Origin of the sequence: Brevibacillus aydinogluensis, from assembly GCF_961514395.1 — a bacterium.
In the GTDB taxonomy this organism is placed as follows: domain Bacteria; phylum Bacillota; class Bacilli; order Brevibacillales; family Brevibacillaceae; genus Brevibacillus; species Brevibacillus aydinogluensis.
On sequence record NZ_OY569118.1, the window covers coordinates 1130001 to 1243221 of the forward strand.

113 protein-coding genes, 17 tRNA genes, 1 rRNA gene and 2 pseudogenes (2 of these 133 only partly in view) are annotated in these 113221 nt (G+C 55.5%); 105 read left to right on the forward strand and 28 right to left on the reverse strand.

Going from position 1 to position 113221, the window contains the following annotated elements:
- The 16 genes from Q7F15_RS05375 to Q7F15_RS05450 all read left to right on the forward strand — a co-directional run.
- Positions 1-68: ribosomal RNA gene (locus Q7F15_RS05375) — 23S ribosomal RNA — on the forward strand (it extends 2861 nt beyond the left edge of the window).
- A gap of 57 nt (positions 69-125) precedes the next feature.
- Positions 126-201: transfer RNA gene (locus Q7F15_RS05380), tRNA-Asn, on the forward strand.
- Positions 202-208: 7 nt separating this feature from the next.
- A tRNA-Thr gene (locus tag Q7F15_RS05385) sits at positions 209-284 on the forward strand.
- An 8-nt stretch (positions 285-292) separates the two neighbouring features.
- Positions 293-369, forward strand: a tRNA-Glu gene (locus Q7F15_RS05390).
- Positions 370-372: 3 nt separating this feature from the next.
- A tRNA-Val gene (locus tag Q7F15_RS05395) sits at positions 373-448 on the forward strand.
- Between the two features lie 25 nt (positions 449-473).
- Positions 474-550, forward strand: a tRNA-Met gene (locus Q7F15_RS05400).
- Between the two features lie 5 nt (positions 551-555).
- Positions 556-632 (forward strand) — tRNA-Asp (locus Q7F15_RS05405).
- Positions 633-713: 81 nt separating this feature from the next.
- Positions 714-789 (forward strand) — tRNA-Thr (locus Q7F15_RS05410).
- Positions 790-802: 13 nt separating this feature from the next.
- Positions 803-887 (forward strand) — tRNA-Tyr (locus Q7F15_RS05415).
- Positions 888-907: 20 nt separating this feature from the next.
- Positions 908-983 (forward strand) — tRNA-Lys (locus Q7F15_RS05420).
- Between the two features lie 63 nt (positions 984-1046).
- A tRNA-Leu gene (locus tag Q7F15_RS05425) sits at positions 1047-1133 on the forward strand.
- Between the two features lie 59 nt (positions 1134-1192).
- Positions 1193-1268 (forward strand) — tRNA-Gly (locus tag Q7F15_RS05430).
- Between the two features lie 21 nt (positions 1269-1289).
- Positions 1290-1366, forward strand: a tRNA-Arg gene (locus tag Q7F15_RS05435).
- 86 nt (positions 1367-1452) lie between these two features.
- Positions 1453-1529: transfer RNA gene (locus tag Q7F15_RS05440), tRNA-Pro, on the forward strand.
- A gap of 71 nt (positions 1530-1600) precedes the next feature.
- A tRNA-Leu gene (locus Q7F15_RS05445) sits at positions 1601-1688 on the forward strand.
- 11 nt (positions 1689-1699) lie between these two features.
- Positions 1700-1773: transfer RNA gene (locus Q7F15_RS05450), tRNA-Gly, on the forward strand.
- Positions 1774-2007: 234 nt separating this feature from the next.
- Here the strand turns inward: Q7F15_RS05450 and Q7F15_RS05455 are convergent.
- Positions 2008-3162 carry a sensor histidine kinase gene (locus Q7F15_RS05455; RefSeq protein ID WP_171567607.1) on the reverse strand — a complete coding sequence of 385 codons (1155 nt, stop codon included), beginning with the start codon at positions 3160-3162 and terminating at the stop codon, positions 2008-2010.
- A 213-nt stretch (positions 3163-3375) separates the two neighbouring features.
- Here Q7F15_RS05455 and Q7F15_RS05460 point away from each other — a divergent pair, with 213 nt between their 5' ends.
- The 14 genes and pseudogenes from Q7F15_RS05460 to ytfJ all read left to right on the forward strand — a co-directional run bounded on the left by Q7F15_RS05460 (position 3376) and on the right by ytfJ (position 13202).
- Positions 3376-4029 (forward strand): TerC family protein, encoded by a 654-nt coding sequence (locus Q7F15_RS05460; RefSeq protein WP_304415211.1) that lies wholly within the window; start codon positions 3376-3378, stop codon positions 4027-4029.
- A gap of 104 nt (positions 4030-4133) precedes the next feature.
- The gene (locus tag Q7F15_RS05465) at positions 4134-4721 is read left to right on the forward strand and encodes a YkoP family protein (protein WP_171567605.1); all 588 of its coding nucleotides are present in this window, start codon (positions 4134-4136) and stop codon (positions 4719-4721) included.
- Positions 4718-5848: an MGDG synthase family glycosyltransferase gene (locus Q7F15_RS05470; RefSeq protein ID WP_304415212.1), complete on the forward strand. Its 1131-nt coding sequence runs from the start codon at positions 4718-4720 to the stop codon at positions 5846-5848. Before Q7F15_RS05465 ends, Q7F15_RS05470 begins: the two co-directional genes overlap by 4 nt.
- A 97-nt stretch (positions 5849-5945) precedes the next feature.
- A complete protein-coding gene (locus Q7F15_RS05475) occupies positions 5946-6149 on the forward strand; it encodes an alpha/beta-type small acid-soluble spore protein (protein WP_171567604.1) in 204 nt (67 codons plus the stop codon).
- A gap of 150 nt (positions 6150-6299) precedes the next feature.
- On the forward strand, positions 6300-6506 hold the full coding sequence (locus tag Q7F15_RS05480) for a DUF1657 domain-containing protein (protein ID WP_171567603.1): 207 nt from the start codon (positions 6300-6302) through the stop codon (positions 6504-6506).
- A 69-nt stretch (positions 6507-6575) separates the two neighbouring features.
- A pseudogene (locus Q7F15_RS05485) lies at positions 6576-7435 on the forward strand (DUF421 domain-containing protein).
- Positions 7436-7452: 17 nt separating this feature from the next.
- A complete protein-coding gene (spoVAC, locus tag Q7F15_RS05490) occupies positions 7453-7926 on the forward strand; it encodes a stage V sporulation protein AC (protein WP_212132759.1) in 474 nt (157 codons plus the stop codon).
- Between the two features lie 3 nt (positions 7927-7929).
- The gene (gene spoVAD, locus Q7F15_RS05495) at positions 7930-8949 is read left to right on the forward strand and encodes a stage V sporulation protein AD (RefSeq protein ID WP_171567600.1); all 1020 of its coding nucleotides are present in this window, start codon (positions 7930-7932) and stop codon (positions 8947-8949) included.
- Between the two features lies 1 nt (position 8950).
- Positions 8951-9301 carry a stage V sporulation protein AE gene (gene spoVAE, locus Q7F15_RS05500; RefSeq protein ID WP_171567599.1) on the forward strand — a complete coding sequence of 117 codons (351 nt, stop codon included), beginning with the start codon at positions 8951-8953 and terminating at the stop codon, positions 9299-9301.
- A 153-nt stretch (positions 9302-9454) separates the two neighbouring features.
- Positions 9455-10042: a spore cortex-lytic enzyme gene (sleB, locus tag Q7F15_RS05505; RefSeq protein WP_171567608.1), complete on the forward strand. Its 588-nt coding sequence runs from the start codon at positions 9455-9457 to the stop codon at positions 10040-10042.
- Between the two features lie 27 nt (positions 10043-10069).
- Positions 10070-10735 (forward strand): L,D-transpeptidase family protein, encoded by a 666-nt coding sequence (locus tag Q7F15_RS05510; RefSeq protein ID WP_171567598.1) that lies wholly within the window; start codon positions 10070-10072, stop codon positions 10733-10735.
- A gap of 144 nt (positions 10736-10879) precedes the next feature.
- Positions 10880-11851 (forward strand): S-layer homology domain-containing protein, encoded by a 972-nt coding sequence (locus tag Q7F15_RS05515; protein ID WP_212132758.1) that lies wholly within the window; start codon positions 10880-10882, stop codon positions 11849-11851.
- A 69-nt stretch (positions 11852-11920) separates the two neighbouring features.
- Positions 11921-12583, forward strand: a complete 663-nt coding sequence (locus Q7F15_RS05520; RefSeq protein ID WP_230077253.1) for a DUF2953 domain-containing protein — start codon at positions 11921-11923, stop codon at positions 12581-12583.
- Positions 12584-12743: 160 nt separating this feature from the next.
- On the forward strand, positions 12744-13202 hold the full coding sequence (ytfJ, locus tag Q7F15_RS05525) for a GerW family sporulation protein (RefSeq protein WP_171567121.1): 459 nt from the start codon (positions 12744-12746) through the stop codon (positions 13200-13202).
- Positions 13203-13312: 110 nt separating this feature from the next.
- On the opposite strand, the gene Q7F15_RS05530 is transcribed toward ytfJ, so the two are convergent.
- Both Q7F15_RS05530 and Q7F15_RS05535 read right to left on the reverse strand, forming a co-directional pair.
- Positions 13313-14014 carry a hypothetical protein gene (locus Q7F15_RS05530; RefSeq protein WP_171567120.1) on the reverse strand — a complete coding sequence of 234 codons (702 nt, stop codon included), beginning with the start codon at positions 14012-14014 and terminating at the stop codon, positions 13313-13315.
- Between the two features lie 61 nt (positions 14015-14075).
- Positions 14076-17522, reverse strand: coding sequence for a pyruvate carboxylase (locus Q7F15_RS05535; RefSeq protein WP_171567119.1), 3447 nt, complete (start codon positions 17520-17522; stop codon positions 14076-14078).
- A 180-nt stretch (positions 17523-17702) separates the two neighbouring features.
- Between Q7F15_RS05535 and Q7F15_RS05540 the strand changes: the two genes are divergently transcribed.
- The 3 genes from Q7F15_RS05540 (at position 17703) to tpx (ending at position 19329) form a co-directional block, all read left to right on the forward strand.
- A complete protein-coding gene (locus Q7F15_RS05540; protein ID WP_230077252.1) occupies positions 17703-18137 on the forward strand; it encodes a gamma-glutamylcyclotransferase family protein in 435 nt (144 codons plus the stop codon).
- 48 nt (positions 18138-18185) lie between these two features.
- Positions 18186-18719, forward strand: coding sequence for a hypothetical protein (locus Q7F15_RS05545; RefSeq protein WP_212132757.1), 534 nt, complete (start codon positions 18186-18188; stop codon positions 18717-18719).
- Positions 18720-18807: 88 nt separating this feature from the next.
- On the forward strand, positions 18808-19329 hold the full coding sequence (gene tpx, locus Q7F15_RS05550; protein WP_171567116.1) for a thiol peroxidase: 522 nt from the start codon (positions 18808-18810) through the stop codon (positions 19327-19329).
- Positions 19330-19743: 414 nt separating this feature from the next.
- Here tpx and Q7F15_RS05555 read toward each other — a convergent pair whose 3' ends face one another.
- Positions 19744-20256: a DUF2269 family protein gene (locus Q7F15_RS05555; protein WP_171567115.1), complete on the reverse strand. Its 513-nt coding sequence runs from the start codon at positions 20254-20256 to the stop codon at positions 19744-19746.
- 350 nt (positions 20257-20606) lie between these two features.
- Between Q7F15_RS05555 and Q7F15_RS05560 the strand changes: the two genes are divergently transcribed.
- The 7 genes from Q7F15_RS05560 (at position 20607) to Q7F15_RS05590 (ending at position 26000) form a co-directional block, all read left to right on the forward strand.
- The gene (locus Q7F15_RS05560) at positions 20607-21512 is read left to right on the forward strand and encodes an RluA family pseudouridine synthase (protein WP_230077251.1); all 906 of its coding nucleotides are present in this window, start codon (positions 20607-20609) and stop codon (positions 21510-21512) included.
- 416 nt (positions 21513-21928) lie between these two features.
- Complete coding sequence (locus tag Q7F15_RS05565) at positions 21929-22858, forward strand: fumarylacetoacetate hydrolase family protein (RefSeq protein WP_212132755.1); 930 nt, start codon at positions 21929-21931, stop codon at positions 22856-22858.
- 34 nt (positions 22859-22892) lie between these two features.
- Complete coding sequence (locus Q7F15_RS05570) at positions 22893-24053, forward strand: homogentisate 1,2-dioxygenase (protein ID WP_171567110.1); 1161 nt, start codon at positions 22893-22895, stop codon at positions 24051-24053.
- A gap of 18 nt (positions 24054-24071) precedes the next feature.
- Positions 24072-24695 carry a flavin reductase family protein gene (locus tag Q7F15_RS05575; RefSeq protein ID WP_171567107.1) on the forward strand — a complete coding sequence of 208 codons (624 nt, stop codon included), beginning with the start codon at positions 24072-24074 and terminating at the stop codon, positions 24693-24695.
- A 99-nt stretch (positions 24696-24794) separates the two neighbouring features.
- Positions 24795-25226, forward strand: coding sequence for a DUF2935 domain-containing protein (locus Q7F15_RS05580; RefSeq protein ID WP_171567105.1), 432 nt, complete (start codon positions 24795-24797; stop codon positions 25224-25226).
- 177 nt (positions 25227-25403) lie between these two features.
- The gene (locus Q7F15_RS05585; protein ID WP_171567103.1) at positions 25404-25754 is read left to right on the forward strand and encodes a PspC domain-containing protein; all 351 of its coding nucleotides are present in this window, start codon (positions 25404-25406) and stop codon (positions 25752-25754) included.
- A gap of 75 nt (positions 25755-25829) precedes the next feature.
- Positions 25830-26000, forward strand: a complete 171-nt coding sequence (locus Q7F15_RS05590) for a hypothetical protein (RefSeq protein WP_171567101.1) — start codon at positions 25830-25832, stop codon at positions 25998-26000.
- A 97-nt stretch (positions 26001-26097) separates the two neighbouring features.
- Here Q7F15_RS05590 and map read toward each other — a convergent pair whose 3' ends face one another.
- Entirely contained in the window at positions 26098-26844 is a 747-nt protein-coding gene (map, locus tag Q7F15_RS05595; RefSeq protein ID WP_171567099.1) for a type I methionyl aminopeptidase, read from the reverse strand.
- A gap of 120 nt (positions 26845-26964) precedes the next feature.
- Here map and nadE point away from each other — a divergent pair, with 120 nt between their 5' ends.
- A complete protein-coding gene (gene nadE, locus Q7F15_RS05600) occupies positions 26965-27717 on the forward strand; it encodes an NAD(+) synthase (RefSeq protein ID WP_171567096.1) in 753 nt (250 codons plus the stop codon).
- A 142-nt stretch (positions 27718-27859) separates the two neighbouring features.
- The gene (locus Q7F15_RS05605; protein WP_171567095.1) at positions 27860-28081 is read left to right on the forward strand and encodes a hypothetical protein; all 222 of its coding nucleotides are present in this window, start codon (positions 27860-27862) and stop codon (positions 28079-28081) included.
- A 143-nt stretch (positions 28082-28224) separates the two neighbouring features.
- On the opposite strand, the gene Q7F15_RS05610 is transcribed toward Q7F15_RS05605, so the two are convergent.
- A complete protein-coding gene (locus Q7F15_RS05610; protein ID WP_171567093.1) occupies positions 28225-28710 on the reverse strand; it encodes a DUF2062 domain-containing protein in 486 nt (161 codons plus the stop codon).
- Between the two features lie 288 nt (positions 28711-28998).
- On the opposite strand from Q7F15_RS05610, the gene Q7F15_RS05615 reads away from it, so the two are divergent.
- From Q7F15_RS05615 to Q7F15_RS05640, 6 genes are all read left to right on the forward strand, one after another.
- A complete protein-coding gene (locus Q7F15_RS05615) occupies positions 28999-29625 on the forward strand; it encodes a DedA family protein (protein ID WP_171567129.1) in 627 nt (208 codons plus the stop codon).
- Positions 29622-30158, forward strand: a complete 537-nt coding sequence (locus tag Q7F15_RS05620; protein WP_171567091.1) for a YkvA family protein — start codon at positions 29622-29624, stop codon at positions 30156-30158. The genes Q7F15_RS05615 and Q7F15_RS05620 overlap by 4 nt, the downstream gene beginning before the upstream one ends.
- 18 nt (positions 30159-30176) lie before the next feature.
- The gene (locus tag Q7F15_RS05625) at positions 30177-31121 is read left to right on the forward strand and encodes a 3'-5' exoribonuclease YhaM family protein (RefSeq protein ID WP_171567089.1); all 945 of its coding nucleotides are present in this window, start codon (positions 30177-30179) and stop codon (positions 31119-31121) included.
- A 211-nt stretch (positions 31122-31332) separates the two neighbouring features.
- Positions 31333-32409 (forward strand): hypothetical protein, encoded by a 1077-nt coding sequence (locus Q7F15_RS05630; RefSeq protein WP_171567087.1) that lies wholly within the window; start codon positions 31333-31335, stop codon positions 32407-32409.
- Positions 32406-32669, forward strand: a complete 264-nt coding sequence (locus Q7F15_RS05635; protein WP_171567085.1) for a hypothetical protein — start codon at positions 32406-32408, stop codon at positions 32667-32669. The genes Q7F15_RS05630 and Q7F15_RS05635 overlap by 4 nt, the downstream gene beginning before the upstream one ends.
- 43 nt (positions 32670-32712) lie before the next feature.
- Positions 32713-34818 carry a YecA family protein gene (locus Q7F15_RS05640; protein ID WP_376717861.1) on the forward strand — a complete coding sequence of 702 codons (2106 nt, stop codon included), beginning with the start codon at positions 32713-32715 and terminating at the stop codon, positions 34816-34818.
- A gap of 97 nt (positions 34819-34915) precedes the next feature.
- Here Q7F15_RS05640 and Q7F15_RS05645 read toward each other — a convergent pair whose 3' ends face one another.
- Positions 34916-36139, reverse strand: coding sequence for an MFS transporter (locus tag Q7F15_RS05645; RefSeq protein ID WP_304415214.1), 1224 nt, complete (start codon positions 36137-36139; stop codon positions 34916-34918).
- Positions 36140-36339: 200 nt separating this feature from the next.
- Here Q7F15_RS05645 and Q7F15_RS05650 point away from each other — a divergent pair, with 200 nt between their 5' ends.
- The 8 genes from Q7F15_RS05650 (at position 36340) to Q7F15_RS05685 (ending at position 45303) form a co-directional block, all read left to right on the forward strand.
- A complete protein-coding gene (locus Q7F15_RS05650; RefSeq protein WP_304415215.1) occupies positions 36340-37209 on the forward strand; it encodes a carbohydrate kinase family protein in 870 nt (289 codons plus the stop codon).
- 290 nt (positions 37210-37499) lie between these two features.
- A complete protein-coding gene (locus Q7F15_RS05655; protein WP_304415216.1) occupies positions 37500-38912 on the forward strand; it encodes an LCP family protein in 1413 nt (470 codons plus the stop codon).
- A gap of 210 nt (positions 38913-39122) precedes the next feature.
- Positions 39123-39437: a hypothetical protein gene (locus tag Q7F15_RS05660; protein WP_171567076.1), complete on the forward strand. Its 315-nt coding sequence runs from the start codon at positions 39123-39125 to the stop codon at positions 39435-39437.
- 447 nt (positions 39438-39884) lie between these two features.
- The gene (locus Q7F15_RS05665; RefSeq protein WP_304415217.1) at positions 39885-40352 is read left to right on the forward strand and encodes a hypothetical protein; all 468 of its coding nucleotides are present in this window, start codon (positions 39885-39887) and stop codon (positions 40350-40352) included.
- 96 nt (positions 40353-40448) lie between these two features.
- On the forward strand, positions 40449-42452 hold the full coding sequence (locus Q7F15_RS05670) for an oxidoreductase (RefSeq protein WP_212132751.1): 2004 nt from the start codon (positions 40449-40451) through the stop codon (positions 42450-42452).
- 126 nt (positions 42453-42578) lie between these two features.
- Positions 42579-42872, forward strand: coding sequence for a hypothetical protein (locus Q7F15_RS05675; RefSeq protein WP_171567128.1), 294 nt, complete (start codon positions 42579-42581; stop codon positions 42870-42872).
- 70 nt (positions 42873-42942) lie between these two features.
- A complete protein-coding gene (locus tag Q7F15_RS05680) occupies positions 42943-43788 on the forward strand; it encodes a YtnP family quorum-quenching lactonase (RefSeq protein ID WP_171567070.1) in 846 nt (281 codons plus the stop codon).
- Between the two features lie 279 nt (positions 43789-44067).
- Entirely contained in the window at positions 44068-45303 is a 1236-nt protein-coding gene (locus Q7F15_RS05685) for an MDR family MFS transporter (RefSeq protein ID WP_171567068.1), read from the forward strand.
- Here the strand turns inward: Q7F15_RS05685 and Q7F15_RS05690 are convergent.
- On the reverse strand, positions 45295-46083 hold the full coding sequence (locus Q7F15_RS05690; RefSeq protein ID WP_304415218.1) for a GDSL-type esterase/lipase family protein: 789 nt from the start codon (positions 46081-46083) through the stop codon (positions 45295-45297). The two genes, Q7F15_RS05685 and Q7F15_RS05690, sit on opposite strands and share 9 nt — an antisense overlap.
- A 119-nt stretch (positions 46084-46202) precedes the next feature.
- Here Q7F15_RS05690 and Q7F15_RS05695 point away from each other — a divergent pair, with 119 nt between their 5' ends.
- Positions 46203-47162, forward strand: coding sequence for an ABC transporter ATP-binding protein (locus Q7F15_RS05695; protein WP_304415219.1), 960 nt, complete (start codon positions 46203-46205; stop codon positions 47160-47162).
- Positions 47128-48123 carry an ABC transporter permease gene (locus Q7F15_RS05700; protein WP_304415220.1) on the forward strand — a complete coding sequence of 332 codons (996 nt, stop codon included), beginning with the start codon at positions 47128-47130 and terminating at the stop codon, positions 48121-48123. The genes Q7F15_RS05695 and Q7F15_RS05700 overlap by 35 nt, the downstream gene beginning before the upstream one ends.
- A gap of 101 nt (positions 48124-48224) precedes the next feature.
- Here Q7F15_RS05700 and Q7F15_RS05705 read toward each other — a convergent pair whose 3' ends face one another.
- The 3 genes from Q7F15_RS05705 to Q7F15_RS05715 are packed head-to-tail and all read right to left on the reverse strand — an operon-like array spanning position 48225 to position 51943.
- Positions 48225-49661: a hypothetical protein gene (locus tag Q7F15_RS05705; RefSeq protein WP_212132750.1), complete on the reverse strand. Its 1437-nt coding sequence runs from the start codon at positions 49659-49661 to the stop codon at positions 48225-48227.
- Entirely contained in the window at positions 49642-50211 is a 570-nt protein-coding gene (locus tag Q7F15_RS05710) for an RNA polymerase sigma factor (protein WP_171567061.1), read from the reverse strand. Before Q7F15_RS05710 ends, Q7F15_RS05705 begins: the two co-directional genes overlap by 20 nt.
- A gap of 52 nt (positions 50212-50263) precedes the next feature.
- The gene (locus Q7F15_RS05715; protein ID WP_230077243.1) at positions 50264-51943 is read right to left on the reverse strand and encodes a DNA repair helicase XPB; all 1680 of its coding nucleotides are present in this window, start codon (positions 51941-51943) and stop codon (positions 50264-50266) included.
- 182 nt (positions 51944-52125) lie between these two features.
- Between Q7F15_RS05715 and Q7F15_RS05720 the strand changes: the two genes are divergently transcribed.
- The 5 genes from Q7F15_RS05720 (at position 52126) to Q7F15_RS05740 (ending at position 57398) form a co-directional block, all read left to right on the forward strand.
- Entirely contained in the window at positions 52126-53439 is a 1314-nt protein-coding gene (locus Q7F15_RS05720) for a hemolysin family protein (protein WP_171567057.1), read from the forward strand.
- Positions 53440-53527: 88 nt separating this feature from the next.
- Positions 53528-54535, forward strand: coding sequence for an ABC transporter substrate-binding protein (locus tag Q7F15_RS05725; protein ID WP_171567055.1), 1008 nt, complete (start codon positions 53528-53530; stop codon positions 54533-54535).
- 90 nt (positions 54536-54625) lie between these two features.
- Positions 54626-55657 (forward strand): ABC transporter substrate-binding protein, encoded by a 1032-nt coding sequence (locus Q7F15_RS05730; RefSeq protein ID WP_171567053.1) that lies wholly within the window; start codon positions 54626-54628, stop codon positions 55655-55657.
- 21 nt (positions 55658-55678) lie between these two features.
- Positions 55679-56611 carry an ABC transporter permease gene (locus tag Q7F15_RS05735; protein ID WP_171567052.1) on the forward strand — a complete coding sequence of 311 codons (933 nt, stop codon included), beginning with the start codon at positions 55679-55681 and terminating at the stop codon, positions 56609-56611.
- Positions 56604-57398 carry an ABC transporter ATP-binding protein gene (locus tag Q7F15_RS05740; RefSeq protein ID WP_171567050.1) on the forward strand — a complete coding sequence of 265 codons (795 nt, stop codon included), beginning with the start codon at positions 56604-56606 and terminating at the stop codon, positions 57396-57398. The genes Q7F15_RS05735 and Q7F15_RS05740 overlap by 8 nt, the downstream gene beginning before the upstream one ends.
- A gap of 10 nt (positions 57399-57408) precedes the next feature.
- Here the strand turns inward: Q7F15_RS05740 and Q7F15_RS05745 are convergent, their stop codons facing one another.
- Positions 57409-58644: an MDR family MFS transporter gene (locus Q7F15_RS05745; RefSeq protein WP_304415221.1), complete on the reverse strand. Its 1236-nt coding sequence runs from the start codon at positions 58642-58644 to the stop codon at positions 57409-57411.
- Positions 58645-58768: 124 nt separating this feature from the next.
- Between Q7F15_RS05745 and Q7F15_RS05750 the strand changes: the two genes are divergently transcribed.
- From Q7F15_RS05750 to Q7F15_RS05775, 6 genes are all read left to right on the forward strand, one after another.
- Complete coding sequence (locus tag Q7F15_RS05750; protein WP_304415222.1) at positions 58769-60574, forward strand: SgrR family transcriptional regulator; 1806 nt, start codon at positions 58769-58771, stop codon at positions 60572-60574.
- 116 nt (positions 60575-60690) lie between these two features.
- Positions 60691-61116 (forward strand): tellurite resistance TerB family protein, encoded by a 426-nt coding sequence (locus tag Q7F15_RS05755; protein WP_171567045.1) that lies wholly within the window; start codon positions 60691-60693, stop codon positions 61114-61116.
- A gap of 204 nt (positions 61117-61320) precedes the next feature.
- Positions 61321-62121, forward strand: coding sequence for a 5'/3'-nucleotidase SurE (gene surE / locus Q7F15_RS05760; RefSeq protein ID WP_304415223.1), 801 nt, complete (start codon positions 61321-61323; stop codon positions 62119-62121).
- Positions 62118-63167: a hypothetical protein gene (locus Q7F15_RS05765; protein ID WP_304415224.1), complete on the forward strand. Its 1050-nt coding sequence runs from the start codon at positions 62118-62120 to the stop codon at positions 63165-63167. Before surE ends, Q7F15_RS05765 begins: the two co-directional genes overlap by 4 nt.
- A gap of 264 nt (positions 63168-63431) precedes the next feature.
- Positions 63432-63842, forward strand: coding sequence for a hypothetical protein (locus Q7F15_RS05770; RefSeq protein ID WP_304415225.1), 411 nt, complete (start codon positions 63432-63434; stop codon positions 63840-63842).
- A gap of 192 nt (positions 63843-64034) precedes the next feature.
- Positions 64035-64703, forward strand: coding sequence for a hypothetical protein (locus Q7F15_RS05775; RefSeq protein WP_171567039.1), 669 nt, complete (start codon positions 64035-64037; stop codon positions 64701-64703).
- 144 nt (positions 64704-64847) lie between these two features.
- Here the strand turns inward: Q7F15_RS05775 and Q7F15_RS05780 are convergent, their stop codons facing one another.
- The 6 genes from Q7F15_RS05780 to Q7F15_RS05805 form a co-directional block, all read right to left on the reverse strand.
- On the reverse strand, positions 64848-65327 hold the full coding sequence (locus tag Q7F15_RS05780; protein ID WP_171567037.1) for a chemotaxis protein CheW: 480 nt from the start codon (positions 65325-65327) through the stop codon (positions 64848-64850).
- A gap of 98 nt (positions 65328-65425) precedes the next feature.
- Complete coding sequence (locus Q7F15_RS05785; RefSeq protein ID WP_171567036.1) at positions 65426-65746, reverse strand: AzlD domain-containing protein; 321 nt, start codon at positions 65744-65746, stop codon at positions 65426-65428.
- Complete coding sequence (locus tag Q7F15_RS05790) at positions 65743-66477, reverse strand: AzlC family ABC transporter permease (RefSeq protein ID WP_171567034.1); 735 nt, start codon at positions 66475-66477, stop codon at positions 65743-65745. Before Q7F15_RS05790 ends, Q7F15_RS05785 begins: the two co-directional genes overlap by 4 nt.
- Positions 66474-67901, reverse strand: a complete 1428-nt coding sequence (gene pdxR, locus Q7F15_RS05795; protein WP_304415226.1) for a MocR-like pyridoxine biosynthesis transcription factor PdxR — start codon at positions 67899-67901, stop codon at positions 66474-66476. Before pdxR ends, Q7F15_RS05790 begins: the two co-directional genes overlap by 4 nt.
- Before the next feature lie 145 nt (positions 67902-68046).
- The gene (locus Q7F15_RS05800; RefSeq protein ID WP_171567030.1) at positions 68047-68568 is read right to left on the reverse strand and encodes an ADP-heptose synthase; all 522 of its coding nucleotides are present in this window, start codon (positions 68566-68568) and stop codon (positions 68047-68049) included.
- 707 nt (positions 68569-69275) lie between these two features.
- A complete protein-coding gene (locus Q7F15_RS05805; RefSeq protein ID WP_171567028.1) occupies positions 69276-69893 on the reverse strand; it encodes a MerR family transcriptional regulator in 618 nt (205 codons plus the stop codon).
- 305 nt (positions 69894-70198) lie between these two features.
- Between Q7F15_RS05805 and Q7F15_RS05810 the strand changes: the two genes are divergently transcribed.
- The 3 genes from Q7F15_RS05810 (at position 70199) to fabI (ending at position 72041) form a co-directional block, all read left to right on the forward strand.
- Positions 70199-70921 carry a ZIP family metal transporter gene (locus tag Q7F15_RS05810; RefSeq protein WP_171567026.1) on the forward strand — a complete coding sequence of 241 codons (723 nt, stop codon included), beginning with the start codon at positions 70199-70201 and terminating at the stop codon, positions 70919-70921.
- Positions 70922-70993: 72 nt separating this feature from the next.
- On the forward strand, positions 70994-71161 hold the full coding sequence (locus Q7F15_RS05815; RefSeq protein WP_171567024.1) for a hypothetical protein: 168 nt from the start codon (positions 70994-70996) through the stop codon (positions 71159-71161).
- Between the two features lie 106 nt (positions 71162-71267).
- On the forward strand, positions 71268-72041 hold the full coding sequence (fabI, locus tag Q7F15_RS05820; RefSeq protein WP_171567023.1) for an enoyl-ACP reductase FabI: 774 nt from the start codon (positions 71268-71270) through the stop codon (positions 72039-72041).
- Positions 72042-72270: 229 nt separating this feature from the next.
- Here fabI and Q7F15_RS05825 read toward each other — a convergent pair whose 3' ends face one another.
- Positions 72271-74637 (reverse strand): ATP-dependent helicase, encoded by a 2367-nt coding sequence (locus tag Q7F15_RS05825; protein WP_304415227.1) that lies wholly within the window; start codon positions 74635-74637, stop codon positions 72271-72273.
- A gap of 484 nt (positions 74638-75121) precedes the next feature.
- Positions 75122-76492: a hemolysin family protein gene (locus Q7F15_RS05830; protein WP_171564500.1), complete on the reverse strand. Its 1371-nt coding sequence runs from the start codon at positions 76490-76492 to the stop codon at positions 75122-75124.
- Positions 76493-76752: 260 nt separating this feature from the next.
- Here Q7F15_RS05830 and Q7F15_RS05835 point away from each other — a divergent pair, with 260 nt between their 5' ends.
- From Q7F15_RS05835 to Q7F15_RS05845, 3 genes are read left to right on the forward strand one after another with little or no spacing between them, the layout of a single operon-like run.
- The gene (locus Q7F15_RS05835; protein WP_304415228.1) at positions 76753-77085 is read left to right on the forward strand and encodes a YitT family protein; all 333 of its coding nucleotides are present in this window, start codon (positions 76753-76755) and stop codon (positions 77083-77085) included.
- Between the two features lie 20 nt (positions 77086-77105).
- Positions 77106-77387, forward strand: coding sequence for a YitT family protein (locus tag Q7F15_RS05840; protein ID WP_304415229.1), 282 nt, complete (start codon positions 77106-77108; stop codon positions 77385-77387).
- A 54-nt stretch (positions 77388-77441) separates the two neighbouring features.
- Positions 77442-78338: an MBL fold metallo-hydrolase gene (locus Q7F15_RS05845; RefSeq protein ID WP_230077905.1), complete on the forward strand. Its 897-nt coding sequence runs from the start codon at positions 77442-77444 to the stop codon at positions 78336-78338.
- On the opposite strand, the gene Q7F15_RS05850 is transcribed toward Q7F15_RS05845, so the two are convergent.
- Positions 78329-78691, reverse strand: a complete 363-nt coding sequence (locus tag Q7F15_RS05850) for a YugN family protein (RefSeq protein ID WP_171564498.1) — start codon at positions 78689-78691, stop codon at positions 78329-78331. The genes Q7F15_RS05845 and Q7F15_RS05850 overlap by 10 nt on opposite strands.
- Before the next feature lie 96 nt (positions 78692-78787).
- Between Q7F15_RS05850 and Q7F15_RS05855 the strand changes: the two genes are divergently transcribed.
- Entirely contained in the window at positions 78788-79642 is an 855-nt protein-coding gene (locus Q7F15_RS05855; RefSeq protein ID WP_304415230.1) for a PHP domain-containing protein, read from the forward strand.
- 54 nt (positions 79643-79696) lie between these two features.
- Here Q7F15_RS05855 and Q7F15_RS05860 read toward each other — a convergent pair whose 3' ends face one another.
- Together Q7F15_RS05860 and Q7F15_RS05865 are read right to left on the reverse strand one after the other, a co-directional pair.
- Positions 79697-80152 (reverse strand): GNAT family N-acetyltransferase, encoded by a 456-nt coding sequence (locus Q7F15_RS05860; RefSeq protein WP_171564496.1) that lies wholly within the window; start codon positions 80150-80152, stop codon positions 79697-79699.
- A 110-nt stretch (positions 80153-80262) separates the two neighbouring features.
- The gene (locus tag Q7F15_RS05865) at positions 80263-80772 is read right to left on the reverse strand and encodes a 2'-5' RNA ligase family protein (protein ID WP_171564495.1); all 510 of its coding nucleotides are present in this window, start codon (positions 80770-80772) and stop codon (positions 80263-80265) included.
- A 151-nt stretch (positions 80773-80923) separates the two neighbouring features.
- Between Q7F15_RS05865 and Q7F15_RS05870 the strand changes: the two genes are divergently transcribed.
- Positions 80924-81082, forward strand: a complete 159-nt coding sequence (locus Q7F15_RS05870; RefSeq protein WP_171564494.1) for a hypothetical protein — start codon at positions 80924-80926, stop codon at positions 81080-81082.
- A 2-nt stretch (positions 81083-81084) separates the two neighbouring features.
- Here the strand turns inward: Q7F15_RS05870 and Q7F15_RS05875 are convergent, their stop codons facing one another.
- Positions 81085-81789 carry an alpha/beta hydrolase gene (locus Q7F15_RS05875; protein WP_304415231.1) on the reverse strand — a complete coding sequence of 235 codons (705 nt, stop codon included), beginning with the start codon at positions 81787-81789 and terminating at the stop codon, positions 81085-81087.
- A gap of 220 nt (positions 81790-82009) precedes the next feature.
- Between Q7F15_RS05875 and Q7F15_RS05880 the strand changes: the two are divergent.
- The 5 genes and pseudogenes from Q7F15_RS05880 to Q7F15_RS05900 all read left to right on the forward strand — a co-directional run bounded on the left by Q7F15_RS05880 (position 82010) and on the right by Q7F15_RS05900 (position 87495).
- Positions 82010-82569, forward strand: a pseudogene (locus Q7F15_RS05880) (phosphatidylglycerophosphatase A family protein).
- Positions 82570-82849: 280 nt separating this feature from the next.
- A tRNA-Ile gene (locus tag Q7F15_RS05885) sits at positions 82850-82926 on the forward strand.
- A gap of 32 nt (positions 82927-82958) precedes the next feature.
- Positions 82959-83034, forward strand: a tRNA-Val gene (locus tag Q7F15_RS05890).
- Positions 83035-83640: 606 nt separating this feature from the next.
- Positions 83641-84900: a group II intron reverse transcriptase/maturase gene (ltrA, locus tag Q7F15_RS05895; protein ID WP_304415232.1), complete on the forward strand. Its 1260-nt coding sequence runs from the start codon at positions 83641-83643 to the stop codon at positions 84898-84900.
- Between the two features lie 1311 nt (positions 84901-86211).
- Entirely contained in the window at positions 86212-87495 is a 1284-nt protein-coding gene (locus Q7F15_RS05900; protein WP_304415233.1) for a hypothetical protein, read from the forward strand.
- A gap of 51 nt (positions 87496-87546) precedes the next feature.
- Here the strand turns inward: Q7F15_RS05900 and Q7F15_RS05905 are convergent, their stop codons facing one another.
- Entirely contained in the window at positions 87547-87777 is a 231-nt protein-coding gene (locus Q7F15_RS05905; RefSeq protein WP_304415234.1) for a hypothetical protein, read from the reverse strand.
- Between the two features lie 626 nt (positions 87778-88403).
- Here Q7F15_RS05905 and Q7F15_RS05910 point away from each other — a divergent pair.
- From Q7F15_RS05910 to Q7F15_RS05990, 17 genes are all read left to right on the forward strand, one after another.
- Positions 88404-88781, forward strand: a complete 378-nt coding sequence (locus Q7F15_RS05910) for a PH domain-containing protein (protein ID WP_230077216.1) — start codon at positions 88404-88406, stop codon at positions 88779-88781.
- 510 nt (positions 88782-89291) lie between these two features.
- The gene (locus Q7F15_RS05915) at positions 89292-90194 is read left to right on the forward strand and encodes a lysylphosphatidylglycerol synthase transmembrane domain-containing protein (RefSeq protein WP_304415235.1); all 903 of its coding nucleotides are present in this window, start codon (positions 89292-89294) and stop codon (positions 90192-90194) included.
- Positions 90187-91491: a UDP-glucose dehydrogenase family protein gene (locus Q7F15_RS05920; RefSeq protein WP_304415236.1), complete on the forward strand. Its 1305-nt coding sequence runs from the start codon at positions 90187-90189 to the stop codon at positions 91489-91491. Before Q7F15_RS05915 ends, Q7F15_RS05920 begins: the two co-directional genes overlap by 8 nt.
- A gap of 104 nt (positions 91492-91595) precedes the next feature.
- A complete protein-coding gene (locus tag Q7F15_RS05925) occupies positions 91596-92771 on the forward strand; it encodes a hypothetical protein (protein ID WP_304415237.1) in 1176 nt (391 codons plus the stop codon).
- Positions 92772-92813: 42 nt separating this feature from the next.
- A complete protein-coding gene (locus Q7F15_RS05930) occupies positions 92814-93578 on the forward strand; it encodes a hypothetical protein (protein ID WP_230077212.1) in 765 nt (254 codons plus the stop codon).
- A 45-nt stretch (positions 93579-93623) separates the two neighbouring features.
- Positions 93624-94460 (forward strand): glycosyltransferase family 39 protein, encoded by an 837-nt coding sequence (locus Q7F15_RS05935; RefSeq protein ID WP_304415525.1) that lies wholly within the window; start codon positions 93624-93626, stop codon positions 94458-94460.
- 47 nt (positions 94461-94507) lie between these two features.
- The gene (locus tag Q7F15_RS05940) at positions 94508-95110 is read left to right on the forward strand and encodes a hypothetical protein (protein WP_304415238.1); all 603 of its coding nucleotides are present in this window, start codon (positions 94508-94510) and stop codon (positions 95108-95110) included.
- 21 nt (positions 95111-95131) lie between these two features.
- Entirely contained in the window at positions 95132-96058 is a 927-nt protein-coding gene (locus Q7F15_RS05945; RefSeq protein ID WP_304415239.1) for an FTR1 family iron permease, read from the forward strand.
- Positions 96055-97002, forward strand: coding sequence for an NAD-dependent epimerase/dehydratase family protein (locus Q7F15_RS05950; RefSeq protein ID WP_171564471.1), 948 nt, complete (start codon positions 96055-96057; stop codon positions 97000-97002). Before Q7F15_RS05945 ends, Q7F15_RS05950 begins: the two co-directional genes overlap by 4 nt.
- Entirely contained in the window at positions 96999-98474 is a 1476-nt protein-coding gene (locus Q7F15_RS05955) for an alkaline phosphatase family protein (RefSeq protein ID WP_304415240.1), read from the forward strand. The genes Q7F15_RS05950 and Q7F15_RS05955 overlap by 4 nt, the downstream gene beginning before the upstream one ends.
- Entirely contained in the window at positions 98440-99129 is a 690-nt protein-coding gene (locus Q7F15_RS05960) for a glycosyltransferase family 2 protein (RefSeq protein WP_171564469.1), read from the forward strand. Before Q7F15_RS05955 ends, Q7F15_RS05960 begins: the two co-directional genes overlap by 35 nt.
- 325 nt (positions 99130-99454) lie before the next feature.
- Positions 99455-99826: an HIT family protein gene (locus Q7F15_RS05965; RefSeq protein ID WP_230077903.1), complete on the forward strand. Its 372-nt coding sequence runs from the start codon at positions 99455-99457 to the stop codon at positions 99824-99826.
- A gap of 13 nt (positions 99827-99839) precedes the next feature.
- A complete protein-coding gene (locus Q7F15_RS05970; RefSeq protein WP_304415241.1) occupies positions 99840-100163 on the forward strand; it encodes a nucleoside triphosphate pyrophosphohydrolase in 324 nt (107 codons plus the stop codon).
- Complete coding sequence (locus tag Q7F15_RS05975) at positions 100163-102601, forward strand: DEAD/DEAH box helicase family protein (protein ID WP_304415242.1); 2439 nt, start codon at positions 100163-100165, stop codon at positions 102599-102601. The genes Q7F15_RS05970 and Q7F15_RS05975 overlap by 1 nt, the downstream gene beginning before the upstream one ends.
- Positions 102602-102728: 127 nt before the next feature.
- On the forward strand, positions 102729-103121 hold the full coding sequence (locus Q7F15_RS05980) for a VOC family protein (protein ID WP_212132725.1): 393 nt from the start codon (positions 102729-102731) through the stop codon (positions 103119-103121).
- Between the two features lie 295 nt (positions 103122-103416).
- Complete coding sequence (locus Q7F15_RS05985; RefSeq protein ID WP_304415243.1) at positions 103417-103884, forward strand: SRA domain-containing endonuclease; 468 nt, start codon at positions 103417-103419, stop codon at positions 103882-103884.
- Between the two features lie 78 nt (positions 103885-103962).
- Positions 103963-104787 (forward strand): nuclease-related domain-containing protein, encoded by an 825-nt coding sequence (locus Q7F15_RS05990; protein WP_304415244.1) that lies wholly within the window; start codon positions 103963-103965, stop codon positions 104785-104787.
- A 60-nt stretch (positions 104788-104847) separates the two neighbouring features.
- On the opposite strand, the gene Q7F15_RS05995 is transcribed toward Q7F15_RS05990, so the two are convergent.
- On the reverse strand, positions 104848-105123 hold the full coding sequence (locus tag Q7F15_RS05995) for a hypothetical protein (protein ID WP_304415245.1): 276 nt from the start codon (positions 105121-105123) through the stop codon (positions 104848-104850).
- Positions 105124-105973: 850 nt separating this feature from the next.
- Here Q7F15_RS05995 and Q7F15_RS06000 point away from each other — a divergent pair.
- Together Q7F15_RS06000 and Q7F15_RS06005 are read left to right on the forward strand one after the other, a co-directional pair.
- Positions 105974-106303, forward strand: coding sequence for a PadR family transcriptional regulator (locus Q7F15_RS06000; RefSeq protein WP_304415246.1), 330 nt, complete (start codon positions 105974-105976; stop codon positions 106301-106303).
- Positions 106300-106653 carry a permease prefix domain 1-containing protein gene (locus tag Q7F15_RS06005; RefSeq protein ID WP_304415247.1) on the forward strand — a complete coding sequence of 118 codons (354 nt, stop codon included), beginning with the start codon at positions 106300-106302 and terminating at the stop codon, positions 106651-106653. Before Q7F15_RS06000 ends, Q7F15_RS06005 begins: the two co-directional genes overlap by 4 nt.
- A 48-nt stretch (positions 106654-106701) precedes the next feature.
- Here Q7F15_RS06005 and istB read toward each other — a convergent pair whose 3' ends face one another.
- Together istB and istA are read right to left on the reverse strand one after the other, a co-directional pair.
- Complete coding sequence (gene istB, locus Q7F15_RS06010) at positions 106702-107469, reverse strand: IS21-like element helper ATPase IstB (protein ID WP_304414513.1); 768 nt, start codon at positions 107467-107469, stop codon at positions 106702-106704.
- On the reverse strand, positions 107466-108689 hold the full coding sequence (gene istA, locus Q7F15_RS06015; protein ID WP_304414514.1) for an IS21 family transposase: 1224 nt from the start codon (positions 108687-108689) through the stop codon (positions 107466-107468). The genes istB and istA overlap by 4 nt, the downstream gene beginning before the upstream one ends.
- A gap of 154 nt (positions 108690-108843) precedes the next feature.
- Between istA and Q7F15_RS20550 the strand changes: the two genes are divergently transcribed.
- From Q7F15_RS20550 to Q7F15_RS06030, 4 genes are all read left to right on the forward strand, one after another.
- On the forward strand, positions 108844-109188 hold the full coding sequence (locus Q7F15_RS20550) for a VanZ family protein (RefSeq protein ID WP_368509259.1): 345 nt from the start codon (positions 108844-108846) through the stop codon (positions 109186-109188).
- An 826-nt stretch (positions 109189-110014) separates the two neighbouring features.
- Complete coding sequence (locus Q7F15_RS06020) at positions 110015-111034, forward strand: LacI family DNA-binding transcriptional regulator (protein ID WP_304415248.1); 1020 nt, start codon at positions 110015-110017, stop codon at positions 111032-111034.
- Positions 111035-111482: 448 nt separating this feature from the next.
- Entirely contained in the window at positions 111483-112481 is a 999-nt protein-coding gene (locus Q7F15_RS06025; RefSeq protein WP_304415249.1) for a Gfo/Idh/MocA family protein, read from the forward strand.
- 187 nt (positions 112482-112668) lie between these two features.
- Positions 112669-113221: the 5' portion of a Gfo/Idh/MocA family oxidoreductase gene (locus tag Q7F15_RS06030; RefSeq protein ID WP_304415250.1), read on the forward strand. Its footprint extends 623 nt past the window's final position; only the first 553 of its 1176 coding nucleotides appear in the window; the start codon lies at positions 112669-112671; its stop codon lies off the right edge, out of view.

A 113221-nucleotide genomic window follows, 5' to 3' on the forward strand; every position in this document is an offset into this window, starting at 1 on the left:
TAGGTTCGGTGTGGAAGCGCGGCAACGCGTGGAGCTGACGAATACTAATCGGTCGAGGACTTATCCACTCCAATGATCCTTTGCACCATGCATGTCCAGTTTTGAAGGCGCGAAGTCTTCAACATTCCTCGGTAGCTCAGTCGGTAGAGCAATCGGCTGTTAACCGATCGGTCGGGGGTTCGAGTCCCTCCCGAGGAGCCATTCATCTGCTCCTGTAGCTCAGTCGGTAGAGCGTTTCCATGGTAAGGAAGAGGTCGCAGGTTCGATTCCTGTCGGGAGCACCATTACATATGGCCCGTTGGTGAAGTGGTTTAACACAGCAGCCTTTCACGCTGTCATTCAGGGGTTCGAATCCCCTACGGGTCACCATATGGAGGCTTAGCTCAGCTGGGAGAGCATCTGCCTTACAAGCAGAGGGTCGGCGGTTCGATCCCGTCAGCCTCCACCACTCTTACACAATGATTTCTCACCGTCGCGGGATGGAGCAGTCTGGTAGCTCGTCGGGCTCATAACCCGAAGGTCGCAGGTTCAAATCCTGCTCCCGCAACCAAATCTGGAGCTGTGGTGAAGCTGGAGTTCACGCCGGTCTGTCACACCGGAGGTCGCGGGTTCGAGTCCCGTCAGCTCCGCCAGCTTTTTGAAAATGTACGCCACCTACTTGCGTTAACACACAGTTGACATCGACAATGGGTGTGCTATAATAAGCCAGGTACGCCGGTGTAGCTCAATTGGTAGAGCACCTGACTTGTAATCAGGGGGTTGTGGGTTCGATTCCTATCGCCGGCACCAGGAGAATGAACATGGGGAGATAGCGAAGTGGCTAAACGCGGCAGACTGTAAATCTGCTCCCTCTGGGTTCGGCGGTTCGAATCCGTCTCTCCCCACCATTTCTCCTTATCATGAATATGAGCCATTAGCTCAGTTGGTAGAGCATCTGACTTTTAATCAGAGGGTCGAAGGTTCGAGTCCTTCATGGCTCACCAGTTTTTTACGCAAAGTGCTGCGGGAAGACAGCAGCATGGTGAATGGCGAAAACTTCATATCGTGCGGTCGTGGCGGAATTGGCAGACGCGCTAGATTCAGGTTCTAGTGGTGGCAACACCGTGGAGGTTCAAGTCCTCTCGACCGCACCATATCCCCAAAAGGCGAAAGCTTTTCAAGCCCAAACGGCTTTTGTCGGGGTGTTGCGAATGCGGACGTAGCTCAATTGGTAGAGCGTCGCCTTGCCAAGGCGAAGGTCGCGGGTTCGAGACCCGTCGTCCGCTCCATTTTTATTTCTATCTAAACATGTGCCCTTAGCTCAGCTGGATAGAGCGTTTGACTACGAATCAAAAGGTCGGGAGTTCGAATCTCTCAGGGCACGCCATCATTTAGAGGTGAAGAGGTTGCTGGGGGAAGCGAACCGGCCACGCCGTTTCTGTCACTCCTCCACCTCCGCATCTCCCCATCCAACGGGAAGTAGCTCAGCTTGGTAGAGTACTTGGCTTGGGACCAAGGGGTCGCAGGTTCGAATCCTGTCTTCCCGACCATGTTTTTTCCCAAAAAGGAACGGATGCTCCCAGGGAGCAGGCGGACGTTTTTGGGGGAGGGCCAAAACAGCGCCGGGGTGGCGGAATAGGCAGACGCAACAGACTTAAAATCTGTCGGGAGTTTCTCCCGTACCGGTTCGAGTCCGGTCCTCGGCACCAATACACGCCGTGCGGGTGTAGTTCAGTGGTAGAACCCCAGCCTTCCAAGCTGGTCGCGTGGGTTCGATTCCCATCACCCGCTCCATACGCAATGCAAAACAGACGGACGATACATGTCCGTCTGTTTTTTGTATGTGGTGGAGAGCGTTTGGCTGCAACAGCCCTTTGTTTAAATTTGTCGAAAAATGTAAGATGGTTAAGGGTGGTAGAAACATATGTTTTCGTGTAGAGTAAGGCTAAGATCGCTTACCCGATAGGTAACGGATCTCTTGCCTCGCCTCCTGCACCGTGCAGGAGGTTTTTTTTCGTCGACGGCCGTTCAACTGAACGCAGAAAGACGGTCAGTAGCAATCGGCAGCCTCACGATGAAGCGGGTGGACTCCTCCGTCGATTCACAGGAGATAGTGCCGTTGTGCTTTTCAATGATGTTTTTGCAGATGGACAAACCGATCCCCGTGCCGTTCTGCTTGGTGGTGAAAAACGGCTGAAACAGATTTTCCACGATCTCCGCCGGGATCATTTCTCCGTTGTTTTCGACGGTCAACTGCAGCCATCCGCCCTCGCAGTGGGAGATGACGCGGATTGACTTGTTCAGACGGGTCTGGACGGCATCAATGGCGTTGTTGAGCAAATTGACCATCACCTGCTTGAGACCTTCTTCGTAGCAGTACAGGGTACACGGTTCAATGTGCTTGTCAAAGCAAATGTTTTCCCCCACCAGCCGCGGCGTAATCAGCAGTTCCACGTCGTAGAGGACCTGTCTGATTTCCACCGTCTTGTATACCTCGTCCAGAATCGGCTTTTTCGAAAAGCTGAGGAAGCCGGTAATCTGCCGGTGCAAATTTTCAAATTCGTGCATGACCACCTGGATGTAGGACTGCAGCTTGTCCTGCCCCTGGGTGGATTCGGAGATCAGCTTCAGGAAGCCTTCTATCGCGCATAGTGGATTGCGCAGTTCATGAGCCATGTTGGCAGCGATTTTGCCCAGCATGGTTAATTTGTCGTTGTGCAAATAGGAGATGGTTTCTTCCTTTTGGACGAGCTCCTTGTTGATCATTTGCTCGAAGTGGTACACGGCCCAGTAGACGCTCTCGTCCATGGCTTTTCCCAACTGAGTTTCCAGGTACAGCATCTCTTCCGGCGCCAACGACCATTGCTGCAGTTCCGGACGGAGGACCCGCCAGAATACGTTCCGGTACAACTGGTACGTACGCAAAATCGATGAAAACGGGAATTCCTGTGAGCGCATCCACTCGCCCATGTCCAGCGACCAGGCCTGCATGTCACCGTCGACGTCTTCCACCAGATAGCGAGCCAGGAGCACAGTCCGCTTCTCGGCAAAATTGCGGGGAATCGTCAACGGAGTATCCATGCTGATCACGATTTCCTGCAGCCACAGCGTCGTGATCGTCGGCGTCATATCAAGAATTTTCTGTGAAACATCGTGAAGATTTAGAGACACTGTTTCCGCCATAGCTTTTCCCACCCCAACTTTAATCGTACGGAAGGACGCCCAGAAAAACAAGGTATGTTTATCCTATTTTTCACATTAAAATGTTTTTTATGGAAGTATTTTTCTACAAAAAACGCGTTTTCTCGCCTTTTTTCGGAAAGAAAAGCGCTCATTAGTCCGCAAACAGGCGCATAGAGTAAGAAGGACAAACTCAGACGGGCAGGGGAGGCGGAGATGGACGGGCAATTTTGGCTGGGGTTCGTGCACATTTTTCTGATAGACGTCGTGCTCAGCAGCGACAATGCCGTCGTCATCGGCATGGCCTGCCGGAGACTGCCGGAGCCGGAACGCCGGCGGGCTGTCCTCTACGGAACGCTCGGGGCCATCCTGATGCGCGTCCTGCTGACAGGCATGGCCACCTGGATGCTCGACATTCCGCTGGTCAAGGCGGTGGGAGGGGTGCTGCTCCTGTGGATTGCCTGCAAATTGATCTTCGGCGGCGGCCAGGAGGAGACGATCGAGGTCAGATACGGCAGCAATGTTGGCCAGGCAGTCAAGACGATCCTGTTGGCCGATTTTGTCATGAGCCTGGACAATGTGCTGGCAGTGGGCGGAGCTGCCCATGGGGATATTGTGCTGGTGATCCTGGGGCTGGGCATGAGCATTTCCCTCTTGATGTGGGGGAGCACCTGGATTTCGCGGCTGATGAACCGCTTCCACAGCTTGGTGATCGTCGGCGGAGGCATTCTGGCCTACACTGCGACGGACATGTGTCTGGAAGATCCGTACGTTTGGAACGCACTTAACCCGCTTCTTCTGAACCACGCCTGGCTGCCGCTGTTGGTGGCGGTGGCGGTAATGGCACTGGGCCGCTTCGGAAAAACGTAGGGAGACGAGGGAGGGCGAGCGGTGTTCCCGGTGATTTCGCGAGAAGGATCGGGGCATACTACAGGGTAAGAAGAAAGCCTGACGATGAAAGGATCCGATCGCAGATGAATACGGGTATCTTGATGTTGTGGGGCGTTTGGGACACGATCTACCAACGCTGCACGCGGCTCAGATACGTTGACAAAGACAACAACATATTTCGTGTCGTTTTATTGCGCTACCGGGGTGAGCCGCTCGTTACATCCGATCAACGCGTCATTCGCGACGGGGATCTGATTTTGAAACTGCATATCCACAATTACTATTTTGCCAAGCAAAGCCAAGGCGTAAAGGACGACCTGCGGCTGGTCTTGCTGCTCCGTCATCACATCATGCGCTCCCTGCCGCAGTTGGCGGCGTATCTGGATGGGCATAAGGATCGGGACCGCATCAAGGGCATCGTCGGTACCACCATGCTGCACAAGGGAGTGAAACCGCTCGGGTTTTCCATCTCGGACGTGCCGATGAACTGGTTTTTTCGCTACAAGCGCTGGTATCTCAGACTGATGGTGCGCCTGATCCATCCCGACGGCAAGCGGCGCATTCAGCGTTGGGACCGGGAGATGCCGCTGAAGCGGGTGTACATGTCCAAAGAGGAGTTGCTTCGCCGTTATCTGCCACGGCAGCAGGAACCGGCGGGTGATCGGCAGTGAACGGGAAGCGCCTGCTGGTTGTAACCGAGGAATGGGCCGGCAGCGGACACCGGATGGCGGCGGAAGCGCTGCGCGAGGCGGTGGTGGAACGCTGCCCCGACGTGTACGCCCGCGTGGAGGGCGGATTGCAGGCGGCCAGCCCGGCATTGCGGGAGTTGTCCCGTTTTTTTTATGGGCAGATGCTGCGCTATAGTCCAACGCTCTGGCAGCGTCTGTACGACCGCGAGCAGATGTGGGGTACGGCCCTCGCCAAGCCGATAGGGGCCTTTCTGGCGCGACGTCTTATCCGCGACCTGTTGGAACGGGAACAGCCGGACGTCGTCGCCGCCACTCACGCCTACTGCTTGCCCGCCCTGGCACACGCCAGGAAAAAGGCAGGCAAGCGGTTCCGGCTGGTCAGCATACCGACCGATTTCCACGTCCACAGGTTTTGGGTGCATCCCGAGATTGACGGTTACGTCGTGGCACACGAGCGGCTGGCGGAGCTTCTGGAGCGCCGTCACGGCGTAAAACGGGAAAGGATTCACGTATACGGCATTCCGGTGCGTCCGGTGTTTGCTGCGGCGGCGCGGGAAGAGAAAGCGTATTGGAAAGCGCGGATGGGACTGTCGCCCGACCAGTTTACCGTACTGGTGTGCGGGGGAGAGGGCGGCCACGGCGGCATGGAGGAAGTGGTCCGGTCCTTGTTGAACGTGCCGGAACCGCTGCACATCGTGGTGATTACGGGAAAAAACGAGCCGATCAGGCAGCGGCTGTCGCTGCTCGCCGGACAGCCTCATCCGCTGCACCGCCTCGTGGTAAAAGGGTACGAGCCGTCCATTTGGGAGTGGATCGGCGCAGCCGATGCCTATGTCACCAAGCCGGGCGGCATCAGTTGTGCGGAAGCGCTGGCGCTCCGGACACCGCTGATCCTGTATCGGCCGCTGCCGGGGCAAGAGCGCCACAATTTGTCGTTTTTACTCCAGCATAAGGCCGCTGCGTGGGCGGAACGGTCCGAGGAGATTGCGCGTCTGATCGTTCGCTGGCGGTGCAATCCGGAAGAGCGGGAGGAGATGGTTCGCCGCATGGATGCTCTGCGTCAACCCGATGCGGCCCGGCGCATCGCCGACTTTCTGCTCTCGCTATAACGCTATAAATTGCCAGTGAAATCCCTGCTCTGACAATGCATGAAGCTATCGGCCATCACACATATTAAAGCTACAAACAACGAGGAGGTGAACACAGATGCCGAACAACAACCGTTCCAGCAACAACCTGCTGGTGCCGCAAGCCAACCAAGCTCTGGACCAACTGAAGTATGAAATCGCTGCCGAGTTTGGTGTACAACTTGGCCCAGACACCACTTCCCGTCAAAACGGTTCTGTCGGAGGAGAGATCACCAAGCGTCTGGTGTCCTTCGCTGAACAACAACTTGCTGGCCGTGCATAACCAAATAGGTTGGATGTGGAAAGGCACCTGTTCGGGTGTCTTTCCTTTTTGTTCGATCATCTGTAAAAAATTACAAAAAGTGGGTGGACATCATAGGAGAATATTTTGCCCCCCTTTGCTGAATCTAAAGGTGCTAGGAGGTGAAGGCAAATGACCGTCGCATCGCAAGTAAAACAAACGCTGGCCAGCCTGAAAGGGGCACAGGCCAACCTGGAGCAGTTTGCACTCAGCACGCAAAATCAACAGGCCAAACAATTGTACACCCAAGCGGCCCAGCAGACGCAGTCGATCATCGACAATCTGCAGCAGCGGGTAACGGAACTGGAAAACGAAGAACCTCAATACAAGGGATTTTAAACGGTTTGTTCGCAGGACGGGGGGAGGCACGCTCTCTCCTCTCCCGCGTCAAGCCAGGAGGTGAACACAATGCCTGAGTGGCTCAACCTTGTCATCCGCTCCGTCGTGGCACTGGTGTACCTGTTCATTTTGACAAAGCTGATCGGCAAGCGGCAGATCAGACAGCTTACATACATCGAGTACATCGTGGGCATTTCGATCGGGTCCATTGCGGCATTCATGGCCAGCGACATGGACGGTCCGATCTATCACAGCCTCGTAGCCATGACGATCTTTGCCCTCATTCCGGTAGCCATAGAGTGGCTTTCGCTGAAAAGCAAGAAGATCAGGGACGTAGTGGAAGGAAAGGCTACCATTCTGATCAAGGACGGCAAGATTTTGGAAGACAACCTGAAAAAAGAGCGGCTGACGGCGGAAGACCTGATGGAGCAACTGCGGATGAAAAACGTGTTTCGCTTGGCGGACGTGGAATTTGCGCTGATGGAGACGAACGGCGAAATTAGCGTACTGCTCAAATCACAGCATCGGCCGGTCACCCCGCAGGATCTCGACCTGCCTGTTGCACAGGCGGAGGAACCACAGGCGGTGATCATGGACGGCACCATCATGGACGAATCGCTGGCCAATCTGGGACTGAACCGCAACTGGTTGCGCATGGAACTGCAAAAAGCGGGTGTGGCCCTGGAGAACGTGTTTCTTGGCCAGGTAGACCGGGCTGGACAGCTCTATTTGGATTTGTACGATGACAAGATCAATGTGCCTCCCCCCAAGCATTGAAGCTGACCTACGCGCTTCTGAAAAAGTGCCAGGCCGATCTGGAGATGTTTGCCTTGTCGACGAAAGACAAGCAGGCCAAGCAGGTTTACGAAAAGGACGCGGAGCATCTGCAGCGCGTGATTGATCAGGTGAAGCCGTTCTTGACCCAATGAGGAAAGGAGGGGTATAGGTGACGGACCAAAAAAAGAAAAAGCTGACGCCCACCCAGCAGCAGTATCAGCAGTTGGCCAAACGGCACGAACCGCCGCGCCCCTTGTTGAAAAACTTTGTCCGGGCGTTTCTCGTCGGCGGACTGATTTGTGTGCTGGGGCAGGCCATTCAAGAAGGTTTTATCCATTACTTTCACTTTACCGAAAAAACAGCAGGCAACCCTACCGTGGCAGTGCTGATTTTTCTCTCCGCCCTGTTGACGGGACTCGGGGTGTACGATCGCATCGCCCAGTGGGCAGGGGCCGGAACCAGCGTGCCGGTGACCGGCTTCGCCAATTCCATCGCATCGGCGGCGATCGAACATCGCAGCGAAGGTTTTGTGCTCGGGGTGGGCGGCAACATGTTCAAACTGGCCGGATCGGTCATCGTGTTTGGGGTGACGTCCGCGTTTGTGATCGGGTTGATTAAAACGCTGATGAAAATGGGAGGGTAGAGCATGAGACAGGGGCATCAATCATGGGTCTTTCCTTCCAGGCCGGTGATCGTCGGGGCGGCCGCGATCGGCGGCCCGTTTGAAGCCAAAGGACCGTTGGCCGACGATTTTGACACGCTGCACGGCGATTTGATGATGGGGCAGGACAGTTGGGAAAAGGCCGAGAGGGTCTTGCTGGAGGAAGCCTGCGACAAGGCGGTGGAAAAGGCGATGCTGCGAAAAGACGACATCCACTTCCTGCTCGCCGGCGATCTGACGAACCAGCTTATCACCGCCAATTTTTCGGCTCGCACGCTGGGGATTCCCTATCTGGGCCTGTTTGGAGCCTGCTCTACCGCGATGGAAAGTCTGGCACTGGGGTCCCTGCTGGTGGATAGCCAGTCGGCCGATTACGTGCTGGCCGCAACCGCCAGCCACAACGGATCGGCGGAAAAGCAGTACCGCTACCCGACCGAATATGGTTCGCAAAAACCGCCCACCGCTCAATGGACGGTCACAGGGGCGGGAGCGGCGGTCATCGCCCGCCAGGGAAAAGGACCGCATGTCGTGGCCGCCACGATTGGGCGTGTGGTGGACATGGGGTTGTCCGATCCGTTCAACATGGGAGCGGCCATGGCACCTGCTGCCTTGGATACGCTGGAAGCTCATTTCCGCGACCTGGGGCTGCCCCACGATCATTACGACCTGGTGGTGACCGGAGACCTGGGGAAGGTGGGCCATTCCATTCTGTCGGAACTGCTGCCCAAGCACAATCTCCACATTCCGCTGGATCGTTACCAGGACTGCGGCCGGATGATTTACGGCGACAATCCTGTCGTCTGGTCGGGCGGCAGCGGATGCGGCTGTGTCGCTACCGTCACGTATGGCCATCTGCTCAACCAAATGAAGGCGGGCAAGTGGAGACGAATCCTGGTGGTGGCGACGGGTGCGCTGCTTTCTCCCATCTCCTATCAGCAGGGAGAGAGCATTCCGTGCATTGCCCACGCCGTGGCAATCGAATCAGAGCCGAATGAGGAGGGATAACGTGACGTTTTTCTGGGCGTTTTTGGTAGGAGGAACCATTTGTCTCATCGGCCAGTTTTTGCTCGATGTCGTCAAGCTGACGCCAGCCCACACCATGTCCTCATTGGTGGTGGCCGGGGCCGTGCTGGATGGCCTCGGCCTGTACGATCCGCTGATCGAGTTTGCCGGCGCCGGGGCCACAGTCCCCATTACCAGTTTTGGCAATGCACTGGTGCATGGTGCGCTGGCGGAGGCGGAAAAACATGGATTGGTGGGGATCATCACCGGCATTTTTGAGGTGACCAGCGCAGGCGTCTCCGCTGCGATTGTGTTCGGCTTTTTTGCCGCATTGGTTTTCCGTCCCAAAGGATAGCGAAACAACAGTGCAATTTTCCAGAGCTGGCAGAAAGCTTGAATTGAACCGCATTCATCCCAACAGCTAGAATGGTGGCTTGAGGAGGGATGAACAGTGTTCAAGCGAAAACCGTTAACCTCCCTGCTGTTGACGCTTGTTGTCGCGCTGCTGATGACGGCGGCGCCTGCTTCGGCGGCCCCCTTGCTGAAACAAGGGAGCAAGGGCGGAGACGTCTGGGACTTGCAGTACCGGCTGCAGGTGCTTGGATACTACCAACAGCCGCTGGATGGAAAATTCGGACCGCACACCCGCCAAGCCGTCAAGCAGTTTCAGCGCAACTACGGTTTGGTTGCCGACGGGATAGCCGGCAGGAATACCTGGCGGACGCTGAAAAAAGTATCGGTCAACCGGGAGGAAATGATACTGCTGGCCCGCCTGGTACATGCGGAAGCGCGTGGTGAGCCGTACGTCGGACAGGTGGCTGTAGCCGCTGTCGTCATGAACCGTTTGCAGTCGCCGCAATTTCCTCATACGATAAAGGGCATCATCTTTGAGCCGTACGCTTTTACCGCGGTGGACGACGGCCAGTTCTGGCTCGCTCCCAATCAAACGGCGTATCGTGCAGCGTACGACGCGGTTCGCGGCTGGGACCCGTCGGGCGGTGCCCTGTACTACTTCAACCCGGCTACGGCGACATCCCGCTGGATTTGGTCCCGCCCGCAAATCAAACGGATCGGTCAGCACATTTTCGCACGATAATACACGTAACGGAGCGATGGAATTGTCATGCGACCAATTCTCACGGTTCTCACCCTGCTGATTGCACTGTACGCCCCCGTCTCGACGGTTTCGGCCAAGCAGCCGGAAGAGGAAGCGTCTGTCCTTTTGTACGTAAACCTGTGGAAGAAGCGTCTCTACCTGCAAACGTCAACAGGAGAAGTGCTGGCGTCTTTCCCGATCGCTCCCGGCGCCGTCGATACACCTTCGCCGATCGGAGTCTATTCCGTCATTCAGAAAGCGAAAAACTGGGGCGGAGGATTCGGGTCCAGGTGGTTGGGCATCAATGTGGAGTGGGGAACGTACGGTATTCACGGCACCAACAGACCGGAGCAAATTGGGCGTTATGTCAGCCATGGCTGCTTTCGGATGCGAAACCAAGACATCGAAAAGATCTATCCGCATGTCCGCATCGGAACACCGGTCATCATCGATGGACCGATCATGGGGCATGAGCGGCTGACCTATCGCATTCTGGTTCCGGGGAGCCGCGGCTCACTGGTCAAGCTGGTGCAAAATCGCCTGAAGGCTGCCGGTTACTACGGGGGCAAGGTTCACGGCCGTTTTGACAAGCAAACGGAGCAGGCCGTCTTTCGGTTCCAGAAAGGAGAAGGTCTACCCGTTACAGGCCAGATCCGATTTGAGGATTTGGTACATTTGGGCATTGTCGAGTAACCCCTTTCCTGCAAACAGGAAAGGGGTTTTCCTTTTGACGGGAAATCGGGAAATCGCTGGAAAACATTGTAGGTTGTTTTCTGACAATTTTCCGATAGAATGAAACGAGAGAAAAATCAGCATGTTTGTTTCAGGAGGTTGATGATGAGAAAGCTGCTGATCCTGGCCTCTCTGGCAGCCATCTTCGGGATGGGCGCGCCGGCGGCAGAGGCGGAGACAACACCTGTAACCACACCATTTGCTGACGTTGACGGACATTGGGCAAAAAAAGAAATCAACAACCTGTACATAGCGGGGGGCGTTGAACGGGCGGAGCGCTTCCGTCCGGACGATCCGGTCACCCGCGGCGAATTGATCGCAATGTTTCTCAAGGCAAAAGGGATTAAGCCAGTGGCGGGCAATACCTCGCCGTTTGCAGACGTGCCGCGTGACAGCTGGCTGGCCCCCTACGCCGACACCGCATACCGGCTGGGGATCATCCACGGCCAAAAGATAGGCGGTCGAGTGTACCTGCATCCCGGCAATCCCGTTCAGCGGGAAGAACTGGTCTCCATCCTGACACGGGCGACCGGAGACAGCGGAAAGGTAAACCAGCTCGGCTGGACGGCTTCCTACAAGACGCTTTTGCATTATCCCGACGGGCAAGCAGTGGGGGAAGTGTTCCAGCGGCCGTTTGTGTACGCGCTGAAGAACGGTCTGGTCGGTGCCTATCCTGACAGCACCCTGAAGCCGGACAAGCCGATGACCCGAGCGGAAGCAGCCACGTACGCCGCCCTCCATCTGCTTCCCGACAAGCCACAGGCAGCGCAGCAGAGACTGGCCAATATCGGTACGCCGTACGAACGGATGCTGACGGTGCAGACGACGGCGTACAGCTACCCGAGCGACAACGTGTTCTCTTATCTGGGCTACCCGCTGCGCAAGGGTGTCGTGGCGGTCGACCCCAACGTTATTCCGCTGGGAAGCCACCTGTACATTGAAGGGTACGGCTACGCGGTCGCGGCCGACATCGGAGGGGCGGTCAAACAGCATCACGTGGACCTGTTCCTGCCGACCCTGCAGCAAGCGCGAAACCACGGTCTGCAAAAGAATGTGCGCGTTTATATTCTGGATTGACAACCCATACATGGAACATAATTCCCACTCTTTCCATTCATACTAACAGGGAAAGGGTGGGATTTTTTGATGGTCTGGCTGATCGTGGGCTTCCTTGCTCTGGTAGCGATAATAGCTGTGACGCCGATACGGATCGCGATTGCCTACAATCGGGTCGGGGAAAACGACCATCTCGTGGTGGAAATCTCCGCCTGGTTTCGTCTGATTAGGAGAAAGTACGAACTGCCGGTCCTGCTGCTGAAGCAGACGCAGGAAGGGACGGAATTGAAAGCGAAGGTCGAAAAGGTGAGCGGGCAGTCGGTGATGGACGAATCGATTCAGGACGTCACCTCCAGACAGGTGAAGCAGTGGAAAAACAAGTACCAGGACCTGCTGAAACGGGTGCATGACCTGCAGCCGGTAGTACGGGCGTTTGTGCGTCAGATCCGCTGTTCCCGCCTGGAGTGGCATACCGTGTTGGGAACGGGAGAAGCTGCGGAAACAGGCACGCTGTTGGGGCTCGCCTGGGGAGTCAAAAGCATGCTGGTGAGCGTCTTTTCCGGCGCTGTCTCGCTGCGCAGCATTCCGCGTCTCAGTGTGCAGCCGGTCTGGAACCAGGCAGTGATCCGGACACAGTTTCGCTGCGTTTTGCATGTTTGGCTGGGACACGTGCTGTTGGCCGGCATACGGCTGCTGCTTCGCTGGCAAATCGGACGCCGGCGCGAGTGGAAAACGGCGCCGACCGAGGCATGAAGCTGTTACAATCGACGTCCGGAAGCGGACTGTGCTCGTTTTCCCAAAGCGGATGACATCAGTCCCCCGGTACATGCCCCGTTCTTGTTTTGGGCATGCTAACAAATGCTTATGAAGACACGCTCAGACGGAGATTTCATCTCGACAAGGAGGAAACGGCATGGCAGACCATCCCATTCAGGGATTAATGAGAACCGCAATGGAAAACATCAAGCAAATGGTGGATGTCAATACAATTATCGGTGATCCAGTGGAGACGCCGGACGGCAGCGTAATACTGCCGATCTCCAAGGTTGGGTTTGGTTTCGCAGCGGGAGGAAGCGAATTCCAGTATGAGAAGGATCATGCCGGAGTCCTCGGCCATCCGTTCGGCGGGGGAAGCGGCGGCGGGGTGTCGATCACGCCGGTGGCGTTTTTGGTCGTGGGCAAGCAGGGAATTCGCTCGATTCCGTTGGAAAATACGACCCATCTGTACGATCGGATACTGGACTCGATTCCGCAGGTTGTGGACAAACTGCAGAGCTTGATGGGCAAGAAAGAGCAGGCGTCCGTGACGTCCACCACGTATATCACCGACGCGGACGAACACGACTTGGAAGAACTGATCAAGCGCAGCTAAACGAAACCGACCATATGAAAACAACAGGTATGCCGCATGAAAGGCATACCTGTTGTGCATTGCAGGCGTAATTCTTATATATGCTGTAAGTCCGTCCTGCTGTGACGCCATCACCACAATTGATTAACGAACAGGCCGGTGCTGGCCGCGTGCCGGAAAAACAGGTTCGGCAGCAAGGACGATTCGTACGCATTGACACCCGTTGGTGTCCGGGTGCGGCGTACATAGCCCCCCGAAGGAGCGGCCTGCAGGCGATCCGCCACCTGCCGAAACGACTGTGTCAAGTCCTGCATCGCTTGTTCAAAGCCGGCGTAATCCTGGGCGACTCCCTGGCGGAAAGCGGCGTCGTCCACAGCCAGGCTGCCGTCCTGCTGCAGCCGGATGCCGTATTTGGGCAGTACGCTTTGTGCGGCCCGGGTAATGCGAAAGAAGGTATCGTCCGGACCGGGTGCAAACGAATCGGGACGCTCCCGCCAAAAGCGCTGCAGCCGATTGTATCGATCCGTCAGTTGACGCGTCCGACGCAGCAGCTCGTCCACGTCTGGTGCGGCACCGTCTGTATTGCCAAGACTCCTTTGACGGGATGGGGCAAACTGCCGTGCCGCCAGTTCCAGTTCCGTTGAGTACCGGTAGAAGCGGGACAAAACATTGGCCACCTCCACCGTCCACTGCCGCTGTTTGGCGAAAAACGGGTGCAGACTGTAGCCGCGAATGGGCTCGACGGGGGCGCTCAGCTTGGCCTGGGCCATGTGGGCGCGGTAGCTGTCCACCCTGTACCGGTACGGCACTTGGCTGATCGCAGCCGGTCTCATGACGATCTCCTCCCTTCAGCGTCGGATTGTTTCTCCTTCCATTATAAAACGATTTGCCGCATTATTCCATTTCCACGAGCAGATCGCCCGTCTCAATGGCGTCGCCTGCCTTGACGTAAACCGCTTTGATCTTGCCGTCAATCGGCGCCTGAATGGTGGTCTCCATCTTCATCGCTTCGCTGACCAGCAAATGTTCGCCCTTGCGCACTTTGTCGCCTTCCGCCACCAGCACCTTCAACACCTTGCCCGGCATGGAGGCGCCGAGATGGGCAGGATTTTGCGGGTCGGCCTTGCGGCGGGTCTGTTCCGCAACCTGGGCGGACTGGTCGTGGATGAAGATTTCCCGCGGCTGTCCGTTCAACTCAAAGTAGATAATGCGCCGCCCGTCCGGATGCAGATCGCCGACCGCGACCAGCTTGATGATCAAGGTCTTGCCGCGCTCGATCGTGATCGCTGTCTCTTCGCCCGGACGCAGCCCGTAGAAGAAGGTGGCGGTGTCCAGAACGGACAGGTCGCCGTACTCTTTGACGCTCTGGTCGTACTGCAGGAAGACCTGCGGATACATGATGTACGCCAGCACATCCAGCTCGCTCGGCTCCCGGCCGATTTTTTCCTCCAGTTCGGCCGCTACCTTGGCAAAGTCGACAGGGGGGAGCAGTTCGCCCGGCCGTGCCGTGAAGGCGTCCCGCCCTTTCAGCACCAGTTCCTGCAGCTTTTTCGGGAAACCGCCCGGCGGCTGTCCGAGATAGCCCTGGAAGAACTGGATGACGGAGTCGGGAAAGTCGAGCCGCTGTCCCTTTTCCCAGATGTTTTCTTCGGTCAGGCCGTTTTGCACCATGAACAGCGCCATGTCGCCCACCACTTTGGAGGAGGGGGTGACCTTGACGATGTCGCCGAACATCTGGTTCACCGTGGCGTACATCTGTTTGACCTCGTCCCACCGTCCCTCGAGGCCGACCGCCTTGGCCTGCTGCTCCAGATTGGTGTACTGGCCGCCTGGCATTTCGTGCACATACACTTCCGTATTGCTCGCCTTCATGCCGCTCTCAAAGCCCTGGTACAGCGGCCGGACGTCTTCCCAGTAGTCGGACAGCTTGTTAAACGCTTCGAGTGAGAGGCCCGTTTGCCGCTCCGTATGGTCGAGGGCAGCGACCAGCGCGTTGAGGCTGGGCTGGGAGGTAAGCCCCGACATGGAGCTGACGCAGGCGTCGACGATGTCTACGCCCGCTTCGATAGCCTTCAGCAGCATTGCCACGCCGTTGCCGGACGTATCGTGGGTGTGCAGGTGGATCGGGATGCCGATCTCCTGTTTCAGGGCGCGGACCAGTTCGTAGGCGGCATATGGCTTCAACAGGCCGGCCATGTCCTTGATCGCCAGGATGTGCGCCCCCGCCTTTTCCAACTGCTTGGCCAGGTCGACGTAATAGCGCAAGGTGTACTTGGTTCGGCTGGGGTCCAGAATGTCGCCGGTGTAGCAGATGGCCGCTTCCGCCACTTTGCCGCTTTCGCGCACGGCGTCGATGGCCGTCTGCATGCCCGGCAGCCAGTTCAGGCTGTCAAAGATGCGGAAGACGTCGATGCCGTTTTCCGCCGAGGCCTTGACGAACGCCTGGATGACGTTGTCCGGGTAGTTGGTGTAGCCGACGGCGTTGGCTCCGCGCAGGAGCATCTGGAACAAGATGTTGGGGATGCGCTCGCGCAGGATCTGCAGCCGCTCCCAGGGAGATTCCCGCAAAAAGCGCATCGATGTGTCAAACGTCGCACCGCCCCACATTTCCAGCGAGAACAGGCCGGCGCCCAGCTTGCCGGTCGCTTCCGCCACTGCCGCCAGATCGTAGGTGCGCACGCGGGTGGCAAACAGCGACTGGTGGGCGTCACGGAAGGTGGTGTCGGTAATCAGCACCCGATTCTGTTCACGAATCCAGCGAATCAGCCCGTCCACGCCTTCGCGGTCCAGAATCTGTTTGGTGCCGTCCGGGTACGGCTGGGCAAACGAGGTCCGGGGGATGCGCGGCGTGTCAAAGTGCGGTTTTTTCTCCTGCTTTGGCAGGCCCGGGTACCCGTTGACAATCGTGTTGCCGATGTAGGTAAGCAGCTTGGTGCCGCGGTCTTGGCGGCCCGGGAAGATGAACAGTTCCGGTTTGGTGTCGATGAACGAGGTGTCGTATTGGCCGCTCAAGAAATCGGGATGCGTGACGACGTTCTCCAAAAAGGGCAGATTGGTTTTTACCCCGCGAATGCGGAATTCGCGCAGCGTGCGCAGCATTTTGCGGGCGGCCTGGTCAAAGGTGGTCGCGTAGGTGGAAATTTTCACCAACAGCGAGTCGTAGTAGGGCGTAATGATCGCGCCGGGGTAGCCATTGCCGCCGTCCAACCGCACGCCGAAGCCGCCGCCGGAGCGCCAGGCCAAAAGCCGTCCCGCATCGGGCAGGAAGTTGTTTTCCGGGTCTTCCGTGGTGACGCGGCACTGGATGGCGTAGCCGCTCATCTGCACCGCCTCCTGCGACGGGATGCCGATTTCCGGATCGGACAGCGCGTGCCCTTCGGCGATGCGGATCTGCGCCTGCACGATGTCAATGCCGGTGATCAGTTCGGTAATCGTGTGCTCCACTTGAATGCGTGGATTTACTTCAATAAAGTAAAACTGGCGATCCGGCGTCAACAGAAACTCGACAGTGCCGGCGTTGCTGTAGCCAGCTTGTCTCATCAGCTTCAGCGCGGCCTGACAGATGGCCTCGCGCAGTTCGTCATCCAGCGCCAGGCTGGGGGCCACTTCCACGACCTTTTGGTGGCGGCGCTGCACCGAGCAGTCCCGTTCGTACAGGTGCACGATGTTGCCGTGTGAATCGCCAAGGATCTGCACCTCGATGTGTTTCGGCTTTTCCAGATAGCGCTCCAGATACACCTTGGCGTTGCCAAACGACGAGCGGGCTTCGGAGCGGGCCCGATCGAGCGCTTCCTGCAGCTCGTCCTGGCTGCGCACGATGCGCATGCCCCGGCCGCCGCCTCCCGACACGCCCTTGATGATGATCGGGTAGCCGTGCTCTTTGGCAAACAGCAACGCATCCTGCATCGTCTCGATCGGTTCCGGCGTCCCCGGTATCACCGGGATGCCTGCGTTGATCGCCATTCGGCGTGCCTCCACCTTGTCGCCGAACGCCTCAATCAGCTCGGGCGACGGGCCGATGAAAATGATCCCTTCCTGCTCGCAGCGGCGGGCAAATTCGGCGTTTTCAGCGAGAAAACCGTAGCCCGGGTGAATGGCGTCGACGTCGTTGCGTTTGGCGATCTCAATAATGCTGTCGATGTCCAGGTAGGCTTCGATCGGGCCTTTGCCGGCCCCCACCAGATAGGACTCGTCCGCTTTGAAGCGGTGAATGGAGACGTTGTCCTGTTCCGAGTAGATGGCGATGGTGCGAATCCCCAGCTCGGTAGCGGCGCGGAAAATGCGAATGGCGATTTCCCCGCGGTTGGCGACCAACAGCCGGTTGATCTTGCGCTTGTGCATGGTGCTCTCCCCCTTCTTCTCTCGCAGTCGTGAGCGAAAATTATATATAGTGTAAATATACAAAAATGCGCGAGAGGAAACATCAGTTTTTTTTACCATTCCGGGAGTGAGAGGAGACATTTCCTGAATGTAAGCCGTTGTGTCATCGGCAAATATTCGTAAATGACAGGAGGAAACCAGATGAATCCACATCGATTGCCCGTTTTCGTCTACGGTTCGCTGCTGCCAGGGTTTCGCAACTGGGAGCTGTACGTCAAACCGTATCCCCACCAGGCACTGCCGGCGGAAGTAAAAGGGCAGCTCTACCATTTGCCCACCGGGTATCCCGGTCTGCTGAGAGAAGGGGAGGGAACGGTTAAGGGAGGCGTGCTCCTGTTTTCGCCGGACGTGTACGACGAAGCGCTGCGCGGTCTGGACGAACTGGAGACGTATTTTGGACCGGGCGACCCGCGCAACGAATACGAGCGCGAAATCATGACGGCGCGGCTGGTGACAACGGGGGAAGAACAGCGCGTCTACGTGTATCGCTTCGTGGACGAAGCCTTTGCGAGACAGACCGGCATCTTCCTGGCCGACGGCGATTGGGAGGCCTTCATGCGCCGCAAGAGAGAATAGGGGTGTGCCTTTTTGCCCAGAATGGTAGGGAAAGGAGGGAGCCCTGCCATGGAATTGTTGCATGCCGCGCCCGCCGACATCTGGCGGCTGTTGATTCCAGCGGCCAACTGGATGTATGTTGACGACATCCCGGAGGACGAACTGATCTTTCACTACCGCGATCACATCTACTTCGTCAACAGCGACGGTTCCGTTCTCGCCCTGCCCAAGCCCGCCTGTTTTGAGCGGATGGACGCAAGCGAGTGTTTGCAGCTTTTGGCCACCTCGGACGAGACGATCGACTTTGACGACAACGGAGAGTTTGACTACGGTTTTGTCTTGAAACAGATGGGCTATGTCGTGCCGACCCGCCGCTCACGGGAGAAGGCCACCTACCGGATCGAGATTGTCAATACGATCCTGCCCCAGTCGATGAGCACGCAGTACGAATTGAAACGGGTGAGCTTCGAGTTTGCCCTTTTTCACGCGCTGATGCGCTGCCACGAACTGAACATGAGGAGCAACTGGGAGTACGAACACGAAGTAAAACGCATTGACAAAGTGGATCAGCGAACGGAGAAACACGTCCGCTTCCAGGTGTAAAATTCTACTGTTTGCATAGTGAAAAAGGTAGAAAAATAGAGTATGATAAGTTAGGTACATATGAATCTCTGGTGAGGAGGAAATGTTCATGACTGCTACGATCGAACGCCAAGGCGTGGTCACGTTCAAAGGCAACCCGGTCACCCTGCTGGGCCCGGAAATCAAAGTGGGTGACACCGCTCCCGATTTTACCGTGCTGGCCAACAACCTGACGCCGGTAACTCTGGCTGATTCCAAAGGCACTGTACGTATCATTTCTGTCGTTCCGTCTCTGGACACGGGCGTGTGCGACGCGCAAACCCGCCGGTTTAACGAGGAAGCAGCCAAACTGGACGGCGTGACCGTCCTGACCATCTCCGTTGACCTGCCGTTTGCCCAAGCCCGCTGGTGCGGCGCCGCCGGCATCGACAAGGTGCAAACCCTGTCCGATCACCGCGATCTGTCGTTTGGTCTCGCGTACGGCGTCGTGATCAAGGAGCTTCGTCTGCTCTCCCGCGCCGTCTTCGTCGTCGATTCCAACGACAAGGTGGTATACGCCGAATACGTGCCGGCCGTGGGTGAACATCCGAACTACGAGGCGGCAATCGCGGCGGCCAAAGCAGCGAAATAACGGATGTTCTATGCAATAACCCCTTCGTCAAACGAGGGGGTTTCAGCATGTAGACAAAGTCCGTGGCGCATGGGAGATCGGGCCCGCTCGCTCTCTTGACGCCCAGCAAAGAAGTGGATGATGTCCGCTCCAAAACGCGACGCGGGCAGGGGGCAAACATCTGGGTGTTTCGGCGAAGTGAGACTTGTGCCCCCTGTTTTTCCCCGCGTCTTTCGTTTTTCCGCTGAGCAGGTCGTCAAAGGAGCTCGCTTGGCCCATCCCTCCATGCGATGTACGTTGTCTTCAGCTTCGGTTGATGAATGTGCAGGCCTTCCGGCCTGGAAAACATGAAAATTACTTCCTTGTGGACACTTACTAAATAAACAGTTTGTCTTCAGTCTGTAGCTGCCATTATTGGCAGCTTGTTTGATGGTGTCACGATTCCCTTTTCTTGATTTTTCCAAACGGCTTCATGTAGGTAACGAACGTCATCAATATCAAACAGAGAAGGTTAAACGAACCAGTTACGATCATGGAGAGCCAGGTATTTTGAAAATCTTCACGCTGGATTGCCGAAAAGCCCAATTGCTCTGCGGTTGTGAGCAGAAAAGAAAACCAATCTTGGAGAAAGAAAATGCCCAGAAGAATGGTACCAATGGTTAAGACAAACTTGATGACAACCCAGTAATGTTTGAAAAGTCCCCAGTGAGTCCATACGGACAGCATGACACCCGTGATCAATGTGGCGAGCGCCGGGTATTTTAGCATGCTTTCATCAATGACGTGCATGCTTGCCAGGGTATAATACAGCTGTGCACCATTTTCCGCATTTTTTGCATACAAGCCAAGCAAGAACATGCCCATCGTACCACCGAACCACAGAGCAACGGCAATCACGTGTATCGAAACCAATAATTGTTTTGTTCGGATACCGAGTCGTACAGCCATCCGCAGAAATTCCACCTTTCATTTCGATGATGTAATACTTTTGGTCGACATTATAATTTGTGTGAAGAAGCATTTCGTCCATCCCGGGACTGTTTTCGCCTAAGACTCCAGAAGGGGATCATCGTTTTTCCGTGTGATGGTCAGCGTACGGCTTCGATCATCCAAACAGCCGTACGCCCCTCTCACATAGGTTGACATTAAAATCTGCATTTGTATCTGCAACTCTTCCGCGGGAAATTGGCGCGGGCTCCAGTCTCCAGGTTCCAGGCTCCAGGATGGCGGCTGAACAGTGCCGTCCCTCCGTTTGTGCTATACTGACCAGGAAGGGTTTCCGACAAAGGAGAGACGACATGTTGGAAGAACTGATACGGTTTACGGCTACGGAGCGGGAAGCGGATATGACGATTCGCGATGCGCTGCAAAAACGGTTCGGGGTGTCCCGACGGCTTCTGGTCCGGGCCAAATACCAGGGAGCGATCACCCGCAACGGAACGCCTGTTTTCGTCACGGAGCGGCTGCGGCCGGGGGATGACGTGGCCATCCTGGTGCCCGCCGAAGAGGAAGAAACGGTGCAGCCGGAGCCAATGGAACTGGCCATCCGTCACGAAGACGAGGACATCCTGGTTATCGCCAAGCCTGCGGGACTCGTCGTTCATCCCACTGGCGGACACACGGGCGGAACGCTGGCCAATGGCGTGGTCGCCTACTGGCGGGAGCGGGGGGAGCGGCGCAAGTTTCGCCCCGTCAACCGGCTGGACAAGGACACGTCCGGCCTGCTGATCGTCGCCAAAAACCAATGGGCCCACGAGCAGTTCAGCCGCATGCAGAAAGAGCGGACGCTGCACCGCTGGTACCATGCGATCGTCGAAGGGATCGTGGCCGAAGAGGAAGGAACGATCGATGCCCCGATTGGCCTGCGCGACGATTCGATCATCGTGCGCGAGGTGCGGCCGGACGGCCAGCCGGCAGTCACCCATTACCGGGTGCTGGCGACAGGCGGCGGGATGAGCTGGCTGGAACTGAAGCTGGAAACGGGCCGCACGCATCAAATCCGCGTCCACATGAACCATCTCGGTCATCCGCTGGCAGGCGACGACCTGTACGGCGGCAGCCGGGCCCTCATCGGCCGTCAGGCACTTCACGCGACCAGATTGTCGTTTGTCCATCCGCGCAGCGGGCAGGCGATGGAGTGGAGCGAACCGATACCGGCAGACATGCAGGAACTGGCGGAGCGCGTTTTCGGACACCGGGACTAATCAATTCAGACGTACGGCTCCCTGACGTACACATCGGCGGGGAGCGTGCGCGTCGGCAGATAAGTGACAACATTTCGTCAATTTCCTCTGGCAATAGGAAAGCGTTTCCGTTATGATGAGGATAGAGACAGACAAGAGAAGAGCGGCAGCATGTGTCGACGGCTGGCTGTCTGCGGGGGAACGCCCGCAAGGTTTTCTTCGGTAGCGGACAGAGCCCAGCTTGCGCCTGATGCCCGTCTTGACTTGCATTGACGACAGCGGAATGCTCTGTTTTCGCATGCAGTCGGGACGGTTTGGGGGTAAGCTGGGCTTTTTGTGTGCCGTTCCCAGCCGGCATGGCTGCCGAAGCAGGAGCGCTGCGCAAAAAATGCAAAAGATCAGGGATGCGTACATGCGTATGGCGAGGAGGGATGTGCGTGAAATTGGTGTCGTACCGTCGCGGCGGCCAGGGAGATTGGCGGGCAGGCTTGTTTCGAAGCAGTTTTGTGATCGACATCGCGCAGGCGATTCCGGAGGCCCCCGCTTCCGTGCTGGCTTTGCTGGACGAGTGGGAGCGCTGGAGGGAGCGGCTGCAGCGTCTGGAGATTGAGGCGGATACGGCTTCCTGCGCGGTGCCGGCGGAGCAGGCTGTTCTGGGTCCTCCCGTGCCCCGTCCCCGCAGCTTTCGAGACTTTTACGCGTTTGAGGAGCACGTCAGGACGGCGCGCGGCCGCCGCGGGCTGGACATGATTCCGGAGTGGTATCATTTTCCCGTCTTTTACTTTTCCAACGCTGCCGCTTTTGTCGGACCGGAAGCGGCGGTGAAGCGGCCCAAGGCGGCGCACTGGCTGGACTACGAGCTGGAGGTGGCCTGCGTCATCGGCAAAGGGGGCGTGGACATTCCCGTCGAGCGGGCGGAGGAGCACATCGCCGGCTACTGCATCCTGAACGACTGGAGCGCCCGCGACGTGCAGCGGGAAGAAATGAAGGTGGGACTCGGGCCGGCAAAAGGAAAGGATTTTGCCACGTCGATGGGGCCCTGGCTGGTCACTCCTGACGAACTGGAAGACGTCCGCATTCCCGGCGAAAGCGGGAGCCGGTACGATCTCACCATGATTGCGAGGGTAAACGGCGTGGAGTACTCGCGCGGACGTTGGGCCGACATCCATTACACCTTCGCCGAGATGATCGCCCGGGCATCTGCCGATTGTCCGCTTTATCCCGGCGATGTGATCGGCTCGGGCACGGTGGGGACCGGCTGCATCCTCGAATTGGGGCCGGAACGCTGCCCGTGGCTTGAGCCGGGGGACGTAGTGGAATTAGAAGTAGAGCGTCTGGGGGTTCTGCGCAACGTCGTGGTCGAATAAAGGTTCAGCAAAAACATGAAGGGAGGAAAAACGGATGCCCTTTTACCATCGCATGGGGGAGGTGCCGAAAAAGCGGCACACCACTTTTTACAAACCGAACGGAGAGCTGTACCGCGAGCAAGTGATGGGCACGAAAGGCTTCTCCGGCATTCAGTCGATCCTGTACCACCATCATCCGCCGACGCAGGTGCGCGCGACGCGCCGTTGCGGCGAGATGAAGCCGGAGTACGTGGAGCAGGCGGATCTGCGGCACCAGCATTTCAAAACCTTTGACCTGAAGGCCGGGGGCGATCCGATTTCAGGCCGGCAGTACCTCTTGGGCAACAGTGACGTGGTGCTGGGCGTCTGCGCTCCGACCGAGCCGATGACGTATTTTTACCGCAACGCGGACGGGGACGAACTGCTGTTTGTCCACCAGGGGGAAGGGGAGCTGGAGACTATCTTCGGCACGATCTCTTATCGGCAGGGCGATTATCTGGTGATTCCGATCGGCACCACGTACCGGATCGTGCCGTCCGCTCCCAGCAGGTTTCTGGTGATCGAATCGCAAAGCGACATCGTTCCGCCCAAGCGCTACCGCAACGAGCACGGCCAGCTGCTCGAGCACTCGCCGTATTGTGAGCGGGACATCCGCGTCCCGGAGCGGCTGCAGACGCACGTGGAAGCCGGGGAATTCGAGGTGCGCGTCAAGCGGCAGTCCGTCCTGTACAGTTATCTGTTTGACTTTCATCCCTTTGACGTGGTCGGCTGGGACGGCTATCTCTACCCGTACGCCCTCAGCATTCACGACTTTGAACCGATCACGGGACGCATTCACCAGCCGCCGCCGGTGCACCAGACGTTTGCCGGAGAGAACTTCGTCGTCTGCTCCTTTGTGCCGCGGCTGTACGACTACCACCCGCAGGCGATTCCGGCGCCGTACTACCACAGCAACGTGGAGAGCGACGAGGTGCTCTATTACGTGGACGGCCAATTCATGAGCCGCAAGGGAATCTTCGAAGGCTCCCTCACCCTCCATCCGATGGGCATTCCGCACGGTCCCCATCCGGGCAAGATCGAAGAGAGCATCGGCAAAACGGAAACCAGGGAACTGGCGGTCATGCTGGACACGTTCAAGCCGCTCATGGTGACGCGCCAGGCGCTTGGCATCGAGGACCCGGACTACATGGCCAGCTGGCTCCCGCCCCAAACGTAAACAGGAAAGGGGATGCGCATGGAAATCGACATCAGTGCCATCGGGCGCCAGGACAAATACAAACTCTTGATTGGCGGGGTCGTGCCGAGGCCGATCGCCTGGGTCACGTCCCTCAGCGCAGACGGTGTGGTCAACGCCGCGCCGTTCAGTTACTTCAATGTGGCCAGCATTGAACCGATGTTGGTTTCCGTCGCGGTCATACGCAAGCCGGGCAGTGTGATGAAGGACACGGCCCGCAACATCGCAGAGACGAAGGAATTTGTCGTCAACATGGTGGACGTGTTCAACGTGGATGCGGTCAATCAGACCTCCGCCGATTACCCGCCGGAAGTGAGCGAGGTGGAAGAGCTGGGGCTGACCCAACTGCCGTCCGTCGCCGTCCGCCCGCCGCGTCTGGGCGAGTCGCGCGTCCATTTTGAGTGCCGGCTGCACCGTTTCATGACGCTGGGCGAGCCGGCTGCGTCGGACCTGATCATCGGCGAGGTGGTGCACGTCCACATCGACGATTCCCTTTACCGAGACGGCAAGATCGACATCGACACCTTCTCCCCTGTCAGCCGCCTGGCCGGCCACTGGTACGCCACGCTGGGCGAATTGTTTGAACGGCCGCGGCCGATGTATCAGCCAAAGCAGGACAGCTGATTTTTCCTGCACTCTGATTCCAGGCGGCAAAGGCACGCTCCCGCCGCTGTCACATAGACTGTGGTGGACCCTTTTACATGCAAAAAAGGAGGAGTACGCGTGCAATTTCATTACGATGAAAAGATGCCGCTCAGAATCTTGGACGAAGGTGAATTCTGGAAACTGCAGGAGAGTGAACACACCGTTGTGCTGCGTGAGCTGGTGCCCAATCTGGAAGAGGAGTTCGTCGATGCGCTCGCCGAGTGGGAGCAGGCATTTGCCCAGACGCAGGGTTTGTTTGTCCGCTACATCGAGGCGGTCATCCGTTCCTGCAACAGGGTGAGCGATCCGCTCATGCGGCAAATCAGGGAGCTGGTCACGTTTTCCATGGAACAGAGCCAGCAGTTTATCGCCCTGTTGAATCAGATGGGTTCGGACAGTCCGGCGTTTCGCAGCAATCCCACGGCGCTGGCGGTGTTGAACCACATCCGCCGTGAATCGGAATACTTTATCGGCATTACCGAAGCGCTGATGGCCAAGGCGCTGATCTAGCCCGCTGCCTACAGAAAACACGGCACCATCAGCAGATCATTCCACAGGCTTCACGGGACGGAGCGGGCCTCCGTCCCCGGACGGAGGTCAAATCCCCCTGGGGCCAGTTTTGGGCAACCTTTCTTTCGGGTATCTTGGAGGTAACATCAGAAACGGATACAGAGAGGAAGGAATGTCATGATGGAAAGACGCTTATACCGATCCAGCAGCGATAAACGACTGTTTGGCGTGTGCGGAGGCATCGCCCGATTCCTGCGAATTGACTCCACCCTTGTGCGGGTGGCAGCGGTGATTCTCACCGTGTGCACCTTCGTGCCCCTGTTGATTTACCTGCTGCTCGCGTTGATCATGCCGAAAGAGCCGGCCTGGCCGTACGGACACGACGCCTGCGATCCGTACGATCCGCTGTTTGCCGGTCGGGGATACGGATCTGATCTGGACAGTGAGATTGAGCGCCTGGAAAAACGGGCTTTGATACAAGAAGTACACCGCCTTCGCGCCGAATTGGCGAAATGGAAAGGTCTATAAGAAACCGGCAACAACTGCGTACTTCCGCATATCATGTAAGGTGGAACCTTTACATAGAATGGGGAGGGGAAAGCAGTGCATCTCGGCTTGTTCGATCTGAAGCAAAGGCTGGAACAGACCCGCAAGATATTGCGGGAAAAACAGCAAGTGAAGCGGTTGATTGAAGAGGACATCCGTGAATTGGAAAAAGACGTGCAGGAATTGGAAGCGCTTATGAACCGCTACGCGAACAGTGTGCAGCGCTAATCACCAACACCGTAAGTCAATAAAGCGGCAGCCCCCTTGCTTGGGGAGCTGCCGCTTTTCTTTGCAGACCTTGTTAACCGTACGGTCAGGTCGACTGTCACTGCTTGGTCAGAATCACGGGACCGTCGGCGGTAATGGCGATCGTGTGCTCGTACTGGGCAGACAGCTTGCCGTCACGAGTCCGGGCCGTCCAGCCGTCCTCGTCAATCTTGACGTGGTAGCTGCCTACATTCAGCATCGGCTCGATTGTAATCACCATGCCTTCTTTCAGACGGGGGCCGCGTCCAGGCGGTCCAAAGTGGGGAATGTACGGCTCTTCATGAATCCGTTGGCCGATTCCGTGACCGGTAAAGTCGCGCACGACCGAATAGCCCTGCGCCTCGGCGTAGCTTTGAATCGCGTGGGAAATGTCGCCGACGCGGTTGCCCGGGACAGCCTGCTCAATACCCAGATAGAGCGCTTTTTCCGTCACCTGCAGCAGCCGCTTTGCTTCGGGTGAGATGTTGCCCACCGCGTACGACCAGGCGGAGTCGGCCAGCCAGCCGTCCAGGTTTACCACCATGTCAATCGTCACGATGTCGCCGTCTTTCAGCGGTTCCTTGGTGGGAAACCCGTGGCAGATGACGTCGTTGACGGAAGCGCAGGTGGCGTAGGGGTAGCCCTGGTACCCTTTCTGCTCAGGCGTGGCTCCGTGTTTTGCGAGAAATTGCTCGACAAATTGGTCGATTTCCCAGGTAGTTACCCCGGGGCGAATCCGTTTGGCCAGAGCGCGGTGGCAGGCGGCGAGAATTTTGCCGGCTGCCCTCATCCGTTCGATTTCTTCCGGTGTCTTGAGGATAATCATCGGCTCTCTCCTTGTGTTCCAGTTGTTCTCGTTATTAGTGTAGACCTCTTTGCCGTTGATTGCCACCGTCATTTCCGCGTGGTAGGATGGGAAGAGACAGTGAAGATGGGGGTACGTTGCATGGACAAATTTCAAGAGCACCTGGCTCACTACCAGGCTCATGTGAAGGAAGATCTGGAAAAGCGCGTGGCCTTTATCCGTGAGCAGATTGACGGACCCGGGCTCGGCGGCGCCGTCGTGGGGATTTCCGGCGGCATTGACAGCGCAGTATCCGCTGCTCTCTGCGTACGGGCGCTGGGCAGGGAGCGGGTGATCGGCGTATGGATGCCGGCGTACTCGCAGGCCATTCATGCGGAGGATGCCCAAAAGCTGGCCGACGCGATTGGTCTGCAGTTGGTGACCGTTGACCTTGGACCGGCGTTTGACGCGATCGTCCCGGAAATCGAAAAGGTGCTTCCCCTTGACGACAAAACCAAAGGAAACACCAAGGCGCGGTTGCGCATGACGACGTTGTACGCGATTGCCAACCAAAAGGGCTATCTGGTGGTGGACACCTGCAACCGCAGCGAAATCTACATCGGCTACATGACCAAGGGCGGCGACGGATTGGCCGACATCAATCCGGTGGCCAGCCTGACCAAGCACGAAATACGCATTTTGGCGCGCGAACTGGGCGTGCCGGAGTCCATCCTGACCAAGGCGCCGTCCGCCGACCTGTGGGAAGGGCAGACGGACGAAAAGGAAATGGGCTTTTCGTACGAAGATCTGGACCGACTGCTGATCACGGGCGAGACCGATCCGGAGGCCAAAAAGCGGATAGATTACCTGCACCGCATCTCTGAGCACAAGCGGCGTCCGATGCCGGAAGTGTAGACAGGGACAGGCGAGTCACTGCGAATGACGGTGCCTTGCCGTTCGGCGGCTCGCGGAGAAACGGGGAAGACGTTGATTCTCCGCCGCGTTTGTACGATAATAGAAAGTATGCACAGATCTGTTTAGGAAAGAGGTGGAACAGATGTCGACAACCGAACTGATGCTGAAAACGACTTTGGAAGGACGCGTGTTGCGAACCCTGCAGGCTTACTTCCGCAGCCCCAACGATGTGTTGGTCCGCGAAAGCCTGTGGGCAAACGGCCTGTCTGAAGAGCAGGTAGACGTTACCATGAATCTGTTGCAGCAAAATCTGACCGTTTCCGAAATCATGGAACAGCTGCGGGAAAAAGGCTTTTTCGCGTAACCTCGTGACAAAGCGCTTCGATTGACGGCCTGTTTTCACCCGCCGGTTGCCGTGAACGTCAAAAAAAGAGACCGGGTCGACAAAACTGTCGGTACCGGTCTTGTTTTTTTATTTTGCATAGGGAGACGCGCCCGTTTTCCCGCTTACCGTGACTGCCGTTGGGCAAGTGAACGGCGGGCCCGTTTTTGCCGGTACCACTGCAGAGCGGAGTAGACGAGGAAATAGCTGCCGATTGCGACGATGAGGCCCATGATCGCGCTGCCGGTAAAATAGGCGAGTCCTTTTTGCTTCATCCAGGCGATCCAGTTTGCCCACGGCTCGTTGTTGTGCTTCATATGTTCATGCAGCGGCCGGCCGATAATGGAGTAGCCCAGTTTGTAATTTAGTACCATAAAGATTGGCAGGATCATTTTTCCGATTACAAAGCCGATCAATCCGGCGGGCAAACTGCAGCGAAACAGCTTGACCAGCGGAAACAGCAGGAGGAATGCCAAACCAAAGGTTGGCAGCGTGATGAACTCAACAAATATGCCGACGGAGAAACCTCGGGCGACAAAAGAGGGCGCCCCTTTCATCCGAATCAGCTTGTAGTACTCGTATTTCAACTTGCGGTAGATTTTTTTCCACATTCCGGCTTGTCCCTCATTTATCCTATTTCCATACTCCCACTCATTATAGCGAAAAGTGAGTGGGAAAGCCACGGCGAGAACCCATAAAATTCGTCATTTTTAGACAACAGTTGCGATACAGGCGCACAAACTCATGGCCTGCCAGGCAAGGTCAACACTCGCTGCAAAGAAGATTATACTTCCTTAAATGGGAATAATTCACAGATATTTGTCGCCCGCTTCTTCTTTTGGCATAATGTATTGAAAGAGGGGACAAGCGCGAAATGTGGTGAAAACATCTTGAATGAAATAAATGAAATTGTAACAGTTTTTGGCGGATACATCTCCCAATACGGGTACGGCGCCTTGTTTGGCCTGTTTTTTCTGGGGATTCTCGGAATGCCTCTGCCGGAGGAAACGCTCCTGGTCTTTTCCGGGTTCCTCGTCTCCACTGGCCAGTTGAAGTACGTCCCCACGTTTCTCGTCTGTTTTCTGGGGTCCATTACGGCGATGACCACTGCGTACTGGATCGGCAGGACGTTGGGATTCGTCTTTATCGAGCGGTATGGGAAGCGGCTCGGCCTGGGCTACGCGCTTTATCGCAAGACGGAAGACTGGTTTAACCGCGTGGGCAAATGGGCGCTGCCGCTCGGCTACTTCATTCCCGGCATTCGCCAGTTTACCGCCTATTTTGCCGGCATCACCCGGCTTCCGTTTCCGACGTTCATGCTGTATACATACACAGGGGGCTTATTCTGGTGCGCCTTGTTCGTCACGATCGGCTGGCAATTGGGAGAACGCTGGGAGCAGTTGTTCGTGCTGGTCGCGCGCAACCTGGCAGTCTTCTTCCTGGCCCTGCTTGCCGTTATTGTCTGCTGGTCCTACTGGCGCAAGCGCAAGGCTGCCGCAAAAACGAAACGGGAGGAATTGCCATGAACGATGAGCAGCGCCATCAAGACAAACAATTGTCTGACGAGCGATTGCCCGCCGTCCGGAGACCGGCCGAGCTGGTGCCGTTGAAACTGCCGGAGAAGCACCAACGCTTTTACGACAAGCTGCGGGCGAAGATCCAGGCTTTTATCCGTGAAAAGGGAGGCAGCGAAAAGGCAGCCGCGTACATCCTGCTTGCGCCCGACCTGTTTGTGCTGCTGGCCCGCCTGATGCTGGACAAACGCGTCGGTGTTCAGGCGAAAGCGTTGGCCGGGATTGCCGTGGCCTATTTTATCACGCCGATTGACTTCATTCCGGAAGCCTTGACTGGCGCCCTTGGTCTGCTCGATGACGTCGTGCTGGCGGTGTACGCGCTGCGGCGCATCCTCGTCGACGTGGACGAGGCGATCGTGCGCGAACACTGGAACGGGGAAGAGGATCTGCTCCAGGTGATTACCAGGGTGATCAAGTCGGCTGACGAGCTGGTCGGCAAGAAAATTGTGCACAAAATCGAAGAGACCCTGTTTCGCAAAAAATAGACGAGGAAGGACAGACAGATGAGATATCTGCTTGATTATCAAGAGGGAGAACGGGTTGTCACGTTTTGTCTGGTCAAGAGCAAGGAGGTGGGCGTCGCCAGCAACCAGAGCGAATACCTCAGTCTGGAGCTGGGAGATTGCTCCGGCACGATTGCCGCCAAACTGTGGGACGTCACCCCGGAGCTGAAGGAAGCCATCCAGGTGAAATCCGTCATCAAAATCGACGCGACGGTGCAGGTGTACCGGGGGAAAAAGCAGTTGGTCATCCAGCGGGTCCGGCTCGCGTCTCCGTCCGACGACGTGCAGATGGAATCGCTGGTGCCGGTCTCGCCATTCCCCGCCGACGAGCTTTGGGAGAAGCTGCAGCAGGCGGTTCGCGGGATCAGAAGCGAGACGCTGCGCGCGATCGTGACGGAGGCGCTGACCGACGAGGAGATCGGCGGACGCCTGCGCTGCTATCCGGCTGGTGTGCGCATGCACCACAATTACTACCACGGCTTGCTGGAGCACATCGTCTCACTTTTGGCCGCAGCCGAGCGGCTGGTGCCGCTCTACCCTCAGGTGGACCGGGATGTGCTGTACGCGACGTGCATTTTGCACGACATCGGCAAGCTGTACGAGCTGTCTGACCCGATCGCGCCCGACTACACCACCCCCGGGCAGTTGATCGGCCATTTGGTGATGGGAGCGGAGATCATCAGCGGCATCTGCCGCAAACTTGACATTCCCCTCGGTGATCCCGAAGTGCTGCACTTGAAGCACTGCATCCTGAGCCATCATGGCGATGTGGAAAACGGGTGGGGAAGCGCCGTCTCCGGCAAGACGCCCACTGCCGTGCTGTTCCACTATCTCGACCAGATTGACAGCAAGATGAACGCCCTGGGCCAGGCGCTGGCCGAGATGGGGGACGAGGAGTGGGCCTACGCCGGCGCCTTGAGGCGAAAGGTGTGGCGCGGCTATTGACAGCGACGAGGCAAAAGCGACAGCCGCTTGCGCCTCGCCGGAGCACTTTTTGAAGCGGATCGGGTCCGCTCTTTTTTCATTTATAAAAACAAACCGAATAGACAATCACTTTCGGTCGCAGTAGGATTTTTCCCTGCTGGTGTCGAATACCCATCTTGATTCCCATTTGCTTGGCAGACCTGTTGCCAATAGCGTAGAAGGAGTAAGTTTAATGAAACGGCCAACCTATACCCTGTCGAGTATTATTAAAAAGGTGTTTCGGTCTGGCGAACGCTCCCTTCCCCGCGAGGAGATCTGTTCCCGTCTGGAAGCGAGCGGGTTGACAACCGGCTTCGGCATGGACGGCAGCGCCCTGCTCGCCAAGGTGCTGCGAATGGAGCAGGCACCGGTGAAAGTTGGGCGTTCCGAGGCGATTATCGAATTGACCTATCAGCCCCATCAACTGTTTGATCTGGCGTACCGTTTTGTGCGTGATACCCATATGCCCAAAACGTTGGAACAAATAGCGGCGGAGCTTCGCCGTCAGACCCAGTTCGGCTGGAATCAGATCATGCGCATGCTGCAGTTGGAGCGGGACCCCCGCTTCGTCCAGTACCAGGGTGATGGCCGCTGGTTTCTGGCGGAATGGACACTGGCCAATGACCAGGTATACGCATTCTGCCGCGCCAACGGCATCACCCAGGTGGCGGCCCGTACCGTTCACCACTTTCTGGAGCAGGAGGTGGGCGTGGCGGACGACGCGATGTTTTTGCCGGCGCTGGACGACCGCTTTCGGTTGGACGGCGAGATCTTGTACATAATCGCCCGCGACGGTGACGAAGAGCAAAGTCAAGCCGGTCTGGAAGCGGCCGCAGCCGTGGAGACGGCGGACGAAACAAAGCCTGAGGCAGATTCGGCAGAAGCCGGCCATACAGCCGCCGATGTAAAAGACGCGGGACAGTCCGGCACCTCACAGCAGCAGTCCACGGACGGACAGCGGGAACGCGAGGCGCAGCCCGCACAAAACCATACACACCGCCATCAGGAAGTGCACGAACAACTTCACTTTGAGGAGGAATTGTCCATGAATACCGTACAAACCCAATCGGTTCTGGAAGAAGTACAACAACTGCTGCGCCAGGCGCTGGGACGTCTGGAGTCGCGCAACGCGGAGATGGCCCAGGAAGTAGTGGCTCATTTTCAGCAAAGCAACATGCAGGCCATCGAGGTTCTGATGAAAGAGAAGCATAAAAACGAGCAGATCGCACTTGGCATTCAGCAAGTGCTGACGACTACCGAACAGCAATGAGCGATCTGGAGGCCATGATCCGGTTTGAGCAGAGGTTTTCCTTGCTGCGCGAGATTATCGCGCGTTATCGGATTCGCCTACAGGAAATGGAACGGGAAGTGGTGGAGCTGTTCGCCGCGAATCAGCTTTCCGCCATCGCTGACTGCATGAGTGAAAAGCACCGCATCGAAGCGCTGATATACCGGCTGGAGCAGTTTATCGCCCAGTGGGAGTCGTCCGCAGTGGCGGGCATCGCTCATGACCGACACGAGAACACTTGAACACCTGATAAGAAATGCGGTATATATAGGGGGATTGCGCTAGATTCCCCGCGCATGCCGCGGTGGAAATGAAAGGAGATCCAAACCCCTTATGTCTGTAGGAAGAAATGATCTTTGCCCCTGTGGAAGCGGGAAAAAATACAAAAAATGTTGCGGCATCGTGACACCGATCACGGAGCTGCGCAGCCGACACGAGCAAAAACTGCAAAAGGAGTACGCATCCTGGGTCGAACGGCTGAACCACTTCGTCGCCGGCAAGGTCAGCAGCGAAACCGTCCAACAGGCACGGGAGCGCTTTGCCGCGGAGGTCGGACTGGCGGCTGAGAGCGTCATGAATCCGGAGTGGGCGGCCCACTTTTTCAACTGGTTCGTCCTTGATGTGAAAGCCAACGGCGAAACCGTGCTGGAAAGCTATCTGAAGCAGCACGGCCGCCGGATGGACCTGGATCTGCGCCGCTCCTTCACCCGTCTGCACCTGAACGCCTACGAGATCGTGCAGGTGGAGCGGGATGTGCTGACGGTCCGCCATCCGCTCAGCGGCGAGACCCGCTATGTGCTGAGAACCAGCCCCCTGAACATGCAGCCTGGTCAGATCATCGTGGGCCGGTTGCTCAATCTGGGGCTGCGTGATCTTTTGTTCTCGGGCAGCATCATCTTGCAACCACACGTAAAGCCCGCATTGGTGGAGTGGTTGGGTGAACATCCGGAAGTGCTGGAAGCAGCGGATAACCCTGAACGGCGCACCTACACCACCGCGCTGTACCGATTCATCGTCGCCTTTGGCGCATCGGAGGGCGGCAGCCGCAGCGACGGTCTTACCCGGCGCATCTACACGATTCCGGACATGGACCGGCTTCGTCAGGCGATCGATGCGCAGCGGGCGTTCGAATTGAAAAAGCGGGACGGCAGCCGGGAAATCTGGGTGTACGCCCCGCGCAAGGAAGAGCATCTCTTTCCGACGCTAAAAGATGCGCTTCTGGAGCTGTACGAAGTGCAGGCTGAATTGATCCTGCAGGACAATACGGCCTGGGTGGAAGGCTATCCGGCGCAGATTGACGAAGTGGCGTCGCTGCTGCAACTTCCCGACCAAGCATCCGAGGAAGAGATTCGCGTGCTGACGTCTACTGGTTCCAGGCTGGCGAAAGGCACGTTGTTTGTCACCAGCGAGCCAATGCTGCCGTCCCCTGTTTTGCAGTGGGCGATGCGCGCCTATTTTACGGAAAAGTGGCTCGTGACCCCGCATGAAGCCTTGGACGGGCTGGCTCCTACGCTGGCAGCAGCTTCTGCGAACGAGACGCTGCAAAACAAGCTTCAGGAACTGATCGATCATCTGGTGCGGGACGGACAGTCCGGCCAGGGACTGGGTCGGCTCATCCACCTGGATACGCTCAAGCCGCGGTTGGCGCTGCCGAACAACACCCTGCACGTGGCCAACCTGCTCAGCCGTCCGCTGATCGAAGGGCTGCCGGAGAGCGTCTATACGGTGCAGCCGGAGCGGCTGGCCGATATCAACCGCTTTGTGGCGGAAATGACCGAGGGCAAGTCGGAAGCGACGGTCAAGAAGTACGACGAAGCGATGAACAACTTCCGCACGTTTGTCCGCAGCGCTTTTGGCCCCTCCTTTACCTGGGAGCAGCTCCGGCAGGAAGACGTGGCGTACTTCCTCGTCCACGACATCTTTACCCGCGTGGACGCGGCCACCAAGACGCTGGCCGGCAACCTCTTGTCGGTGCTGATGGCCTTTTTCAAGTGGCTGGACAAGCAGTACGGCACGTCAATTGCCGCCGCCATGCAGCCGCTGTTCGGCGAGTTGAAAGAGGCGCTGCCGGAGGCGTACCGCCTGCGCGGTCTTCTGGAAAAAGAGGCGCACCAGCGTCTGTTTGGCGCGGACGGGCCCAAGCAGGTGGCAGAAGAACACCTCGTGCTGATCAGCCGGGAAACAGACGGTTGGCTGGCGAAACGGCCGAGCGGCGAAACGATCCGTCTGTCGCTTGCCGCACAGGCAGCCGAAGCACTGGCGCCCGATTGGACGATCGCCGGGCTGATCGGCCAAACCCAGGACGGCTCCTGGTATCTGTACGGGACACCCGAGCTGTATCCGCAGGCCGTATCCCAGCTGCTGGGTGTCACCACCAGCGTTCCCGTATAACTCATCACATGAAAAATCCCCCATGGGCTGAAATCACCCATGGGGGATTTTGCTTTGGTGCGCTGCTTTCGTGTCCCGTACTCGCTGTAAGGCGTGGTTAATCGCGTGCCACCCAGGCTCGCAGCTTTTGATCTTTGGGCAGAAGCAGGCCGAGGACACCGATCAGCGGCATGAGCGAGCAGAGCGTGATGACGGACGCAATGCCGTACAGGTCGGCCAAATACCCGAGCACCAGCGCACCCATGCCGCCCATGCCAAAGGCCAGACCGATAATCAGGCCGGAGACGGTGCCAACGCGTCCCGGCAGCAGTTCCTGGGCGTAGACGACCGTGACGGAAAAGCTGGACAGCAGGATCAGACCGCAGAGAAACAAGACAGGATAAATCCAATATCCGGACACGTACGGTGTCAGGAGCGTCAGCGGCAGCGCGCCCAGTGTGGAGACGATCAGCAGGTTGCGTTTGCCGAACCGATCGGCCAGCGGGCCGCCCAAAAAGGTGCCGATCGCGCCTGCGAGCAGGAAGACGAACACGCAGTACTGCGCACTGTCATAGCTCATGTGCTGGATGTTCATCAGGTAGAACTGGTAGAAGCTTTGATAGCCTGCACTCATCCAGGAACGGACGCTGACGATCAGGACCAACAGGCCCAGTGCGACCAGGCGCTTGTTGCGGTGGGTGTAGGCGACTGCAGCGGCGACAGCTTTTTTGGCGCGCTGCTGCCCCTGGTACCAGTTGGCGACGTACACAAGCACTGCACTGGCGGCAGCTGCCGGGACCAAAAACCACATCGCGCCCGGCTGGCCCAACTGTTGGAAGATCAATATGGTCATCAGCGGCGCGAGCGCCTGTCCGGCGTTGCCCCCCACCTGAAAAATGGACTGTCCCAATCCTCGGCGGGTGCCGGAGGCGTGGTGGGCGACCCGCGATGCTTCCGGATGAAATACGGCCGACCCGATGCCGACGCAGGCGACGGCGAGCAGCACGACGTAGTAATTGCTGGCCAGGGCCAGTGACAGCATGCCGAGCCCGGAGACCAACAGACCGACCGGCAGCATGTACGGTCGCGACTTGCGGTCGGATATGTACCCGACGACCGGCTGGAGAGCGGAAGCCGTCAGGTTCATGACCAATAGGATCATGCCCACCTGGGTATACGTCAGGGCCAAATTTGCTTCAAGAACTGGCAGCAGGGCGGGAATGACCGCCTGCAGGCTGTCGTTGAGCAGGTGAACCAGGCTGATAGCAAACAACACACGGTACACCGTGGGAGCGGCATGTACCGCAGCAGAGGTGTTAACACTGCCGCTATGGGCACTCATAAGTTCATCTCCGTCATCGTTTTTGCCCTTAACTGTAGCACTGTTTGCGCCGCTCGTCACTACTGAACATTGATCATATGCCGATGTGAAATAAACGTGCATGCGAACGCGTATTCCATCTTGTGGTAGGGAAACACAGAATAATGTCGAAAGAGTAAGAAAATGCAAGAAGACGCGAATGGCGACGAGGGGGGCATGACATGCTGGGTAGCATGAAGGAATACTGGTTGTGCGCTGGGGGAGCCAATGTGGACGTGCAGGGGATCACGTCCGCCGCACTGCTGCCGGGAACGAGCAATCCGGGTATCGTACGTCAGACGGCGGGCGGCGTGGCGCGCAACGTGGCTGACCACCTGGCGCGCCTGGGAGAAGAGGTGCTGCTGTTCGCGCTGGTTGGCGAAGATGCGGAAGGGGAATGGCTGCGCCAGATGACGGCCCAAAGCGGCGTGGCGACCATCGGGATGGTCCGCGTTCCTGGCGGCAGGACGGGACGCTATCTGGCCATCCGCGCCGCTGACGGCGAACTGCTCGCGGCCATCTCCGACATGGCGGTGAACGAGGCGTGGACGGAGCAGATGATGGAAGACGGTGTAAAGCGGCTGCAGCATGCAACCGGCTTGTTTCTGGACGCCAATTTGCCGGAGTGGGTCATCCGCAGTTTTCTGCGGGAAGGGATGCGCCGGGGCATACCTGTCGTGGCCGATCCCGTCTCGGTGAAAAAGGCGGAGCGGTGGCGGGGGCTTTTACACGGCGTCAAGCTGATCGTCATCGACACGGACGAGCTGGAAGTGCTGACGGGGAAGCCTGCGTCCTCGGCTGCGGGCGCGGAAGCGGCAGCCAGCATACTGCTCAACGAGGGAGTCCAACAGGTGATCGTGCTGGGCGGTGAAAACGGCCTGTATGTGTGCCGGCAGTCAGAGGCGCTCTGGTTGCCGCAGCCCGATTGCTCCCTGCGCGAAACTGCCAAGGATGCGTTTGTGGCGGGCGTGCTGGCTGCCCTCAGAAAAACCGAGTCGCTCGCCGAGCAAGCGGCATTTGGCGTAACGGTGGCGGAACGGGCAGCCGCCTAGCTGCCGCTCACGCACGAATCGATGCGGAAGCGAACGGAAGTCTGCGCGACACAGGGACGGCAATGACCTAAACTCTTTAACAAGAACCACTCCTCCATCGGCAACCGATGGAGGAGTTTTACGTTCTGGCAACATTTTTCTACAAAAATGGACAACAATATGGTATAATACCGAAGTCAGAGTATTACTATTTGGAAGAAATATGCGGTGCTTTATTTCAACAAGCACTTTTCTTGTTTTTTCGATCTTTTCACAACTTTTTTTCAATGCTAACAAGGAGTTTGATACATATGCCTGAAACTGTGGCAACGCGCACGCGCACTTCCGCACAGAAGAAAAAGTCGGCGCGTCGGCGCACCCTGCGCAGACGGCTGATTTTGTTCAGCTTGTTCATGCTGCTGATGATCGGCGGAGCGGCTGGCGCGGTTTATTGGAAAATCGATCGGACACTGGATACCGTGACGAATAACGACTTTTCCCCGCTAACTTCAAATACAGACCCTACCTACCATTCCGACAAGCCGCTGTCGTTTATCATTCTCGGCCGGGATACACGCCCGGAGACAGGGACGATGAATACGGACGTCATGATCGTCGCCGTCGCCAACCCGGAGACGAAAAAGGTGACCATGGTGTCGATCCCGCGGGATACGCGGGTAAAGATTCCGGGGTACCGGGACTACCATAAAATCAACGCCGTCTACGCCAACGGGGAGGCGGAGCGACGTCGGGCGGAGCGGAACAACGAAACGCCGACGGAAGACGGCATCTCGCTGACGAAAAAGACGCTGACGGAACTGCTGGGCATTCCGATCCAGCATTACGTCGCAGTTGACTTTGAAGGCTTCAAGGCGGTCATCGACGAGTTGGGCGGCGTCGAGGTCAACGTCGACCGCAAACTGGTGTACGATGACCCGACGGACGGCACCCATATCAACCTGGAGCCCGGTCTGCAGCTTTTGAACGGCGAGCAGGCGTTGGGCTACGTCCGCCATCGGCACGACAACCGCGGCACCAAATACTTTTCCACCGACTTTGACCGCAACCGCCGTCAGCAGGAGGTTATCCGAGCTGTAGTGGACAAGGCCACTTCGCTGGACGGCTTGACGAAAATCTTTAACGTCATGGATATAGGCGCAAAGCACATTCATACCGATCTGTCCAAAGAGCAGATAAAGGGGCTCGCCTACGACTTCAAGGGATTCAATTCCTCTTCGCTGGTTACGTTGGATAACGGGGCGTACTGGAAAGGTGGGTACACCTACCTGCCCAAGGAAAACCTGAACGCCATCCGAACCACCCTGCAGACGGAGATGGGCCTGTCGGGAAGCGTCGTCGCTCAGTTAAACGATTCTCCCGTACTGGAGAGCGGGGAGGAGACGGTGACCGCCAGCAGCAATCCGCGCAAGAAAAGCACATCTGCAACGGTGGAGACGGCTGCACCGGCGACCCGGCCAGCCAAGTCGAAGGCGAAGGAAGAAACGCCATCCAATCCGGCACAGGACGAAACTGAGCTGAAGCCGGAAACAGGCGAAACACCGCCGCCTGATATTATTTCGCCGACGGGACAGGATGGCACGCCGTCGTCCAATCCCGTGCCGTCGACGGGAACCACACCGCCGCCGGACATCGTGCCGCCGGCAGGAAGCCAACAGCAGGTGCCGACAGCAGTCGATCCGTCCGACCAGATCAGCACCTCGTAGCCGTGTCGCGATAAAGAGAGCAGAGAAAACACCCGGTAGACCGGGTGTTTTTTTTGCTCGGCGGAGGACGATGTCATGTTCTGCGTACAAAAAAGTTTTTTTGCAAAATAAATGCACAAGGTGGTTTAAAAACACCGAAAGCGTGGTAGAATAATAATATACTGATAAGACAGATCATTCAGACAAATATGCTGACGGGAGGGTTTTTGGATGACGATTTTTTTAGTCAACCTGTTTCTGGTGATCGCGTTCGTATACATTATCAGCCGCCAACAAAACGAAGAAATCATTTATGATGAAGATTTTTTCCTCCAGAACCCCTCAGCTTTGGAAGAGTATCATCAAATGCCGCCCGACTTTCAGCAGGCGTTTTTCCGGAAACATAAAGAGTGGATCAAGGAAAAGTACATGCGCGGTGAGAGCTATGTCCTCGCCTTTTGTCCCAATAAAGAAGTCCGGCGTGCTTGGCTGGCGGAGTTCATGAACCAAAAAAACGTTAACAATCCCCCGACCCCTTCTTCGTGAAGGGGTTTCAATTTGCAGACAAAGTCCGAGGTGTCATGTGTGATGGTGCCCGCTCGCTCTCTTGACGACCAGCAAAGAAGTGGATATTGTCCGCTCCAAAACGCGACGCGGGCAGGGGGCAAACATCTGGGTGTTTCGACGATGTGAGACTTGTGCCCCCTGTATACCCCGCGTCTTCGTTTTTTCGCTTGGCAGGTCGTCAAAGGAGCTCGCTTGGCCCATCACTTCATGCCACGTACTTTTCTCCAACTTTGTTTGATCAATGTGCAGGCCTCCGGCCTGGGGCCTGGTTACTATGGGGAAATCTTACGATGTGGACCTTTAATGATAAAAAAGAACAGCTTGTCTTCACTCTGCACCCCTTCTTCGTGAAGGGGTTTTCCACTGCCCGGGCGCACGTGATATACTCAAAAGAAAGAGTGACAGCAAGACTGGAGGAACATGTTTGTGTTGCAGCGCATGATGGAAATATTGGACCAAGCACTCTCGGGCCACGGGGTGATCCGCGACGTAATTCTGCGGACGGAGCATTCCCTGCTGGAGGACGAGGAGACGCGGGAGATCACGGTATACGTGACGGCTTCGGCGGAGGAGAGCGAACAGCCGCTTGCGACCGTGCATCTGTTTCCGCTGCCCGACGCTGCCGCCTGCGAAGTGGAGGCACAGATCGACTATCCCGGAGCAGTTGAGGCAGAGGCGGCCGCCCGACTGTGGGAGCGGGCTCGTGAGATTGTGCCGGACGTTTCCTTGACGGAAAAGCGGCGCTGTCTCAACCCAGGCGTTCTCGCCGAGTACGGCGTGACTCTCGATTTTCACTTTGTGGTGGAAGAGCCTGATACAGATGAAACAAACGCGCACTGTCGGCAGGCTCTCGATCAATTCGCCGCCAACCTGGGCAGATTGCTCCGGCTGTAAGCAGGCCGGGGCAGCAGGAAAACCGGCCGTGCCCGCCGAAATGATGGGGAGTAAAAATGAATGAGCATTCATTCGATTCGTCAGGAGGGGGCACGAATGGAAACAAAACGCGTCTGGGAACCGATTCGCGTCGGGGGGATTACCCTGAACAACCGCATCATGATGGGCTCCATGCACGTCGGGCTGGAAAAGCTGGAGGGAGGCGTGCGGCGGTTGGCCGCGTTTTACGCGGCGCGGGCCCGCGGAGGAGTAGGTCTGATCGTCACCGGAGGGGCTGCCGTCCGGCCAGAAGGCGGTATGGGCGAGCAGTACTGCAGCGTTTACAGGGATGAGCACATCGAGCCGCTGAGAGTGATCACGGAGGCTGTGCACCAGGAGGGCGGCAAAATCGCCCTGCAGCTCTTTCACGCCGGGCGTTACGCTTATCAGGAAGCCACCGGTCTGGAGCCGGTCGCGCCGTCCCCGCTGCAGGCGCCGATCAATCGGACGCGGCCGCGTGCACTGACCGGCGAAGAGATCGAGCTGACGCTGCAGGCGTTTGCCGACGGCGCGGTGCGGGCGCAGCGAGCCGGTTTTGACGCAGTGGAAATCATGGGCTCCGAAGGATATTTGATCAATCAATTTCTCTCACCGGTCACCAATGTGCGCGACGATGAGTGGGGCGGCGACTTCGAACGGCGGGCACGCTTCGGCGTGGAAGTGATGAGACGCGTACGCGAGGCGGTCGGTCCCGATTATCCAGTGATCTTTCGCATGTCCGGGCTGGACTTGATCCCCAACAGCACGACGATGGACGAGACGCTGCAGTTTGCCCGCATGCTGCAGGAGGCGGGGGCCGACGCGCTTAACATCGGAATCGGATGGCACGAGTCGCAGGTGCCGACGATCGCAATGATGGTGCCGCGCGGGGCGTATGTGTGGGTGGCCCGGCTGGTGAAAGAAGCGGTGACAATTCCCGTCATTGCCAGCAACCGCATCAACGACGTGCGTCAAGCCGAAGCAATCCTGGAGGACCGCTGCTGCGACATCGTTTCCATGGCCCGCCCCCTGTTGGCCGACCCGGATATCATCCGCAAGAGCCGGGAAGGCCGCTTTGACGAAGTCAACACCTGCATCGCCTGCAACCAGGCCTGCCTCGACCACGTGTTTGAGGGAAAACCGGCCTCCTGTCTGGTCAATCCGGCGGCCGGCCGGGAAGAGGAATGGACGCTGTCTCCCGCCCCGGTGAAAAAACGGGTGGCCGTCGTAGGGGCGGGACCGGCCGGGCTGGAAGCGGCGCGCGTGCTGGCGGAGCGCGGTCACCAGGTGGTGCTGATGGAAAAACGGCAGCAGATCGGCGGCCAGCTCAATTACGCGCGGCAGGTGCCGGGCAAATCGGAATTTAACGAAACGTTGCGCTATTACCGGACGCAGCTCGGTCTGCTTGGCGTGGACATCCGGCTGGGTGTGGAAGCACAGGCAGATGCGCTGCTCGCGGAAGGATTTGACGAGGTGGTGGTGGCTACCGGCATCATCCCAAGGCGGCCGGAGATTCCCGGCATTGATCTGCCGCACGTGGTCAGCTACACCCAAGTGTTTGAAAAGCAGGTGGATGTCGGCAAGCGCGTGGTGATCATCGGCGCGGGAGGGATCGCCTGCGATCTATCCCACCTGCTGGTGCAAAACGACAACATCTCGCCGCAGACCGCCCGCTACCTCCTGGAGTACGGGATTCTCAGCGCTGCGGAGGTGCATCGCCTGCAGCAGAGCGGCAGACAAGTGCGGATGCTCCGCCGCGGTCGGCACGTGGGCACCGGATTGGGCAAAACGACGCGCTGGGCGGTGCTCGCCAATCTCAAGCGGCACGGCGTCGAGATGCTGACGCAGGTAGAATACAAGGAGATTACGCCGGAGGGCGTGCGCATCGTCCACGACGGCGAAGAGCGGCTCCTGCCCGCGGATACGGTGGTGGTTGCGGCAGGGGGCATATCGGACAACCGCTTGTACGAATCGCTGAAAGGTCGGCTGCCGGTGCATCTCATCGGGGGGGCCAAAGAGGCAGGAGAGCTTGACGCCAAGCGGGCGATTTACGAGGGAGCGCTCATCGGCCGATTGATTTGAAAAAACAGGGAATCGGCACGTTGTCAGGTTATAGGATCTTTTGTCGAAAGACTTTCATTTGGACATGAATTTTTGCAAAATGAAAGTACGCTGTTCAAATTTAGTTGAATGGGGGCCCTTGCCTTGATGAATCACTATGGCATTCTGCTGGGAAAACGGCACTTTCTCTACTCATCCGCTCGGGTGGTGGAAGTAGAGGGCTGGACGTTCACGGTTGCCCCGGGGGTTAAGGTAATTGCCGGCGGAAGCGCCAACCCGCTGCAAACCTTGATCAGCATATACCGCGGAAGCGAAAAGGTTGCGCAGCTTGTGCTCATCCATAAACGCCACGACACCGATTTGGCGATCCAGGCGGTGTCCAGTGACATTTTGTTGAAACTGTCCCCGGCCACGCGCACGGTCAGCGTAACCGAAAAATAGCAGGGCACCCTGTACGGGGTGCTCTTTCACACTTCCCGCATCTGCATACAAACTTGAGGAGGCTGGTACCATGCAATTGACAAACCTGCAGGCAGGAGCATTTTCCCTGACGTGGCTGCGGGGAGGGCTGTCGCAGTTGGACGGAGGGGCGATGTTTGGCGTGGTTCCCAAACCGCTCTGGAGCAAGCGCTATCCATACAACGATCTCAACCAGATACCGCTTAGGGCTGATCCGATCCTGGTGGAAGGCGGCGGCAAAATCATCCTGATCGAGTCAGGCTTGGGCAACGACCGGCTGACGGACAAGCAAAAGCGCAACTTTGGCCTGCTGGAGGAGTCGCAGGTGAAAGAGTCGCTGGCCGCCAAGGGATTGACGCCGGAAGATATCGACATCGTGCTGATGACCCACATGCATTACGATCATGCCAACGGGCTTGTTTCCTGGCAGGACGGCCGGCTCGTCTCCACGTTTCCGCGGGCGGTCATTTATGTCCAGGAACAGGAATGGGCGGAGATGCGCGAGCCCAACATCCGTTCCCGCAACACCTATTGGGAGGACAACTGGAAGCCCATTTATGAACAGGTGCAGACATACGGCGACACGCTGGAGGTGCTGCCCGGCATTTCGCTGCACCACACCGGCGGGCACAGCCAGGGGCATGCGATCGTCCGCATCGAAAGCGACGGTCAACTCGTATTGCATCTGGCCGACCTTTTGCCGACACACGCGCACCAGAATCCCCTGTGGGTGATGGCCTACGACGACTACCCGATGACCTCCATTTTTGCCAAGCAAACATGGATTCAGGAGGGCATCCGCCAAGGCGCCTGGTTTACGTTTTACCACGACATCAAGTACCGGGCGGTGAAATGGGACGAGCAGGGAGTCATTACGGACAGCATAGAAGTGGAATAAAAGCAGCAGTGGTTACTCGCCTCCTTTCGGTACAGCGCAAGCATGTCCCCGAGCAGGGGGCTTTTTTTATGCGGGGGACAGCTTCAACGCCCGTGCGGCCTTCCGTCATCGTCTGTGGTCTTATCGATTTTTCGATTGTTGTTCTAAAAAATTTTCATAATCAAAAAAGTTCGGACAGTGATTGACGAAACCAAGACTGCTCCCTACAATTTAGGAAAAACTTGTGATGACTGTTCTGTTTCCATTGTCGGGCAGAGCAGTTGGAGGAGAGAGAAACACATGGATAGGGTCAAGGGGTTGTTGCGCGAATTTCACCCCATCGTCTGGTCGCTTGTGGTCGGCACGGTGTTTGTCCGCGCAGCCAGTTCGATGAGCATGCCGTTCCTGTTTTTGTACTTGTCCAATCACACCGACATGGATTATGGAACCATCGGACTGACGATCGGCGCGGGGGCACTGGCCGGGACGGTGGGCGGCTTCATCGGTGGGACGCTTTCAGATATATTTGGCCGACGCCGCGTCATGCTCGCGGCATTGTACGTCTGGACCCTGGTGTTTGTAGGGTTCGCATTCGGCAAAAGTCCGCTGTTTTTCCTGCTGTTAAACGTCGTCGGCGGGCTCTGCCGCTCCTTTTACGAGCCGGTGTCGCAGGCGCTCATGGCCGACGTGACGCCGCACGAGAAGCGGTACCGTGTCTTCGGCCTGCGCTACACCGCGATCAACGTGGGCGTGGCCGTGGGGCCGATCGTCGGGGCGATGCTGGCGTTGACTTCGGCGGCTCTGCCGTTTCTGATGACTGCCCTCATCTACCTGCTGTACGTCATCAGCTTGCAGGTGATGTTGAACGTCTTTGGCATCAAGCAGATCGAGGGACAGAAAAAAGAGCCGGTCAGCTTTCAGCGTGCACTTGAAGTGGTGGTGCGCGACAAAGCGTTCCGACTCTATATGGTGGCGGGGATGCTGGGGGCGATCGGCTACTCGCAAATGTCAACAACGCTGGCCAAGTATACGGAGATGGCCGTTCCCGACGGGGCGAAGCTGTTTGCCATCCTGATGAGTATCAACGCCATCGTCGTGGTGTTGATGCAGATGCCCTTGACCCGCTGGGCGGAAAACAAGACGCCCCTGACCAGCATCGTGGTGGGGAACGTCATGTACGCACTCGGGGACCTGGGCTACGCCTTCGCCCACTCATGGACGATGTTTATTGTGGCGATGGTCGTTTTTACCATCGGCGAGATTCTCACGTTCACCGCGTCCGATGTCCTGATCGACCGGATGGCGCCGGACAACATGCGCGGCACGTATTACGGAGCGAAAAGCTTCGGCAACCTCGGCCAGTTTATCGGCCCGTGGATGGGCGGCATTCTGCTGGCGTCGTACGGCGGTCCCGTGCTGTTCGGAGTGGTCGCTTTCCTCTCCATGACGAGCAGCCTGTTTCATTGGGCTGGACAGCGCGCCTACCAGAAACGCACCGGGACGTCAATCAACATCGCCCGGAACACGTCACTGTAGTGCCTGCATGATCCGCTCGGCGATCCGGGCGTAACCGGCCTCGTTGGGATGAAAGTGGTCCGTGTAGAGGTAGGTATTTTCCTTGTGGACGAACAGATCGTAGGTGGGAACGACAATGACGCGCGGATAGCGGGCCGCGATGGCGGCAGCATCGCTGTTCCAGTCCAGCACCGGCTTGACGGTGTCGGCGGCCGCGTCGGTGTCCCCGAACGGATTGTACAGGGCGGTGTAGACAATCGGCGCGCTGTCGTTCAGCTCCCGGATACGCCGGAGAATCTGCTCGTAGTTGGCCGCAAGTCCTTTGATGGCAGCGGCCAATTTGTCGTTGTCGACGCGGTATACGCCGCCGGACTGCTTGAACAAATCATTTCCGCCGATGGTAAACAGGATGAGATCGGCCTGCTTCAGCAGCGACTGGACCTGGGGTTGGGACAACTGATCGACGAGGCCGGTCGATTCCTGGCCGTTGATGGCCAGATTGGTCAGCGTGATCGGGTGGCCCGCCTGTTTTTCCAGTGCTTGGCGGACGTGTCCCACGTAACCGAGCCCGTTGGCGTCGCCGGCTCCGCGCGTCAGCGAATCTCCCAGCGCCACCACGTTACGAATGCCTTCCCCTGGCGCCAGCGGGGCCGGCTTGGCATGCCCGGCCGGTTCTGCGACCCGGCCGGATGAGAGCTGGCGGGGGTCCAGCGCAAACACGAAGCCTGCGGCAAACAGCAAAAAGGAGAGCACGGAGAGCAGGCCGACTGTACGCCACATGAATTGACCGGATGTGCGCATCGGGTACCTCCCATTCGTTGGTGGATGGTCAAGCATGGTATAATGTGACATGTACTGTCAGTGTATCACAATCACCGTTTTCGCGTCAGCGAACGGTATCTGGATAGGGAGGGCGAGCAGTGGGCGAGACAGTCCTTTCCGTAAAAGGATTGCGCAAGACGATCGGCGGCAAGCCGATCATTCACGATATGACGTTTGACGTTTACGCCGGAGAGGTCTTTGGCTTTCTCGGGCCTAACGGCGCGGGCAAGACGACGACGATCCGCATGCTGGTCGGGCTGGCCTCAGCCGACGGAGGAGAGATTGAGATCGGCGGCATCTCCCTTCGCCGTTCGTTTCCAGAGGCGATCGCCCAGGTGGGCTGCATCGTGGAAAACCCGGAGCTGTACAAATTCATGACGGGCCGGGAAAACCTGGAGCATTTTGCCCGCATGAGCGGCGGCATTCCCCCCGAGCGGATCGAGGAAATCGTCCGCTTTGTCGATCTGGAACGGGCCATCGACGACAAGGTGAAAACCTATTCGCTCGGCATGCGGCAGCGGCTGGGCATCGCGCAGGCCCTCCTGCACCGGCCCAAGCTGCTCATTCTCGACGAGCCGACCAACGGCCTGGACCCGGCGGGCATCCGCGAACTGCGTCAGTTTATCCGCAGGCTGGCGGAAGAAGAGGGGCTGGCCGTGTTCGTCTCCAGTCACCTGCTCAGCGAGATTGAGATGATGTGCGACCGCGTCGCCATCATCAACAAGGGACGGGTCATCTCCGTCGGACCGGTGCAGGAGCTGATGGAACAGTTTGCCGACCGGGTGGCGTGGACCTTTCCGCCGGAGGCCGAGCGCAGGGGACGGGACGTGCTGAGCCGCCTGTCCTTTGTGGAACGGGTGTGGCCGGACGGCGAGGGACGGCTGTACTGCCGCATGGATACGGAGCGAATCAGCGAGGCAAACGCCGCATTGGTGCGGGCCGGCGTCCCCGTCCTTGGCATCGTCGCCAAGACGGTGACCCTGGAAGATTTGTTCCTGACGCTGACAGGGGGAGGTGGAGAAGATGGGGCCGAGCATGCTCGCACTGGTACAAAATGAGACGATCAAGCTGCTGCGCCGCCGCCGCTTTCTCGTCGTGCTGCTGATCCTGGCCGTCCTCATCCCGATCTTTACCTACGCGCAGTACCGCTCCGTGGTGACGGTCCAGGAGCGGATGGGCACGACTGACTGGCGGACGATATTGCAGCAGCAGATCGTGGACACGCAAAACCGGCTCGCTTCCAGCAGACTGCCGGAGGAGTGGCGGGAGTTCTTAAAAATTCGCGTCCAGCAGCAGCAGTACTATCTGGATCATGACGTCAACCCGATGGCACCGGGGGCGCCCACGTTTGCGCGGGGCTTCATGGATCAGGCCGTGTCGCTGTTTCTGCCGATGATCATCGTCGTGCTGGCGGTCGATCTCGTCTCCGCCGAATACAGCGAGGGGACGATCAAGCTGCTGCTGACTCGGCCCGTGCGGCGCTGGAAGGTGCTGACCAGCAAGTACATCACCCTGCTGTTGTTTACCTCGCTCACGGTACTGATGACCTTGTGTATGGCCTACCTGATATCCGGTGTGGTGTTTGGCTATGCGGGCTGGGATCTGCCGGTGCTGACCGGCTTTGACGTGACCGGCGGCGAACTGGTCACATCCGCGGTGTTCATGCTGCCGCAGTGGAAATACCTGCTCATGCAGTACGGACTTGGGTGGTTTGTGTGCATCGTGGTCGGGACGATTACGTTCATGGTCTCCGTACTGGTGCGCAGCGCGGCTGCCGGAATGGGCATCATGATGGCGGCCCTGATCAGCGGAACGATTTTAACCCAGATGGCGTCGACCTGGGAGTCGGCCAAATACCTTTTCGTCGTCAATTTGCAGTTGACGGACTACCTGGCCGGCACGCTGCCGCCGATCAAGGGCATGACGCTGCCTTTTTCGCTCGCCGTGTTGTGCGTCTGGGCAGCGGCGGCGCTGATTGTCGCCTACGCCGTGTTTATTCGCAGGGATGTCACGTCTTGACCTTCTCTTGACCGGTGTGGACGGAAACCAAAAGGGACACTGCTTTTTCGAGGAAGCAGTGTCCCTTTTTTGGTGCTGGGCAGTTTTGATCGGAAGCGGGATTATTTCCACGTCAGCTGCTTGGACATTTCGACCAGTTGGTCCAGTCGGATGCCCCGGGCGGTCATTACGACGTAGAGCGATTGGTTTTCCGTCTGCGCGTTGAAGTGGACGGCGTGCTCGGCAGCCGCTTCGCCTGACGAATCCGGCAGGTCGAATGAGACGGCGATGGCCTGTTCGCCGTTGACCGTGTACAGCTGTGTGGCCGTAAAGGTGCCGGGGATGGACAAGCTGCGCTTCCCTTTTGCGTTGGGCACCACGTCCACCTTGATCCACTCCTTGCTGCGTTGGTAATGGCAGGAGAGGCGAACCACCTTATGGCTGGTCGGTGATTCGTACTGGACGGTGACTGCCTGCAGGGTCATGCCGTCAGGCGGCTGGTTCAGCACGGGTACAGGCACGTCGGATGAACGGATGGCCGTCTCCAGATCAGTGAACGCGGAGAGCGTAATTTCCTGTTTGGCCTGATCGGTTGCGGGCGGACCGGCTACGGGCGGTACGCTTTCGATTGACGGGTCAGGTGCGGCATCATTGCTGAACATGTTGACGCCCCATTCGTTCTCCGTCTTTTGAATGGCGGATTGACCGTCTGTCGGTTTAATTGCATCCGTCTGTTTCGACGGCGTGTCCTCATGTTTGACATGGTCGTTGGCGGATTTTCCGTTGGCGTTGCGAGCGGCGATGATCGTTCGTTTATGCAGGGGTTGCCCCGATTCGTTGACTGTATCGAACGCCTGTGTCCGCGACGTCTGAGGGGGTTGGGCCTTCTCCGCGGTCTTTGCTCCCGACCCGGCGTGCGGTTCCTGCGCCTGACTTGCAGCAGATTTGGGCTGATTGGTTCCGCTGTCGTTCATCGCCAGTGCGGCCGGCTGCACCGTGGTCCCGTCCGGTGACGTCTGCCCGTCTGGTTGTTTTGCGGCAATGTCTGGATAGCCATACCCGGCGGCCGGGCTTGCTACGGGCGTGTCAGGCGAAAGCAGGATGGACGGAGCGTCGGCAATTTGTCTGTCTTTCTGTTCCATATCGGCTTTGCTCTCGTGGTGCATGGCGTTTTCCGTGGCGCCATCTTGCCCTGCCAGTTGGAACTGCTGGTAGCCGGCCACCCCGACCGCGAGCAGGATGGCGGCTGCGCCCACCCACGACAGTGAAGGGAGGTAAGACGTCCAGCGGCGGAATTTCGCCTGTTTGGGTGACGGCGTGACGGATGCCGACGCGGCGTGAGGAGGAGCGCTTTGGCCGGCGGTTTGATAGATCGCATGCATGATTTTCTCTTCCAAATCGGCCATCGGTTGAGGAACTTCTTTCAAGAATTGCACCTCCTCGCCGCTAGTCAATTGGGCTTCCATCCAGGCGATACACTCATCGCACGTCTCGATATGGGAAAGCGTTTCGATGTCCGGCTCGTATGCCCATGCTTTTCTAAATTCCTGGCAGTTCATGCACGAGCCCCCCTTCCTTGCGAGTAAGCAGTTTGGCCAGTTCTTGGCGAGCGCGCAGATAGCGGACACGGGCCGTTGACTCGGCGATGCCGAGCAGCGACGCAATTTTTTCAAACGGATATTCGTGCGTGCAGCGCAGCACGATTACTTCCCGATACGATTCGGACAACATCGAAAATGCTTTCTCAATCTCCCGGCGGCGCTCCTTGTTCAAGAGGGAGTCCTGCGGTGATTCGTCGCTCGCCTGGGAGGGGACGTACGCCAGTTGTTCGTCGGATTCGTGAAACTTGCGCCGGCGCAGGAAGTCGATGGTCTTGTTTCGCGCCAGCGTATACAGCCAGGAGGAAAACTGGCTGTCCCCACGAAAGCTGGAGAGTTTTTCATACGCTTTGACGAAGACTTCCTGGGTCAAATCTTCCGCATCGGAGCGGTTGTTTACCATTTTGTAGATAAACACGTAAATCATGTGCTGATACCGCTGAATCAGCTCGCGGTACGCTTCGATGTCGCCTTGCAGAATCCGCTGAATGATTTCGGCGTCGGATTGCATTGAATCTCCGGCCTCCCTTCCTCTATGAGACGCTGGTATCGATCCGAATGTTTCAATCCAGCGCATCCATTTCTATCACGTCGTAGTGGTATCCCTGTTCCACCAGAAACAATTGCCGGTGAAGCGCAAATTCCTGTTCGCGTGTGTCCCGAGTGACCAGCGTGTAAAAATAGGCGGCGTTGTCGCGCTCTTTGGGACGCAGAATGCGGCCGAGCCGCTGCGCTTCTTCCTGGCGCGAGCCGAATGTGCCGGATATCTGGATGGCAACATTGGCATCCGGCAGGTCGACGGCAAAGTTGGCCACCTTGGAGACGGCGAGCCGGGTAATCTCGCCGCGCTTGAACTGGCGGTACAGCGCCTCCCGTTCCTTTTCCGGCACCTTGCCCGTAATCAGCGGGAGGTTCAGCGCTTCGGCAAGCTGCTGGAGCTGTCCCACGTACTGGCCGATGATCAGGACGCGGTCGTCGGCGTGACGCTCCAGCAGATGGCGCACGACCTGGAGCTTGCGCGGATTCTCCGCCGCGATCCGGAATTTTTGCCGCGCGTTGGCCCGGGCGTAAGCCTCCCGTCCGTTCGCTTCAAACGGCAGCCGAATTTCCTGGCAGCGCGCTTCCGCAATCCAGCCTTGTTCCTCCAGGGCTTTCCACGGCATTTCGTACTTTTTCGGCCCGATCAGGGTAAACACGTCTTCTTCCCGGCCGTCCTCCCGCACCAGTGTGGCCGTCAGTCCGAGCCGGCGCGTCGCCTGAATCCCGGAGGTGACGCGGAAGACGGGAGCGGGCAGCAGGTGCACTTCGTCGTAGATCACCAAGCCCCATTCCCGTTCTGAGAACAGGCGCATGTGGGGATACGAATCGTCCGCTTTTGAACGGTATGTCAGGATCTGATAGGTGGCTACGGTAATCGGTTTGACCTCTTTCCGTTCGCCTGTGTATTCACCGATCTGTGAGGGATCGAGGTCAGTCTTGTCGATCAGCTCGGCGATCCACTGCCGGACCGATGTGGTGTTGGTCGTCAGGATCAATGTGGCCGTCTGGAGCTGGCAGATCGCTCCCAGGCCGATGATCGTCTTGCCCGCGCCGCACGGCAGCACCAGCACGCCGCTGCCGCCAGTGGCAGCACCGGCGGCGTGGAAGGCATCCACCGCCTCCTGCTGGTACGGCCGCAGCGCAAACGGCCGGCCGCTGGCGGTCACTTCCCGCAGCGCGACGGGACAGGCTTCTCCGGATGTATAGCCGGCCACGTCCTGGACGGGGTAGCCGAGCCGGATCAGCTCCTGTTTGATCAGCCCGCGGGCGTATGGTTTGACGCGCCAGACGGCCGGATTCACCTGTCCTTCCAGCAGGCTGCTCACCGCCTTGTACCCGGTCAGCTCAGCCAGCAGGGGCACATCGTCGCCGGTCAACAGCAGGTGATCGCCGTCTTTTTCCAAGCGAATCAGGCCGTACCGTCCCATCGTTTCGGCGATTTCCCGGACGATGGACGGCGGAACTCCGTATTTACTATACGTGCTCAAGACGCCGGTTACCTGCTCCGCCGTCAGGCCCCCTGCTGCTGCGTTCCACAGGGAGAGCGGGGTAATCCGGTATGTGTGTATGTACTCCGGGCTTTTGATCAGTTCGGCAAAGCCGGACAGCGCCTGCCGGACTTCCGCAAACAGCGGATGCTGCGCTTCCAGCAGGATGGTGCGATCGCTTTGCACGATCAGCGGCAACTCGGGACGGTACGACACATTCTTCACCTCTGCGGCTTTGTGGTCTCCATGTTCATACAGTCAATCGTATCACAATCGGAAGGCGAATGAAAAACGGGTTTGCCGCCGTCGCGCTGCCGCGCTTTTGACAGGAACGGGCAACATTTGGCCGCCCGTGGGTTACACTAACGCAAGAAAACGGGCAAAGGAGTAGGGACGGCATGGCGATATGGAGTGCCTTTTTCAATCTGGTCCTGGTCGCATTTCTCGTCTTTCTCAACGGCTTTTTCGTGGCGACCGAATTTGCCATCGTGAAGGTGAGGGAATCGCGCATCGCCCAACTGGTAGCGGAAGGAAACAGGCGGGCGGGCGACGTCGAACTGGTGCTGGACAACCTGGATGCCTACCTGTCCGCCACCCAGCTGGGGATCACGCTGGCGTCGCTCGGACTGGGCTGGCTGGGGGAACCGGCCGTCGCCCATCTGCTCCACCCTGTCTTCCGCTACTTTGGGCTGAACGAGACGCTGGTCGGCAGCATCTCCTTTATCGTCGCGTTCTCCATCATTACTTTTTTGCACATCGTGCTGGGCGAGCTGGCGCCAAAATCGCTGGCCATCCAGCGCTCCGAGAAGGTCTCGATGTTCGTGGCCCGTCCCATCCGGATGTTTTACAAGCTGATGTACCCGTTTATCGCCTTTCTCAACTGGGCGGCGGCCAAGATTCTCAGGATGCTCGGCATTAGCATGGAACCGCATCAGGAAGCGCACACGGAAGAAGAAATCCGCATCCTTGTCAACGAGAGCCACAAAAGCGGCCTGATCGACCAGACCGAGCTGATGCTGGTGGACAATATCTTTGATTTTTCGGAGACAATGGCCCGGGAGATCATGGTGCCGCGCACGGACATGGTGGTGCTCAACCTGCGCGACCCGTTAGAAGATAACATCAAGGTCGTGCAAAACGGCCGCTTTACCCGCTACCCGGTGGTGGACGGGGACAAGGACCACGTGGTCGGCAGTTTGCATATCAAGGATTTGTTGACCAGCCTGCTGGAAGGGGAGCAAAAAAGCCTGGAGCAGTTGAGCCGCCCAGTGCTGACCGTTCCGGAGACGATATCCATCAGCCGGCTTTTGACCATGCTGCAAAAACAGCGCAGCCAGATGGCGATTATCATCGACGAGTACGGCGGAACGGCAGGTCTGGTTACAGTGGAAGACATAATGGAAGAAATTGTCGGCGACATTCAGGATGAATTTGACGACGAGCGGCCGGAAATCGAGCGGAAAGACGACCTGCTGTCGCTGGACGGCCGCATGCTGCTGGAAGAGGTAAACGACTACCTCGGGCTTGATCTGGACGACAGTGAGGTGGACACGCTGGCCGGCTGGATCTACATGCAGATCGACCATCCGCCGCGCGTGGGCGACGTGGTCAGAGACGGCGGCTACGAATTCATCGTCGGCGAGGTGGACCATTACCGAATCACCCGTGTATGGGTAAAAAGAGGAACGAAGGAAGCGGGGCAACAAGCGTAAAACATCTTTTCAACGCCGCAAAGTATGCTATAATGGAACACAAGTTTTTCTGTTATTGCAGAGTGAGAGCTTAGAGGAGGAAGAACAGATGAGACGAGCTGTACATGCTGTACTGGCCGCATGTCTGTCGATTGCACTGACGGCGTGTGGCAACCAATCCGGCCAACAGACGGACGCAACCGCGACCGCTGCCAACGGCCAGCAAATGGTGAAGCTGGGGCTGACCCAATTCGTGGAACACCCGGCGCTGGATGCGATCCGCCAGGGAATTGTAGACGGATTGAAAGCAGCCGGATATGAAGAAGGCAAAAACGTGGAGCTGGATTATCAAAACGCCCACGGTGACATGAACAACACGGTCTCGATTGCACAAAAATTCGCCGGCGACGGAAAGGACCTGGTCGTGGCCATCGCCACGCCATCCGCTCAGGCAGCAGCCAAGGCGATTACGGATAAGCCCGTGATCTTCAGTTCCGTGACGGACCCGCTGTCCGCCCAACTGGTCAGCAACCTGGAGAAGCCGGACAAAAACGTGACCGGCACCTCTGACAAGGTGTCGATGGAGCAGCAGCTGGAGCTGGTCAAACGCTTCCTGCCAAACCTGAAAAAGCTGGGCGTCATCTACACCACGTCGGAAGTGAATTCCGAGGTGCAGGTGAAGGAACTGGAAGAAGCGGCGAAAAAACAAGGGGTCGAGGTCGTCAAGGCAGGCATCTCCCAGTTGTCCGAAGTGCAGCTCGCAGCCCAGGGACTGGCCGGCAAGACGGAGGCCATCTTCATTCCGATTGACAACACCGTGGTCTCTTCATTTGAAGCGGTGTTGGGCGCGGCGGAACAGCACAAGGTGCCGGTTTTCGCTTCCGACACGGATACGGTAAAACGTGGAGCCGTGGCCACCTACGGCATTGATTACTACCAGATCGGCAAGCAGACCGGAGAGATGGCCGTCCGCATTTTGAAGGGACAGAAAGTGGCCGACACGCCGGTGGAAGTGTCCAAACAGACCGAGCTGTACATCAACGAGACGGCAGCTGCCAACTTTGGCATTGCCATTCCCGATGAATTAAAACAGCAGGCGAAAGAAATCTTCAAGTAGAAAAAGAGAGCCTTGCTCTCTTTTTCTGTTTGAATTGTGTTTCCATCGTGGTAAAATGAAAAAAATTTTATAATTAGGGGGGTTTTTTACATGAGAAAGCAAAAGTATTGGCATGTCGTCCAGAAAATTCTGTGTCCTTTGCTACTTTTATCCGTTGCAGCGTGTGGGCAGCAAAGTGCTCCGGCGGACAGTCAGCCGGCCAACGATCCTGCCCAGGATACGAAGCAATTGAAGGTGGGCATCGTGCAGATCGTGGAGCATCCGGCACTTGATGCGGCGCGGGAAGGCTTCATTGCCAAGCTGGGGCAAAACGGCTACGAGAAAGACAAACAGGTCGTCTACGACATCAAGTCGGCCCAAGGTAACATGGATCAGGCTGTGCAGATCGCGCAGAAGTTTCAGGCGGACAACGTCGATCTGATCCTGGCCATCGCCACGCCGGCCGCTCAGGCAGCCGCTCAGGTGACCAAGGATATTCCAATTCTCTTCACCGCCGTGACCGATCCGGTGGCGGCTTCGCTGGTGCAAACAATGGAAAATCCGGGCGGCAATGTGACCGGCACGACGGACATGAACCCGGTGGAAGAGCAGTTGAAGCTGGTACAGGAGCTGAAGGCGGACGCCAAGACGGTCGGCATCATCTACAACTCCGGCGAGGTAAACTCCAAGGTACAGGTGGATGCAGCCAAAGCCGCAGCGGAAAAACTGGGCCTGACCATCCGTGAAGCAGCCATCACCAGCCCGACGGAAGTGAAGCAGGCAGCCGAATCGATGGTCGGCAAAGTGGACGCATTCTACATCCCGACCGACAACATGGTGGTCTCCTCCATCTCTGCGGTGATCGGAGTGGCGGAGTCGCAAAAAATCCCGGTGGTGGCCGGCGAGGAAAACTCCGTGAAGAGCGGCGCAATCGCTACCTATGGCATTGACTACAGCAAACTGGGCGAACAGACCGCCGACATGGCGGCCAAAATCCTCAAAGGGGAAGCTCAACCGGCCAGCATGCCTGTAGAGAAGCAGGCGGAGATGAAGCTGGTGCTGAACAAAAAAGCGGCGGAAAAAATGGGCGTACCCCTTCCGCAATCCCTGCTCGACCGGGCAGCTGAAGTGGTCGAGCAATAATCGCAGCAACAGGAGGACGCTATGAACCTGGCATATCTCGGAGCAATCGAACAGGGCTTGCTGTTTGCGATCATGGCCCTGGGCGTGTATCTGACCTTTCGCATCTTGAATTTTCCTGACCTGACCGTGGACGGCAGCTTTGCGCTGGGCGGTGCGCTGGCAGCCAAGCTGATCATTGACGGCACGAATCCGTTTCTCGCCACCCTGGCGGCCTTTGTCGCCGGCGCAGCGGCGGGAGTGTTTACGGGACTTTTGCACACCAAGGGGAAAATCAATGGACTCTTGGCCGGGATTTTGACGATGATCGCGCTGTACTCGATCAACCTGCGCATCATGGAGAAAGCCAACCTGCCGCTTCTTCGCGAGGAAACGCTTTACACGTTTGTCAAAAACCTCGGTGTCCCCAATGTGACCGTGGGCGGGGAGGTGCTGTTGACCGGTGTGGCAATTGTATTTTTCATTGGTATTCTGCTGCTGAAAGCACTGATTGATTGGTTCCTGCACACCGACCTTGGCCTCGATCTGAGGGCGACGGGCGACAATCCGAAGATGATCCGCAGTTTCGGCATCAACACCGACACGACCACGATCATCGGCCTGGCCTTGTCCAACGCGCTGGTGGCCGTCTCCGGCGCCTTGGTGGCGCAGTACCAGGGCTTTGCCGACGTGGGCATGGGGATCGGGATGATTGTGATCGGTCTGGCCTCCGTTATTGTCGGGGAAGTGTTGTTTGGCAGCTCCTCCATTGTCCGGGCGACCATTGCCGTCATCGGCGGCTCGCTCGTCTACCGGCTGGTGATTGCCCTGGCGCTGAACAAAGGGCTCAATCCGTCCGACATGAAGCTGATTACCGCGCTGATCGTGATCATCGCCCTGACGGTGCCGACGTTTGCCAAAGGCGTGTGGAAAAGACAAGGGTTCCGTGCGGTGAAAGGGGGGAACGGCGATGCTTAGGATTTCCGGCGTACGCAAAGTATTCAACGAGGGAACTGTCAACGAGAAGGTGGCGTTACGGGAAATCAACCTGCACGTCGCCCCCGGCGATTTTGTCACCGTAATCGGCAGCAACGGGGCCGGGAAATCGACGCTGATGAACATTATTTCCGGCGGATTGATTCCCGACAAGGGCACCGTGACGATTGACGGCAAGGACGTCACCCGGCTGGGTGAGCACCAGCGTGCCACCTTTGTCGGCCGCGTGTTCCAAGACCCGATGGCGGGCACGGCACCCAACATGACCATCGAGGAAAACCTGGCCATCGCCTACGGCCGCGGCCGGCGGCGTACACTGTCGTTTGGCGTTACCAACCGCAAGCGGGAGCTGTTCCGCGAGCACTTGAAACAGCTCGACCAGGGGCTGGAGAACCGTTTGAAGACCAAGGTGGGCTTCCTCTCCGGGGGCCAGCGCCAGGCGCTCAGCCTGTTAATGGCGACGTTTACGGAGCCGAAAATCCTGCTGTTGGACGAACACACGGCGGCCCTGGACCCGAAACGCGCACAGCTGATCGTCGAGCTGACCCGCAAGATCGTGGAGCAGCACCAGCTGACGACGATCATGGTCACGCATAACATGGAACAGGCGCTGAACATGGGCAACCGTCTCTTGATGATGCACGAGGGCAGCATCATTCTGGACATTCCGGAGGAGAAAAAACGGAAGATGAAGCCGCAGGACCTGCTGCAGGCGTTTGAAGCGGCGCGTGGCGAATCGTTCAGCGAAGACCGCTACCTGCTGTCGTAACGCGCACCGTTTACATGCTTGAGCCTTCCCGAAGTGACGGGGAGGCTTTTTCCATTCGCTGCAGGTACAGGTACTGGGCCAGGGCCCCGATGAGCAGCAGCACGGCCGAAGCGCCGAACAGCCATGCGCCGCCGAAATGTATCAGGACTAGACTGCCCAGATAAGGCCCCGCTGCGCGGGAGATGTCCCAGTGCAGCCCCGTTATGGCAAAATAGCGGCCGCGCATGGAGGGCGGCGCGATCCGTGCCACCAGCGTCAGCAGGTGATTGAGACCGACGCTTTCGCCGAGAATGAGCACGAGCTGGATGGCGAGCAGTACAGCCGCGCTGTCGGACTGGGCGTAGGCTGCGGAGACCGCGGCAAAGCAGACGTATGAACCGGTGATGAGGATTCGCGGGGACACGCGCTGCGTCCATTTGACCAGCCAAAATTCCAGGAAGATGGATGCGGCCGCTTTTGTGGAGGCCAGCATGGCCAGCAGTTCCAGATAATCGGTGAATGTATTCTTCAGATGCAGCTGCAGATTGGTTTCCGTTTGCGCGTAGAACAGGCTGATCGGCATGGCCAACAGCATCAGGTGCAGCGCGGGACGGATTGTGTGCCGGGCGGCGGGAGCAGGCAAGTCCCCAGCGAAGGCCGGTGATGGTGTGCGTGCCGACGACGACTCTTCTGGCGCAGACGCCGGTATCTTCCACCAGACGCACGCGGCGTAGAGGACCAGCGAAAACGCCGTCAATTGAAAGGCAAGGCTGGGGTCGCTTTGATAGATCAGCACGCCCACAAGCGGACCGGCCGCAGCGCCGATATAGCTGGCTGTATTCAACAGGGCGAACGCTTCCGACTGGAGCTTGTGAGGGACGGTATCAGCCAGGAGGGCGCGTGCCGCCGGGATGAAGAGGGAGCGGCCCGCACCGTTCACCATGTACAGGATGGCAAAGGCGGCAAGCGAGTGGGCAAACGCCATTCCCAGCATGGCCAGCGCCTGCAGGCCCAGAGCGACCAGCATGACGGATTTGCGTCCGTACCGGTCCGTCACACCCCCTGCGATTAGCGTCAGCGCGATTTCACTGGCGGGCTGCAGCCCGATCACCAGCATGGTCAGGGGAACGGAGCTGCCTGCCTGCTCGTTCAGGTACAAGATCAGAAAAGGGGTAATCATGCTGAGAGAGAGCTGCGTTACCAGTTCGCCGAAGAGCCGGACCCAGACCGTGGTCGGATAGCGGGTGAAAAGTGATGTTCGTTTCATGTTTATCCTGGTATCCTTTCGGTATCGGGATTGGGATTGTACCCGATTGTACGCCGGGGGGAACGAAAGAAAAAGCGTACAAAACGACACGTCGTTTTTTCATGTTTTGAGGCGGTGTATGATTATGATCCTGTTTGAACATTATCATCGGCTGTTTGCCGGCTGCCCGCAGGCGGCGATCGACAAGCCCATCACCCTCTCGCTGGCCTGTGCGGCTTCCATCTTGTGCTGCACCCCGCGCAATGCGGCGGCTACGGTAAAAAAGTTAGCGCAGCGGGGGTGGATTGTCTGGCAGCCCGGTAAGGGCAGGGGACATCAGTCCGTGCTGACGTTTCGCATTCATCCCGCTGACGCCGCGCTCTCTGTCGCCAGGGAACTGGTCCGTCAGGGAGAGATTCGCGGAGCACGCGTGTTTGTAGCCCGGTATCGGGAGGAGTTAGGCGAGCTGGAGGAAAGTTTTCAGCGCTGGATGAGCAGTCAGTTTGGCCTGCATGTCAGCAGGAGTCCGGGAAGCAGACAGGACGTGCTGCGGCTGTCCCAGGGCAGGCCGCTGCCCATGCTGGACCCCTCCCGCGTGCTGCTGCGTTCGGAAGCCCATCTGACCAAACATGTATTTGATACGCTTGTTCACTTTGATCCACAGCAAGGTCGTTTTGAACCCCGGCTTGCCTTGTACTGGGAGGCGAATCCCCAGGGAACGGAGTGGACGTTTATCCTGCGAAAAGGGGTCTGGTTTCACCACGGCAGAATGCTGGAGGCGGAGGATGTGCGGTATGCCCTGCTTCGCCTGCGGGACAAATCTCCCCTGCACCAATGGCTTGTCCGGTCGATCCGTGCGGTGGACGTGGTTGACGCGTACACACTGCGGATCAGGCTGCACCATCCGGACAGCCTGCTGCTGCACGCCTTGAGCAAGGAATTTGCTTCCATCGTCCCGTTTGACTACACGGAGCAGATGGGCGAGCAATTTGGCTGCATGCCATCGGGAACCGGGCCGTTTCGCGTGGTCCGCAATGACGACTCGATGCTGGTGCTGGAGGCGTTTGAGCCGTATTTTGGCGGCCGTCCGTTTACGGATCGGATCGAAATCTGGTGCGTCCCGGACATGACGGGCGAAACGGAAGCCGGATGGTCCGAAATCGTATTCGCCAACGTCCCGGGAAGGGAAAAACAGGATGATTCGCGGTCGACCTGGACGGAGGTGTCCCGCAGCGAGCGCTGCTTTCAGTACCTCGGGTGCAACATGATCAAGCCTGGGCCGGTTACGTCTGCTGCCTTTCGGTCGATCCTTGACCGTATCCTGGATCGCCGGCTGCTGCTGGAGGAACTGGGAGGATTACGGGAGCCGGCGGTCATCTGGGGAGAACAGGAGAGGCGCAAGGTACGAAGTTTCCCGCAGACGAGTGACGCCGAGATTTTGCGGCGCTTGCAGGCGAGCGGCTACAGGGAAGAACCCCTCCGGCTCGTCAGCTATCCTGACCAGGATCACGTCGAGGATGCGGAGTGGATTCGGATGCGCTGCGCCCGTTATGGCATCGATGTTCGGATTGTGTACGTCGAGCCGGAAGAGATGGCCCGACCCGAGACATTCAGGCATGCCGATCTCGTGCTGGACAGCGCCAACATCGACGAGCGGGAAGAACTGTCGCTTTTGGAATTTTTGCACGACCAGGCATTCAGTCCGTGTCACCACCTGCCGCCGGAAGCCGTCAGGGAAGTGACCGCCCGATCAGCGGAACTTGCGCGCACCTTCGATGAAAAAAAGCGGCGCCGGCAAATGCAGGCGATCGTGTCCTGGCTGCTTCGGCAGCGGGTGTTTTTGCCGCTGTACCGGAATCGCATCGAACTGCTTGCCCACCCCCGATGGTCAGGCCTTTCACTCAATGCGCACGGTTGGCCAGATTTTTCCCGCATGTTTGTCCGAGCGTGACAGAAAATGTCACATTTTTGTCTGAAACCGCTTACCCCTTTCGTCGTATAATTAGGCAAATACTGCTTCTCACATTTGCAGTGATATTGCAGTGAGTTTCGGGGGAGGAAAAACGATTGTACAGCAAAACCGAAAAGGACAAACAGATTTTGTTTGCGTCCATTCGCTTGATGATCTGCGTTGGCCATGCCGACGGATATATAGGCAATAAAGAATTGACCCGGATTCAGGAGATTGTCAATTCGGAGCATTTCACGCTGAAAGAGCGGCAGATTCTCATGGATGACATGGATTATCCCAAGCGGCCGGAGACAATCGTGGCTGACTTGATGGACCTGACGCGGGCGGAGAAGCTGATGCTGTTGCGCAAGCTGTACCGGATCGCGCTGATCGACCACAAGCTGTCGCAGGCGGAAACGAACGAGATTCGCCGCATCGCTCGCCTGCTGGGGATTCCCGAGGGAAAGATCGCCCAGGTGGAAGCGTGGATCGAAGAAGGCATCCGCTGGCGGGAGCGTTGGAAAAAGATCGTCGACGATTAGGCAGCAGGCGGCGCTCTGAAAGCGAACCGCGTGCAGCTGAAAAACGATGTGCGGACCTCACAGTGGATTGGGGTCCGTTTTTCATTTTTGGTACAATAAGGAGAAAAGCAGGCAGTGCCAATAAGCTCCCCTGCGGGCACTTTGATGTGGCTTGACGAGGAAGAATACTCGAGGTGGCGGCGCCACTACGAAGGAGGACACAACATGTTGCGGATATTGTTGACCAACGATGACGGAATTGAAGCGCAGGGCATCAGGCGGCTGGCGGAAGCGCTCCTCGATCTGAAGAATGCGGAGATTTACGTTGTGGCTCCGGCGGAAGAACGGAGCGGGGTAGGGCACGGCCTCACCTACCGCAGCGCGCTGGCTCCTGTCTCTCACCCCTTTTACGGTCTGCCGGTAAAGGCGTGGGCGATCAACGGCAACCCGGCCGACTGCGTCAAGGCGGCCTGCCATCTGCTGTTTGAAGACCGGCGCAGGCCGGACATCGTCTTTTCCGGCATCAATGTCGGTACCAACCTGGGCCGTGACATCTACTACTCGGGCACCTGCAGCGGGGCAAGGGAAGCGGTCATTCTCGGCGTTCCCGGCGTCGCTCTCTCCTACGACAACTGGTACGCCCAGGACGACTTCGGCCAGGTGGGCGAGCTGATTCGTCCGCTGCTGCACATGTTCTGCGAGCAGGCGGCCGAGAAGAAGCTGCCCGCCGACGTTTTCTTCAACATCAACATCCCCCATCTGCCTCCCGAACAGGTAAAAGGAATCGCGCCGGCAGCGCTCGCCCTGCACCACTACGAAGACAAGTTCGATCGGCAGGACGAGGGATACTGGCTGACACGGGAGTACCCGGATGGCCAGAAGCAGTCCGATGCAGATGACTACCATCTGGTCAAAAACGGCTATATAACGGTCACGCCGGTACATATCGACGCCACGGACCGCTCGCTGTTGGCCGACATGGCCGAGTGGCCGTTGCTGAAGCAGCGGGGTCAGGGCACATCATGACAAGACAGCCGTTTCGTCCGGAAGTCGTGCCCGATCCGTCGCTGAGGTCGCCGACAGCAGCCACGCAAGGGGAAGTGCTGGATGCGACCGTCTTTGCCGATTTGTACCGCCTGGCCGGCGAAGAAGGACTGCCCTACTTTGCCCGTCTCAACGCGGCCGGCGACGTGGAGCTGTACCTCGTGTTTGAGAGCGTCGACGCGTTCAGCGAAGCGACCCGGGACGCCGTCTCGGTGGAGTTCAAAACCTACCGCGACAAGCTGCTCGCAGTGATCTGGACTCTCCATGATCCGATCCAGCCGCTCGGATTCCCGCTCGCGTTTGACATCAAGCGGCCGGAGGAGCATCACATGGCCCTGCGCATGCTGGAACAGGAACAAACACTGCTGCATTACCTCTCCTACGAAGCAGGCCTGCTCACCCATATCTACACGGAAGCGATCACCTTTTCGCCGCAGGAGGCATCGCGGGCGAAAGCGATGATTCGCTCCCTGTACGAAGGGCGGACGGAAGACGTGCCCAGCGAAGCGGCCGTGCAGGAAGAAGCGGTGCAGACCATTTCTGCACTGGAACTGCCCGATCAGGTGCTGGAAGAGACGGGCGTCGCCTATCTGATCGACTACGCCCGCCTGCGCCAGAAGCACGGAGACGAAGGGGCCCAGCACCTGTTGATGAGTGCTGTCCAGCAAGCGGTCTGGGTCATGCGCCGCCACGCCCGCAGCGAGGTGCGCGAGACCGCCTTTACGGTGTGGGCTGCCGAGCAGGGAGAGATGCTCCGGCTGATCGTCACGCCTTCCTTGTCGCACGTGTTTGAGGTGGTGCACATGTCCGCCGACGAGGCCAACCCGTTTGCCCGGTTTCTCTTGGCGCTGCCGGAGTTTGTCCGTACCGAGGAGGCGGTTCCCCTTGAGTGGGGCGCCTATCCGCTGATTCGCATGGAAAACGGCCGGCTGTTTCACCTGGAACTGGACGAAGCCGTGCAGGAAAAGTTGCAGCACTTGTTCGCATCCCGCTGGCCTGCCGCTTCCAATCCGTACGAGCTGAGATAGGGAAAGCGAAACGCCCGTCCGTCACGGCCGTCAGTGAAGAGGCCTGTCCGATCGTTCAACACGCTTGTAAAGTGGTATGTTTGTCGTTTCGGGAAAATATGGGTAAAGTAGTCAGGTTTCCACAAAGGAAACGACAAGCGGCGCTGCGAAGTTAGAGGGACAGATATTCTGCCGGGAAGGGTGAGTAGGATGTACTCTGTTCAACCTTGCGTGTTTGAGGCGGTTTCGGAGTGCGCCCGCCGTTTTCAGGAGGAGGTCGCACAATTGGCCGAACGGTTTGCACTGCGCGTCGACGGCGGCTTCCCCGCGCTGGAGCTGCAGGTCCATCCGCATTTTCGGGCGATCCTGGAGTACACCTTGTGGGGAGATGCCGGCGTGGTCGTAATCCGCGGCAAGGTCGGAACGCAGACCGAGTCGCGGCCATGCAAGCCGATCGCGGTGACGATGAAATTTTCGCTGTCGCACGACCCGGAACTGGACATCGAAGCCAAGAAGCAGCGGATTGAAGAAATCCTTGCCGGTGAAACGGAATTGTCCTGGATTGTCCCGCCGGCTGGACACGTCGGCCATCTGGAGTTGACGCTTCGCTTTGAAAGCAAGCCGGGTTCCGGCTTGGTGGGCGACTACGCCCGCACGGTCCTGGGCATTGTGACCGGAAAGATGATGGCAGCATGATCAGTTCCGCTTGAGCTGCACCAATGGTCGAATTTTGCGGCCGGTCGTCGCCGCCCACACCGTTTTCCCCACCAGCGGGCAATAAAAGATCACGGCAAAAAACAAGCGGCTGATGAATAAACTGGTAGGGAGAACCATGGCTCACACCGATGTGCCCAAAAGGGGAGCCTGCCAGAAAGCGGTGGAAAACGGATGGGTGAGTTTACGACGGGGATTTTGTATCCGCGCAAATACGAACCGAAAGTGCTGACTGATCTGCCCAAATCGCGTCAGCCTTACTTCCACAGAAACGTCAATCACCAATGGAACGCCTTTTTCCTGCAGGACGAATGGCTGGAAACGCATCAAACCGTGCAGTTTCTCCTGCAGTTGTCCCGCCATTGCGTGCCGCTGCTCTGGTTTCACGACTCCGAAGAAAATGGATGGGGCTTTCGGCTGTTTGACGGCGGGTACGAGGTATCCTCGGCCACGATCAGCTATTCGCTGGACGTGGAGCTGGCGGAAGCGGAGTTTGGCCGATTGTATCCGCATGTGGATGTGGAGGAAGCCATCAGCGAAAACGACGACCTGCGGCAAAAGTACGAGGAGATCCTGGATCGCGTGGTGCGGTCCGACCAGTATCGACGGGAAGTGGGCAAAGGCATTACCCGGGTGCGTCCCCAGTGTTTCAGCAGGTTTGTCGGACCCAAGCAGGTGCAGCAGATTCGTTCGCTGTTTGACCTGCAGCTCCTGACCGAAGTGGACGAGGAGACCGGCTCCTCCATGCTGTACGACTCCGTCGATCTGTTCAAGGAAATTCTCGGGATCGAGGAGATGGTCTGGGTCAATTACTCGTATCTGGCCAGCGGCGGCCGGGAGTAGCGGAAAAGAGGGCCGATCGCTATTCGATCCGGGAACGAATCAACGTGTCCGTGGCAAGACGGCATCGTCTGTCCCAAAGCATTATGCATGCAAGCTAAACAACGCCCCTGTACGCTTTTTTCGTACCAGGGGCGTTGTTTGGTTTCAAGCCTTTTTCCACTGGGCAAAAATTTCGTCCGCGTCCAACAGCATGATCAGCTTGTCCTGCACGCGGGCAATGCCGCTTAAGTATTTGCCGTCGACTCCGGCTACGATCGGGGGAGCCGGTTCGATCACCTGCCGGGACAGGTAGATGACTTCCGACACGGCATCCACGACGATCCCCACATTCAGCCCTTCCAGCTGCAGGTCGATAAACCGGCTCTCTTCCGTCAGCGGCAGCGGCTCCAGACCGAACATCGTGCGCAGGTTGATGATTGGCAGAATCCGTCCCCTCAGATCAATCACGCCTTCCACGTACGGCGGCGACTTGGGGAAGCGGGTTACCGGCAGCGGCTTGATGATCTCCCGCACCAGCGAGATCGGCAGGCTGTAGGTTTCGTCCCCCATTTGAAACAAAATGGATTGGACGGAATCGCCTTCCGCTTTCCAGTCTGTACCGTCCACATGTTGCAACGTTTCCATCTCCCATGTCCCTCCTGCAACGCAATCCCATTCTTTCATTCTTTACCCGTATTGTACCATGGACAAACGCTGAGAGTGGGAATATTTACCCGGTTTTCTCAGAGCGGGATTACGCCGAGCGACACGAGGACGACCAGTCCCAGGCTGACGCCAAAGCTGATAAAGACGTTGCGGCTGACCGCCATCACGGCCAAGCAGAGCGCGCTGGCGATCAGAAACAGCGGCTGCACCGCCAGTTGCCCCTCGGCCACGAACAGCGAGGGAAAGATGAGCGAGGCAAAGATGCCAAGCGGAATAAAGCTGAGGCCGTTCTTCAGCCGGGCGGAAAAGTGGCGGCTGGGCAAGCGGAGAAACGCCCGACGCGACAGGTAGGTGGCCACCGCCATCACGAGAAAAAGCAGGAGCGGATGGGTGCTCACGTCGACTCCACCTCCTTGACGTTCGGCGATTGAGCGGTTTCGGTCGGTTCAGCCGCGGGCAGGAAATAGCCGATGGCAAAGGCGAGCAGGCCCGCGACCAGAACGGGCAGCCCGTTGGGGAGCACGAACGTCATCCCGACGGCCGCCGCCCCGCAGAGCACAAATGTCAGGATGCGAACAACGGACAAGAGCTGGTAGTACGCGAGCGCCACAAACATCGCGGTAAAGCTGAAACCAAGGCCCAGAGCGGCCGGGTCTGGTATCCACTGGCCGGCCACTGTTCCCAGCCAGGTGCCCAGGCACCAGGCAATGTACAGCGAAAGGCCGACCCCAAGAATGTACGACGTGTCGCTCGGATAGCGGCGAAAACGGTTAAGGGTAATGGCGTACTGCTCGTCGGTCAGCAGAAAAGCGAGCGCATTCACCTGGGCGGGCGAAAAGCGCTGATAGTAGGGAGACAGCGACAGGCCCATCAAAAAGTGGCGTGCATTTAACAGACAAGTCGTCAAGATGATTGCCCAAAAGCCAGCGTGTTCGGCGATCATGGAGCTGGCCGCAAACTGCGCTGCCCCTGAATAGACGAATAGTGACATCGCCATGCTTTCCCAGGCGGCCAGGCCGGACTGACCGGAGAGCATGCCGAAGATGGCACCAAACAAGACGTAGCTGGCCGTAATCGGCAGGGCGTCCAGCACACCCTGCTTCCACGCTGCGGGTTCACTCGTGTTCATGTCATCAACTCCTTTTGTTCGTGCAGCAGACGGGCGATGATGGCCATCCCCCTGTCGATCTGTTCCGGCCGTTCGTGCGTAAAGCAAAGGCGGATATACGGCTGTTCTGCCTCCCGCAGCAAAAACATATCGCCGCAGGCAATCAGAACCCCCTGTTCCCGGCAGAGCGTCATCAGCCGGCGGGGGTTGATCTCTTCAGGCAGGGACAGCCAGAAATAAAACCCGCCGGCCGGCCGTTCCCAGCGGATGCCGAGAGGCCGCAGCCGTTCCAGATGGCGTTCCATGATCGCCGCCTGCTCGGCGTATTGGCGGCGTGCGTCCGTCAGGTGCGGGAGCAGCGCGCCGTCGCGGAGAAAGGCGGCCACTGCCAGCTGTCCCAGCGTATTGGTGGTGATCGACAATTCCTTCAGCCGGGTCAGCAAGCGCACAAATGGACGGCTGGCCGCCACCCAGCCGATGCGCAGGCCGGGGAACAGCAGTTTGGAAAACGTGTTCAGGTAGATGACGCTGCCGGTCTCATCCAGCGCCTTCAACGGCGGCGGCGGTTCCTCCGCGAGATGCAGGTGCCGGTAGGCGTCGTCCTCGACGATGGGAATGCCGTATCGTTCGCTCAGCGCCAGGAGCCGCTTGCGGCGTTCAAGCGACAGCGTCCGGCCGGTCGGATTGTGATACGTCGGCACCGTGTAGAGAAAGCGCGGCCGGCAGCGGGCCAGTACGCCTTCCAGGACGTCGATGCGCATGCCGTCCGCATCCAGCGGCACCGGCACGATCTGCAGGCCAAGCGACTGGAAGAGCTGCAGCGAGCCGAAATAGGTGGGCATTTCCGTAACGATGCAGTTGCCGGGCCGGGCCAGCAGGGTGGTGATCAGGTACAAGCCTTCCTGGGAGCCGCTGGTAATCGTCACCTGCTCCGGAGATGAGATCTGCTCCATCCCCATCCACTCCACCAACAGTTCCCTGAGCTGGGGCAGCCCCTGCACCGAGGTAAAGTAATACGAAGGCAGCTCTTCTGCCGTCGCCTTCACGTAGTCGGAAAAGCGGGAGGAAGCCAAGGTGTGCTTGCCCCCGTCACCGTGGGCAAAGTTGATGGGATTCGGACAGCGGTCGGTGACCTCCAGCAGCTCCGCCATGTGCGACGGGGAGGCGGCCAGCGATTCGTAACCGTGCTGGCTGTTCCAGTCAATCCGCCTGATGCGCGGAGCGGGCGGGAGGGCTTCCACGTACCGGCCGCTGCCCATCCGGCTGGCGATGAATCCTTCCGCTTCCAGTTCGGCATAGGCCCGAACCACCGTATTGCGGCTCACCCCCAACTGCGCGGCCAGTTTCCGCTCCGGTGGCAAAGGGGAGCCAATTGCCAATTCGCCGCTTAATATTTGATAGCGCAGCTGATTGTACACACGTGTGTAAATCGGTTTTCGCCCCATGATGCCGCCCCTTTTCAGTCTGTGCTTTGCTCTCCACTATACCGGCTCCCGCAATAAAATAAAAGAGCCAATTTTCCGGCAATAAAAAGCCAAACAGACGGACTGGACCATCGGGGCCAATCCGTCCGTAAAAAGGGGGAGCCGGTTACGGCTCCCGCAGCTCGTCCAACGAGATCCCTTGTTCCAGGGCAAATTCAAAGTCGTCTACATCGTAAAACTGAACGGGTACGACATATTCCAAAATCCGATCCTGGTAATCCGTCTGGTCGGTGATCAGCGGTATCTCAAAGCGCATCGATGTGAGCAGCAGTTGGGTCTCCACCGGATCAAACAGTTCCCCCCACATGGCGTTGTCGTCTACCTTGACCACGTTGAGCGTCACGCCGTTTGGAAACGAAAACGGCACGATGGACCAGGGAGCGATCAGGCCCTTTTCCATGCGCTTGCGGTTGAACGGATCGGAGAAGAACTGAATCATTTCCTTCATGATCTTGCGTACGTGCTGATCGTCGGCCGGGATCGGCATGATCGGTTCCGGGCTATGATAAAACTCGTCCAATTCGTAGATTGTCGACGCGGGTATGTAATACTCTACAGGTTGCGACGGTGCCATTAATTCCCCGTAGATGGCCAGCATGATCGCTTCAATAACGAATTGTTTCGGCATTTCGACAACCCTCCTCGTAACCATCATACTGAAATCGGAAGTTGACAACAACCCTGGGGAGAGGGCCGAGCACACCTGCTGGACAGTAAAGGGGGAGGCATGGCAGAGAAAAAATTGACGGCCTGCTGCTCGCAATAGCGCAGCAGGGCGGCAACAGCATCGAAACATAAGGAAGCAGCCGCATTCCAGATGAAACACAAGGCAACAAAAAAGCTGAGACAAGGGTCTCAGCATCTGACTGAAAACAAACTATTTATCTGGTAAGTGTTCACAAGGAAACGATCTTCCATCGTTTCCAGGCCGAAAGGCCTGCACATTCATTAACCAAAGCTGAAGACAAATTACTTGTCATGGAGTGATGGGCCAAGCGAGCTCCTTTGACGACCGGCTCAGCGGAAAAACGCTAGACGCGGGGAAAAACAGGGGGCACAAGTCTCACTTCGTCGAAACCCCCAGATGTTTGCCCCCTGCCCGCGTCGCGTTTTGGAGCGGACATCATCCACTTCTTTGCTGGTCGTCAAGAGAGCGAGCGGGCCCGAGCACCCATGTGCCACGAACTATGTCTGCATGCTGACCTGAGACCCTTGTGTCTCAGCTTGTTGGCTTTCCCGGAAACGCAGAGGACGGCAGGCTTGTCCAGTCTGGAGATTCGCTCTGTCTGCCTTTGCCGTCATGCCGAATACGACACAGTACGGCAGGGCATGCAGCTAGTTCTTGGCTGCGGCGCTCCGGTCGGAACGCGTAAACCAGCGGAACGGATTGAGCGACCAGCGCGCTTGATGACGCTCCAACCGCTCTTTTCGCCGGGTCAGGCGCTGCTGCATGAGATCCATTTCAAATGTGACGCGGCGCATCTCCAGCCGCAGCGACTCTTGCATCTCCTCGATGTCGGCGATTTTTTGCAAAATGGTGGACTGCAGTTGGTTCAATGACGACAGTTGGGCCAGCTCATGCTGAAACTGAACGATCATCTCCTGCACGGTCAGCTCCATCTCGCGAAGGCCGGCTGCTTTTGGCCCGGTCACCACAACGGATTGTTCCTGAGCGGCGGCCGTTTCCTCCTCGGCCAGCATGTCCGCCGGAATGCGTCCTTCTTCAATCAACTGACGCTGTATGTCACGCAGGGAGTAGTTGCCTTCGTCCTTGCGTTGTTTGACTTCTTTCAGCAAGGAAAACCCTGTTTCACTGATCAGGTAGTGACCCTGAGGATTTTTTTGCCGCTCCTGCGGCGGCACGAACATCTCCAACCAGTTTCGCAACGTCCGGACGTGAACATCCAACCGATCCGCCACTTCCTTGGAAGCCATCCACACTTGTACATCCATCCCGAATCACTCCTTATCCCATCAGGAATTCCCGTGGCCCCATTATAGCACCAATTTTTCCGGGTAAAAGGGAATCGACAAAGGTTCTAAAAACAAGTGGCGTTTCGGCTAATTCGGACAGGTTGGCGATTTTTGTCATGTGTTCGCCGGGCATGGCAGCAAGGACGGGGCCATGCAGCACAGCTCTTCGTTTTGCCCCGGGAATCTCTAGCGGGTACTGCCGCAGGTAAAGGCATAACGACCGGGACACGCGCGTAGAATGGAAGGGACACACGTCCGACACCCCGGATGAAAGGGGACGTGCCATGCAACCGGATCTGATCGTGATACTTACGGTGGCAGCGGCCGCAAGCAGCATCGGCGGGCTTCTCCTGTGCCTGCGCGCCTGGTCGGAAGAGACGCTGTACGCCATGGTCAGCGTCGGCGGCGGTCTGCTGTTGGCGCTTACCCTGCTGGATTTGCTTCCCCATACAATGGAAGGGGGAAGCGAGCGGGCCATGCCGTTGGTGATGTTCGGGTTTGCGTTATTGTTCGCGCTGGAGCTGATCGGAGGAGCGGAGCGGAAAGCCGGCTCCTCCCGCCTGATCGGCCTGTTCAGCGGATTTCTGCTGCATGCGTACGTGGAGGGCGTCTCGCTGATCGCCAGCTATCACCTGGACCATCGCATCGGGTTTTCCGTCCTGCTGGCCATGGTGCTGCACAAGGTGCCGGACGGCGTGATCTTTGCTTCACTGGTGCTGGCGGCGACGCGCTCGCAGTGGAAAGCGTTCTGGGGGACGGCCGCACTGGGGGCCTCCACACTGGCGGGGGCATTCAGCGTAGGGGCGGTGGAACAAATTTTCCCGGACGGATGGTCTTCCGTGGTGATAGCCCTTACCACCGGCGTCTTCCTGTACGTCTCGGCCAGCCATCTGGTGCCGCTGATTCAGAACGGACGGCGGGTATTGGGGGTGTACTTTTTTGCCGGGATGGTTGCGTACCTGTTCGTGACAGCCGTCTGGCTTCCGGGTGGGCATGTTCATGCATAAACAGCCGCCTCCCCAGCCAGCCTAAAAATGGTTGTGGGCCAAAAAAGCCTGGACGGAAGGGAGCGATCATCCATGGAGAACAGAGAAGACTTGACACCGGCAGGCGAACCGGCGCAGCTGCAGGCGGAATTCCCGGCAAACGGAACGCCGCTCAATCCGGTGGAAGAATCCTGGGTCTTTTCCAACAGTGCAGCCGCTCCGGCGGACGATTTGGCAAAAGCGATGCAGCAGGGAGAATAACCGATGGAAGCGGTCCCGTTTCGCGTTTTTCCAGCAGACTCTCGTAACCGAGGACAAGATCGGTTATAATGTCAGGGGAAAAACGTTGAAAAGGGGCCGATACATAATGAATACATTGTTGCAAGACAAGAACTTCGTTATCATGGGCGTGGCCAACCACCGCAGTATTGCCTGGGGAATTGCCCAGTCCCTGCACAAGGCCGGGGCCAACCTGATCTTTACCTATCAGGGGGAGCGGCTGCGGGAAAACGTGGCGCAGCTGGCCCAAAGCCTCGGCGGCGAGCCGATTTTGATTAACTGCGACGTGACCAAGGATGAAGAAGTGGAAGCTGCGTTCGCCCAAATCAAGGAAAAAGTGGGCGTCATCCACGGACTGGCTCACTGCATCGCGTTTGCCAAGACGGAAGAGCTGGAAGGCGAGTTTGTCAACACGTCCCGCGACGGCTACGCGCTGGCGCAGGACATCAGCGCCTACTCGCTGGTTGCGGTGACGCGTGCCGCTCGTCCGCTGATGACCGAAGGCGGAAGCATCGTCACCCTGACCTATCTGGGCGGCGAGCGCGTCGTTGCCAACTACAACGTCATGGGCGTTGCCAAAGCGGCGCTGGATGCCTGCGTCCGCTATCTGGCGAGCGACCTCGGCAAAGACAACATCCGCGTCAACGCCATTTCCGCCGGACCGATCCGCACCCTGGCGGCAAAAGGCGTGCGCAACTTCAACAGCATGCTGAAGGAAATCGAGGAAAAAGCACCGCTCCGCCGCACCGTGGACCAATCCGAGGTGGGCGACACGGCGCTCTTCCTGTTCAGCCATCTCTCCCGCGGTATCACGGGCGAAATCATCCACGTCGATGCCGGTTACAACATCATCGCACGATAAAAACGCAAACCCCTGCTCCGGCATGTACGGCCGGGCGCAGGGGTTTTTTCGTTTTCAGCCAACAACGCTGCAGCTAAAACGGCGTTGCAAATACCACTCCCGCGCGCATAAAAGGCTCCCGTTTTCCGCACGCTAGTACCAAACGTACGGAAGGGAGCCGTTTGCCGTGTTTCCAATCATTGCATCGATGGAAGAATGGTTGATCTACATGGGCGGGGGAGTGGACCGACTATCCGCCCATTTCGGCGATGAAGCGGGAGGGCCTGGTTTTCCGGCCGAACCGTTCGCGGGGGATGCCGACCGCGACCGAATGGCGGGCACGCGTGATCGCCACGTATAGGAGCCGCCGCTCTTCCTCCAGCGCGGACGATTCTCCCTTGCGCACGGCGTCCAGCGCGTACTCGTGAGGGAGAGCGCCTTCCACCAGATCGGGCAGGAACACGTGGTCAAATTCCAGTCCTTTGGCCCGATGAATGCTGAGCACGTGAACACCTTCCTTTGGGAGTGGCCGCGCATGGCGCCACTCCTTTTCCTGTTCTGCCATGCGTTCCACATGGTGCAAAAACTCGGCGACGGTAGCGTGCCGCCTGGCTGCGGCCAAGAGCTGCTGCAGTTCGTCGCTCCAGCGCTCCCTGCCGTCGTCCCGGTCTTTGGCCCGCTTTTTCAGATAATCCCGCAGCCGGCCGTCCTCGTAGATCAGCTCCAGCGCCTGGGCGGGCGGGCATTCCCGGCAGGCGGCGAGGATGTCGGTCACGGTTTGCAAGTGTTTGCGCTGGTAGACTTTCCACTGCGGCAGGCGAGGCAGCACGTGCAGGATCGGCAGATCTTCCAGTATGGCCTGGCTGCGCACCGCGTTCCACATCTCCTGGGAGATGTAGAGGGTGGGGAGAATCTCCCTCAGCGCTTCTGCATCGTCCGGGTCCTGCGCCAGCCGCAAATAGCCCAGCGTCCAGCGTACAGCCTGCCGCTGGTAAAAGGAGTCCTCCTCCTGCGTGTAGTGAAACGGAATGCCCGCTTCGCTCAGCCGCTCCAGGATCGGTCGGGCCGACTCGCTGGTGCGGTAGAGGATGGCGCATTCGCCGGGAGGGGTCCCCTGCTCGATCCGGTGGCTGATTTCGTCGACGATCCGGGAGGCCTGTTCTTCCTCGTCGTCCGGCTCAAACAGATAGGTTTCCCCTTCCTCGCTGTGAAACGACAGGCAGTCTTTTTTCCAGCGCGCCCGGTTATGGCCGATTAATGAGTAGCCCAGCCCGACGATGGCGGAGCGGGAGCGGTAGTTCACTTCCAGCGTAATCGTTTGGGCCTGGGGATAATCGCGGGTAAAACCAAGTATGTACTGCGGATCGCTGCCGCGAAATCCGTAGATCGACTGATCGTCGTCCCCGATGACGCACAGATTGTTTTGCGGCGCTGCAAGCAGCTTGACGGTTTCGTACTGGATGCGGTTGATGTCTTGAAACTCGTCGATCATCACATGCGTGATCCGCTCCTGATAGCGGCGCAGGATCTCCGCATCGTCCCGCAGCATTTCGTAACAGCCGATCAACATGTCGTCAAAGTCAAACCAGCCGAGCGTCCGCTTCGCCTGTTCGTACAGCGGGTACAGCTCGTGTGCCTGCCGCTCCGCGTCGTTTGCCGCTTCCTGCGAGACGGACTGGCCGGGCAGCAGGTATTCGTTTTTCCAGCGGCTAATCACGCCAAACGCGTCCAGCACGTCCTGTTCCTTTTGCCCCAGGAGTTCGGGATGGCTGGCGAGCAGGCCGCTTTCCCTGAGCAGCCGCCACTTTTGCCAATCTTTTTTCAGCAGGCGGCGCTGATCCCAGCGTTCCGGCTGGTGGTACAGCAGCATGCGGTAAAAGATGCCGTGAAACGTGCCGGCGATCAGCTCCCGCGCCTGCTCGCGGGGAAGCTGGCGGGCCAGCCGCTGCCGGATCTCATCCGCCGCCTTGGTGGTAAACGTGACCACCATGATCTGCCGGGGAGGGACGCCTTTGTCCCGGATCAGGTGGGCGGTCCGGGCTGTCATCACGCGCGTCTTGCCGCTGCCCGCCCCTGCCAGGATGAGAAGGGGGCCATCCGTGGTCGTGACAGCCTGCTGCTGGCGGGGATGAAGCGGTTCGTTCTGCTGTTCCGCCAGGTGTTGGATGCGCGTTTTCGGCATCAGCCGTTTGCGAAACAGCGGCGGTTTTGGCGCGGGCGTCACGCTGCTGCCGCCGATCGTCCGCTGTTTGGGCAGGCGAAAGGAGCCGACCCGCACCGATTCGCCGTCTTCTTCTTCCACCGTGGCGGCGTTCGCCTGACGTGGGTTGGCATCACGCGGAGCGGGATCGGCCGCAGCTGCGACAGCGGCCGCCAGCTCGGGACTGGCAGCCAGCCGCTCGTGCACCGCATCGTCACTTCCTTTGCAGGCACAATCGCTGTCCGCGGGATGGAGAAAGCGGGGGTCCGCACTGATTCCCGCCATCAGACTGAGATGCGAACCGCAGACGGGGCAGCGCACTTTTCCCTGGCGAGCGGCCAGCCGCCAGGCGGGGATGCGAGGGTATGTCTCGGGTGTTAGCAGGATGACCTGGTCGTCTAGCTGCGCGATTTTCATGGCGACACCTCGTACGGAATGCGGCGTGTGATACGGCAGACTTACCGCGCTGACACGCCTGTGAATGGTAACATCGGATGATGGAAACGGGGGCTGTCGGTCTTGTACCGCCGACAGCCGGAAAGAAGAAGTGCCCCCTGCGGGCAGGGGACACTTCAGCGTGTAGACAAAGTCCGTGGCGCATGGATGATCGGGCCCGCTCGCTCGCTTGACGCCCAGCAAAGAAGCGGATGAAGTCCGCTCCAAAACGCGACGCGGGCAGGGGGCAAACATCTGGGTGTTTCGCTGAAGTGAGACTTGTGTCCCCTGTTTATCCCCGCGTCTTCGTTTTTCCGCTGAGCCGGTCGTCAAAGGAGCTCGCTTGGCCCATCACTCCATGCGATGTACTTTATCTCCACCTTCGGTTGATCAATGTGCAGGCCTTTCGGCTTGACACCGATGGAAAGATCGTTCCTGCAGTTTGTCTTCAGTCTTTGTCTATACGTCACGACTGTGCGGGTAAAAGAACGGTCTCGTCGCTCTCTGTCGGTGGTGCGTTTTCGCCCACGTAGGTGATGCTCACCCGCGTGATGCGGTGGTTTTCCAGCTCGGTGATGGTGAAGAGGTAGTCCTGCAAGCGGACCGACTTGCCTTCCGCCACATCTTCGTTCAACTGGCTGTAGAGCCAGCCGGCAATCGTGTCTACCTCGTCGGAGTGCATCTCCACGGGGATTATGTCATTCAGCTCAGAGAGCAGCATCTTCCCGGAGACGGACCATTCGTTGTTGTTGGAACTTTCAATATCGGGACGTTCGTTTTCGTCAAATTCGTCCTGAATGTCGCCCACAATCTCTTCCAGAATGTCTTCCATGGTAATCAGTCCGGCGGTGCCGCCGTACTCGTCGATGACGATTGCCATCTGCGAACGGCGTTTCTGCATCAGCCGCAGCACGTGGCTGATTTCCATGGACTCCGGCACGGTCAAAAGCGGGCGGAGAAAATCCTTCAGCTCCGCTTTCCCATAGGTGAGAGCCGACAGGTAAAAATCAGAGGTGTGGACAAACCCAATCAGTCGGTCCTTGTCCTCGTGGGCCACCGGAAACCGGGAGTGTCTTGACTGGCGCATGATTTCCAGGTTCTCCTCAAACGTGTTGTCATCGTAGAGGCAGACCATGTCAATCCGCGGGATCATGATTTCCCGGGCCAGACGCTCGGAAAACGCAAAGACGTTGTCCACCAGTGCCAATTCGGTCTGGTCGATGTGGCCGCTTTTATGGCTCTGGTTGACGAGCAGGCGAATCTCTTCTTCCGTATGGGCGGAGTCGTGTTCCGCTGCGGGCTCGATGCCCAGCCGCCGGATGAAGAAGTTGGCCGTGCCGTTCAGCAGCCAGATCAGCGGATAGCTGAGCTTGTAAAAGAACATCAGCGGCGCTGCTGTCCAGAGGGAGGTAGTTTCCGCTCTCTGGATCGCCAGCGACTTGGGAGCAAGCTCCCCGAAAATAATGTGCAGGAAGGTAATGAACCCAAAGGCGATCGCCAGCGATATGGGCGTTGCCAGGGATTGTGGCAGGTTTAAAGAAACCAAAACGGGTTCGACAAAATGGGCGACGGCCGGTTCACCTACCCACCCCAGTCCCAGCGATGCCAGCGTAATGCCAAGCTGACACGCGGACAGATAGGCGTCCAACTGGCGGGTCACCTTTTGCGCGTAGGCGGCGCGCTTGTTTCCCTCGCTTGCCAGTTGGGCCAGACGGGTTTGGCGCACTTTCACCAGCGAGAATTCTGCTGCGACAAAAAAGGCATTCAAAAAAACCAGAAAGCCGACGAGCAGCAGATTCAACACAATCTCCCCTATCGGACCTATCGGACTCTCCAATAATGTCTCCCCTCTCGCATCCGCTAGCGCTTTTGCGACAGCAGGAGAATTCACCTCCACTTGTTATTGTCAGATGATGTTTGTACGAACGCCCTACGGCCAACATTCGCACCTATCCTGTTACTGGATAGTATACCAGCAGAAAAAGCGAAGAGTCAAAACCATCCGATTTGTGCCGGCACATCAGCACAATTGCCATACATACCCGCACCCGCTCTGACATAGAGTTAAGCGAAACCCTGTCCGGGGAGGAGAAGCGTGTGTACTGGCTGCAAAAAAGCGTGGCAATCCTGGCGGGCAGCGTGCTGGTCGCCGTGGGCGTCAACCTGTTTCTCGTTCCGCACCAGCTGATGGATGGGGGCATGATCGGCCTGGGGCTGTTGGCCACGTACTACCTGCACGTGCCCCCGGGACTGGTGATGATTCTGGTCAGCCTGCCCGTTTACGCACTCGTCTTCGCCTTCGACCGCAGCCTGTTTGCCCACAGCTTTCACGGTATGCTGATCTCTTCTTTTTCATTGATGTCTTTTCGCCGCTGCGGTCCTGGAACGTCTGGTCGACGCCAGCCTCGGCCGTCTGGGGTGGCGCGCTGATCGGCTCCGGCATCGGACTGATGCTGGCGTACAAGACCAACACGGGAGGCACCGACCTGTTGGCCCAGTTTGTGGCGAGGCGGTACGGACTGCCTGTGGCGCTCCTGATTCTCGGCATCGACGGACTGATCGTCGCCGGTTCGCTGCCGGCGATCGGATGGGAACGCACCGTCTTTTCCCTGATCACGATTGTCGCCGTCGCGTCCTGCACCCATGTCTTCAGCGGCATTCGCCGCAGGCCGGCGCCGTACGTCGTAATCGGGCCGATCGGCAGGGATGGGGGAGGCGCGTGGAGAAAATAAGCAAAAAGCCAGACAAGAAAAGAGGGAACGCCTGTGGCCTCACATATGCCTGAAATGATTACCGATCGGATCGGCTACTTTCCCGGCAGCGTCAACATCGGCCTCGTTCTAGGAAAAAGCGGCGCCATCCTGATCGATTCCGGATTGGACACGCAGACCGCGAAGAAAATCAAAAAAGGGCTGGAGGCACTGCCCCAGCCGCTGTCTGCCATCGTTCAGACCCATGCCCATGCCGATCATTTCGGCGGCAATGCCTACCTGCTCACCTGCTGGCCGGAGGCGGTCGTATACGCTCCGCCGCTGGAGGAGGCGATCATCCGCTACCCGCTGTTGGAACCGATCTACCTCGGGATGGGGGCCCAACCGCTGGCGGAGTTGTGCAACAAGTTTTTGCTGGCGGAAGCCTCCCGGGTGGACCGCCTCCTGCCAGTGGATGGCGGGCTGGACATCGACGGCGTCCGCTTTGAGGTCATCGCCTTGCCGGGACACAGTTGGCAGCAGGTGGGTCTGGTGTGCGATGGCATCTGCTTTGCCGCCGACAGCTTTTTCGGCGAGGAGACACTGAAAAAGCACAAGCTGCCGTTTCTCGTCGATGCGCATGAGACTCTGCGCAGTCTGGTGAAGCTGCTGGAATCCGGCTATCGCGGCTACCTGCCGGGGCACGGTCCCTACACCACCGCCCCGGAAGCGATCCTGACGAAAAACATTCACTGGCACCGCCGCCTGTACGACGTGATTGAAGAGCTGCTGGCGGAGGAGAGAACGCTGGAACAAACACTGGCCTTGCTGTGTGAACGCTTGCAGATATCCATCGAAAACGCCACGAGCTACGTGCTGTACCGGACCGCGCTGATGGGCTACCTGATTGGACTGATGAAGGAAGAGCGCGTGGGCTATCGCTTCGCCGCCAATCAATGGCTGTGGAGCCGAAAAGTGAGCGATCAGCGCTGAGCAGCGGGATGGGACAAGTAGTCCGCGATTTCGGCCAGCTTGTGCTCGGCGGCTTCGCGGATCTCTTTCGGAATCACGAACTGGTCATCGTCCGTCGTGTGCATGTAAAACTTCGCTTCCAGATAAGGGTGGCCCAATTTGACGGTCAATTCTCCCTTGCCGGTGGTAGTGCTGGTGTAGTTGGTCGGAATGCGGAGAAAATACGAAGTGCTGGTGGCTGAGTCGTAGATGACGACATCGTAGGTAGGGGGGCTGTCTCCGCCGGAACGGTGAAATCCTTGCTGCCGGAGCATTTTGTCGACATAAGACAGCGGCCGAACAACACCGGTCAGGTTTTTGCTTTTTAACCGCATGGACATCCTCCTTGGCTACCACTCAAAATTGTGTGTTGCCTAATCATATGTGGAGGAGCGGCGATTCAGACTTACAAACAGGAGAAACCAGAAGGAGTGGAACATCACGTGAAACAAGCCGATCTGCATACCCATACACGCGCATCCGACGGCACCTGCGAGCCTGCGGAAAACGTCCGTCTCGCCGCCGAAGCCGGACTGGCCGCCGTCGCCATCACCGACCACGACACCGTCGCGGGGATTTCCGCTGCACTGGAAGCGGCCGCGGGGCGGAACATCGAGGTCATCCCCGGCGTGGAGATAAGCTCTGCGGCCAACGGACAGGACATCCACGTGCTCGGCTATTTCATCCCGTTCGACGACGAGGCGTTTCAGGAAAAGCTGCGCGGGCTGCGCGAGACCCGGCACGAGCGCAACAAGCTGATGATCGCCCGTCTGCGCGAGTTGGGCATCCCGATCACCCTGGAGAGCGTCTACCGGCGAAAGAAGGGGGAGGACAAAAACATCGGCCGGCCCCACATCGCCGAAGAGCTGGTGGAACTGGGCGTGGTCGGCTCCATCGACGAAGCATTTGCCAAGTACCTGGGCCGCGAGGGAGCCGCCTACGTGAACCCTCCGCGCATCACGCCCCAGGAGGCAATCACGCTGATCAAGGAAGCCGGCGGTGCCGCCGTGCTCGCCCATCCCGGCCTGTACGACGACGATGACCTGGTGCAGGAACTGATCGCCTTTGGCCTGGACGGCATCGAAGTATGGCACCCGGACAACGACGCGGCCGAACGGGAGCGGTATCGCACTTGGGCTGAGCAACACGGCCTGGTCATGACCGGCGGCTCCGACTTCCACGGCTGGCGCGGCGAAGAGCCGTTTCACGCCATGCTGGGCACGCACACCGCACCGGTCTCCGCAGTGGAACGGCTGCGGGAGATTGCGGCGATGCGGAAGCGGTAACACTGCACAATGAAACCCCGCGTCCGATGAGGACTGCGGGGTTGTTTTTTACACTTATTTCGTATCCAGCTTCTTTACCATGGCAATGTGCTCAATGCCGGCTTCGTCAAACACGTCACCGTGCGCCTGGTAGCCGAGCTTTTCGTAAAAGCGTTGGGCGTGGGTCTGGGCGTTCAGTTTGAGGCTGTGGTAGCCAAGACGGCGGGCGGCTTGCTCCACGGCCAGCATCAGTTCCCGGCCCAGGCCGGTGCCCCGCTCGCTTTTCACCACGGCAACCCGCTCCACTTTGCCCACACCGGGAGCGTACGGCCGCAAACGGCTTGCTCCCACGGGCGTCTCCCCCGCGTAGGCGACGAAGTGAACGGTCCCTGTGTCCGGCCGGTCATGCTCGTCAATCTCCAGCTCTTCCGGCACCTGCTGTTCCTCGACAAACACGGCCCGCCGCACCGACAGGGCATCGTTCATCTGCTTGTCAGACTGGACGGTCTCGATTTGGTACACCTGGTTCATCGTCACGCTTCCTTTCGCTCTGCGCCGAAGTTCTCTTTTCACAAGCCGTGAAGGGGGCTGCGCTCAAACGCCCGCTTGCTATCCCGCCCGCGAGAATAATCGCCTCACGGTTATTTTTTCAAGTGGAACGTTTGATATACGCTCCAGGTGCCGTCCTCCAGCGGACGAATCAAGTGGAAGCTGTCAATCTCCGAGGTCAGGTCGATCTTGTGCATGCTCAGCTGGCTGGTCACGTCGCGCAGCTCGTCGTTGGACAGATCGCGCCCGATGGTCAGATGAGGCACGTAGGCGTATGTTTCCGGAGTATTGACACATTTCTTCACAATCTTTTCGTGCAGGGCCACAAACGGCTCCTTGTTTTGCACGGCAATGTAGATCACGTTGCTGGTCGGGTGAAACGTCGAGATGCGGTGGAAATGAGCGGTAAAGCTATCTGTCGACTGGGCAACCTGTTCGAGGTGGCTCACCAGATTAGGCAGGCGGTCTTCTTCCAGCTCAAACGCCTCTTTCAGTCGGATGTACGGCGGGATCAAATCAAAGGTCGGGTCGTAACGTTTCCGGTATGAGTTGGCGATCTCTTGCACCTGGCTGGATGGGAATACGACGATACTGTATTTCATATGGAACCCCTCCTTCTTCATGTTTTTGAACATGCCATCATATCCACTTATTTTAACAGAAAATTCGCCATTTGTGTAATGTTATGCGTCAACCCGTATATTCCTTCGACGATGGGACAGACTGTTAACAGCAAGGAGGTGTCCCATAATCATGAAAACAGCCATGATGATTACCTTTATGTTCCTCGTTTTGTTTTTGTTGGCGCTGCTCACCTTTACAATCATTACCGTCATCCGCAAAGCGGAATTCGAAGAGGCGCTCGTCTCGCCAGGAAAGGAAGACGGCACACAAAAAGAACGGCCACGGTAAGTTTACCCAAACAGCGCGCGCAGCATGCGCCGCAGGTTGGCCTGCCAATATCCCCACGTGTGGTCACCCGCAAAGGTCTCATAAGCCAGGGTGACCCCTTTTGTTTGCAGGATGTCGCGCAGTCGTTCGTTGGCCGCGAGCAGGTCGAGCGTCCCGCGCGACGTCTCCACCGCCGTTTCCTCCGTTCCCACTTCCAGGTAGACGTGCAGGGAAGCGGGCAGCTCCGCTTCGGCGACACGCCGGTTCAGCGCCTCGTCCATCGCGGCAGACTGGCAGGCCACCTGGCCAAACGTGTGCGGATACGCCAACGCCGTAAACAGTGACACGACGCCGCCCAACGACTCGCCCAGCAGCGTTCGCGCCTGCCCCAGCGGGTGAGTGGAGTAGTGACGGTCCACATACCCAACGGCCTCGACAGCCAAAAAGCGCCGGTAGGCCAGATGCTCATCACCGTCCGGATGGTAACGCGCGTACCGCCGGGACTTGTCCACCGGCAGGAACACAGCAATAAGGTCAGGGATTTCTTTTTCCCGGTGGAGCTGTTCCAGAAGCGTCGCCAGCCGGCCCAGCGACAGGTAATCCTCGCCGTCCTGCACGTACAGCACGGGATAGGAGTAGAGCGGGGAGTACCGCTCAGGGGTATAGATGAGGAGATGTTCCGTTGTTCCCAGGAAGTTGCTCGTCAGTGTGATTTCATTCAGCGGCACAGGGATGTCCTCCTTTTCGTGGCTGCGTTCATTATACCGAAAGCCAAGGGGACAGGGAAATCGTTTTCATAACTGAGGGAGGGGCGACCCGCCCGGCCATGTTTTCCCAACTCCTCCATCGGACAAAAAACCTTTCCAGCCGAAAGATTGTCGCAATTCTGCCAGCGTATGATACTATGATAAAAAGTGACTTCACTCAATCGTGGAAGGGGTTGTCTCAATGAAGAAGCACGTACACAGCAGCGAAGTCAGAAATGCCGCCCTGACACGCCTGGCAGAGCGCGGCGTCACGGTAGAGGATATTGCCGAAATCGTCTATCTGATGCAGTCGCCGTACCATCCCGACCTGACCATGGAACCCTGCATCGAGAGCGTAAAAGCCGTTTTGGAAAAAGGGAAATGCAGCACGCCATCCTCGTCGGCGTGGAATTGGATACATTGGCGGAAAAAGGCATGCTGTCCGAGCCGCTACAAACCCTCATCGCGACAGACGAAGGCCTGTTCGGCTGCGACGAAACCCTTGCGCTCGGCTCCGTGTTTGGCTACGGCAGCATCGCCGTCACCACCTTTGGCCACCTGGACAAACACAAGGTCGGCGTCATCCAACGCCTGGACACCAAACGCTCCGGCCGCGTCCACACCTTCCTGGACGACCTCGTCGCCAGCATCGCCGCCAACGCCTCCAGCCGCATGGCCCACCGCCTGCGTGACGAGCAGGAAGAGCAAGCCAAACAGGCCGAGATCCGGATTGCGGAGCAGAAGGCGGATCAGGCTGGGTGAAAAAGGGGGCGGACAGCTCCCGGGTCAGCTTTCGCGAAATGCTGAAACATTTGGGAAATGCGGTCTCATTTGAGCAGTACGGTCTCATTCAGGCAGAGATGATGCAGAAGCATTACCGGAAAACCAAGCGAGAACAGGGCCATTCTCTTGCACGTGAAGCTGGCAGAGAATGGTTCTTTCTATGCCGGTAAAATTTTTTACAGGAATTTTGATTTTTCCTCTTGAAATCGAAAAAGAAATCAGGTATATTAAATCATGTGATCGGCGTCCGGTACGATTCGGGCCCTTAGCTCAGTTGGTCAGAGCGGTCGGCTCATAACCGATTGGTCGTAGGTTCGAGTCCTACAGGGCCCACCATGAGACAGACGATTGTAAAAGTTACATAACATGATCCGGTAGCTCAGTTGGGAGAGCACCATCTTGACAGGGTGGGGGTCGCTGGTTCGAACCCAGTCCGGATCACCATACATATGAAGTTGAAACCCTTGAGAAATCAAGGGTTTTTCTTATGGTGCGCCCGGCATGGGCGGTAGCTATAGGGTGAAAGTCCCGAACGGGGGGTGGCTGTACCAACCGTTAGCTTAAGGCAAGGGTGTCCGCCGTGAGGCGGAATCTGAAGGAAGCCGGCGGCAAAGTCCTGACCTGAGGTACACGAACCCAATTTGAGGCTGTTGTACTCGGGCGAGCCTGCCGAACAAGGTGAAGCCCCATACAGCCAAGGAGTGCAGCAGTAAATTGGGCAGGTACATGGGACGAAAGTTACCGTCCTTACCCGGGGAGGTCTGCATGATACGCCTACTACCGTTGGCAACCGTCTCCGCGAGGGGGCGCTGAACATGCAGAAGTCAGCAGAGGCCATAGTACTCCGATAGAGGACGCTCGAAGGAGGAAGGGCCGAACATCAAGTCAACACATGTTCTAATCCCTTTCGATACGGTGCGTCGAAGCAGAATTCCGAAATGGAACTTCCTCTGAATAGTAGGGGTGAAGCCCCGAGGGTACAGAGAAGGGCTGAGCATCGTACGGCAAGCTTAGCAACATGTGTGCGAAGAGAGGAGTATCGTCAGGGGCATGCTGGAGAAAGTGCTGTCACGGGACAACCTCATGGCCGCTCTCAAACGAGTGGAGGCCAACAGAGGTGCTGCGGGAATCGACGGTGTTTCAACCGAACAACTGCGCGACTACCTTCGTCAGCACTGGGCGACCATCCGGTCGCAAATCGAGAAGGGAACCTACAAGCCGTCTCCTGTCCGCAGGGTCGAAATCCCGAAACCTGACGGGGGAATACGATTGCTAGGCATCCCTACCGTGGTAGATCGCTTCATCCAGCAGGCCATCCTGCAGGTATTGACTCCCATATTCGACCCAGAGTTCTCCGACTCCAGCTTCGGGTTCCGTCCAGGCCGCCGTGCTCACAGTGCTGTGCGGAAAGCACAACAGTACATCAACGAAGGATTCCGGTATGTGGTCGACATCGACTTGGAGAAGTTCTTCGACCGGGTCAACCATGATATCCTAATGAGCCGGGTTGCCCGCAAGGTGAAGGACAAGCGCCTTCTTAAACTAATTCGCGCTTATCTGCAATCCGGAGTCATGGTCAACGGAGTGTGTGTCACGACGGAAGAGGGCACGCCGCAAGGTGGCCCCTTAAGTCCGCTGTTGGCCAACATTCTGCTAGACGACCTGGACAAGGAGTTGGAGAAAAGGGGACACCGTTTCTGCCGCTATGCGGACGACTGCAACATCTACGTCCGCTCCAAACGTGCGGGTGAACGTGTAAAGGCAAGTGTGGAGCGATACTTGACCAGGGTTCTCAAACTCAAGGTAAATCAACAGAAAAGTGCGGTGGACCGCCCGTGCAACCGGAAGTTCCTCGGCTTTAGCTTTATTCCGGGAAAGGAAGCGCGGATACGTCTGCATCCCAAATCGATCACCCGGTTAAAAGGACGAATTCGCCAATTAACCAACCCACATCGAAGCATGGCCATGCAGGAGAGGATTCAAAAACTCAACCAATACCTCATGGGATGGATCGGGTATTTTGCGCTGGCCGAGGCGAAAACCCATCTTCTGCGAATAGAGGAATGGATTCGCCGAAGGCTCCGGCTCTGTCTATGGACGCAGTGGAAACGAGTTCGTACGAGGTACCACGAACTTCGTTCGCTTGGATTTTCTCACAACAGAGCACTGGAAATCGCAAACACCCGAAAGGGGGCGTGGCGGACAACAAAATCCCCGCACATGCACAAAGCCCTTGGTATTGCCTACTGGCAACAACAAGGGTTGATGAGTTTGATACAGCGATATTTCACACTTCGTCAAGCTTGGTGAACCGCCGTATACCGGTCGGTACGTACGGTGGTGTGAGAGGACGGGGGTTAACCACCCCCTCCTACTCGATTTGTCATGTACCCACCCTGACAATATGATCCCTCTTCGTTGTCGCTTGACAACATTTTGACAACCTTTCGTTTGTTAAAGTGTTTTTGTCTTCAGTTTCCCTTTCCTCATCGATTTGAAGTAGACGGACGAGGTACCTGCTACGCGTGTTTCTGCTGTCTCATTATGTACACATTGAACAGTATTTCGGATGGCGGTATAAGATAGATGTCCAAAACTTTCGTGATCTTCCGCTCATCCAGGTCGTTTGTCTAATAAATGCACAAGACACTCATGAATTCAAAGTTATAGTTAAAGTACGTTAGTATTATGATTAAACACCCTATTTCGGGGATACATGTTCGTGATGTTGAAAAAATAAGCCAAATGGGATGCACTTAAAAAATCTTTTCGTGTAAAATTTTACTAGATCTTGTCGTTTGGTGCGGAGTGACTACGATGAGCTTACAAAATAAGTCCTATGGCAAAATGTTAGACATTTTCAATACAGGTAAGAAGTACCGTCGACGTGATCTGCATGACATGTTTGGTGGACAACGATATGATGGGATATCGACTCCTTCTCAATATCCATTCATCATGATTTTCACAGGGACCGAGGAGAAGAAGATGGTTTATTCCTCTATACGAGTGAAGGACAAGAAGGGATATGCAATTCATCAAGGGGAATAAAGCAATTTTAGAGCATGAAAAGGACGGAGAGGATATACAGCTCTTTGAGTACGTCCGAACCGTGCCTGTGAAGTACGTTTGGTCAGATGCTCTGTGTTGGATATAGGTTAAGGGACAAAGACAACAAGGGGCAAGATCGGAAAGTAATTGTTTTTGAATTGATGTCGATCGAAGCTGTGAATAATGGTGAACCGGCCAGTGCAACCATCTCTAGTGATCTGACTATAGAGGAATTAAGTAAAGAAAGCATTATCGGGATTTAATAACCGTCCAGTAATGAAAGCAAATGAGAGAGTTGACTTATACAGGAGTAGCTAAGCTTTTAAACTGTATGCTCTAAAACGGGATCTGTGAGGCTTGTGGTAATGAAGCTCCTTTTAAAACAAAAAAAGGGGAGCCTTATTTGGAAGTACATCATCTAAGGAGATTATCCTGATGGCGAACCGAATCATCCGGAATAGGTAGCTGCTTTTTGTCCAAACTGCCATAGACATGTTCAGCATAGCAAAGATTCATTAGAGCATAATAACTAGTCTATAATTAATAATATAGAAAAAGGTGTAATGTAAAGTGAATAATAATCTTGAGAATAAGCAACAAGAAAATCAGATAATAAAAATATCTAACTTTATTAGAGATTATGCAATAATATCGACATTTCTTATTTATTTTTTGGGATACATTTATACTGCTGGAGAACTCTTTTTCTTCGCTAATGGAATGGATAATTTTCCGCTTTCTTTAGATCTATTTTTGAAAAACGGTATTTATGTTTCGTTATTACTATTAGCATTGTTTATTTTTTCTTCATTCATTTATTGGGGATTCATGACGTATACGACAAAGAGAAAGAAGAAATTTATACGAAATTTGAATCCATTCAATTGGAAAATTATTATAAATTTTGCTTTCTTAATAATTTATGTCGTACTAAGTATATTTATTTTATATAATATAGATGAATATTTAATATTTGCATATAGCATTGCTACACAATTTATCATTTTTTTTACCTGGTGCTTAGTAATTAATCAAATGGTTTATGAACAATATCAGTTAAACGTTAAAATTAAAGATTATCTCAGCAGAGATGATAATCAATCGGAAAAATACATAAGATTTTCAGATGATTCTTCAATTTTTATTTTATCTAGATTTAAACAAATTAGTAGTTATAATGGATATTTAATTGTATGTTTTTCTTTGCTTTTGATACTGATGGTATTCGCATGGGGATTGGTTTCACAAAAGATTCATATCAAGAAATATACAGATGGTGAGGGGGCCTTTAAATTTGCTACAGTCTATAATGAAAAAGGCCAAAAACAAAAATATCTAATTATTGATACAACAAAAGATCTCCTAATTGGATATCAAAAAGGATCACTTGTAATCTTTCCGACAAGTAAAATTTCAAAAATAGAGATGAACGATGTAGTACTAAAACGAGGAAAGATTGAAGATTCAAGTTCAGGTTTATCAGAAGAGGAGAAAAAAGTAATTGAAACAATTAATAAATATTACATTGTGAGAACAAAAACATTAAATGCTAAAGAGCTTTTAGAATTAATTACTAAGAAATTCTACAGAGATGAGTGGAATTATGAACCTGAACAGGTAATTAGTAAAAGATTGGAAATATCAAAGGAGTATAATGGGAGAAAAATTGATCAATTTATAACCTTTAAGGCCACAAGACCAACTAAAATAGGCAACAAATATGAGGTGCTCGTAAACGAATATTGGTATGACGAAAACATAAGTGTTAAGTATATTATTGAAAAAGAGGACGGGAGCCCTTCCTGGAAAATATCTAGTGTGAATTACAATAATTATTTCTTAAGATTTGAGTAAGACATATTTCAGGTAAGTGGATTAGACCTCTTGATCGTTGATCAAGGTTGATCAAGAGGTTTTGTTGTTATATGAGCCGGACGGGATAGATTTTTCGTGGCTTTGAATAAACCGATACTTGGCTACTCGGGCTCCTTCAAGAATTCCTGAAACTTTAATAAAAATCTCATTCTCCCTTTCTAGTTCTTCCAAGCGCTTTTGTAGCCGTTTGATTTCGGTATCCTTGTTGGCGATTGGTTTACCGTTACCTGTAAATGCTTCCAACGTATGTTTTATATTCATACACCCACCGGCTAAGCATCGTAGGAAGAATGCCTAAAGCCTTCACAACATGGGAGACCTTCTTTCCTTCATCCATGATCTGCATCCGTGTAAAGAGGATTGATGAAAGTCCATGACTATATGAGCAATTTGCCTATTCCAGTTTAGTTGATGAAAACGCAATGCTAAATATGTCCTAACCGTTCGGGCAAAATCGGATGCCTGGTTTATGTCTGTTGCTTTTATCCTTTCGCCAGTAGAGAAAACAGGATTTCATGTCATAAAGGCGCTCGTCTAATTTGATCCTTTGACGTGTCCTCAACCTTGAAGAGACAACCTATTCAAGTACGTGCCCGCCAGTCGAAACTGTGTGGCTCCTGTATTGCGTTTTCATCGTTAGATAGGTAAAAACCCGCCTTACCTACTATTGAACCGGCACTTATCAGGCAAATTTTAGCCCTTCTCGGAAATGACTTTATTAAACTTGTCAGGTTGGGCTCGTGGGGCCGAACCCAGCCCTGCTCACCATTACATACAAGCCAAAACCCTTGAAATTTCAAGAGTTTTCCTTAAATATAAAAAAGATAAAGAATTTATCCGATATGGTGGGTATAAAAATGGAATTGGAATGATCGGGGGATTAAAAAATGGGACTGTTTGATGGCTTGATGGGAAATGCTTCTGAAGTAAATATTGCCGAGGTTCAAAAAGAATTTAGCAAAATCCTGGCCAACGGTGAGAATGTTGAAAGAGCGTACAGATTAATTCGTGATATGTTCATCTTTACAAACAAGCGCTTGATACTGGTTGATAAGCAAGGATTGACCGGCAAAAAGACGGAATATCATTCCATCCCGTACAGAAGCATCATTCATTTTAGTATTGAAACGGCGGGTACCTTTGATTTGGATGCTGAATTAAAAATCTGGATTTCCGGTAGTCCGACTCCCATTCAAAAACAGTTTAACAAGTCACTCGATATTTACGAGCTGCAGAGTGTTTTGGCCACCTATGTACTGAAATAGTTTGGCTGAGCAGGAGGTTCACATGGCAGTTATAAGATGAAACCAGAACAGACAGGGAAATCCCCTGTCTGTTCGCCTACAATTGATACCTTGTACTATAAATCCGTATCTGATACTTGTAAAAAGGCTTTGGTGCCAATGCCTCGCCGCAAATCCGTTCATTTTATTCTCCCGCACAAATTCAATGCATTTCACTCCAGATTGCTCGTTGCCAAACTCGTACGTTCCCACAAAGTGACCAATACAATGTGCCAGCGAGATTTGAGCGGAAACCATCACACATGACACAGCGGACTTTGTCTACAGACGGGAACCTCTGCGAACGCAGGGGTTTTTGTTTTTATTTTATGGTCCGGCGGAAAAATCAGGGAGAAGCTAAGAATCATTGCGAACTGCCTTTATGATCTTTATAATCTTTCTGTTGGAAATACGGAAGTGCGTAAACCTCCAGGCGGGAAGAGGGACATGATGAGTATGGGGAAGCGTCTGCTTTTTTTTGTGTGTAAACTGATGTTGTTTGTCGCATTTGTGGGATTGTGCGTGTTCTTTTTGGATCTGAAGGCGATAAACAGACAGCTCCTCACATTGCTTCACCATCCGTTTACGCTTGCGGGGATGGCGCTCCTCTACGGGATGGCCTTTTGTCTCAGAGCGTTTGCCTGGAAATGGTATGTGAATAAGGATGTCGCGTTTTCTGTCTTTTTGTATGCGCAATTCTACAGTTTGTTCATCAATCACGTTTTGCCCGTCAAGGCAGGGGACGCCGTGCGAATTGGATTGCTGGCGAAAGAAAAGGATGTGCAGTGGGATGAATCCCTGCATTCTGTCGTGGTGATGCGATCGCTTGATCTGTTGGTACTGGCGGCATATGCGGGGATCGGCGTCTTCTGGATGGGGCTTGCATACACGTGGACGACTCTGTTTCTGGTCGCTGGTATCGGGGCAGCAGGTCTGGTTGTTTTGCTCCGCTGGGGGATGAAAAAGCCCTTGCTGAAAAAACATGTGCAGATCGTCAAAACAGCCTTTACGGGCCCCAAAGGATGGTTCATCTGTGCGGCGATTGCTGCCAGCTGGGGGCTGGAAGCGTTTGTTGTGCTGGGAGTGACGAATGCCTTGTCCATCGATCTTTCCGTACTGAAAGGTCTCTGGGTAAACAGCATGACGATCGCAGGGCAGCTGTTTCATTTTACGCCTGGCGGGTTGGGCACGTATGAGAGTGTCATGACGTTTTCGCTGGTGACTGCTGGTGTGGGCTGGCAGCAAGCATACGAGGTGGCATTGCTGACTCACGGATGGAAGTTTGCCTTTTCCTATCTGGCAGGGCTGTGGGCGTGGATCGCTCTCCCCATACCATGGAGCGAATTGAGAAGTTGGATCAGCAAGAATCGGAACAGAGGTGAGAGCAATGGATAAGGTTGCCGTGTTGGGAGCGGGTTATGTCGGTTTGACAACAGCGGTCGGCCTTTCTGCTTTTGGATGGCCTGTCGTTTGTACCGATGTGGACAAGGAGAAGATCGAATCGCTGAACAAAGGGCAGGTTCCTTTCTTCGAACCGGGACTGGAAGAATGGATGGCCCAGAGTATGCAGAAGGGACTGTTGACGTTTACACCCGATGCTTCCATTGCGATTCGATCCGCTGATGTCATTTTTGTCGCGGTGGGAACCCCCAGTCTCTCTGATGGCAGCGTCGAACTGTCCGACCTGTTCGCAGCCGTGTCCACCATCAGCGAACACATGACGGAAGACAAACTGATCGTGATCAAGAGCACAGTCCCGCCGGGCACGACCCAGCGAGTGAAGGAATTTCTCGGGGAACGGCTGGCGGGCATTTGTTCTTTTGAGGTGGCGACCAACCCTGAATTTTTGCGGGAGGGATCGGCCATCGCCGACTTTATGCGGCCTGATCGCGTTGTGATCGGGACGGATCGCTCTGCTCCAATCGAGCGGTTGCAGCGGATCTATCAGCCGTTGATTGAACGCGAGGTACCGTTTATCTATACCAACTTTCAGACAGCAGAGATGATCAAATACAGCGCAAACAGCTTTCTGGCGATGAAGGTAGCGTTTATCAATGAGATTTCCAGAGTGTGTGATCTGGTCGGTGCAGATGTCTTGACAATCGCTCGGGCGATTGGCCAGGACCCTCGTATTGGTCCGGCTTATCTTCAACCGGGTCCTGGTTACGGGGGCTCCTGCCTGCCAAAGGACACGGCAGCCTTTGCGCACTTTTTCCGCGAGAGGGGGATGCCGCTTCCGATCATCGAAGCAGTGATGGAGAGCAACCGCATGCAGCATCGCTACGCTGTCCAGAAGATCAGCGATTATTACAACACCCTGGACGGCATCAAACTTGGCGTGCTGGGAACAGCCTTCAAAGGGGGAACCAGCGACATGCGCCAATCCCCGGCAATTCCCATCATCAACCAACTGCTGCAGTTGGGGACAGAACTGACGCTGTATGATCCGCAGGCGCTGGATGAGGCCAGGCAGCTGTGGGGAGATGCGTGTCTCTACGCCGAAGACGAGTACGAAGCAGCGGCCGGCCAGGACGGAATCGTAATCGTCACAGATTGGCCATCGTTTCGCCAACTTGATTTGGACAGAGTAGCTCAGGCCTTGTCGCGCAAGGTTATGTTTGATTTTCGCTCTCTTTATCAACGAGCGAAACTGGAGCAGATGGGGTTCGATTATATAGCGATTGGCCGATAATTTTTTCTTTGCTAATTGACAACGAGTCTCATTATCTTTACAATGAGTTTTGCTGAGAGTGATAATGATTATCAATAAAACGCACCTTAGGGGGACCTCGTAACATGAAACCGGTAAAAGTTCTTTCCACGACTGCTTTGGTCATGAGCCTGCTGCTTGCTGGATGCGGTGACAAGCCTGCGGCGCAGCCTCAAGACAATGCGCAGACCCAAACGACACAACAACCGGCTGCGCAAGAGGAGGCCAGGAAATCTGCGGTTGCTGATCTTGTCGGTGCAACCAAAGAACTGGTAGGAGTCTTGAAAGCAGAACAAGTGGATTGGGACAAAGCGATCAAACTGTACGACGAAAAATTAAAATCTCATGTTCAATCCATGGATGAAGCGAACAGTGCACAAGTAAATGAACAAATCACTGCTGCTTTGAACGCAGGCAAGGACGGTCAGCTGCCGGCAAAAGTTGTTGCCCAGATCGGCGATAAATTGCTGCAAAAAGTAGCGTTCCTTTCCATTCGCAACGAGTTCAAGGGAGCAAATGATCAATTCGCCAACAAAGACGAAGCGAAAAAGGAATTGGGCGAAGCAAAAGAATATTATGACGGCGTGCTGAAAGCGATGATCGAGAAGCGCGACAATGCGTATGAAACGCAACTCGTCAGCGCAATTGACGCCGGTTTTGCCGAGATGGAAGGCGCCATTGAAAAAGGCGACAATCTCGCGTTTAACCTTGGCAAGCAAGTCGTCGACAAATCCATCATGAAAGCATTCTACCTGGCATCGGGTGCTGAAAAAGGATACGCCTACAAGATTGAGAAACTGGTGAAAGAAGGCAAGGCGGATGACGCGAGAGTAGGTCAGGCAGAAGGCTGGGCGTTTTTCCAATCCCTACAGTCCTACCTGGAGAAACACGACAAAAAAGATGCCGATTTCATTAACAGCCAGTTCGATCTCTCCAACGACGTGAAAAACGTCAAAGGCGACACAATCAATCAAGCGTATGTGCGCGCGATTGCGAAGACAGCCAAGAGTGAATATGAAGCGTCTGTTGAAAACTGGGGCAACGACAAGGCAGCAATCACCGCGCTCGAAGGAGCTCTGTTCATCGATATGATCAAGACGGATCTGCCGAAGGCTCTCGGCAGTGCGGAGAAAGCGGATGCCCTCCAGAAACTTGCGCAGCAGTATCTTGACGCCGTAAAAGCTCAGGACAAGGCAAAAGCAGATGAGAGTTTCAAACAGATCAAGCCTGTGCTCGACTTGCTTGAAAAATACGGGAAATAATGTAACAGAATAAGAAAAGTGGATTTGCAGGGGGGCTGGGTAATGTCTTATGCACGTAAGTTCATGTCCTCCCTCTTTGCTTTGTTATTGGCGGTGTTTACGCTTGTGCCGCATGCGGCGTTCGCGTATTCATACGGCAATCCAAACGAAGAGGCTGTGGCAGAGAACTACAAACAAGTCGTGGCAAAACTGAATCAAACGCCGGCTGACTACGCAGGAGCTTCCAAGACCTTTGAGAGCATCAAACAGGAACTGGACATGCACATGGGGCCGGAGCCGAGTCAGGCGATCACGCAAGCGTTGCAGGCCCAGGATAAACAGGCTGCAATCAGTGCGTACCAGAAGACGCTTGTGTTAAACGTTGCAAGGCGCCTGGAAAGCGCGGAGAAGGAATTCGCCAACTATCAGCAGAGCAAACTGCTGCTTGCCAAAGCGTTGGCTACCTATGATGCCCTTTCCCCTGTCATCAAGGGAAAAGATGCGGCATTGGATCAGAAAGTACGGGAAAGTTTTGATCTGACACTGCAGGCGTTGGGGAATCCCGGGCTGTTCGGGGTTGGCGTGAAGGAACCGGATCAGCAGGCGTTCATCACTCACAAGGATGAGATCTTGCAAAGCCTTCAGACATGTTTCAACATGCCTGAATTGAAAGTGGGGCATTTCACACCTGGGCAAGGTCCGGGAAATGAATTGGGAAATGATACCTCCACCATAACAGACAATCTAAAGAATTGGCTGCCGCTTGTCCTGATCGTGCTCGTGATCTTGTTCATCGTTGTTCGCACGATGCAAAAACGGCGCACATAAGAGATGAATGTCCTGCTTCCGTTTGGAATCGCGTGCTTGGCCTTTGTGATCCGCCTGCCATTTCTGGCACATGGACCGGCTGGCTGGGATGATGTTGACTTCGCCCTTGGCGTGGACAATTACGATCTGTCGCTGATGCAGCCGCATTTTCCCGGCTATCCGGTATACATGTTGATTGCCATTGGCTTCGCGCGTTTGATCGCGAATCCGTTTTTGGCGCTGTCCCTTCTGTCTGCTCTTGCGAACGCTTGCACAGTGTTCCCGCTGTATTCGATTGTCAAGCGGTGCAGCCGTCAGCGGACAGCTGTCTGGGTGGCGGTTCTTTGGGCAGTAAACCCGCTTGGCATGGTCTTGGGAACCCAACCGCTTTCGGACAGCTTCGGTAATTTGCTGGCTGTCTGGCTCGTAGCTGCCTCATTGGTTGTGGTTGACCCTGGTTTGGCGGAGAAAAAGCGGGCACTGGTACTGGTGTTCTCGGGAATCCTGCTGGGCTTATTGTACGGCGTGAGGATCTCGTACCTGCCATTGGGAGCCGTGTTTGCCTGGGCATTGTACGTGTACGGCAGGGATACCCGGCGGTACGGCGATGTTGTCAGTGCAATCGTTTCTTCATTATTGGTCAATCTGTTGTGGCTGTACGGATTGGTGCTGAATGTGGGAAGCCTCACAGGTTTCTGGAGGTTGGCAGCAGCATTCACAGAAGGTCATTTTTCCGATTGGGGAGGAGCGTACACAGGAAGCCATGCGGGAGAGCGACTTCTCTATTGGATTGGGCGGCAGTGGTTTGCCGCCGGGCTGGGTGCGCCGTGGAACGAGCAGAACTCATGGTTCAGCTATCTCATCCTGGTTCTTGTTTGTGCGGGAATCACGGGGGTGGAATAGCGGCAGGAAAGACGCGCTGGCTGCAGACGGGGAACAAGGAACACATCGTGTTGCTTTTCCTGTGGATCGTTCCCTATCTCCTCTGGGCCTTTTTTGCCCAGAATGTCGAGAAGCCTCGTCATATCCTGCCATTGATGATTCCATTGATCTGGGGCATTGTCTGGGGCTTGCAGCAGTGGAGGCGATTCTCCCCCATCTTGTTGACCGCGCTGGCCGCAAGTACGGCTGCCGTGGGTGTCATCCAGGTCCGTGAGCAGCCGGTGACGGATTCACCAATGGCGCAACTCGCCCATTATGTGGCACAAGCTGATCGTGGTGAATCGAGTATCATTTATACGTATGAAGAAGAACGCGTCATACGTTACCTTTATCCTTCTGTTACAACTGTCCGGCTCAGGAAGTGGTCCGATTTTCAGGCCTCCATCCTTGCGTATTCCGTGCTGCCCGATCATGTTTATTTGACAGATCGTGTATTGGACGGATTTCACAATGAACAGCTGAAGGAATATGTGAAGGAAGCAGCCCGATTTCGGGGAAGTGAGTGGCTCTATCCCACGTACCATGACATCGTCTTGTACGAAGTTCGTCAGGATAAAAGACAAGAGTGGATCAGACTGATCAAGACCGGGCAGCAGCCAGCAGGTTCATGACAGCATGCGGAGGTGAACGGGGTGGAATTGCAAGCATTTTTGATTACCTTTCGAGAAGCGCTGGAGGCATTGTTAATCGTCGGAATTATTACCTCGTATCTGAAGCGGGTAGATCATCCGGAGTACGTCAAACACGTCTGGCTCGGCGCATCGCTCGCGATTGTTGCCTCTTTGGGGATGGCACTGCTCTTCCAGGTCGTGCTGGACGGGTTCGCCTCAATGGGTTCCCAGAACTATATGAAAGCAGGGATCATGCTCGTTTCCGGAGTTTTGCTGACCCAAATGGTGTTCTGGATGGCGGAGCAATCCAAGGAAGTCTCCGGCAAGTTGCAGGGAAAATACAGCCAGTTTATTACCACCGGTAATGTCGTCGGCATGGTGGTTCACGCTTTTCTCGTCGTTCTTCGCGAAGGTGTGGAGACCGTCTTTTTCTTCGCCGCGATTACGGGCGGAGACATCGGCAAAGCCATGCAGACATGGGGCTCGTTTGCCGGTATCCTTCTGGCTGCTGTCGTGACCTACTTCTTTTTCAAAGGTACGATGCGGATTCAGCTCAAGACGTTCTTCAAGATTACGGGTGTATTTATCGTCCTGATTGCCGCCGGTTTAATTGTCCAAGGGGTTTCCATCCTTCAGGACATGCATGTCATCGGCTCTGTGGCGCCGCAATTGTATGATCTGACGTGGTTTATGCCGGAGCATCCCATCGATGAAGAACATTACATCCGGGATCACGGTCAAGAACCGCTCATTTCCGGGCAGGTCGGTATTTTCCTGAAGGCGCTGTTCGGGTACTCGTCCTCACCTTCGCTCGAAGAGTTCTTGATTTATTGGGGATATTTCCTGGTATTGTATTTGCTGCTGCGCGGTCGCGGAGAGCAGAAACCTGAACTGCCGCAAGGGAAGACACGTGAACAGACTGTACAGACAAAGGAAGTAAAAGCATGAAGGTATTAATTACAGGGGGAGCCGGTTTTATCGGCTCCCATGTTGTGGAAAAACTTCACGATCATCAGGTTCTCATCGTGGATTCACTCGACCCCTACTATGATCCCAAATGGAAAAAGGAGCGCCTGAACAAGCTGTTGAAGTTGCCGCATGTGCAATGGCGCCATGTCGATATCCTTACCTTTTCGGAGTTGGAAAAGGTATTTCATTTTTTTCAGCCTGATCGCGTGATTCACCTCGCTGCCATGCCGGGGGTTCAACCGTCGCTTGTCCATCCTGCCAAGTACGTGGACGTGGATGTGAAGGGGACGGTTCATGTACTTTCCCTGGCTGCTCAGTTCGGAGTATCCCGGTTTGTCTTTGCTTCCTCTTCCTCCGTATACGGACCGGCTGTCAATCGTCCTTGCCGGGAGGATGATGAGCTGCAGCCTGTCTCGCCTTATGCCGCAGCGAAGGCAGCGGCCGAGATGTACTGCCGCACCTATCAGAGGCTGTATCATCTGCCTGTGACGATCGTTCGCCCGTTTACGGTATACGGCCCCGAGCAACGACCGGACATGGCTCTCTGGAAATTTGTCATGAAGATGATGAATGGAGAACCGATTACCTTGTACCGGGGCGCAATGGGACGAGACTACACCTATGTGTCAGATATTGCCGACGGCATTGTCCGCGCCTGCTTTCGTCCCCAAGCTGTGAATCGAACCTATAACCTGGGGAATGGGTGTGTGGTTCCGTTGGAGAAACTGGTGGCAGAACTGGAGAAGGCAATAGGCAAACGTGCCGTGATTGAGTGGAGAGACCTTCCTGCCGGCGATGTGCCGCTCACGTGGGCTGACACGACCCGTGCCGAGCAGGAGCTGGAATTTCGGGCACAGGTATCGCTTTCAGAGGGAATCCGGTTGTTTGCTGACTGGTTTTGGGAGGAAGGAGTGAAGAGATGAAGAAGGCTTCCGCAATTGAGGTTGTCATGGCACGATGCTGGAATGTCTTGAACGAAGGCAAGACATTCACGCCCGTGTTTGTGCTTGGCGTTTTTTTGATGTACCACGCGACGGATCTGCAGGCAGCGTCCTTTTTCCATGCTTTTGTATACATGCTGCCTGTTTTTGTGGTGTATTACTTGTTTGATTTTCCGCTTCATCTGCGCTGGTTTTTGCTGGTTCCCCTGCTTGCGGGCGGCATCCTGTTTGGGGTAGTGGATGGAAATCTCCTCTGGTTTGCGCTTGGTATGTACGTGTTTTTTACGGTCTTTTTCTGGGGAACGCTTTACTATCACCTGCGGATCGGGACCACCTGGTGGAACTTTTTGCGGATATGGCGGCTCTTTTTGATCAACAGTGATTCGACGAGCGGCAATGTACTGGAGCAGGTACCGAAATTCACCCTGCAATTGATCCTGTTTACGGCGCTTTATCAGGCGGAGCCGGGGGGAGGAACGGGCGGAAAGGTACTCGTTTTCACGATCATATTGGCCGTGTACGCGTACCTGGTTCATCGTTTCCTGTTTAACTGGAAGCCCAAGGAGTATCCGCATTATGTCACGCCAAATGAGCTTCCTGAAAAACCCCTGGCCAAGCGAGTGGTGATCGTGGTGATTGACGGTTGCCGAAAGGACAAGCTGTATCAGGCGGATGCGCCATTCCTTCATCAACTCATGCGGGAAGGTACAGTTTATGAGACGATGGAGACGATCTATCCAGCCCGGACCGTGACATGCTTCTCCTCCATGTTCACAGGTACGTATCCACGGGAGCACGGTATCCGATCCAACATGGTGTGGAGCCTTGGGGTGAAGGTGGAGAGTATTTTCGATGTGTTGAAGAAGCAAGGGAAAAAAGGCATTCTGTTCGGCTGCGCCCATCTGATTGATGCCTTCGGCGATGACGTGGAGAGTTTCACGGCTGTTTCTCACAACGATATCGTTGACTACAAGATTATGAATCAGGCAAAAGTGATCTATGAACGAGAACAACCGGATCTGTTTATCGTCCAGATGATTGCCGTCGATCAAACGGGGCACAGCCGGGGGGTGCATTACCCCGAATATCTGCAAAAGATTCACGAAGCGGACAAGTTAATCGCAGACTTCCACTCCTGGCTGGGAGAGCGCGGGCTTTTGGATGATACGGCGTTTATTGTCATGGCTGACCACGGACAAGGAAACGGGATTGGCGGACATGGGCATCTCGATGAAGGAGAGCGATTCGTTCCTTTCATGATGCATGGTCCCATGATCAAGCAGGGACAACGAGTAAACGAGTTCCGCAGCATCGTATCTGTCGCTGCCACGATCAGCGCGCTCTTGGGTGTCCCGATTCCAGACCATGCGAGAGGACCAGTATTACACGAAGCGTTTGTACAGGATGGTGGAACACAGCATGAAAAAACTGATCATCGTCATCCCCGCATTTAACGAGGAAGAATCGATTGCCCGTGTGATCGGCAAGGTACCCAGACATTTTCAGCATGATGTCCAGGTGGAAGTGTTGGTGGTAAACGATGGCTCGACGGATCGGACAGAGGAAGTGGCCAAGGCAGCAGGAGTAGAGCACATCCTTCGCTTTTCCACCAATCGGGGATTGGGTGCAGCGGTACGAGCAGGTCTGAAGAAAGCCTATGAATTGGGCGCGGATTTGGCAGTGATGATCGATGCGGACGACGAGTACCCGGCGGACCATATCCCGCGTGTGGTTGCCCCGATACTTGACGGCCAGGCAGACTATGTATTGGCCTCCCGCTTCATGCGACGGGTCAAAGGCATGAAGCTGCACAGGAGGCTGGGAAACTATTTTTTCACCGCATTGCAGGTCATCCTTTTGCGTCAATGGATCACGGACGGACAGACAGGCTTTCGCGCCTTTTCCCGATCAGTCCTTAGGGACCTGGAGATCATTCACGATTACAATTACGCCCAAGTGATGACGATGAATATTTTGCGTAAGGGATACCGCTTGCGTGAAGTGGATATCCCCTATAAAGTCCGTCAGACCGGGGAGTCATTTATCACCTTCAAAGGGTATGTGACCAACGTATTCCCTGCGATCTGGCGCGAATGGAGAAGGCAATAGCAAACTTGTCGCTCGTCAAACCCTTGAGAAATCAAGGGTTTTTTGCTGTTGTCGATCATTTAACAAAAACCCCCGGGATTAACCAGGGGACGGTCGAGCGGTTGCCGCATCATGGTAATCCGTCATATCAGCGCAAGCCTGTTTATGCTGATCATAAGGAATTGTGAGGGAAAATGGTCACAGCTCCATTCGTGTTGAGGCAATTCGTGAGAAGAAAAATGGCTGTAATCTGGATGACTGCTGATCACGACACCAAACTTCTGCCGGATAAGGTAAACTTGTTATCAGAGCATATAAAGAGTGAGGAGGATGTATGGTAATAATGATGAAATGCCCTTTCTGCGATACACAGTCTCTTAAAATCATCCTGGAAAACGACAAAGCCATTGCCTTTTATGATAAATACCCGGTTCAACGAGGCCATTTGTTGATCGTACCCAAACGTCATGTGGCCACTTACTTCGACGCTGCTGATGAAGAGATCATGGCCATCCATGAGCTGATAAAGCAGGGAAAAGAACTGCTAGATCGAGAATATATCCCCGACGGCTACAACATCGGCGTCAATGTTGGGGAGTACGGTGGACAGACAGTGATGCATCTGCACGTACACTTGATTCCCCGTTACAAGGGAGACATTGACGACCCGCGTGGGGGAATCCGCAAAGCAATCCCCAATCTCGTACCGTATCCCTAAAGGAGAATGTATTATGCCGATCTACAACAAATTGATCCGAGACCGTATACCGGAAATCATCGCAGCAACCGGTAAACGATATACGACCAGCGTATTATCAGATGATGAGTACCTGGTCAAGCTCCGCGAAAAGTGCCAGGAAGAGCTGGATGAGTACAGCACTGCCCAATCCGATCGGGAAAGTCTGGAAGAACTGGCAGACTTGTTGGAAGTCGTATATGCGCTCGCCCGTGTTCACGGAGCTTCCCCGAGGGATTTGGAAGAGATTCGCAGATCCAAAGCGGAGAAGCGGGGAGGATTCGAGCAAAAGCTGTTTCTTCATGAGGTAGAAGATTAATGGCAGACGTCAGACTTATTACGGAAAATCTGTTTACAGAAATGACGAGGGAGATGAAGAAAGCTTCCTCCATTTACATACTCACCTCTTTTGTCATGTACTCCGGTGTTCGCCTGCTTGAGCCGCATTTGAAAGAGGCAATCGAGCGTGGAGCAGAAGTAAAGGTGCTTGCTGGAGATTACCTGTTTGTGACGCAGCCACATGCGCTGCAGGCACTGCTTGAGATTGACCCGCGTATAGAGGTACGCCTGTGGCGAAGTGGCGGAACATCTTTTCATCCCAAAGCGTATCTCCTCCAATATGAAGACAACGATGGGGTTTTGATTGTTGGCTCATCCAATCTGTCGCGGTCCGCATTAACGTATGGCGTCGAGTGGAATCTGGCGATGCAGGCCAAGGCGGCACCCATGACATTTGTAGAAGCGCAAACCAGATTCATGCACCTGTTTTACCATGAGCAGACAGTTCCCCTGAACAGCGAGACTTGTATGGATTATGCAAGGGAGTATGAGGAGTATCACCGTCTTCATCCCTCCCTTGTGAAGACGTGGACGGAAACGGAAGAGATTGAACTAACCATGCCGGTATACGAGGATGCCGAAAAACGGGATTCTTTTGTGCTGAAAGAAGCAGTCGCTTCCTATGGTGGTATTGTTCCGCGTCCAGCTCAGCAAATCGCGCTCGAAGAATTGGAAAAAACGATGAGTGAAGGCTATGACAAAGCGATGGTGGTTATGGCTACCGGACTGGGAAAAACGTATCTGGCTGCTTTTTTTGCAAGAAACTTTAACAGGGTTCTCTTTATCGCCCATAAGGAAGAGCTGCTGTACCAGGCGCGCCGTTCCTTTGCGGAAGTGATGCCGGAACGAACCGGCGGGATCTATGACGGCCAAACAAAGGAAAGACAAGCAGATTCCGTTTTTGCCTCCATCTACACATTAAGCATAAAGCGGCATCTGGAAAGGTTTCGTCCAGACGAGTTCGACCTGATTATCGTGGACGAGTTTCACCATGCTGCGGCGAACTCATACAGGCGAGTGCTAGATTATTTTCAACCCACTTTCCTGCTGGGAATCACCGCGACGCCATATCGGACAGACGGGAAAGACGTATACGCCATCTGTGACGGAAATGTTGCCTTTCAGCTCGATTTCATCGAAGCAGTGCAGCGAGGATGGTTGGCTCCGTTTCGCTACTATGGCGTGTATGACGATACGGATTATTCGCAAATCACCTGGTTGGGCAACCGTTATGCCGAAGAAGAGCTGTTACAGGCACAGCTCAAAGAAGAGATGGCGGCAAAAATATATGCGGCGTGGAACAAACATAAGCAAACCAGAACGCTTGCCTTTTGCTCCTCAATCCGTCAAGCGGATTTCTTGAGTACATTTTTTCGGGCTAAAGGTGTTCGGGCGCTCAGCCTTCACTCCAGGACGAGGGAAATGTCTCGGGCAGAGGCGATTCGCCAGATGGAAAAAGGAGAGCTGGACGTCATTTTTACTGTTGATCTTTTTAATGAAGGAACGGATATCCCCTCGGTGGATACGCTCTTGTTTGTCCGTCCGACGGAATCGTTAACGATTTTTACCCAGCAAGTTGGCCGCGGCTTGCGTTTGTATCCGACCAAAGAATACTGCACGATTATTGATTTGATTGGAAACTATCGCAATGCGGATGTGAAACTGACCCTTTTTGATACAAGAACGGGTACGGAAAGAAAGAATCATCACTGCAAGCCTGTCGTACCGTTTAATTGCAGCATGGAACTGGAAACGGGTGTGATCAACCTGCTGCAAGAAATGGCGCGTAAAAGGCAGCCGCGCAAGGAAAAACTTCTCCAGGCTTTTGAGGAAGTCAAACGTGATTTGGGGCGGATTCCAACCTACCTGGAACTTCATCTGTACGGCAGGGAAAACAGCCGTGCGTACAGACAGGAATTTACGACGTACATCCGTTTTCTGGATTGGGCTGGTCAATTAAGTCAGCTGGAGAGTGAACTGCTGAGAAAATATGAGCATTGGCTCAACGAAGTCGAAGCGACTTCAATGACAAAAAGCTATAAAATGATCGTCCTGCTTTACATGTTGAATCGGGGAGAGCAAAGATGGTATCACTCCGTGACTCCGCGAGAGGTTGCTCCTTTCTTTCATCGGTATTTGACGGAGAAGGAATTCCGCAAACGGATTGACTTCTCGGACAAATCATCACAGAAATTATGGACCTACAACGAGGAACAAGTGGCCAAGTTGATAGCCGAAAAGCCGATGAGCAATTGGAGCGGCAGCTCGAAGGGATTGGTTGCTTTCACCGACGGTGTGTTTTCCCTGAATTTCGATATCGACCCCCAGGACAGCCCCATTCTCTACCGCTGGACGAGAGATATTTGTCTGTACCGGCTGCACGTCCATTTTGAAAAGAAAGCAGGAAGAGCAGAGTGAAAGAGAGAATGCATGATGAACTGCTCGAGTAAGGGACGGTGGCTATGTCGGCAAGAAGCAGGCGAACTCCACCATCATCCTTTTCTCACCCTGGAAAAACGTGAGAGTTTGACAGGAGGCGGAGCAAATGAAGATCGATCGTTTGGACCATTTTGTCTTGACCGTCAAGGATATCGATGCGACGGTCCGTTTTTACACGACAATATTGGGAATGGAAGAGGTCACGTTTGGCAACGGCAGGAAGGCGTTGCAGTTCGGGCAGCAGAAAATCAATCTGCATGAGGCGGGCAAGGAGTTTGAACCGAAAGCGCTGCACCCGACCCCGGGGTCAGCCGACGTGTGCTTTATCACCGAGACGCCGCTTGACGAGGTGATCCGCCACATTGTGTCGCACGGCGGGCAGATCGTTGAAGGACCGGTGCGACGGACGGGAGCGACAGGGCCGATCCTCTCTGTCTACCTGCGCGATCCCGACCAGAATTTGATCGAGATTGCCAACTACGTCGGCGAAGAAAAGTAGCTCATCGATTTGACCGATTCGGACAAGAGCAGAAACATCAGGGTAATTCTCTTTGGAATCAGAGAAATCCCTGATGTTTTTTTGTTTACAGATGCGGGCGGCCAGAAATGGTGAGGGAGATGATTTGTGATCCTAAAGTAGGAGGTTATCCCAAGTAGTTTTTATGTGAAACACCCTGACTCTCGTACAAATGCGTGTTTGTGATGTTGAATTGTTGGGGCCAATGATCTACTATTATTGAAACTATTGGTGTAAAATTTTACTAGATCATGTCGTTTTTTGTGGAGTGACTGCGATGAATTTACGAGATAAGTCCCAAAGTAAAATGGTAGACGTTTTCAAGACAGGTAAAGAGTATCGTCGACGTGATTTGCATGACATGTATGGCGGCCAACGATACGGTGGGATATCAACACCTTCCAAACACCCTTTTATCATGATCTTCACAGGGGACAGAGGAGAAGAATATGGCTACAAAGATGGCTGGACAGAAAATGGCATATTTCTCTATACGGGTGAAGGGCAAGAAGGGGATATGCAGTTCATCAGGGGAAATAAAGCAATTTTAGAGCATGAAAAGGACGGGAAGGATATACACCTCTTTGAGTACGTCCGAACCGGGTATGTGAAGTACGTTGGTCAGATGCTCTGTGTTGGATATAGGGTAAAGGACAAGGACAACAAGGGACAAAATCGGAAAGTAATTGTGTTTGAGTTGATGCCGATCGAAGCGGAGTTACCTCAGAAGGGTTCATTTAAGTGATGACTTAGCGAAATAAGAAGAGAATTGAGATTGAAATTTTACGGAGCAGCAATAGCATTTCTCCAAGGAGTGTTACTCTTGATATCCAAAATACTTGGTCTCTTTCAGTCAAAAAAAGAGGAACCTGCCACGAAAAAGGTGACGCAAAATAAAAATAAACAAGAGCAGCAGAAAAAATCTGTGAGAAAAGGGGAAATCGGTGAGTACAAGGTAAATATTCAGTTGGACCAGATGCCAAAAGAGTATAAGCATCTTGCTGACCTTCTGGTGACAAACCCAGCAGCGAAGTCTGGCTATTCTCAGATTGACCACGTACTCCTTACACCGTATGCCATTTTTGTTATTGAGACGAAGAATTATCAAGGGGAGATCAAAGGAGGGCGAGACGACAAACAGTGGAACGTTAACAATCGATTTACCATGATGAATCCGTTTAACCAAAATTATGGACATATTGAAATCGTACGAAAGATTACGAACACATCACGAGAAGATATCGTTTCCCTAATCTCATTTACTAGACGGGCTACGTTTAGTGTCGATCCAGCGTTACGGAAGATTTCTTCCAATGACCTGATAGTATATGACATAGAGTTGACGGAATTCATTGAACGAAAGATAAACTACATCAAACTGACAGAGAAGAAAAGCAAATTTTCGGCTGAGCAGATTGACGAGATGTATTTGGCGTTAAAACAAGCCAATATCACCGATCCGGCAATTCGAGCATTGCATACTGACAGTCTGAAAGGGAACGGCCTTGCTGCTCAAAAGACAAAAGGTGATGAGCGGGCAAAGTGCGCCAGCTGCGGCAAGCCAGTGCCCCAAAAGGTAAAAGAGTACTGCCTGGCTAATCCCGCCCGATTTAAAGGAAAAATTTATTGTTATGATCACCAAAAATAAGTCGCTTGTGCGAAAGGACATGAAGGGTATGTCATAAGAAAAGCCGCCTTTTACTGGCGGCTATTTTGTCTCACGTAAATGTTCAAGAGATCTGTTGATGCTATCCACTGCATCGAATCGCTGGTAGATCCGATACAGGATCTCAATGATTTCTGCAAACCCATACATTAAGATACTGCTGACAATAGAGTAAACCAGAGGGGACACGAGGGTGAGAAAGAAGTGTCTCTCGTCAATCATCCAGAGTACGACTCCACTGATAATTCCAACGGCAAGTACTACTCCTGCAAGTACACGAATCCAGCGCGCATATTGATTGGTATAATGATCAAACACCGAATGCCACACTCCTAACAGCAGAAATCCTTGAGAAATCAAGGATTTCTTGATTTTATCGGTAACTTGCTGAACAGGGGAAACCAGAACGGAAAACGATCGAATAACGGCCAATCTTTTTACAAAGTAGGTATAAGCACAAACCTGATAAGGATGAAACCATTAAAAGGCTTCTTCGGAATCCCACAGATTTTGCAGTCGCCCTTGAACCTTTTTATGGAAAGGCAATCGCAGCACGACTTGGCGATTTGTTGAGATGACATCTTACGATAGCGGCTGAACTGGTTCAGGCGCTGAAAACAGGCAATACCACAGCAGCTGTAGATGCCCAGAAAAGTTGGTTCGCAATGCGGATGAGATTGCTGCCTTCTGGGCAGAATTAATGGTCCACAGAGGAATGGAGAGACATGTTGTATAAACATTTGAGGCTGCTCAGCAGCGAAGTGGCTGCCCGTATCGCCGGAAACTATGTAGAAAAACATTGCATTAAGTGACAGGATCGAAGCACAAGCACTTAAAATGGCCGACGTCCAAAAAAGGAGGGAGTAACATCCAATATTTTTTATTTCGGAACATAGGGTAACCTCCTCACAAGCATTAAAACTTCTACCTATTTTACCACAATGTGGCTTCGACTGTTTCGAGAATTTCGATTCTAATCACCCCATTTATATTTGCTAAACAAAAACCCCAGGGATTACCCCGGGGACGGCCGAGCGACTCTTGGAGAACATCATTTCCATTGCGTTCAGTCGTTGCGAGTGCTTAATGCTCACCAAAATTTTTTTACCGTACTACCTTGTAAAGCGACATATGTTGTTATACAATGTCTACCAGGAGGTGTAAACATATGGATAAGGAGATATTGAAGGGAAGTATTGATATTTTACTTCTTTCTATAATTGGCCGGCAGGATACATATGGATATGACATTATCCAGCAGCTAAAGGCTCTTAGTAACGGTGAATATTTGATGAGCCAGGGAACGCTATATCCTGCACTGAAACGGTTGGAGAAAAAGGGCTTGTTGAGATCCTATTGGGCAGAGAATGAAGAAACGGGACGGAGGAAATTCTACTCCCTTACAAACGAAGGGAAAGCGGAATTGCAAGAAAAATTACGATCATGGAATCAAATACATCTTCTTATTCAAGCATGCAGAAAGGTGGAATTCGCATGAATCCTTTCGATTCATATCTTAAAAAAATCATTGCAAACATTGATGTCTCGGAAGAAGAAAAACATGAACTCTACACTGAATTTTTGGATCATCTTACGCAGTTAAAAGCGGAGTATATAGCAAAAGGTTTTTCGGAGTCAGAGTCTATACAAATGGCAATTAACGCTTTTGGTGATACGGGAAAAGTTGGAAAGAGCTTGGAAAAAGCCATCTTTCCTTATAAGCAGTGGATTAATGGGTGCGCCTGGATTGGGTTATTGATCTACATAGCGGTGGTACTTCAACTACTCTTTTTTGATAAGTTTAGATTGATTTCTCGGGAGCATGTGTCAACGCCGACTTTATTTTGACCCACCATCGCCGGTTTAGAATTGACCCACCCGGCGATTTTTTGTTGGTTAGGTGGTAGAGGGGGAGCCGTAGGCTCCAGTCCTCATCTTCTCACGAAGGCGGTAACTATTCCCCCTAATGTTGACGATGTGGGAATGGTGTAAGAGTCGATCCAGAATAGCTGTAGCAAGGATCGGATCGCCCATCAGTTCCCCCCATTCACCGAAACTCTTGTTGCTGGTCAACAGAATACTCCCTTTCTCGTATCTTGCACTTACTACCTGGAAAAAGAGGTTAGCTGCCAAACTGTCAAACGGTAAGTAGCCAATCTCGTCAATAACGAGGAGCTTTGGTCGAATATAGATACGGATGCGTTTATCCAGCCTGTTTTCCGTGTAAGCTTTTCGCAGATCTTCGATGAGTTGCGAGAGACTGACAAAGTAAACGGATATCCCTTGCGAGATGGCTTCTACAGCCAACGCCACCGCCAGATGACTTTTTCCTACTCCGGGAGGCCCTAAGAACAAGACATTCTCGTGTCGGGTTACAAAAGTCATCGTGGCCAGCTCTCGAATCAACCGTTCGTCAATGCTGGGTTGGAAAGCAAAATCAAAATCCTCCAGCGTTTTTCGGTAAGGCAAGTGTGCAAGTTTGGTGCGTACCTCCATATTCCGTTTTTGACGTTCCGCTATCTCGGCATCAAGGAGCGTGTTGAGAAAGGACAGATAGGTGGGCTGTCCATGACTTGCCGCTTCCAAGTGAGCATCCAAGAGTAGAGCCGCTTGCTGAAGTCCAAGTTCCTCGAGACGTAGCCGTGCCTGTTCCAGTTCGATCATGCTCCCACCCCTGTTAGCTGCTCATAGACATCCAGCGAACGCACTTCCACTTGCTGCGATGAAATCTGTCGGGCTTGCGGACGCGGATAGGCATATCCTTGAGCGGTCGAAAGACCTGCATACTGGTTTTCACAAAAAACAGTTGCGCGGGATCGATAGGCCTTTTGGTGTCGAGCAATACATGTGCCGTCGGCCCAGATTTCCACCCACCCATTCACTTCTCGAACGGTTACCTCACGTCCACTGTACCTCCATGGAACTCCATATCGCACACCATCGTAGCTAACAAATCCGTCTCGGCTGACCTGTCTTGGTTCATGCAAGTATTTTTCCCATCGTTCAGCTGAAGGGATAGGCGACAGATTTTCCTCACGGAGTCGGTCGATGGGACGTTCGCCGGTTGTTCCATGAATACGGCGGTTAATCCGCTCGCACCAGTGTAGGGCTTGTTGATTGAGATCCTGTAAATCAACGAAGCGTTTGCCAGGAAGAAAGTTGTTTTTTACGTATTGAACGCCTCGTTCCACTTTTCCCTTTGTTTCGGGGCGTCGAACTTTGCATACTTTTGGAACAAGCCCAATCGCTGCAGCAAAGTCGGCAAAAAGCGGATGCCAGCGAGGTTTTCGATCGTCTCCCATACCAAGTACGACGGTTTTCATCTGATCAGTCAGCATTACCTTTGGGATGCCTCCAAAATATTCAAAAGCATGAATCAAGCAACGAAGAAAGCTGTAGATGTCACAACGTTTTGTAAACTCGATATACGTAGCACGAGAGTACCCCAATACCATGACAAATACCGGCACTTTCCGGACGTTGCCGTCCAAATCTACGTAATCACACAGTCCCCAGTCGACCTGTGCATATTCACCAGGTTTCGTCTCGTAACGAAGAACAGCGGGAATGTGTTTGGGAGGACGGAAGTTCTTCACATAGTCTTTCAAGATGGTGCGTCCACCGGTGTATCCCTTTTCTTGTAGAAGATCGAATAAAACCTCGCAGTTATAGATACCTTCTTGAAGACGTTCCTGCAGGAACGGTTTATACGGATCAAGCTTGGAACCACGAGATTTACGGGTTCCCTTTTCGGGGGAGGATTCACCCCGGAGATATCGGCGAACTGTATTTCGAGAATGTCCAGTTAGACGGGCAATTTCACGAATACTCTTGCCTTCTGCCCTCATGGTATGTAACGATATCACTATCCCACTCCTTAGCATGTGTCTCCCTCCGAAATTAACTTGCCGGTTAAATCCGAAGGGGATATATTCGCTAAGGGTGGGTCATTTTCATTCCGGCGAACCTGGGTCAATTATATCCCGGCGGTGACAGCATGTAATAACCTGGGGTGTTGAACCCACAAGTCGTTATAACCTGGTTCCATTTAAAAATATCATTACCTATCTCCTGAATTTTGAACACTATGATTTTGACACGTGGTTTTTCAACACCTTCGGAAATATTTTGATATTCCTGCCTTTAGGTGTGCTGCTGCCAGTACTGTTTTCGAAAGCTAGATCCGCATTAAGAATTCTCGGTTATTCCCTTGCATTTAGCTTGGCGATCGAGATTATCCAAGCTACTACGAAGCTGGGATATTTTGATGTTGATGATCTAATTTTGAACACATTCGGCGGGTATGTTGGGTTTATTCTTTGGATGCTGATGAATAAAATCATCGCCAAGTTGACGAAAAAAACAAAACCAACGATAGCATGAGGCAATTAACATATTCCAATAGTTGACCAAGAGGCCGAGCAGTGTTAGGGGTTTTACCTGATTACTTGTTCGGCTTTTCTCTTTTCGTATCCTCTGAGAATTTTCCTGGATATTTCCTAACATCTTAACAGCTGAGGAAAACGGGCAAAGCGTCTTTGATCGTAACAGCACCATTAGCTAGTTGAAACCCCAAAACCAAGGCTGGAAATTTGGCAAGCTTTCGTTACCGGAACATTAAAAATGAGTATTATAAATCTCCCCAAAATTGTCCCAAGCCTTCAGAGCCGCATAAGCGAGCACGCAAACGCCAATAAGAATGATCGCCAAACAGCCGTACTTCATTATTTGTTGCCACCTCTTTCTAAGGAAATCGAATAAAGCAAACGGACACTCCCATGCCATCCTCGCTATCCAATATGCCGGGGATGGTGTACTTTTGACCAGAGTTGCGAGGCCAAACATCGCCACAAAAACAAATAACAGGACTAGAGTCCTCCATGATGCAAATTAGCTATTTCATGAGAGATTGGCTTTAATGTGCCGAATATACTGATTCAGGCCCCGTTGGACTGAAGGATGAAATTGTCATACTAATCATACAGGAGACGAATAGGCATTTTCCACTAACTTACTGTCATGTATCACGCCCTCCGCATACCCGCCCCCAATAGCTCAGGGGAGAGGTATTTTGCGCAAAATCGTTAAAAAATTCCCGCAAAAATCAATTGCGAAACAAAAAACGACCCGGTAAACTGAAGACAGACAGGAGAGCAAGCGCTTTCCCAAATTGCGAATCGCCAAAGTCTGATAGGAAAGTGGATGAGAAATGAAGACGACCATTTACGACGTGGCAAAAAAGGCTGGCGTGTCCATCTCCACGGTATCCCGCGTGATCAACAATACCGGACGGATCAGCGCGAAGACGAAGAAAAAGGTCCTGGACGTGATTGAACAGTTGGGCTATCAGCCCAGCGTGGTCGCATCCGCGTTGACGGGAAAGCGTACGCGCACGATCGGCCTCATCATTCCGGATGTGGCCAATCCTTTTTTTGCGGAGCTTGCGCGGAGGGTGGAGGACCGGGGACGGGAATTGGGCTTTAACCTGTTGATGTGCAACACGGACAACAACCCGGATACGGAAGACATGTACCTGTCCTTGTTGAGGCAGAAAAGTGTCGACGGTATCATCATCGGCACGAACGCGAGAAATCATCGCGTCCTCAGGGAGCTGTTGGAGGAGAATCTGCCGGTGGCGCTGATTGCGCAGGACATCCCCGAATTGATGATCGACGTGGTAGCGGTCGATGACTATCTGGGCGGGTATCAGGCGGCCCAGCATCTGGTATCGCTGGGGCACAAACGGATCGCCATCCTGGTGGGCAACATGAATCGCACGAGTGACAAATATCGGCTGGAGGCGTTTCGGCAGGCGCTGGAGGACAATGGGCTGGAGCTTACGGAAGACCTGGTGATCCGGACGGATTATTCGCGGGAGGACGGGAAGCGGGCGGCGCGTGAACTGCTGACGTCACCCAAACGGCCGACAGCGATTTTTGCTTGTTTTGACTTCCTGGCGATTGGCGTCTACCAGGCAGCCAAAGAGTTGGGGCTGCGCATCCCTGACGATGTGTCTGTCGTTGGGTTTGACAACACGATACTGGCGTCCATTGTTGATCCGCCGCTGACGACCATCGCCCAGCCGATTGACGAGATGGGACGTCAGGTGATGGATTTGCTGGTACGTGAAATCGAAGGTGACAAAAAGACGAAGCAGCGTGTCATTTTACCGCCCGAGCTGATTATTCGCCAGTCCACGAAGCCCATTTCGCAGGCAGACGGGCGGTAGGGCGGCCCGGCGGTAGAACGGACCAGCAGTAGGACGGACACGCGGCAGGACTGACACGAGGTAGGACGGACTTGCGCTACGACGGTCCGGCAATTGGTTTCACATAAACATCGAGATGCTGCCCAAAGACAGACGCTCTGCCCCTCTTCACACACGTGAAGGGGATGGCTGCGCGTCTTTTTCTTTCTTTTTTAAATTTTTGAAAAAATGTGTTGCAAGAAAATGGGCAATGGATGTAAAATGAAGGCAAATTAGAGAAAGCGCTTGCGCAACTACCGGCAGGAAACCTCCTGCACATGAACGCAGTGATTTCGCGACATAATCCATCCTCTCAATCGGTTCTGTCCTCTAAGATAAGCGAGCAGGATGCGATTTTTCGGAGGAAAAGTGTAAGCGCTTTCCGATATCGTTATACCGGATTTGTGTGGAGAGAGGGGAGACGTTTTGCATGGCACAGGTAAAGGTGGGCATTTTGGGAGCAGGCGGGATCGCCAAGGTACATACCTCGATCCTGAAGCGAGATGAGCGGGTGGAGATTGTGGGCGTGGCCGACATCTCGCAAGAACGGGCGACAGCCCTGGCGGTGGAGGCAGGGAGGGCGAAAGCGGTCGGGAGCCTGGAAGAGCTGTTTGATCTCGGTGTTGACGCGGTCTATGTCACCACCCCTAATACGCTGCACGTGGAGCCGGTGCTTGCGTGTTTGCAGCGGAACATCCACGTGTTCTCCGAAAAACCAATGGCCACGTCGTTGGCGGAAGCGCAGCAAATAAGAGAGGCGGCGGCAGCGTCGAGAGCGGTGTACAATCTGGGGATGAATCGCCGGTATGCTTCCGTGTACAAACGCGTGAAGGAGTTGATTGGCTCCGGCGAGGTCAACCCGTACCTGGCGCACCTCAAGATGAACCGCGGAGAACTGCTGCACCCCGCCTGGACCGCCGACCCGAAGGTTACCGGTGGGTACCTGTACGAAACGCCTTTTCACCTCCTGGACTTGAGCCGCTACTTGTTTGGCGAAGTGCAATCTGTCTCCTGCGAGGGCAGACAGCATATCTCCCAGTCGGAATTGGACACGTTTGCCATCCTGCTGACGTTTGAATCGGGAACCGTCGCCACGTTTGTCACGTACGCCCATGCCGGTTGGAGCTTTCCGTTCGAGAGCGTGGAGGTGTACGGGACATATGCGACGGTCGCGACACAGGAATTGGAAAAGGTGATGTACGCCCCCGGCCTGAAGCAGCCGGCACACGTCCACGACTTCTTCCAACTGCCGATGGAGGAGAAGTGGGGGTACGCGGAGGAAGACCGGCTGTTCATCGATGCGATTGTCCACGGGACAAAACCGCCCGTAACTGCCGAAGACGGATATCGTTCGATTCAACTGCTGGAAGCCGTGTACGAAAGCGCCAAAACGGGCAGGCGCATCGAGATGCGCCAGGCGGCACGGTAGGCGGGCAGGCACCGGCAGTGATGCTGCGGAAGGCATTGCACAAGCAGCAGGTACGGACGTGCAGCAGAAATGGTTTGGCAAAAGGCTTTACGCGAGCAGCAGGTACGGACCGGATGGTGGGTCCGGACAATGAGCAAAATGGTCTGAATATATTGTAAATTTACCGGTCGGAAAGGAGTGTGATTCCATGACGGTTCGCTGTGCAGTTCTGGGATTGGGACGCCTGGGGTATCACCATGCGAAAAATATCGCCACCCACCAGATCGGCGGGGCCAAACTGGTGAGTGTTGCCGACACGATGGAAGGACGGGCGGAACAGGTTGCAGGAGAATTCGGCCTGCAAACGTGGGCGAAGAATCCGGAGGAGGTCATTGCCGATCCCGATGTCGACGCGGTCATTATTGTGACGCCGACCAGCACCCATGCCGACATGATCAAACAAGCGGCAAAACACGGCAAGCCCGTGTTTGTGGAAAAACCGCTCACGCAGCATCTCGAAGAGGCGGACGAGATCATCCGCATCGTCAAGGAGAGCGGGGTGATCTGCCAGGTGGGCTTCATGAGGCGGTTTGATCCTGCCTACGCCGAGGCAAAGCGCAGGATCAGCGCTGGAGATATAGGAGAGCCCCTTTACTTCAAGGCGATTTCCCGTGACGCCGGTTCGCCGCCCGCTTCGTTTATCAAGCACAGCGGACGGATGTTTATGGACGTCTCCATCCACGACTACGACATGGCGCGGT

Excerpts from the sequence above, each read along its gene's own strand:
- Q7F15_RS05455 (WP_171567607.1), bottom strand. The coding sequence starts at position 3,162 with ATGGCGGAAACAGTGTCTCTAAATCTTCACGATGTTTCACAGAAAATT.
- Q7F15_RS05460 (WP_304415211.1), top strand. The coding sequence starts at position 3,376 with ATGGACGGGCAATTTTGGCTGGGGTTCGTGCACATTTTTCTGATAGAC.
- Q7F15_RS05465 (WP_171567605.1), top strand. The coding sequence starts at position 4,134 with ATGAATACGGGTATCTTGATGTTGTGGGGCGTTTGGGACACGATCTAC.
- Q7F15_RS05475 (WP_171567604.1), top strand. The coding sequence starts at position 5,946 with ATGCCGAACAACAACCGTTCCAGCAACAACCTGCTGGTGCCGCAAGCC.
- Q7F15_RS05480 (WP_171567603.1), top strand. The coding sequence starts at position 6,300 with ATGACCGTCGCATCGCAAGTAAAACAAACGCTGGCCAGCCTGAAAGGG.
- spoVAD (WP_171567600.1), top strand. The coding sequence starts at position 7,930 with ATGAGACAGGGGCATCAATCATGGGTCTTTCCTTCCAGGCCGGTGATC.
- sleB (WP_171567608.1), top strand. The coding sequence starts at position 9,455 with ATGACGGCGGCGCCTGCTTCGGCGGCCCCCTTGCTGAAACAAGGGAGC.
- Q7F15_RS05510 (WP_171567598.1), top strand. The coding sequence starts at position 10,070 with ATGCGACCAATTCTCACGGTTCTCACCCTGCTGATTGCACTGTACGCC.
- Q7F15_RS05515 (WP_212132758.1), top strand. The coding sequence starts at position 10,880 with ATGAGAAAGCTGCTGATCCTGGCCTCTCTGGCAGCCATCTTCGGGATG.
- Q7F15_RS05520 (WP_230077253.1), top strand. The coding sequence starts at position 11,921 with ATGGTCTGGCTGATCGTGGGCTTCCTTGCTCTGGTAGCGATAATAGCT.
- ytfJ (WP_171567121.1), top strand. The coding sequence starts at position 12,744 with ATGGCAGACCATCCCATTCAGGGATTAATGAGAACCGCAATGGAAAAC.
- Q7F15_RS05530 (WP_171567120.1), bottom strand. The coding sequence starts at position 14,014 with ATGAGACCGGCTGCGATCAGCCAAGTGCCGTACCGGTACAGGGTGGAC.
- Q7F15_RS05535 (WP_171567119.1), bottom strand. The coding sequence starts at position 17,522 with ATGCACAAGCGCAAGATCAACCGGCTGTTGGTCGCCAACCGCGGGGAA.
- Q7F15_RS05540 (WP_230077252.1), top strand. The coding sequence starts at position 17,703 with ATGAATCCACATCGATTGCCCGTTTTCGTCTACGGTTCGCTGCTGCCA.
- Q7F15_RS05545 (WP_212132757.1), top strand. The coding sequence starts at position 18,186 with ATGGAATTGTTGCATGCCGCGCCCGCCGACATCTGGCGGCTGTTGATT.
- tpx (WP_171567116.1), top strand. The coding sequence starts at position 18,808 with ATGACTGCTACGATCGAACGCCAAGGCGTGGTCACGTTCAAAGGCAAC.
- Q7F15_RS05555 (WP_171567115.1), bottom strand. The coding sequence starts at position 20,256 with ATGGCTGTACGACTCGGTATCCGAACAAAACAATTATTGGTTTCGATA.
- Q7F15_RS05560 (WP_230077251.1), top strand. The coding sequence starts at position 20,607 with ATGTTGGAAGAACTGATACGGTTTACGGCTACGGAGCGGGAAGCGGAT.
- Q7F15_RS05570 (WP_171567110.1), top strand. The coding sequence starts at position 22,893 with ATGCCCTTTTACCATCGCATGGGGGAGGTGCCGAAAAAGCGGCACACC.
- Q7F15_RS05575 (WP_171567107.1), top strand. The coding sequence starts at position 24,072 with ATGGAAATCGACATCAGTGCCATCGGGCGCCAGGACAAATACAAACTC.
- Q7F15_RS05585 (WP_171567103.1), top strand. The coding sequence starts at position 25,404 with ATGATGGAAAGACGCTTATACCGATCCAGCAGCGATAAACGACTGTTT.
- map (WP_171567099.1), bottom strand. The coding sequence starts at position 26,844 with ATGATTATCCTCAAGACACCGGAAGAAATCGAACGGATGAGGGCAGCC.
- nadE (WP_171567096.1), top strand. The coding sequence starts at position 26,965 with ATGGACAAATTTCAAGAGCACCTGGCTCACTACCAGGCTCATGTGAAG.
- Q7F15_RS05605 (WP_171567095.1), top strand. The coding sequence starts at position 27,860 with ATGTCGACAACCGAACTGATGCTGAAAACGACTTTGGAAGGACGCGTG.
- Q7F15_RS05610 (WP_171567093.1), bottom strand. The coding sequence starts at position 28,710 with ATGTGGAAAAAAATCTACCGCAAGTTGAAATACGAGTACTACAAGCTG.
- Q7F15_RS05620 (WP_171567091.1), top strand. The coding sequence starts at position 29,622 with ATGAACGATGAGCAGCGCCATCAAGACAAACAATTGTCTGACGAGCGA.
- Q7F15_RS05625 (WP_171567089.1), top strand. The coding sequence starts at position 30,177 with ATGAGATATCTGCTTGATTATCAAGAGGGAGAACGGGTTGTCACGTTT.
- Q7F15_RS05630 (WP_171567087.1), top strand. The coding sequence starts at position 31,333 with ATGAAACGGCCAACCTATACCCTGTCGAGTATTATTAAAAAGGTGTTT.
- Q7F15_RS05635 (WP_171567085.1), top strand. The coding sequence starts at position 32,406 with ATGAGCGATCTGGAGGCCATGATCCGGTTTGAGCAGAGGTTTTCCTTG.
- Q7F15_RS05645 (WP_304415214.1), bottom strand. The coding sequence starts at position 36,139 with ATGAGTGCCCATAGCGGCAGTGTTAACACCTCTGCTGCGGTACATGCC.
- Q7F15_RS05650 (WP_304415215.1), top strand. The coding sequence starts at position 36,340 with ATGCTGGGTAGCATGAAGGAATACTGGTTGTGCGCTGGGGGAGCCAAT.
- Q7F15_RS05655 (WP_304415216.1), top strand. The coding sequence starts at position 37,500 with ATGCCTGAAACTGTGGCAACGCGCACGCGCACTTCCGCACAGAAGAAA.
- Q7F15_RS05660 (WP_171567076.1), top strand. The coding sequence starts at position 39,123 with ATGACGATTTTTTTAGTCAACCTGTTTCTGGTGATCGCGTTCGTATAC.
- Q7F15_RS05670 (WP_212132751.1), top strand. The coding sequence starts at position 40,449 with ATGGAAACAAAACGCGTCTGGGAACCGATTCGCGTCGGGGGGATTACC.
- Q7F15_RS05675 (WP_171567128.1), top strand. The coding sequence starts at position 42,579 with ATGAATCACTATGGCATTCTGCTGGGAAAACGGCACTTTCTCTACTCA.
- Q7F15_RS05680 (WP_171567070.1), top strand. The coding sequence starts at position 42,943 with ATGCAATTGACAAACCTGCAGGCAGGAGCATTTTCCCTGACGTGGCTG.
- Q7F15_RS05685 (WP_171567068.1), top strand. The coding sequence starts at position 44,068 with ATGGATAGGGTCAAGGGGTTGTTGCGCGAATTTCACCCCATCGTCTGG.
- Q7F15_RS05690 (WP_304415218.1), bottom strand. The coding sequence starts at position 46,083 with ATGCGCACATCCGGTCAATTCATGTGGCGTACAGTCGGCCTGCTCTCC.
- Q7F15_RS05700 (WP_304415220.1), top strand. The coding sequence starts at position 47,128 with ATGGGGCCGAGCATGCTCGCACTGGTACAAAATGAGACGATCAAGCTG.
- Q7F15_RS05705 (WP_212132750.1), bottom strand. The coding sequence starts at position 49,661 with ATGAACTGCCAGGAATTTAGAAAAGCATGGGCATACGAGCCGGACATC.
- Q7F15_RS05710 (WP_171567061.1), bottom strand. The coding sequence starts at position 50,211 with ATGCAATCCGACGCCGAAATCATTCAGCGGATTCTGCAAGGCGACATC.
- Q7F15_RS05720 (WP_171567057.1), top strand. The coding sequence starts at position 52,126 with ATGGCGATATGGAGTGCCTTTTTCAATCTGGTCCTGGTCGCATTTCTC.
- Q7F15_RS05725 (WP_171567055.1), top strand. The coding sequence starts at position 53,528 with ATGAGACGAGCTGTACATGCTGTACTGGCCGCATGTCTGTCGATTGCA.
- Q7F15_RS05730 (WP_171567053.1), top strand. The coding sequence starts at position 54,626 with ATGAGAAAGCAAAAGTATTGGCATGTCGTCCAGAAAATTCTGTGTCCT.
- Q7F15_RS05735 (WP_171567052.1), top strand. The coding sequence starts at position 55,679 with ATGAACCTGGCATATCTCGGAGCAATCGAACAGGGCTTGCTGTTTGCG.
- Q7F15_RS05740 (WP_171567050.1), top strand. The coding sequence starts at position 56,604 with ATGCTTAGGATTTCCGGCGTACGCAAAGTATTCAACGAGGGAACTGTC.
- Q7F15_RS05745 (WP_304415221.1), bottom strand. The coding sequence starts at position 58,644 with ATGAAACGAACATCACTTTTCACCCGCTATCCGACCACGGTCTGGGTC.
- Q7F15_RS05750 (WP_304415222.1), top strand. The coding sequence starts at position 58,769 with ATGATCCTGTTTGAACATTATCATCGGCTGTTTGCCGGCTGCCCGCAG.
- surE (WP_304415223.1), top strand. The coding sequence starts at position 61,321 with ATGTTGCGGATATTGTTGACCAACGATGACGGAATTGAAGCGCAGGGC.
- Q7F15_RS05765 (WP_304415224.1), top strand. The coding sequence starts at position 62,118 with ATGACAAGACAGCCGTTTCGTCCGGAAGTCGTGCCCGATCCGTCGCTG.
- Q7F15_RS05775 (WP_171567039.1), top strand. The coding sequence starts at position 64,035 with ATGGGTGAGTTTACGACGGGGATTTTGTATCCGCGCAAATACGAACCG.
- Q7F15_RS05780 (WP_171567037.1), bottom strand. The coding sequence starts at position 65,327 with ATGGAAACGTTGCAACATGTGGACGGTACAGACTGGAAAGCGGAAGGC.
- Q7F15_RS05790 (WP_171567034.1), bottom strand. The coding sequence starts at position 66,477 with ATGAACACGAGTGAACCCGCAGCGTGGAAGCAGGGTGTGCTGGACGCC.
- pdxR (WP_304415226.1), bottom strand. The coding sequence starts at position 67,901 with ATGGGGCGAAAACCGATTTACACACGTGTGTACAATCAGCTGCGCTAT.
- Q7F15_RS05800 (WP_171567030.1), bottom strand. The coding sequence starts at position 68,568 with ATGCCGAAACAATTCGTTATTGAAGCGATCATGCTGGCCATCTACGGG.
- Q7F15_RS05805 (WP_171567028.1), bottom strand. The coding sequence starts at position 69,893 with ATGGATGTACAAGTGTGGATGGCTTCCAAGGAAGTGGCGGATCGGTTG.
- Q7F15_RS05810 (WP_171567026.1), top strand. The coding sequence starts at position 70,199 with ATGCAACCGGATCTGATCGTGATACTTACGGTGGCAGCGGCCGCAAGC.
- Q7F15_RS05815 (WP_171567024.1), top strand. The coding sequence starts at position 70,994 with ATGGAGAACAGAGAAGACTTGACACCGGCAGGCGAACCGGCGCAGCTG.
- fabI (WP_171567023.1), top strand. The coding sequence starts at position 71,268 with ATGAATACATTGTTGCAAGACAAGAACTTCGTTATCATGGGCGTGGCC.
- Q7F15_RS05825 (WP_304415227.1), bottom strand. The coding sequence starts at position 74,637 with ATGAAAATCGCGCAGCTAGACGACCAGGTCATCCTGCTAACACCCGAG.
- Q7F15_RS05840 (WP_304415229.1), top strand. The coding sequence starts at position 77,106 with ATGCTGGCGTACAAGACCAACACGGGAGGCACCGACCTGTTGGCCCAG.
- Q7F15_RS05845 (WP_230077905.1), top strand. The coding sequence starts at position 77,442 with ATGATTACCGATCGGATCGGCTACTTTCCCGGCAGCGTCAACATCGGC.
- Q7F15_RS05850 (WP_171564498.1), bottom strand. The coding sequence starts at position 78,691 with ATGCGGTTAAAAAGCAAAAACCTGACCGGTGTTGTTCGGCCGCTGTCT.
- Q7F15_RS05860 (WP_171564496.1), bottom strand. The coding sequence starts at position 80,152 with ATGAACCAGGTGTACCAAATCGAGACCGTCCAGTCTGACAAGCAGATG.
- Q7F15_RS05865 (WP_171564495.1), bottom strand. The coding sequence starts at position 80,772 with ATGAAATACAGTATCGTCGTATTCCCATCCAGCCAGGTGCAAGAGATC.
- Q7F15_RS05870 (WP_171564494.1), top strand. The coding sequence starts at position 80,924 with ATGAAAACAGCCATGATGATTACCTTTATGTTCCTCGTTTTGTTTTTG.
- ltrA (WP_304415232.1), top strand. The coding sequence starts at position 83,641 with ATGCTGGAGAAAGTGCTGTCACGGGACAACCTCATGGCCGCTCTCAAA.
- Q7F15_RS05905 (WP_304415234.1), bottom strand. The coding sequence starts at position 87,777 with ATGAATATAAAACATACGTTGGAAGCATTTACAGGTAACGGTAAACCA.
- Q7F15_RS05910 (WP_230077216.1), top strand. The coding sequence starts at position 88,404 with ATGGGACTGTTTGATGGCTTGATGGGAAATGCTTCTGAAGTAAATATT.
- Q7F15_RS05915 (WP_304415235.1), top strand. The coding sequence starts at position 89,292 with ATGTTGTTTGTCGCATTTGTGGGATTGTGCGTGTTCTTTTTGGATCTG.
- Q7F15_RS05920 (WP_304415236.1), top strand. The coding sequence starts at position 90,187 with ATGGATAAGGTTGCCGTGTTGGGAGCGGGTTATGTCGGTTTGACAACA.
- Q7F15_RS05925 (WP_304415237.1), top strand. The coding sequence starts at position 91,596 with ATGAAACCGGTAAAAGTTCTTTCCACGACTGCTTTGGTCATGAGCCTG.
- Q7F15_RS05930 (WP_230077212.1), top strand. The coding sequence starts at position 92,814 with ATGTCTTATGCACGTAAGTTCATGTCCTCCCTCTTTGCTTTGTTATTG.
- Q7F15_RS05950 (WP_171564471.1), top strand. The coding sequence starts at position 96,055 with ATGAAGGTATTAATTACAGGGGGAGCCGGTTTTATCGGCTCCCATGTT.
- Q7F15_RS05955 (WP_304415240.1), top strand. The coding sequence starts at position 96,999 with ATGAAGAAGGCTTCCGCAATTGAGGTTGTCATGGCACGATGCTGGAAT.
- Q7F15_RS05960 (WP_171564469.1), top strand. The coding sequence starts at position 98,440 with ATGAAAAAACTGATCATCGTCATCCCCGCATTTAACGAGGAAGAATCG.
- Q7F15_RS05965 (WP_230077903.1), top strand. The coding sequence starts at position 99,455 with ATGAAATGCCCTTTCTGCGATACACAGTCTCTTAAAATCATCCTGGAA.
- Q7F15_RS05970 (WP_304415241.1), top strand. The coding sequence starts at position 99,840 with ATGCCGATCTACAACAAATTGATCCGAGACCGTATACCGGAAATCATC.
- Q7F15_RS05975 (WP_304415242.1), top strand. The coding sequence starts at position 100,163 with ATGGCAGACGTCAGACTTATTACGGAAAATCTGTTTACAGAAATGACG.
- Q7F15_RS05980 (WP_212132725.1), top strand. The coding sequence starts at position 102,729 with ATGAAGATCGATCGTTTGGACCATTTTGTCTTGACCGTCAAGGATATC.
- Q7F15_RS05985 (WP_304415243.1), top strand. The coding sequence starts at position 103,417 with ATGAATTTACGAGATAAGTCCCAAAGTAAAATGGTAGACGTTTTCAAG.
- Q7F15_RS06000 (WP_304415246.1), top strand. The coding sequence starts at position 105,974 with ATGGATAAGGAGATATTGAAGGGAAGTATTGATATTTTACTTCTTTCT.
- Q7F15_RS06005 (WP_304415247.1), top strand. The coding sequence starts at position 106,300 with ATGAATCCTTTCGATTCATATCTTAAAAAAATCATTGCAAACATTGAT.
- istB (WP_304414513.1), bottom strand. The coding sequence starts at position 107,469 with ATGATCGAACTGGAACAGGCACGGCTACGTCTCGAGGAACTTGGACTT.
- istA (WP_304414514.1), bottom strand. The coding sequence starts at position 108,689 with ATGCTAAGGAGTGGGATAGTGATATCGTTACATACCATGAGGGCAGAA.
- Q7F15_RS06020 (WP_304415248.1), top strand. The coding sequence starts at position 110,015 with ATGAAGACGACCATTTACGACGTGGCAAAAAAGGCTGGCGTGTCCATC.
- Q7F15_RS06025 (WP_304415249.1), top strand. The coding sequence starts at position 111,483 with ATGGCACAGGTAAAGGTGGGCATTTTGGGAGCAGGCGGGATCGCCAAG.